The following is a 115,343-nucleotide window of genomic DNA, read 5'->3' on the forward strand; positions in this document are numbered from 1 at the left end:
ATATGTTGGTCACATAATGCGTTCATGACGCATCCGCCTACTGTGCCCAAAATGCCGGATGCGACGCTGGCGCGTCTTATTCGACCTACGGGGAGCACATGTGTAGGCCGGATAAGGCGTTTACGCCGCATCCGGCAATGGTGTCCAAATGCAACACGTTTTATCCGTTCTGGACTTCTTCCACCAGCCAGCGAGCCGCAGCAATAACCCCCTGCCCCAGAGATAATCCACCATCACCCGCAGGTAAACTCTGCGGGAAAAGCAATGTGAAATCAGCGAGATAATGCGCCAGACGTGCACGCAGCAGGCGGTTATGAATAACCCCGCCGCTGAATACCAGCGTAGTGATACCGCGCATCGTAGCCTGCTCGCGCATCAACTCGGCAAACCCCTGCGCCAGCGCATCATGAAACGCCCACGCCCGTTGATTAACCGGAGCTTGCCAGTTCAGCCACTGCCGCCAGAAAATGGCGAGATCCAGGTGATTATTGACCAACGGCATTGTCACCGGATGCTTCACGCCGTGGCATGAAGACGCCAGCGCCTCCAGCGTACAAGCCGCTTCCCCTTCATAACTTAACGTGGCTGGCGCACAGCCCAGCGCCGCCGCCACGGCATCAAACAAACGCCCGCACGATGACGCCAGCGGCGCGTTAATGCCTCGTTCAATGGCCCGCGCCAGCACGCTCCAGTTTTGCTGTTGCACACTTACCGTTTCAGGATAATTCTGCCACTCCGGCACAAAGCGCAGGCACTGCGCCAGCAGGTTACGCCACGGCTGCTTTGCGGCAAGATCACCACCAGGAAGCGCCACTGCAGGCAAGCCGCCCAGGCGCTCGCATTCACGATAGTTCACCCGCAGGCACTCGCCGCCCCACAAAGCGCCGTTCTCGCCCATACCGATACCGTCAAGCGTCAAAGCAATGACATCACCGCCATCCAGCGGCCAGTTATGCTCCGCCAGACACGCCGCCGCATGAGCATGATGATGCAACACCGTTTGCGTCGGCAGATTCATTTCACTCGCCCACTGGCTGGAGACATAGCCCGGATGCGCGTCATGCACAACACATTGCGGGGTGAAATCGTAGATGTTCTGCATCAGGCGTAACGCTTCGCGCCACTGCATCTGGATACCATCGTCGCTTAAATCGCCCAGATGCTGACTCAACACGGCTTGTTCACCGCGCACCAGGCTGAAGGTGTTTTTCAGATCTGCGCCAAGACACAGCATCGGCGGCACATTTTTAAAACCCGGCGGCAAAGCCAGCGCATCCGGTACATAGCCACGCGAACGGCGCAACATTTCGCCACTTTCGCGCACTACCGAGTCATCCATCCGCTGCACAATATCGCGGTTATGCAACAAGAATCCGTCGGCAATGTCCTGCAAATCCTCCAGCGCCTGTTCATTGCTGATAGCCGGAGGTTTGCCACTCAGGTTGCCGGAGGTCATCACCAGCGGGCATTGCAGTTCCTGCAACAACAAATGTTGCAGTGGATTCGCAGGCAACATCACCCCAACTTCGTTAAGGCATGGGGCAATATCGTCACAAAGTTCGGGAACGTATTTTTTATCCACCAGCACAATCGGCGCGGCAGGCGTGGTGAGCAACTGACGGACAGCCTCTGGTAGGTTTTCTACCGTTGGCAACATAACCGCCAGCGGTTTCGCCGGGCGATGTTTGCGCGCTCGTAGTGTTGCTATCGCGTCACTGTTACGTGCATCACAGGCGAGATGAAATCCGCCAATCCCTTTGATGGCGACGATTTTTCCCGCTTTTAACTGTGCTATAGCAGCCTGTAAAGCAGCCTCTTGTTTGGCATGAACATCATTACTTACCCATTCAAGATGCGGACCACATTCCGGGCAAGCCACCGGCTGGGCATGGAAGCGACGATCGAGCGGGTCGCGGTATTCTTTGTCACAGGCCGGACATAACGGAAACGCTGCCATCACGGTAAATGGGCGGTCATAAGGCATCGCGCGAATAATGGTGAAACGCGGGCCGCAGTGGGTACAGTTGATAAACGGATAACGATAACGCCGTTCGCCCAGGGTATTCATTTCAGCAAGACAGGCAGGGCACGTGGCGGCATCCGGAACAATTTGCGTATTCATGGTGCCGCCTGTGCTCTGGCGGATAGTGAACTCAGTGGGCAGTTGTGACCAGATAAACGGCTCACGATCAACGCTATCAATACGCGCCAGCGGCGGGCAGTGTTGATGCAATTGAACAAGAAACGTTTGCGGATCTTCCAGCAGCCGGACTTCCACGCCATCGCCGTCATTACAGACATCGCCGTGAAGATTTAATTGCTGTGCCAGTTGCCAGACAAACGGACGAAAACCAACGCCCTGCACTTTGCCACGAATACGCAGTTGAACACCGCAAGATGTGTTTTTTGCCATTGAGTTATTCCCGCCATCATGAATCCATAACCCACCCTACCGGATGCGACAGCATCGCATCCGGTAGTCACAGGTCAGCAATATCGCCCGCTCCGTATTCTACGAATATTTCGGGGAATTCCTTTGATGCCAGAATAGTTATGTAAGATTTTTAGAACATCATCGCCGTGCGGCGGCGTTTTTCTGCGCTCAGTTGCTCAAGTTTATTACGATCGACACAAATCAGCGCATGCGTCGGGCACGCAGCCATACACGCAGGGCCGTCTTCACGGTGGTTACACAGATCGCATTTATTGGCTTCGGCTTTATCGGCACGTACATTCAGCCCCGCGCCGCTGTTGCGAATCACCGGACGCACCACCACTTCCATCGCGCCGTACGGGCAAGCCACAACGCAGGTTTTGCAACCAATGCAGCGTTCCTGCATGACATGAACAAACCCTTTATCACGGCTGATAGCACCATTCGGGCAGACATTAGCGCACGGAGCATCTTCACACTGACGACAAACAGTAGCAGTGGAAATGTTCACACCTTTAATGACATGGATACGCGGTAAAAAAGTTTCCGGAGTCAGCGAAGCGCAATCCTGATTTTCCTGATGAGAAACCACGCATGCTACTTCACAGGTACGGCAACCAATACATTTACTCGCGTCAGCAATGATGAAACGGTTCATCAAATTCTCCAGCAATGACAGTTAATGCGCCGATACATTCATAAATCATGCCAGTTTTTAATTTTCTGTTATATAAGGAAAATAATTTTCTGTGGCCGACAAAAACACTGTCATCGACACTAGTGACGATGACATGTGATGACGGTAAGGCAATGAGAGAATCGCAGTGAATCAATTTTCTGATGAATGTTTTATCGTCGCCAGTATAAAAAAGTGATTGCCAGTAATGGTGAAGATTTAGATTAGGCAACCCTGCCGGATGCAGCTTACACGTCGCACGAACCATCCAGGCCCGATAAACGTAGCGCATCAGGCAATTTAGCGTTTGCTGTCAGAGCTGATTCACCCCATCAAGCACATCCCCCTTTATCAAACAACGCTGCGTCAGCGCCAGATCTTCCGTTTGCGGGTCGCGCCCGGCGATGGGTTTGATGATGAGTTTACGGTTGGGGGTATAAGCAAAACGCGTGAGAGCGGGATAGCTTAACTTGCCAAACCAGCCGTGAACGCGCTGCCATTTGGCGTCTTTTACCTGATACAGACTGGTTATCCAGTAACCAGAATCAAACTGCATATCCAGCAATTGCGTGTGACCATTGCCTTGCAAATCCAGCAAATCATCTACGCCAGTTTTGCTTGCGGTGTAAAAACCATCGACCTGGAAAACACACGGGCGACCTTGCTGATTAAAGGTCATCAGGATCAAAAACGAGGAAGGCGCCAGCCCGTTTCCCGAAACGCCTCGCCAGATAACCAAATCCTGAATGCCATTACGATCGAGGTCAGCACGGTAAAATTGCGCATTACCCGCCATATTTTGCAGCACACCCACAGGCACAAACCAGGATTTACCAGCGCGGTCTTTAGCGGTTAATTGCCAGTAATCCTCTTCATTTGGCATCTTCTCAAGCGTCACGCCAGCAACGCCCACTTTTCTAAAATGCCAGTTTTGATCGGTAAAATAAGGCATGGTCAGGAGAGATTTCAGCGCACGCTTTTGCGCGTATTCGCTGTCACTCATCGGCAGATATTCGGTAAAGCTGGTGGCCTGCGCAGGCAGCACAAAGCCCAATAAAAAAGCGCACATCCCTGTCCTGATTTTCAATTCCCTGAATTCCTTAACGAAGAACTACTCTTCTTCCGCCGCTAACTGCGCAAATCCGCCGTTTCCTTCCCAGCCTTCCAGCCGTTGATAAACGGTTTCCACCGCATCTTTAATCGGCTGGGTCATCGGGTAGTAAAAGCCGACGATATCCGGCTGGATGCCGAGGAAAATCACTTCGCCAATATCTTCTTTCAATTGGTCGATAAGGTAATTCAACGGCATGTTATGGGTCGTCATCATAAACATCTCAGCGATGTCATCCGGGTCGATGATGCGGATCTCGCCGGGGTTTAGCCCCATATCAGTGGCGTCGACAATCAGCAGTCGTGTCGGGCGCAGCTCGCGGATGGCGACAATGTCGTTTTCCGGTGCGCTACCGCCGTCAATCACCACCCAGTTACCTTTCGGCGCGGCGGCGCACTTTTCTGCCAGCAACGGGCCCGCGCCATCATCGCCCATCATGCTATTGCCAACACAAAGTAAAACGTCAGTCACGCAATCTCCTCACCATCAAATAGATGGCGTTTTCCTGATGAATATCATGCAGCATACTTAACAGCATTGTACTCCATTCCTTCTGCTGCGAAGTTTGCGCTGCCCGGGCTTTATCGAATGCATTGGCCAGCATCGGCACATGGTTAATGTCGATGACGATCTCACCGTATTTCGGCACGCCTTCCATTTTTCGGCGGGCTTCGCTGCCCGCCTCCAGTGTCGCAATCCATGCCAGGTATTCATCCCACGGGCAGGTAAGCGCCGCTTCCAGGCAATCGATAACCCCAAGGTGGTGACCAATCGCCAGGCTGTAATAGACCACCTGCTGCGCCTCAGAAGGCGTGGCATCGTTCTCATCAATAAATTTACGGCTCAGTTGACTGAACACCACCTTTTCACTCATCGGATACGCGCCTCTTCAACAACATGATTCAGATGGCTGACAATCTCGTTCAGACGCGGATCGTTTTCCGCCTCCAGCCAGCGTGCAACCTGCTCTTCGCCCTGCCCTAACTGCGTCAGGAAATCATCAGCAATCTGGCGACCGTAACGGTAACCCGCCAGGCGGCGCGCTTCGCGATCCACTTTTACGCGCAGCGGCTGCACCATTTCCGGGTGCAGGATTTCTGCCGGTTGTTCATCCAGTTCGCCGGGGCCACGGGCGTGGATTTTCTGTTCCAGCAAACCGAGCGCCATCGCAAAGCCGTACAGCGTGGCGGCAGGCGTTGGCGGGCAACCCGGAATGTAGACATCCACCGGGACGATTTTATCTGTACCGCCCCACACACAGTAGAGATCGTGAAAAATGCCGCCGCTGTTACCGCAGGCACCGTAGGAGATACAGATTTTCGGGTCCGGCGCGGACTGCCACGCACGCAGCGCAGGGGATCGCATTGCACGGGTGACCGCGCCGGTAAATAGCAAAATATCCGCATGACGCGGGGACGGAACGACTTTAATGCCGAAGCGTTCTGCATCGAACAGCGGCGAAAGCGTGGCGAAAATTTCGATTTCACAGCCGTTACAGCCGCCACAGTCCACGCGGTAAACGTAGGCAGAACGTTTGATTTTTTTCAGTAACGACGCCTTCATGCTGGCGATGGATTCATCCACCGTCATCGGGACCGGAATGCCGTTGGCGTCACGGGGGCCTAATAAATTGCTCATCAGATGGCCTCTTTCATATGGCGAGTCAGTTCAATACGGTCGGACGGCACCAGGCATTTCTGGCGCTTACATTCCGGGCAAGTCTCAAAGCTTTCGCGGTGGTTTTCCGCGCGGCTGTCGCCGTTGTGCTTAAGCAGCGCAATGGCGTAGTCGATCTCTTTCTGTACGGCGAAAGGACGATTGCAGACGCGGCAGTTGCACAGCGCGAAACGGGACTGTTGCAGGAAGTCTTCTTTCTTCCACACTGCCAGTTCGTACTCTTGCGACAGTTTAATCGCCGCTGTCGGGCAGACTTCTTCGCAGCGGCCACAGAAGATGCAACGACCAAGATTGAACTGCCACGCCAGCTCACCAGTGGCGAGGTCGGTTTCAACCGTTAAGGCGTTTGACGGGCAGGCATTGACACAGGCCGCACAGCCGATGCACTGCTGCGGGTTCTGCTCTGGCTTACCACGGAAGTTTTTATCAACCGCAATCGGCTCCAGCGGATAAGACGAGGTCGCCGTGCCGGTTTTGATGACTTTTTTGATAAAGGTAAACATGGCGATTCCTTATTTCAGCGGCGAGTTTTTACGCTCAATGCTGTAGCGCTCAAGTTCTTTGTACGGCACCACTTTGCTCTTCTTCTTACGCACATCGACCACGGTCATGCGGTCGGTACAGGAGTAGCAAGGGTCGAGGCTACCGATAATCAGCGGTGCATCAGAAACGGTGTTGCCACGCAGCATATAGCGTAGAGTCGGCCAGTTAGCGTAGGTTGCCGCGCGGCAGCGCCAGCGGTACAGCTTCTGGTTGTCGCCGGTCATGCTCCAGTGAATATCATCACCACGCGGCGCTTCGGCAAAGCCCAACGCAAAACGGTGTGGAATATAGGTGAATCCTTCCACCGCCAGCGGGCCACCTGGCAAGTTATCCAGGCCGTAGTCGATCATATTGAGCGAAGTAAAGACTTCGTTGATACGCACTTTCAGGCGCGAAATAACGTCACACCCCTGTTCGCTGTGTACTTCCATCGGCAGCAAGCCATAACCAACAAACGGGTGATCGGCACGGGTATCACGAGCGTGGCCGCTGGCGCGAACCATCGGCCCAACGTTACTGAAGTCGCGGGCGATTTCTGGATCAAGACGACCAATTCCGACGGTGCGCTGTTCCATGTTTGGCGTACTCAGCAGCACATCCACCAGTTCCCGCACTTCACGACGCATTTGCTGCGCCAGTTGGCGGGTCTGGATCATGTCATCTTTCAGTAGATCGCGACGAATCCCGCCGATCAAGTTCAGACCGTAAGTTTTACGCGCCCCGGTGAGGATCTCCGCCATTTTCATGGAGGATTCGCGCACGCGGAAGAACTGCATAAAGCCGGAGTCAAAGCCAGTAAAGTGGCAGGCAAGGCCGAGGTTGAGCAGATGCGAGTGCAGACGTTCCACTTCCAGCAGAATGGCGCGGATCATCTGCGCACGCTCTGGTACCTGAATGCCCATCGCGTTTTCCACCGACGTGGTGTAGGCGGTGCTGTGGGCGAAGCCGCAGATCCCGCAAACACGGTCAGAGAGGAACGTCACTTCGTTATAACCCATGCGGGTTTCCGCCAGTTTTTCCATGCCACGATGGACGTAGAACAGGCGGTAGTCGGCGTCGATAATGTTTTCGCCATCGACGAACAGACGGAAGTGCCCCGGTTCGTCAGAAGTGACATGTAGCGGACCAATCGGTACAACGTTATTTTTCTTATCACCCAGTTCGTTGATGAACTCGTAGGTTTCAGCATCGGTGGTCGGTGCCGGACGCTGACGATAATCCATGCTGTCTTTACGCAGCGGGTAGAGTTCATCCGGCCAGTCATCCGGCAGCACCAGACGACGTTCATCCGGCAGGCCAACCGGAATCAAACCGTACATATCGCGCACTTCACGCTCGCCCCACACCGCCGCCGGAACGCGCGGCGTCACGGACGGATATTCTGGTTTGTTGGCGTCAACTTCGACACGCACGGTTATCCAGCACCTGGTGCCCTTCTCCATCGACAGCACGTAGTAAACGGCATAATGGCCATTCAGTTTGCGCTCGTCGTTACCAAACAGCACCGACAGCCAGCCACCCTGTTTGTAGTAGAGAAACTCCACCACTTCCGGCAGGTAGTTCACCTTTACGGTAACGGTAAGCTGATCTTTGGTCTGCCAGGCGTGGTCCAGCACGACGCCCGGAAATGCCTCATTCAGCGCGGCGAGATAATGTTGACCTAATTTTTCTTCAGACATGCTCAAACTCTCTTTAATCACGCCGCCAGCAAGGAGACGAACGCTAAAAATGCAAAACCAAAACCAGCCCAGGTCATGCGCGGAGTAATATCAAGACGCAGACGGGCCATGCTGTTTTCGAATAGCGCGATAACCAGTACACCGACCACCAGTTTGACGATGGCAATCACCAATGCCAGCAGCAGCCCACCGGCGGTGAAGGTTTCCATTTGTCCCCACGGGATAAACACCCCGACGAACATCTGCAACACCACCAGTTGTTTCAGGCTGATACCCCATTTCATTACGCCAAAGCCGCTACCGCTGTATTCAGAGAGCGGCCCTTCCTGCAACTCCTGCTCGGCTTCCGCCAGGTCGAACGGAAGTTTGCCCATTTCGATAAAGGTGGCGAATGCACAGGCGCAGAGCGCCAGCACCAGTGGAATACTTTGGCTCAGCGGCCAGTGATAAACGGTGTCGGTGATGTTGCTGATGTTGGTGGAACCGGCAACCTGTGCGGCGACCCACAGCCCAAGCAGCAGCATCGGCTCAACCAGCACACCCAGCATCGCTTCACGGCTCGCGCCGATAGCGGTAAACGGGCTACCGGTATCCAGACCGGAAATGGCAAAGAAGAAACGCGCGATAGCGAAGAGATACAGTAAGGTGATCAAATCACCCAGTTGCGGCAGCGGAGAACCGACGGTCACTACCGGTAACGCAGTGGCGATAGTCAGCATGACGCCCACCATCACATACGGCGTCAGGCGAAACACCCAGCCAGAGGCATCCGGGCCAACGCTCTGGCGACCCAGCAGTTTGATAATGTCGCGATACTCCTGCAGCACGCCTGGTCCGCGACGGTTATGCAGACGGGCGCGCGCCACGCGGGTAATACCGGAGAGCAGCGGCGCAACGGCAAATAACACCAGCGCCTGAATTAACGGATACAAAACACTCATTCTCAGGCTCCTCGTGAAACAATAATCACCACCAGTACCGCCAGTTCAACCAGCGCCATCCGGCGGAACAGCAACGCACTTCCCTCGCTCTGCCAGCCCGGCACCAGCGACACCGGATTCAGCACTTTGCGCAGTTTCAGCACCGGCGCAAACGCCTGTTTCACCGGCATGGCAAAACCGTGAGCAGTAATCACCATTGATTTTTCGTGGTCATAGCCACACACCCATGCCGCGCCACGGGAACGTGACGGCAGACGGTCGCCTTTGCAAATCGCCATAATGATGAATGGCAGCAGCGGGCAGGCAATCAGCAGCAACGTGATCATCGGTTGAGAAACGGTGGTGTTAGCAGGCTCCAGCGGCAGAGGTACAGCAGCAGACAGCATCGGCAGCAGCCACGGCGCAGCAACACCGCCAATCACGCAGCAAATCGCCAGAGCCACCACACTTACGCTCATCAGGATCGGCGCACAGGTGGCGTTTTCAGCTTCTTTGGTACGCGGTGCGCCGAGGAAGGTTACGCCATAGACTTTCGCCATACACATCACCGCCAGCGCACCGGTAATTGCCAGACCCACAGCGAGCAGCGGCCCCAGCAGACGGGCAACAAACGCGCCGCTATTGCTCAGTTTGAAGAAGGATTGATAGATAACCCATTCACCGGCAAACCCGTTCAGCGGCGGCAGCGCCGCCATTGCCATCAGCCCGACTAACATGGCGATGGAGATAACCGGCATTTTCTTGCCAATTCCGCCCAGTTTTTCGATATCGCGATGACCAGTACGGAACCAGACGCTACCCGCGCCGAGGAACAGTACGCTTTTGAACAGGCTATGGTTAAGCAGATGGTACAGACCACCGACCAGGCCAAGGGCAATCAGCGCCGGTTGTTCAAGCGCGATACCCGTTACACCAGCGCCCAGCCCCAGCAGGATAATGCCGATATTTTCCAGCGTGTGGTAAGCCAGCAGACGCTGGATATTGTGCTCCATCAGTGCATACAGACCGCCGACGAACGCGGTGATCATGCCGAGCACCAGCAGCGCAATCCCCCACCACAGCGGCGCGTTCCCCCCCAGCAGCGACAGAGTTAAAATACCCAGCAGGCCAATTTTCATCACTACTGTGGAAAACAGCGCTGCCGCTGGCGCAGAGGCGTTGGCATGAGCCTGCGGCACCCAACCATGCAGTGGGATAATCCCGGCCAGCAGGCCAAAGCCAATCACGCCAAGCAGCCAGATATCGGAACCGAGCGGCAGTTGTTGCACGCGCATATCCAACAGGCGCAAATCCAGCGTGCCATAACGCTGCCACACCAGCCAGCAAGCGATCGCCAGCAGCAAAGTGCCAAGACGCCCCAGCGCAAACCACAGTTTGCCCTCTTTGCTATTACTGGTGAGGAACACCGCGCACAGAGCCATGATTTCAGCCATTACCACGAACATGCCCAGGTTACTGGCGATGACAGCGCACACGGCGGCAGCCATCAACATATTGATCTGCAAGCCGTTGCATTTCACCTGCGCATGGCGATGCCAGTCAATGTTGTAGAGGCTGACAAACAGGCCGCACAGACCAAGGGTAATCAGCCAAATCGCGTTAAGCGGGGAGATTTGGATATCAAAACTCACCAGCGACAGCGCACCGCTCACGCCGACCGCACCCGTCAGCACGGTGAACCCTGCAGCAGCCGTGTACAGGCTACCGACCGCGCCGCCAATCCCGGCAATCCAGCCACTTAGCGCCTTATGAAAAGAAAAGAGAAATGCCAGAACAGCGGCGGCGGCAAACCACGCCACGCCGCTATTGATCAGTGAAATTGCGCTCATTTAGCCTCTCCACTTTGAGCCTGCTGAAACAAGGTGAGATCGCCAAAGTCCGTGTTAAAAGTCAGCTCACGCTTACGCTTGCTGACGCGGGCGATATCGGTGTTATCCACCAGATGCAGGGCTTTGGTCGGGCACATCCGCACGCAGGCCGGACCTTGTTCATCAAAACTACAGAGGTCACATTTGACGGCGATTGCGCGAATACCCGGCACCCAGTCAAGCAACGTGCTGACACGCGCCGGAGCAGGCGGTGCCGGTGGCGCTTTCGCGGTATTGGCGTTTGCCGGAATATCCAGCGGACGGCTGCCGGAAAATTCGATTGCGCCAAACGGACAGGCAATGCCGCACAGTTTGCAGCTTACGCACAGACTTTCATTAAGCTGGACTGCGCCATCAACGCGGGTGATAGCGTTAACCGGGCAGACCACCGCACAGGGCGCATCTTCGCAGTGATGGCAAAGCTGCGGTGCAGATTCTTTATCATTCAGCATCACTCGCAGGCGCGGCATAGATTGCAGGCCGTGCTGGCGATGCGTCTCTGAACAGGCTGCTTCACAGGTGTGGCAGCCGATACAGAGCGTGGAGTCAGCAATTACAAAACGATTCACCAGGCATTCCTCAGGTGATTGTCATTTTTGACGAAAACATGCCGATGAAATGTCATTTTCGACACTCATCGACACGCCCATCCCCAAACAGGCATGACGCCTGCAACACAGGCAAAGCCTCAGCTCATGCTGCCGAGCTTTGTCCCTTTACCAGTTGGCTTAAATTCACCGGGGTATTGTTTTCAATGGCGGTGTATAAGCTGTCGTAAACGCCAGCGATTTTTTCGAGATAGTGTTCCAGCACTTGTTCGCGATTGCGGATGTTGACCTTGCCATCAATCATGCCGTCAATGCCCAACTGAGCCTGTGCAATCTGCTGTTTATCTTCGCCGTCTTTCGTTTCAACGTAGTACTCGATGGTGTGGCTGTTAAAACCATCCCCGAGGGTGACGTAAATTCGAAAATGCTCAAAAAGAACGAAACAGAGTTCTTTATCTGGCGCGCAGCTCATAGCGTGATGCAAACGCGCTTTTGATAACGTGATCCCCTGAACCAGCGAATTGCAGTAAATATGCCACTGGTCCTGTAGGCGACGATGCCGCTGTGCGATGTAATCGGCTTTCTCGCTTATTTCCCAAATAGTCATTGTCAGGTTACCCGTTTAACAGAGATGCCTGCCCTCAAGCATTTTTTGTGCCAATTTTTAATCTATTGTTATTTAAGTATTTTTTATGATTCCACTGAGTTTCGACGCCGTGTCGACGTGTCATTTCGACATCATCGACATTATTCACCGCAGCGATAATCAACGCTGGCACAATTATTGCTTATAGCTGGCAATAGTTAATGGGAGGCGATATGCACGAAATAACCCTCTGCCAACGGGCACTGGAATTGATCGAACAGCAGGCCGCAAAGCATGGCGCAAAACGCGTAACTGGGGTCTGGCTCAAAATTGGCGCATTTTCTTGTGTCGAAACCAGCTCTCTTGCCTTTTGTTTTGATCTGGTTTGCCGCGGCAGCGTGGCGGAAGGTTGTAAACTGCACCTCGAAGAACAAGAGGCCGAATGCTGGTGTGAAACATGCCAACAGTATGTGACGCTACTGACCCAGCGCGTCCGCCGCTGTCCACAGTGTCATGGTGACATGCTGCGCATTGTGGCAGACGACGGTTTACAGATTCGGCGGATAGAAATAGACCAGGAGTGAGCGATGTGTACAACATGCGGTTGCGGTGAAGGCAACCTGTATATCGAGGGTGATGAACATAACCCTCATTCCGCGTTTCGTAGCGCGCCTTTTGCCCCGGCAGCACGCCCGAAAATGAAAATCACCGGCATTAAAGCGCCTGAATTTACCCCCAGCCAGACTGAAGAAGGCGACCTGCATTACGGTCACGGAGAAGCAGGCACTCACGCGCCGGGCATGAGCCAGCGTCGGATGCTGGAAGTGGAAATTGACGTGCTGGACAAAAATAACCGTCTGGCTGAACGCAATCGCGCACGCTTTGCTGCCCGCAACCAACTGGTGCTCAACCTGGTTTCCAGCCCTGGTTCCGGTAAAACCACGCTGCTGACCGAAACCTTAATGCGCCTGAAAGATAGCGTTCCGTGTGCGGTTATCGAAGGTGACCAGCAGACAGTTAACGACGCCGCGCGCATTCGCGCTACCGGCACACCGGCAATTCAGGTAAACACCGGTAAAGGCTGCCATCTCGACGCACAGATGATTGCCGACGCCGCACCGCGTCTGCCATTAGACGATAACGGTATTCTGTTTATCGAAAACGTTGGCAATCTTGTATGCCCGGCCAGCTTCGATCTCGGTGAAAAACACAAAGTGGCGGTGCTCTCGGTCACTGAGGGTGAAGATAAGCCTCTGAAATATCCGCATATGTTTGCCGCTGCCTCGCTGATGTTGCTCAACAAAGTTGATCTGCTGCCGTATCTCAATTTCGACGTTGAGAAATGCATCGCCTGCGCCCGCGAAGTCAATCCAGAAATTGAAATCATCCTGATTTCCGCCACCAGCGGCGAAGGGATGGACCAGTGGTTGAACTGGCTGGAGACACAGCGATGTGCATAGGCGTTCCCGGCCAGATTCGCACCATTGACGGCAACCAGGCGAAGGTCGACATCTGCGGCATTCAACGCGATGTCGATTTAACGTTAGTCGGCAGTTGCGATGAAAACGGTCAGCCACGCGTGGGTCAGTGGGTACTGGTTCACGTTGGCTTTGCCATGAGCGTAATTAATGAAGCCGAAGCGCGCGACACCCTCGACGCCTTACAAAATATGTTTGACGTTGAGCCGGATGTCGGCGCGCTGTTGTATGGCGAGGAAAAATAATGCGTTTTGTTGATGAATATCGCGCGCCGGAACAGGTGATGCAGTTAATTGAACATCTGCGCGAACGTGCTTCACATCTCTCTTACACCGCCGAGCGCCCACTGCGCATTATGGAAGTATGCGGCGGCCATACCCACGCCATCTTTAAATTCGGTCTCGACCAGTTGCTGCCGGAAAACGTTGAGTTTATCCACGGTCCGGGTTGCCCGGTGTGCGTACTGCCGATGGGCAGAATCGACACTTGCGTAGAAATTGCCAGCCATCCGGAAGTCATCTTCTGTACCTTTGGTGACGCCATGCGCGTACCCGGTAAACAGGGGTCGCTGCTACAGGCAAAAGCGCGCGGTGCCGATGTGCGTATTGTCTACTCACCAATGGATGCGTTGAAACTGGCGCAGGAGAACCCAACCCGCAAAGTGGTGTTCTTCGGCTTAGGGTTTGAAACCACCATGCCGACCACCGCCATCACTCTGCAACAGGCGAAAGCCCGCGATGTGCAGAACTTTTACTTCTTCTGCCAGCACATTACGCTGATCCCGACTCTGCGCAGTTTGCTGGAACAACCCGACAATGGCATTGATGCGTTCCTCGCGCCGGGCCACGTCAGTATGGTTATCGGCACCGACGCCTATAATTTTATCGCCAGCGATTTTCATCGTCCGCTGGTGGTCGCTGGATTCGAACCACTTGATCTACTACAAGGCGTAGTGATGCTGGTAGAGCAGAAAATAGCGGCTCACAGCAAGGTAGAGAATCAGTATCGCCGGGTAGTACCTGATGCCGGTAATCTGCTGGCGCAACAGGCGATTGCTGATGTGTTCTGCGTTAACGGTGACAGCGAATGGCGCGGACTGGGCGTGATTGAATCTTCTGGCGTGCACCTGACGCCGGACTATCAGCGGTTTGACGCTGAAGCGCATTTCCGCCCGGCTCCGCAGCAGGTTTGCGATGATCCGCGCGCGCGCTGTGGCGAAGTATTGACGGGCAAATGTAAGCCGCATCAATGCCCGTTATTTGGGAACACCTGTAATCCTCAAACCGCGTTCGGTGCGCTGATGGTTTCCTCCGAAGGAGCCTGTGCAGCGTGGTATCAGTATCGTCAGCAGGAGAGTGAAGCGTGAATAATATCCAACTCGCCCACGGCAGCGGCGGCCAGGCGATGCAGCAATTAATCAATAGCCTGTTTATGGAAGCTTTTGCCAATCCGTGGCTGGCGGAACAGGAAGATCAGGCACGTCTTGACCTGGCGCAACTGGTGGCGGAAGGCGACCGTCTGGCCTTCTCCACCGACAGCTACGTCATTGACCCGCTATTCTTCCCTGGTGGCAATATTGGCAAGCTGGCGATTTGTGGTACGGCGAATGACGTTGCGGTCAGCGGCGCAATTCCACGTTATCTCTCCTGTGGTTTTATCCTTGAAGAAGGGTTGCCGATGGAGACGCTAAAAGCGGTCGTCACCAGCATGGCAGAAACCGCCCGCGCGGCTGGCATTGCCATTGTGACTGGCGATACCAAAGTGGTACAACGCGGTGCTGCAGACAAATTGTTTATCAACACCGCAGGAATGGGCGCAATCCCGGCGAATATTCACTGGGGCGCACAAACTCTGACCGCAGGCGATGTATTGCTGGTTAGCGGTACGCTCGGTGACCACGGTGCAACTATCCTTAACCTGCGTGAGCAACTGGGGCTGGATGGCGAACTGGTCAGCGACTGTGCAGTGCTGACGCCTCTGATTCAGACACTGCGTGACATTCCCGGCGTGAAGGCGCTGCGCGATGCCACCCGCGGTGGAGTGAACGCGGTGGTTCATGAATTCGCGGCAGCCTGCGGTTGCGGTATTGAACTTTCAGAAGCTGCACTGCCGGTTAAACCTGCCGTGCGCGGGGTTTGCGAACTGCTGGGACTGGATGCCCTCAACTTTGCCAACGAAGGCAAGCTGGTGATCGCCGTAGAGCGTAACGCGGCAGAGCAAGTGTTGGCGGCGCTGCATTCCCATCCACTGGGACAGGATGCTGCGTTAATTGGCGAAGTGGTGGAACGTAAAGGTGTTCGTCTTGCAGGGCTTTATGGTGTGAAACGAACTCTCGATCTACCACACGCCGAACCGCTGCCTCGTATATGCTAATAAAAATCTAAAGCTCCTTTAATTTGTCATTTACCTTTTGCACCGCTTAGCGGTGCTTTCCTGGAAGAACAACATGTCGTATACACCGATGAGTGATCTCGGGCAACAAGGGTTGTTCGACATCACTCGGACACTATTGCAGCAGCCCGATCTGGCCTCGCTGTGTGAGGCTCTTTCGCAACTGGTAAAGCGTTCTGCGCTCGCTGACAACGCGGCGATTGTGTTGTGGCAAGCGCAGACTCAACGTGCGACTTATTACGCGTCGCGTGACAAAGAACCCCCAATAAAATACGAAGACGAAACCGTTCTGGCGCATGGGCCGGTGCGCAGCATTTTGTCGCGTCCTGATACGCTGCATTGCAGCTACGAAGAATTTTGTGAAACCTGGCCACAACTGGCCACAAGCGGTTTATATCCCAAATTTGGTCACTATTGCCTGATGCCACAGGCAGCGGAAGGGCATATTTTTGGTGGCTGTGAATTTATTCGTTATGACGATCGCCCGTGGAGCGAAAAAGAGTTCAATCGCCTGCAAACATTTACGCAGATTGTTTCTGTTGTCACCGAGCAAATTCAGAGCCGCGTCATCAACAACGTCGACTACGAACTGTTATGTCGGGAACGGGATAACTTCCGCATTCTGGTCGCCATCACCAATGCGGTACTCTCCCGCCTGGACATGGACGAACTGGTCAGCGAAGTGGCGAAAGAGATCCACTACTACTTCGATATCGACGATATCAGTATCGTCTTACGCAGTCATCGTAAAAACAAACTCAACGTTTACTCCACTCATTATCTTGATAAACAGCATCCCACTCACGAACAGAGTGAAGTTGATGAGGCCGGAACCCTCACCGAGCGCGTATTTAAAAGCAAAGAGATGCTGCTGATTAATCTCCACGAACGAGATGATTTAGCCCCCTACGAACGCATGCTGTTCGACACCTGGGGAAACCAGATCCAGACGTTGTGCCTGCTACCATTGATGTCTGGTAATACCATGCTGGGCGTATTGAAACTGGCACAGTGTGAAGAGAAAACCTTTACCACCACCAACCTGAGTTTACTGCGCCAGATTGCCGAACGTGTGGCGATTGCCGTGGATAATGCTCTTGCCTACCAGGAAATCCACCGTCTGAAAGAGCGGCTGGTTGATGAAAACCTCGCCCTGACAGAACAACTCAACAATGTGGATAGTGAATTTGGCGAGATTATTGGTCGCAGCGAAGCCATGTATAGCGTGCTCAAACAGGTTGAGATGGTGGCGCAAAGCGACAGCACCGTACTCATTCTTGGTGAAACTGGCACAGGAAAAGAGCTAATAGCCCGCGCAATTCACAATCTGAGTGAGCGAAACGGTCGTCGAATGGTGAAAATGAACTGCGCCGCCATGCCTGCCGGATTGCTGGAAAGCGATCTGTTTGGTCATGAGCGTGGCGCCTTTACTGGTGCCAGCACCCAGCGCATCGGTCGTTTTGAACTGGCGGATAAAAGCTCGCTGTTCCTCGATGAAGTGGGTGATATGCCGCTGGAGTTACAGCCGAAGCTACTGCGCGTGTTGCAGGAACAGGAGTTTGAACGCCTCGGCAGCAACAAAATTATTCAGACGGACGTGCGTTTAATCGCCGCGACTAACCGCGATCTGAAAAAAATGGTCGCTGACCGTGAGTTCCGTAGCGATCTCTATTACCGCCTGAATGTCTTCCCGATTCATCTGCCACCGCTACGCGAGCGTCCGGAAGATATTCCGCTGTTGGCGAAAGCCTTCACCTTCAAAATAGCCCGCCGTCTGGGGCGCAATATTGACAGTATTCCAGCCGAGACTCTGCGCATATTGAGCAACATGGAATGGCCGGGTAACGTCCGCGAACTGGAAAATGTCATTGAGCGCGCGGTGCTGCTGACTCGCGGTAACGTTCTACAACTCTCTTTACCCGATATCTCACTACCGGAACCTGAAACGCCGCCTGCCGCGACGGTCGTCGCCCAGGAAGGTGAAGATGAATATCAACTGATTGTCCGTGTACTGAAAGAGACCAATGGTGTAGTTGCGGGGCCGAAAGGAGCTGCACAACGTCTGGGGCTAAAACGCACCACCCTGCTGTCACGGATGAAACGGCTGGGAATTGATAAAGCGGCATTGGTTTGACAGATTTAGTTATACTCAGTCAACATTCAATGAAAGGAGGCAGTATGGCCGTTTCAGCAAGAAATCAATTAACCGGAACCGTTAGCGCAGTAGCAATGGGCGCGGTGAATGATGAAGTAGAACTGACGCTGGCAGGTGGCGCTAAGCTGGTGGCGATTGTGACCCACAGCAGCCAGCAAGCCCTGGGGCTGGCAAAAGGGAAAGAAGCGATTGCCCTGATTAAAGCCCCGTGGGTAACGCTGGCAACGGAAGACTGTGGACTGAAATTCTCCGCTCGCAACCAGTTTGCTGGCAGCGTGTCGAAAATCACCGAAGGCGCAGTGAATGCCACTGTCCATATCAAAACGGATGCGGGTTTTGAAATTGTGGCGGTGGTAACAAATGAAAGCCAGGATGAGATGAAACTCACCGCTGGCTCGCGCGTTATTGCGTTGATCAAGGCATCAGCAATCCTGATTGCGACCAAAGCGTAAGCGCCGTATTTGCCGGGGAATATAAACTCCTCCGGCAAATTTATTTCTTCGGGCGATATTTTTCTGGCAGTTCCGGCACCGGACGCTTGTCATCAATCAGATGACGCACGGTTAAGATCGGATGACGCCACAGCATTCGCGGCCCCGCCCAACGCATAATCTGCTTCATCTCTTCACGCTTCGCAGGCTGATAACAGTGCACCGGACACTGCTTACAGGCTGGTTTCTCTTCGCCAAACACACATTTATCCAGCCGTTTTTGCGCATAAGCAAACAACGTCTCGTAATGCTCCGGCTCCGCTGACGCCTGCGGGCATTTCGCTTGATAAAGATCGATCATTTTTTTAATCGTCAGTTTTTCACGAGAGATACGCTTGCCGGACATGCTGCCTCCACACTCTTAAGGTGCATTTATATTACAACTTAATTTTAAAGGGGACTATGGATCTGAAGGAGGAGGTTTCTTCAACCAACGCAATGTTTTCATAATCAACACGCAAAAGCTGCAAAACAGCATCTTTCCCGGAACCAGCATCAAGAACTCACCGTTCGCGTCTTCCCCTGAAATGATTAACTCCGGTATCATGTGCGCCTTATGTGATTACAACGAAAATAAAAACCATCACACCACATTTAACATCAGGGAACCGGACCTAACTCCATGAGTGTAATAGAAAATTTCGAAGCCCATACGCCCATGATGCAGCAGTATCTCAAGCTGAAAGCACAGCATCCGGAGATCCTGCTGTTCTACCGGATGGGTGACTTTTACGAGCTGTTTTATGACGACGCGAAACGGGCGTCGCAACTGCTGGATATTTCGCTGACTAAACGTGGCGCTTCCGCGGGTGAGCCAATCCCGATGGCAGGTATCCCCTATCACGCGGTAGAAAACTATCTTGCCAAACTGGTAAATCAGGGCGAATCCGTCGCTATTTGTGAACAGATTGGCGATCCGGCGACCAGCAAAGGGCCCGTTGAGCGCAAAGTTGTCCGTATCGTCACACCGGGTACTATCAGCGATGAAGCCCTGTTGCAGGAGCGCCAGGACAACCTGCTGGCGGCTATCTGGCAGGACAGTAAAGGTTTCGGTTACGCGACGCTGGATATCAGTTCCGGGCGTTTTCGTCTGAGCGAACCGGCTGACCGCGAAACGATGGCAGCAGAACTGCAACGCACCAATCCGGCGGAACTGCTGTACGCAGAAGATTTTGCTGAAATGTCGTTAATTGAAGGTCGTCGCGGCCTGCGCCGTCGCCCGCTGTGGGAGTTTGAAATCGACACCGCGCGCCAGCAGTTAAACCTGCAATTTGGCACGCGCGATCTGGTAGGTTTTGGTGTTGAAAATGCGTCACGCGGTCTTTGTGCCGCTGGTTGCCTGTTGCAGTATGCAAAAGATACCCAGCGCACAACCTTGCCACATATCCGCTCTATCACGATGGAACGCGAGCAGGACAGCATCATTATGGATGCTGCGACGCGCCGTAATCTGGAAATCACCCAGAATCTGGCGGGTGGCGCGGAAAATACGCTGGCTTCCGTGCTTGACTGCACCGTCACGCCGATGGGTAGCCGTATGCTGAAACGCTGGCTACATATGCCAGTGCGCGACACCCGCGTGTTGCTTGGGCGCCAGCAGACCATCGGCGCATTGCAGGATTTCACCGCCGAATTACAGCCGGTACTGCGGCAGGTGGGCGATCTGGAGCGTATTCTGGCACGACTGGCGTTACGTACCGCTCGCCCACGCGATCTTGCTCGCATGCGTCACGCCTTCCAGCAACTGCCGGAACTGCGCGCACAGTTAGAAACTGTCGATAGTGCACCGGTACAGGCGCTGCGTGAGAAAATGGGCGAATTTGCCGAACTGCGCGATCTGCTGGAGCGGGCAATCATCGACACGCCGCCGGTACTGGTGCGCGACGGTGGTGTTATCGCACCGGGCTATAACGAAGAGCTGGATGAGTGGCGCGCGCTGGCTGACGGCGCGACCGATTATCTGGAGCGTCTGGAAGTCCGCGAGCGTGAACGTACCGGCCTGGACACGCTGAAAGTTGGTTTTAACGCGGTGCACGGCTATTACATTCAAATCAGCCGTGGGCAAAGCCATCTGGCACCGATTAACTACATGCGCCGCCAGACGCTGAAAAACGCTGAACGCTACATTATTCCGGAGCTGAAAGAGTACGAAGACAAAGTCCTCACCTCAAAAGGCAAAGCACTGGCGCTGGAAAAACAGCTTTATGAAGAGTTGTTTGACCTGCTGCTGCCGCATCTGGAAGCGTTGCAACAGAGTGCGAGCGCACTGGCAGAACTCGACGTGCTGGTTAACCTGGCAGAACGTGCCTATACCCTGAACTACACCTGCCCGACCTTTATTGATAAACCCGGTATTCGCATTACCGAAGGTCGCCATCCGGTGGTTGAACAGGTACTGAATGAGCCGTTTATCGCTAACCCGCTGAATCTGTCGCCACAGCGCCGCATGTTGATCATTACCGGTCCGAACATGGGCGGTAAAAGTACCTATATGCGCCAGACCGCGTTGATTGCGCTGATGGCCTATATCGGCAGTTATGTACCGGCACAAAGCGTGGAAATTGGTCCGATTGACCGTATCTTCACCCGCGTCGGCGCGGCGGATGATCTGGCTTCCGGGCGTTCAACCTTTATGGTGGAAATGACCGAAACCGCCAATATTCTGCATAATGCCACCGAGTACAGTCTGGTGTTGATGGATGAGATTGGTCGCGGGACGTCCACTTACGATGGTCTGTCGCTGGCGTGGGCGTGTGCGGAAAATCTGGCGAATAAGATTAAAGCGTTGACACTGTTTGCCACCCACTATTTCGAACTGACACAGCTACCAGAGAAAATGGAAGGCGTGGCGAACGTGCATCTTGATGCACTGGAGCACGGCGACACGATTGCCTTTATGCACAGTGTGCAGGACGGCGCGGCAAGTAAGAGCTACGGTCTGGCGGTTGCTGCGCTGGCGGGCGTACCAAAAGAGGTAATCAAGCGCGCGCGGCAGAAACTGCGTGAGCTGGAGAGCATTTCACCTAATGCGGCCGCTACGCAGGTTGATGGTACGCAGATGTCTTTGCTGTCATTACCGGAAGAAACCTCGCCAGCAGTCGAAGCACTGGAAAATCTCGATCCAGATTCACTGACCCCGCGTCAGGCGCTGGAGTGGATTTATCGGTTGAAGAGTCTGGTGTAAACCTGATATTCCCGACGGCACTATGCCGTCGGGTTGATTCACTACTTTTTCATTTGCACCCGGCAATACTGAGTCACCACATCTGAAATAGAGGGATATTTCACTTTCACCTGGTAATCAGGAAATGTCGTAAATGTGATATCTTCATGATCAATAAACACGGGGGCAGTTTTCCGTGCAGCTTCTGCTAAGATCGCTTCTTGCTCTGGTGCTAACGGATAAAATACCTTTACACTGTCAGGTACAATCTCTTCTTTTATCTTCGATTTTTCATGAGTAACAATGATATCCATCTCATGGCGGACAAAGGATATTGTGGAACCATTTAAACGATAATATTGTGTCGTGTGGTAGCGTTTTTCATTTTCTACCGAGTAAATGACTTTCATTATTCCCAAAATGCTAAGTTGATATTTTTCGTTATTCTCCGTCACACTGAAATCTGTTGTACACTTAACTACATCACCTTCAGTTATAAGTTTTTCAAAACGATTTATTTCTTCTATAGAAGCAGCTTGTACATTAGATGTAAAAAAACAGAAAGCTAACAGGAAAGCATAAAAATATCTAAGCATCTTAAAACATCCTTTTGTAATTTATTACTCCAAAGACTTCGACACTCTGGTCGGGTATAATAATACATTGCTATAATTTTGAGTCTATGCAAATGTCTACCACCCGCTATCAAAAAATTGATGCTCATAACTATCGCCATATATGGGCCGTTGGTGATATTCATGGTGACTATCAATTATTACAATCCCGCTTACATCAATTATCTTTTTGTCCCGAAACAGACTTACTTATTTCTACAGGCGATAATATTGATCGTGGGGCGGAGAGTCTTAACGTACTACGCCTGTTAAACCATCCCTGGTTTACCTCTGTTAAGGGCAACCACGAAGCGATGGCTCTTGATGCATTCGCGACTGGCGATGGCAATATGTGGCTGGCCAGTGGCGGTGACTGGTTTTTCGATTTAAATAAGACGGAACAAAAAGAGGCAATAGATCTGTTGCTTCGTTTTCATCATCTTCCCCATATTATTGAATTAGATAACGATAATATAAAATATATCATCGCACATGCAGATTACCCAGGAGATAAATATCAGTTTGGTAAAGAAATAGCGGAAAGTGAATTACTCTGGCCTGTTGATCGCGTGCAGAAATCGCTTAAAGGCGAATCACAAAAAATAAACGGTGCCGACCGCTTTATCTTTGGTCATATGATGTTTGATAACATTCAGACGTTCGCTAACCAGATTTATATTGATACCGGCTCACCGAAAAGCGGACGGTTATCGTTTTATAAAATAAAGTAATCTCATGCTTCCTCTGTGAAGCATGAGTATCCCGGTTTTATTTCAGGCCATTATTCGTTTTTCGCCAGCAGCAAAGAGAGATCAAGCTTCGCCAGCGTGCGGCTGGCGCTTTCCGGCAGACCGCCGTCAGTAATGATCTGATCAAACTCACTTAACGGTAACGCCAGCCATGTCGCCACCTGACCATATTTCGTGGCATCACAGACCAGAATCCGCTGGCGACTGGCACTGGCAATCGCCCGTTTCACCGTGACTTTATCTTCCGCTGGCGTAGAGATCCCCCGCACACTCCATGACGATGCAGAAATAAAAGCCTGATCAATCATCAAGCTGCGTAGCATGGTCGCGGCGGCTTCTCCGACACAGGAACGGTTTTCCCGACAAACTGCACCACCAGTGTGAATAATTGTGCAATTACTGTTGTCGAGCAAGTAGTTTGCGATAACGAAATCGTTGGTGACTACAGTGAGTGGCTCCATGTGAATCAAATGCTGTGCAATCGCTAACGTGGTCGTTCCCGCATCCAGATAGATACAACTCCCCGGCTGAACGAGACTTGCCGCCAGCTTGCCAATAGCCGCTTTTTGCGTCATTGCCAGCGCAGTTTTTACCTGGTGAGAAGGTTCATGCGCCACACGTCCCGGCGACTGGACACCTCCGGACACCAACACAACAGCGCCCTGCTGCTCCAGTTTTTGCAAATCCCGACGAATGGTCATATGTGACACATTCATTCTGTCCGTCAGTTCAGCAATACTGACAATGCCTTTTTCAGCTACCATCTCAAGGATGATTTGGCGACGCTCTACGGGTATCAACTTTTGCTCCTTCCTTTGTCCTGCGGACATTCTACGCTATTTGCCTGCGAAACGTGCGCAACGCAACTATCGCTTAGTTCACATAAAATAACACACCATGTTAATTTTTGTGAATCAGCTCACCATATCGTTATCGCCTGGCGCTTATATTCACAACATCAAACAAAATATCACTTAAATTAACAAGGAGAGCAGATGAAAACGGGATCTGAGTTTCATGTCGGTATCGTTGGTTTAGGGTCAATGGGGATGGGAGCGGCGCTGTCGTGTGTCCGCGCGGGTCTTTCTACCTGGGGCGCAGACCTGAACGCCAATGCCTGCGCTACGCTGAAAGAGGCTGGCGCTTGCGGGGTTTCCGATAACGCCGCGACGTTTGCCGAAAAACTGGATGCTCTGCTGGTGCTGGTGGTAAATGCGGCCCAGGTCAAACAAGTACTGTTTGGTGATAAAGGCGTTGCACAGCATCTGAAACCCGGCACGGCTGTAATGGTTTCTTCCACTATCGCCAGTGCTGATGCGCAGGAAATTGCCACTGCTCTGGCTGCGTTCGATCTGGAAATGCTGGATGCGCCAGTTTCTGGTGGCGCGGTAAAAGCCGCTAACGGTGAAATGACCGTTATGGCCTCCGGTAGTGATCTTGCCTTTGAACGCCTGACCCCCGTGCTGGAAGCCGTCGCCGGAAAAGTTTATCGCATTGGTGCAGAGCCGGGTCTGGGTTCGACAGTAAAAATTATCCACCAGTTGTTAGCTGGCGTGCATATTGCTGCCGGGGCCGAAGCGATAGCGCTTGCTGCCCGTGCGGGGATCCCACTGGATGTAATGTATGACGTCGTAACCAATGCCGCCGGAAATTCGTGGATGTTCGAAAACCGGATGCGCCATGTGGTGGATGGCGATTACACCCCGCATTCTGCCGTAGATATTTTTGTGAAGGATCTCGGGCTGGTTGCTGATACCGCTAAAGCCCTGCACTTTCCGCTGCCGTTGGCCTCAACAGCGTTGAATATGTTCACCAGCGCCAGCAACGCAGGTTACGGAAAAGAAGACGACAGCGCAGTCATCAAGATTTTCTCTGGCATCACTCTACCGGGAGCGAAATCATGATCAGGATTGGCGTTATCGCTGATGATTTTACCGGCGCGACGGATATCGCCAGTTTTCTGGTGGAAAATAGTCTGCCAACGGTGCAAATCAACGGTGTCCCGACAGGGGAAATGCCGGAAGCAATCGATGCCGTTGTGATCAGTCTGAAAACTCGCTCCTGCCCGGTGGCAGAAGCCACACAGCAATCGCTGGCGGCTCTGCGCTGGTTGCAACAACAAGGTTGCAAACAAGTCTACTTCAAATACTGCTCCACTTTCGACAGTACTGAGAAAGGCAATATCGGCCCGGTGACTGATGCATTAATGGATGCACTCGACACGCCGTTTACGGTCTTTTCCCCGGCTCTGCCAGTCAACGGGCGCACGGTTTATCAGGGTTATTTGTTCGTGATGAATCAACTGCTGGCCGAATCCGGGATGCGGCATCATCCAGTAAATCCTATGACCGACAGCTACCTTCCGCGTCTGGTTGAAGCACAATCCACAGGGCGCTGCGGCGTCGTTTCGGCGCATATTCTCGAAAAAGGTGTGGAAGCCATGCGTCAGGAACTGGCCCGTTTACAGCAAGAGGGCTATCGCTACGCGGTGCTTGATGCCCTGACCGAACGCCATCTGGAAATTCAGGGTGAAGCCTTGCGTGATGCCCCATTAGTAACCGGCGGTTCTGGCCTTGCGATAGGTCTGGCCCGGCAGTGGGCGCAAGAAAACGGTAACCAGGCACGCGAAGCAGGGCGTCCACTCGCAGGGCGCGGCGTAGTGCTCTCCGGTTCATGCTCACAAATGACCAATTGCCAGGTGGCACATTACCGTCAGATTGCGCCAGCCCGTGAAGTTGATGTGGCACGTTGTCTCACAACAGAAACACTGGTCGCTTATACACACGAACTGGCGAAATGGGTTCTGAGTCAGGAAAGTGAACTTGCTCCGCTGGTTTTTGCCACCGCCAGCACCGACGCGCTGGCCGCTATTCAACAGCAATATGGCGCACAAAAAGCCAGCCAGGCAGTGGAAGCGCTGTTTTCGCTACTGGCTGCCAGGTTAGCGGCGGAAGGTGTAACGCGTTTTATTGTCGCAGGCGGTGAAACTTCCGGAGTGGTCACGCAGAGTCTGGGCATAAAAGGGTTCCATATTGGCCCAACAATTTCCCCCGGTGTGCCGTGGGTTAACGCACTGGATAAACCTGTCTCACTGGCCCTTAAATCCGGCAATTTCGGTGACGAAGCCTTTTTTTCACGAGCCCAAAGAGAGTTTCTACCATGAGCGATTTCGCAAAAGCAGAGCAGTCTTTGCGAGAAGAGATGACGCGGATTGCCAGTTCGTTCTTTCAGCGCGGCTATGCCACCGGTTCGGCTGGCAATCTGTCGCTGCTTTTGCCTGACGGGAATTTACTGGCAACGCCGACAGGTTCATGCCTGGGTAATCTCGATCCGCAGCGGCTTTCCAAAGTCACCGCGGATGGCGAATGGCTAAGTGGTGACAAACCCTCAAAAGAAGTGCTCTTTCATCTGGCGCTGTATCGCAATAATCCGCGCTGTAAAGCTGTCGTGCATTTGCACAGTACGTGGTCGACGGCACTTTCCTGCCTTCAAGGGCTGGACAGCAGTAACGTTATTCGTCCGTTCACACCGTACGTGGTGATGCGGATGGGGAACGTCCCGTTAGTGCCCTATTATCGCCCGGGCGATAAACGCATCGCACAGGATCTGGCGGAACTGGCAGCAAATCATCAGGCCTTTTTGTTAGCAAATCATGGCCCAGTGGTTTGCGGTGAAAGCCTGCAAGAAGCTGCCAACAATATGGAAGAGCTGGAGGAAACGGCCAGGCTAATTTTTATTCTCAGCGACCGCCCGATCCGCTATCTGACCGCAGATGAAATTGCGGAATTAAGGAGTTAATGCAATGCCTCGTTTTGCAGCTAATTTATCCATGATGTTCACCGAAGTGCCTTTTATTGAACGCTTCGCCGCAGCGCGAAAAGCTGGTTTTGATGCCGTGGAATTTCTGTTTCCCTATGACTATTCCATCCAGCAAATCCAGCAACAACTGGCGCAAAACCATCTGACGCTGGCGCTGTTCAATACCGCGCCCGGGGATGTTAATGCGGGTGAATGGGGATTATCCGCCCTTCCCGGACGTGAGCACGAAGCTCGCGCGGACATCGATCAGGCTCTGGAATATGCGCTGGCGCTCAATTGCGAACAAGTTCATGTGATGGCAGGAGTAGTGCCCGCAGGCGAAGACGCTGAACGGTATCGGGCAGTGTTTATCGATAATCTCCGCTACGCTGCCGATAGCTTTGCGCCGCACGGCAAGCGAGTTTTGGTTGAAGCACTCAGCCCAGCCGTTAAACCTGGTTATCTCTTCTCCAGTCAGTATCAGGCACTGGCAATTGTTGAAGAGGTCGCTCGCGATAATGTGTTTATTCAGTTGGATACCTTCCATGCGCAAAAAGTAGATGGCGACCTGACGCATTTAATCCGCGATTACGCTGGGAAATATGCCCACGTGCAAATTGCCGGACTGCCTGACCGACATGAACCAGACGATGGCGAGATCAATTATCCGTGGCTGTTTCGCCTGTTCGATAAGGTGGGATATCAGGGTTGGATCGGTTGTGAATACAAACCCCGCGGCCTCACCGAAGAAGGGCTTGGCTGGTTTGACGCCTGGCGCTAATTCGCTAAATCCATAATTACAACGTACCCATACATCCCCCCATCTACGGATGGGGTAGGTTAACTATAACTTTCAGACAGGGTTTTCCATGTCCACAATTACATTGTTATGCATTGCGTTAGCTGGCGTAATCATGCTGTTGCTGCTGGTCATCAAGGCAAAGGTACAACCATTCGTCGCGCTGCTTCTCGTCAGCCTGTTAGTCGCACTTGCAGCGGGTATCCCGGCTGGCGAAGTAGGTAAAGTGATGATCGCCGGGATGGGTGGCGTGCTTGGCTCCGTCACCATTATCATCGGCCTTGGCGCTATGCTGGGACGCATGATCGAGCACTCTGGCGGCGCAGAATCACTGGCCAATTATTTCAGCCGCAAGTTAGGGGATAAACGAACAATCGCCGCACTGACTCTGGCAGCATTCTTCCTCGGCATCCCCGTCTTCTTTGATGTCGGCTTTATTATTCTTGCGCCAATCATTTATGGCTTTGCCAAGGTTGCAAAAATATCACCGCTTAAATTTGGTCTGCCTGTTGCTGGGATCATGCTGACCGTTCACGTAGCTGTGCCGCCACATCCTGGCCCCGTCGCCGCAGCGGGACTCCTTCACGCAGACATCGGCTGGCTGACCATAATCGGTATTGCGATTTCTATTCCAGTGGGCATTGTCGGCTATTTTGCAGCGAAAATAATCAATAAGCGCCAATATGCGATGTCGGTGGAAGTACTGGAGCAGATGCAACTGGCTCCAGCCAGTGAGGGAAACGCAACAAAATTAAGCGATAAAATAAATCCGCCAGGCGTAGCGCTGGTCACCTCGCTAATTGTTATCCCTATCGCGATTATTATGGCGGGTACGGTTTCGGCAACACTAATGCCAGCCTCGCATCCCCTGCTTGGTACGTTGCAACTGCTCGGCTCACCGATGGTAGCATTGATGATTGCGCTGGTACTGGCGTTCTGGTTATTGGCCTTACGTCGCGGCTGGAGCCTGCAACACACCAGCGATATTATGGGCTCAGCCCTTCCCACTGCGGCGGTAGTTATTCTGGTTACTGGAGCTGGTGGGGTGTTCGGCAAAGTGCTGGTGGAATCTGGCGTCGGTAAGGCTCTTGCCAACATGCTACAAATGATTGACCTGCCTCTGTTGCCTGCGGCATTTATTATTTCACTGGCGCTGCGTGCATCGCAGGGTTCGGCAACCGTAGCAATCCTGACAACAGGCGGACTGCTTTCAGAAGCGGTTGTGGGGCTGAATCCGATTCAGTGCGTACTGGTGACACTGGCGGCCTGCTTTGGTGGGCTTGGCGCATCGCACATTAACGACTCCGGTTTCTGGATCGTCACCAAATATCTGGGTTTATCGGTGGCAGATGGTCTGAAAACCTGGACAGTGTTAACGACCATCCTCGGTTTTACCGGATTCTTAATCACCTGGTGCGTGTGGGCAGTAATTTAACCTTAGCGAAAAGGTTCGATGGGTACTTGCTGCGGCGATCCCATTGGTAACCGCGTGGATGATGAATTTTTGGGGCGTTTGAGTAGAGAAGAGCAGGTGTTGTTTATGCGACTGGTGCGCAAGATGATGAACACATAGGGTGCTGATTGCCGGATGCGACGCTGTCGCATCTTATCCAGGCGACAAAATACACCAACTCCCCAAACAAAAGAAAAAGGCCAGCCTCATATGAGACTGGCCTTTCTGACAGATGCTTGCTTATTCGCGGAACAGCGCTTCGATATTCAGCCCCTGAGTCTGCAAAATCTCACGCAGACGGCGCAGGCCTTCAACCTGAATCTGGCGAACACGTTCTCGTGTGAGGCCTATTTCACGACCTACATCTTCCAGTGTTGCCGCTTCATACCCCAGCAAACCGAATCGACGTGCCAGCACTTCACGCTGCTTGGCGTTCAGTTCGAACAGCCATTTGACGATGCTCTGCTTCATATCGTCATCTTGCGTGGTGTCTTCCGGACCGTTCTCTTTTTCGTCGGCCAGGATGTCCAGCAACGCTTTTTCGGAATCACCACCCAGCGGGGTGTCTACCGAGGTAATGCGCTCGTTAAGACGAAGCATACGGCTGACGTCATCAACTGGCTTATCCAGTTGCTCTGCGATTTCTTCCGCGCTCGGTTCGTGATCCAGCTTATGGGACAACTCACGTGCGGTTCGCAGGTAAACGTTCAGCTCCTTTACGATGTGGATCGGCAAACGAATCGTACGGGTTTGGTTCATAATCGCCCGTTCGATCGTCTGGCGAATCCACCATGTTGCGTATGTTGAGAAGCGGAAACCACGTTCCGGGTCAAACTTCTCAACCGCGCGGATCAGCCCCAGGTTACCCTCTTCGATAAGATCCAGCAACGCCAGACCACGATTGCCATAACGGCGGGCAATTTTTACCACCAGACGCAAGTTACTCTCGATCATCCGGCGGCGGGAGGCGACATCTCCACGCAGTGCGCGACGCGCAAAATAAACTTCTTCTTCGGCCGTTAACAGTGGCGAATAACCAATCTCACCAAGGTAAAGCTGAGTCGCGTCCAGCACACGCTGTGTGGCACCCTGCGATAACAGCTCCTCTTCGGCCAAATCGTTATCACTGGGTTCCTCTTCAACTAAGGCCTTTTCGTCAAAAACCTCAACTCCGTTCTCATCAAATTCCGCATCTTCATTTAAATCATGAACTTTCAGCGTATTCTGACTCATAAGGTGGCTCCTACCCGTGATCCCTTGACGGAACGCTCAAGCAAAAGCCTGGTTCCGCCGAATTATCGCTGCGGTAAATAACGCAGCGGGTTTACGGATTTCCCCTTGTAACGAATTTCAAAATGCAATCGTGTTGAACTGGTTCCGGTGCTACCCATGGTTGCTATTTTTTGCCCCGCCTTCACTTCTTGTTGTTCCCGGACCAGCATTGTGTCGTTATGGGCGTAGGCACTCAGGTAATCATCATTATGTTTGATGATAATCAGATTACCGTAGCCGCGCAGCGCATTACCGGCATAAACAACGCGGCCATCTGCGGTCGCGATAATTGCCTGTCCTTTGCTACCTGCGATATCAATCCCCTTGTTGCCTCCCTCAGAAGCGCCAAAGGTTTCAATCACTTTGCCCTCAGTTGGCCAGCGCCAGGTGGAAATCGGCGTACTGGTTGATGTACTGCTGACAGTCGGCTCGGTTGTGCTTGCTGTTGGTACAGTTACAGGCGCTGTGACCGTGGTCGCAGTTGGCTTGTTGTTCGGCAACATTTTGTTAGCACTCTGTTCACCCGAAGATTCAGAATACGTAATTGTCGGTTGCGACGCAACAGCAACGGTGGAATTTTGTGCAGGCTTGATCACAACTCCTTGCTCTGCTGCATCCGCCTGGGTAATGGCATTTCCGCCAGTGATTGGCGTGCCAGAAGCATTGCCAACCTGTAAAGTCTGACCTACGTTCAACGCGTATGGTGCCTCAATATTATTACGTTGGGCGAGATCGCGGAAATCGTTACCGGTGATCCAGGCAATATAGAAAAGTGTGTCGCCTTTTTTCACGGTATAAGTACTACCGCTATAACTGCCTTTCGGAATATTCCCGTACTGACGGTTGTAGACGATACGCCCATTTTCCATTTGCACCGGTTGCTGAGTGACAGGCTGCACCGGCTGGATTTGTGGTTGTTGCGTAGATTGAATTTGTGGCTGCTGTACCGGCTGAATTTGCGGTTGCTGCGTTTTAGACGTCGTCCCCATTTTCGGCGGTGGCGTAATCAACATACCTGAATTAGTATTTGCAGGTGCATTGCCGTTAACGGAACTGACTGGTGCCGGTGGATTCGATGTGTCAGAACAGCCAGCCAACCATAGCGAAACCAGTGACAAAGCCGCAATACGGCGAACGGTGAATTTTGGGCTTCCCGCGCTCATTTATCCCCCAGGAAAAATTGATTAATAACCAGTGACATAATTACCGTGCAAGGCACCCTACTGAACACTGGAAAAGATGTTCACGATACGCTGACCTGCTGCAAAATAACCAGGAAAATTCCAGGTATTTCCTCGCACTTTAAGCCAGCTCCCCCTTCACTAAGGGAACAAAGCGCACGGCCTCTACGGTATCGATAATAAATTCGCCCCCGCGACGACGCACCCGCTTCAAATACTGGTGCTCTTCCCCTACCGGCAAGACGAGAATCCCGCCTTCATCCAGTTGCGTCATTAGTGCAGTAGGAATTTCGGGCGGTGCTGCCGTTACAATGATAGCGTCAAACGGCGCACGTGCTTGCCAACCTTGCCATCCATCGCCGTGACGGGTTGAAACATTATGTAAATCAAGATTTTTCAGGCGGCGACGCGCCTGCCACTGCAATCCTTTAATCCGTTCAACCGAACATACATGCTGGACAAGATGTGCCAGGATTGCCGTTTGATAACCCGAACCGGTGCCGATTTCCAGCACCCGCGACTGCGGCGTCAGTTCGAGTAATTCGGTCATTCGCGCCACCATGTACGGCTGCGAAATTGTCTGCCCCTGACCTATCGGCAACGCGATATTGTCCCAGGCTTTTTGTTCAAACGCTTCATCAATGAATTTTTCACGCGGCACGGCGGCAAGTGCGTTCAACACCTGCTCATCCTGAATACCTTGCGCACGTAATTGATCCAGAAGTGCTTGTACGCGTCTGCTTACCATTGCGTGCCAACTCCCACGCTGTTTAACCAGTCTGAAACCACATCTTGCGCGTTGTGCGCGGTTAAATCTACATGCAGCGGCGTGATGGAGACATAGCCTTCATCTACCGCAGCAAAATCAGTCCCCGGACCGGCATCGCACTTACCGCCCGGCGGGCCAATCCAGTACAGCGTATTACCGCGCGGATCCTGTTGCGGGATAACTTGATCTGCCGGATGTCGTGTACCGCAGCGAGTGACGCGGATACCTTTAATCTGATCCAGCGGTAAATCCGGGACGTTAATATTGAGAATACGCCCGGTGCGCAGCGGCTCTTTGCACAGTGCGCGCAAAATAGAACAGGTTACCGCCGCAGCAGTGTCATAATGCTTATGCCCGTCAAGCGAGACGGCCAGCGCTGGAAAACCTAAATGACGGCCTTCCATCGCGGCTGCCACCGTACCGGAATAGATAACATCATCACCCAGATTCGGCCCGGCGTTAATGCCCGAAACCACAATATCCGGACGCGGACGCATCAGTGCATTCACACCAAGATATACACAATCGGTCGGGGTTCCCATTTGCACGGCGATATCACCATTTTCAAAGGTAAACGTGCGCAGGGAGGATTCCAGTGTCAGAGAATTTGAAGCGCCGCTGCGGTTACGATCGGGGGCAACCACCTGAACGTCAGCAAACTCACGCAAGGCTTTCGCCAGCGTTTGTATACCGGGTGCATGTACCCCGTCATCATTACTCAGCAATATGCGCATAATCACCTGTTGTGTTGATAAGTTCCCTGACAACGCTGGTTGCAAAACTTCCCGCCGGAAGCCAGAAACGCATTTCTACGGTGACGTCATCCCACCAGTTCCAGCTTAATTGTTGTGGATATAACAGCATCGCTCTGCGCGCGGCGTCTACTTTTTCGCGTACCAGTAATGCTTGCAATTCAGTTTCGTCGGCAACCGCCGCTTGTTCGAATGCCAGCGCCTCACGCTGGGTTCCCCACTCGCCGCTACCGGGCAAAGCAGCAGTAATCATCAGCTCTTTATCGTTGACGCGACGCTGTAATTCCGCCATTTCATCGTTAGTAGCAACAAACCAGCTACCACGCCCGGCTAATTGTAGCGCATCGCCGTCAACAACTTGATTAACGTCCGCTTTTTTGAGGCGCTCAGCAACAATCTGATTAAACAACGCACTACGGGCTGCCGACAACCAAAAACTGCGTTTATTGCGATCGCGCACCGGAGTATTCGTTTGCGCCCAGCGCAGCGCCCCCTGCAAGTTACTGCCGCCAATACCAAAACGTTGCGCACCAAAGTAGTTCGGTACACCTTTCACGCAAATATCGATCAGACGCTGTTCAACGTCATCGCGATTGCTCACTTCGCGTAGCACCAGGGTAAAGGCGTTACCTTTCAGCGCCCCTAAACGCAGCTTACGCTTGTGCCGCGCATACTCCAGCACCTGGCAACCTTCCAGTTGAAACGCACTCAGATCAGGCATTTCTTTGCCCGGTACACGCGCGCATAACCACTGTTCCGTAACGGCATGTTTGTCTTTCTGCCCCGCGAAGCTGACTTCACGAGCATGAATTTTCAGGAATTTTGCCAGTGCGTCCGCCACAAACCGGGTATTGCAACCGTTTTTAAGCACCCGCACCAGAATATGCTCACCTTCACCATCAGGCTCAAAGCCTAAATCTTCCACCACCACAAAGTCTTCCGGGTTGGCTTTCAGCAGCCCGGTGCCTTGCGGTTTGCCGTGGAGGTAAGTGAGATTATCAAACTCAATCATTTTGTTGCCTTAATGAGTAGCGCCACCGCTTCACAGGCAATCCCTTCCCCACGTCCGGTAAATCCAAGTTTTTCCGTGGTGGTGGCTTTCACGTTAACATCATCCATATGGCAGCCGAGATCTTCGGCAATAAACACGCGCATTTGTGGAATGTGCGGCAACATCTTCGGTGCCTGAGCGATGATAGTGACATCAACGTTGCCGAGGGTATACCCCTTCGCCTGAATGCGTCGCCAGGCTTCGCGTAGCAGCTCGCGGCTATCGGCACCTTTAAATGCCGGATCGGTATCCGGAAACAGCTTGCCGATATCCCCCAGCGCCGCGGCACCAAGTAGTGCATCGGTCAGCGCATGCAGCGCCACGTCGCCATCAGAATGCGCCAACAGCCCTTTTTCGTAAGGAATGCGCACGCCACCAATGATAATTGGGCCTTCGCCACCAAAGGCGTGTACATCAAAACCGTGTCCAATTCGCATTATGTATTCTCCTGATGGATGGTTCGGGTGAGGTAAAATTCAGCAAGCGCCAAATCTTCCGGGCGCGTGACTTTAATGTTATCCGCACGGCCTTCGACAAGCTGCGGATGAAAACCGCAATATTCCAGCGCCGAGGCTTCATCGGTAATGGTTGCGCCTTCATTTAAAGCACGCGTCAGGCAGTCATATAACAGCTCTCGAGGGAAAAATTGCGGCGTCAGCGCGTGCCATAAACCGTTGCGATCAACGGTATGTGCAATGGCATTTTTATCAGGTTCGGCGCGTTTCATGGTATCGCGCACCGGAGCGGCAAGAATCCCCCCCGTGCGGCTGGTTTCGCTCAGAGTTAACAGCCGTGCAAGATCATCCTGATGCAGGCAAGGACGAGCGGCGTCATGCACCAACACCCACTGCGCATCGCCAGCAGCTTTCAGTCCTGCCAGCACAGAATCGGCACGCTCTTCACCACCATCAACAACAGTGATTTGCGGATGATTCGCCAGAGAAAGTTGTGCAAAACGACTATCGCCCGGGCTTATTGCAATGACGACACGCGTCACCCGGGGATGCGCCAGGAGCGCATACACCGAGTGTTCAAGAATGGTTTGATTACCTATTGAGAGATATTGCTTAGGACATTCCGTTTGCATTCGGCGGCCAAATCCGGCCGCCGGAACCACGGCGCAAACATCCAAATGAGTGGTTGCCATGTTAATTCCTGGGCTGATTTATCGATTGTTTTGCCCCGCAGACTGCGCGCGCTTCGACGCGTCAGGCACCAGACGATAAAAAGTTTCGCCCGGCCTGGTCATGCTGAGTTCATTACGCGCACGCTCTTCGAGCGCCTCCTGGCCGCCATTGAGATCGTCAATTTCGGCAAAAAGCTGATCGTTTCGCGCTTTAAGTTTCGCGTTTGTAGCTTGCTGTGCCGCCACATCATCATTGACGCGGGTATAGTCATGTATACCGTTCTTACCGAACCACAGCGAATACTGTAGCCAGACCAGAATAGCCAGCAACAGCAGCGTTAGTTTACCCATCCTGCCCCCTGAAAAACGGCATCATCATCCCATGCATCCGAAGACGACTCTACATCCTCTGTTGGGGATACCGCGACAACGCGGGCAAATGTACCACATTTGTCCATTGTTACGTATACCCAGGGCGTGCAGAACATAATCTCATTATTGGTTACGGTTTGAATTATGAACAGACCAGACGGGAAAGAACAAATTAGCCCAGCAACCACATAAACAGTGCGGCAAACATAATGCCGACTGTCACCAGGGTGAAAACAATGCTGTAGCGTAGCTTTCCGTCCATCAATGAATGCAGCGCAATACCCACCACCACCGCGACGGGCATCAGCGCCAGAAAGAAAGGCCAGGTATAGATAAAGAAGAACAGCGTGTTAGAGCCATAAATCAACATCGGTATCGCCAGCGCGCACAGCCAGGAGACAAAACCGACCACGGCCCCTGACAGCGACCATGTGGTTTCTTCATCTTCGGTAAGGCTTTCGCTATTTGTTAGTGTAATGTTATGGCTATTACGCATATCGGATCCTGTTACTTTGACGAACCGGGCATGTAAACCCGGCGGTGTCTCAGGATCTGATAATATCGTTCTGTCTCAGTAGATCTAATAATTGCTGAACCAAATTTGTTACCAATTGTTCACCATTGAGATGAATTTCTGCTGATTCAGGCGCTTCGTAAACGGCATCTATCCCCGTAAAGTTACGCAGTTCACCGGCACGCGCTTTTTTATATAAACCTTTTGGATCGCGAGCTTCACAAATCGCCAACGGCGTATCGACAAACACTTCGATAAACCGCCCTTCTCCTACACGTTCGCGAACCATCTGACGTTCAGCGCGATGTGGTGAGATAAACGCAGTCAGCACTACCAGACCGGCTTCAACCATTAAATTCGCCACTTCGCCAACCCGACGGATATTTTCTTTACGATCGGCATCGCTAAAACCGAGATCGCTGCATAAACCGTGGCGAACGTTGTCGCCATCCAGCAAATACGTGCTGACGCCAAGTTTATGCAGCGCCTCCTCCAGCGCCCCGGCAACTGTCGATTTCCCTGAACCAGAGAGGCCGGTAAACCACAACACAACACCACGATGCCCGTGGTGTTGCTCGCGCTGTTGTGGAGTCACCGGATGACTATGCCAGACGACGTTTTCGTCATGCAGCGCCATTATTTACCTCCCAGCAAATCGCGCGCGCCCCAGTGTGGGAAGTGGCGACGTACCAACGCATTCAGTTCCAGCTCAAATGCGCTAAATTCTGATGGCGCAACGGCAGCCTCATTTTTCGGCTCATGCACCATACCGGCACCAACGGTCACGTTGCTCAGGCGATCGATAAAAATCAGCCCACCAGTTACCGGATTTTGTTGATAACGATCTAACACTAGCGGCTCATCAAAAGTGAGATCCACCAGACCAATGCCGTTCAGCGGCAGATTTTCAACTTCACGCTGGTTAAGGTTATTAATATCAATCTGATAATGAATGTCATCAACACGAGCACGCGTCTTCTTCCCGGCAATTTTGATGTCGTAACTCTGCCCTGGGGAAAGCGGTTGTTCCGCCATCCATACCACATCCACTGACGCGCTCTGCACCGTCGACAACGCTTCATCTGCTGCCAGCAGCAAATCGCCACGACTGATGTCGATCTCATCCGTCAGCACCAGGGTGATCGCTTCTCCGGCAAAGGCGTCTTCGCGATCGCCATCAAACGTGACGATCCGCGCAATATTTGACTCAACACCAGAGGGGAGCACTTTGACATGTTGCCCGACTTTCACGCTGCCAGAGGCCAGCGTTCCTGCGTAGCCTCGAAAATCAAGATTCGGGCGGTTAACGTACTGCACCGGGAAGCGCATTGGCTGGTCATCAACCACTCGCTGAATCTCAACGGTTTCCAGCACTTCCAGCAGTGTCGGGCCGCTGTACCACGGCATACTTTCACTTTGCGAAGCAACATTATCGCCTTCCAGCGCGGAGAGCGGCACAAAGCGGATATCCAGATTGCCCGGCAGTTGCCCGGCAAAGGTCAGATAATCTTCACGAATGCGGGTGAACGTTTCTTCGCTGTAATCCACCAGATCCATCTTGTTGATCGCCACTACCAGATGTTTGATCCCCAGAAGCGTGGAGATAAAACTGTGACGACGGGTTTGATCAAGCACACCTTTACGGGCGTCGATCAATAAGATCGCCAGATCACACGTCGACGCGCCGGTCGCCATATTGCGGGTGTACTGCTCGTGCCCTGGGGTGTCGGCAATAATAAATTTGCGTTTTTCGGTGGAGAAATAACGGTAAGCCACGTCAATGGTGATGCCTTGTTCACGCTCAGCCTGCAGGCCATCCACCAGCAGCGCCAGATCCAGTTTTTCACCCTGGGTGCCGTGGCGTTTACTGTCGTTATGCAGCGATGAGAGCTGATCTTCGTAGATCTGGCGGGTATCGTGCAACAGGCGACCTATCAGGGTACTTTTGCCGTCATCAACGCTGCCACAGGTCAGAAAACGCAGCAAGCTTTTGTGTTGTTGCGCGATCATCCAAGCTTCGACGCCGCCTTCATTGGCGATTTGTTGTGCAAGTGCGGTGTTCATCTTAAAAATACCCCTGACGTTTTTTCAGCTCCATAGAACCGGACTGGTCGCGGTCAATCACACGGCCCTGACGTTCGCTGGTAGTGGAAACCAGCATCTCTTCGATGATCTCGGGCAGTGTTTGCGCGTTTGACTCTACTGCGCCGGTCAGCGGCCAGCAGCCCAGCGTACGGAAACGCACCATCCGTTTTTTAATCACTTCGCCGGGTTGCAGGTCGATACGGTTGTCATCAATCATCATCAACATACCGTCGCGTTCCAGAACCGGACGTTCAGCAGCAAGATACAGCGGAACAATGTCGATATTTTCCAGCCAGATGTATTGCCAGATATCCTGCTCGGTCCAGTTAGAGAGTGGGAAGACGCGGATACTTTCGCCTTTGTTAATCTGCCCGTTGTAGTTATGCCACAGCTCCGGACGCTGGTTTTTCGGATCCCAGCGATGGAAACGATCACGGAAAGAGTAGATACGTTCTTTAGCGCGGGATTTCTCTTCATCGCGGCGCGCGCCGCCGAAGGCAGCATCAAAACCATATTTGTTCAGCGCCTGTTTCAGGCCTTCGGTTTTCATGATGTCAGTGTGTTTGGCGCTGCCGTGAACGAATGGATTAATCCCCATCGCCACACCTTCTGGATTTTTATGCACCAACAGCTCGCAGCCGTAGGCTTTTGCCGTACGATCGCGAAATTCATACATCTCACGGAATTTCCAGCCGGTATCAACATGCAGCAACGGGAAAGGCAGCGAACCTGGATAAAACGCCTTGCGCGCCAGATGTAGCATGACGCTGGAATCTTTGCCGATGGAGTAGAGCATCACCGGATTTGAGAATTCTGCCGCCACCTCGCGAATGATGTGGATGCTTTCCGCCTCCAGTTGCCGCAGGTGAGTCAGTCGTTTTTGGTTCATAACCGTTCCTTTGCAATACTGCTATTTGCTTGCCATCAGATATTCCGACTATAGGGAGCGTAAGAGTGCGAATGAAATTACCAATTAGAATGAGTAGTTCCTTAACGGAATAACGATTTGGCAAAGCTAATATCAAAAAGTGCTTAAGGCTCCGGATTTCGGGCATTTAGGAAGATTTGAAATTGTTTTAGCGCAGCGGCAGTTTCATACTATGGCGGTAAAAAAATTTGCATGGTATTTAAGGACTCACTATGTTTTCCGCATTGCGCCACCGTACCGCTGCCCTGGCGCTCGGCGTATGCTTTATTCTCCCCGTACACGCCTCGTCACCTAAACCTGGCGATTTTGCTAATACACAGGCGCGACACATTGCCACTTTCTTTCCGGGGCGAATGACCGGAACACCCGCAGAAATGTTATCTGCCGATTATATCCGGCAACAGTTTCAGCAAATGGGTTATCGCAGTGATATCCGGACATTTAATGGCCGATATATTTATACCGCCCGCGATAACCACAAAAACTGGCATAACGTGACAGGAAGTACGGTGATTGCCGCTCATGAAGGCAAAGCACCGCAGCAGATCATTATCATGGCGCATCTGGATACCTACGCCCCACAGAGCGACGCGGATGCCGATGCCAATCTCGGCGGGCTGACATTACAAGGTATGGATGATAACGCCGCAGGTTTGGGGGTCATGCTGGAGCTGGCAGAACGCCTGAAAAATACGCCAACCGAATATGGTATTCGTTTTGTGGCGACCAGTGGTGAAGAGGAAGGGAAATTAGGCGCTGAGAATTTACTCAAACGAATGAGTGACGCCGAAAAGAAAAATACTCTGCTGGTGATTAATCTCGATAACTTAATTGTCGGTGATAAATTGTATTTCAACAGTGGCGTAAAAACCCCCGAAGCAGTAAGGAAATTAACGCGCGATCGGGCGCTGGCAATTGCCCGCAGTCATGGAATTGCCGCGACGACCAATCCTGGTTTGAATAAAAATTATCCAAAAGGCACCGGGTGTTGTAATGACGCTGAAGTTTTTGACAAAGCCGGTATTGCTGTACTTTCGGTAGAAGCAACAAACTGGAATCTGGGAAATAAAGATGGTTATCAGCAACGCGCAAAAACAGCCGCATTCCCCGCAGGAAATAGCTGGCATGACGTAAGACTGGATAATCAACAGCATATTGATAAGGCACTTCCAGGAAGAATAGAACGCCGCTGCCGTGATGTTATGCGGATAATGCTGCCACTGGTGAAGGAACTGGCGAAGGCGTCTTGATGGGTTTGAGCTGATTCCCCATGACTGTGAGGAGTCAATTCTGCCTATAAAAAAATAGGGGGCAGGAGGCCAAACTATAACAATTCAATACGCGGGGTTTCACCCCCGCGTGGTGGCTACTTCTTCGGTTCGTAAGCGAGAACAGCCTTAAACTCCATACCACGTTCTCTGATATTCAACCCACACAACGAGTCGTCTACCATCAGCGTGAATCCCAGTACTGTACAACACAGCACTATGACTGCCACAAGGGCATATTTTGTTAGCATGTCTTGCCTCTCTGCAAAGAAGAGACTAGCATTCGAATTGTTGGGTTCGAACGTAGGCCTCAGGTGGATAGAAATATCGCCTGGGGCTTTTGTCCATCTGGAACCTCGCGAATGCTTAACGCCAGGCAGCCTCAAGCACCCGACGCCATTCTATACCTGTTGATTCTCCCTGCGACGTTCTCGTTTAAAGGCCAGAATGCTGCTCGCAAAATAAAAACGCCCCCATCATTTCTGACAGAGGCGTTTAATTTATCCGGAAATATTTACCCTTCGTGTAATCCACATTCCCTTTTTAAGCCAAAGAAGCGCGTTTCTTCTTCGGCCATGCCGGGTTCCCATTTACGGGTTGTATGGGTGTCGCCAACCGATAAATATCCTTCGTCCCATAATGGGTGATATTTCAGGCCATGTTTTTGCAGGTACTGATAAATAGTTCGGTTATCCCAGTCGATAATCGGCAGCACTTTAAATACGCCACGCTGGATAGCCAGCACTGGTAAATTGGCACGGCTGCCAGATTGCTCACGGCGCAGACCAGCAAACCACGTTTGCGCGTTAAGTTCTTTCAGTGCACGGTTCATGGGTTCGACTTTGTTGATCTCATTGTACTTTTCAATGCCTTCAACCCCCTGCTCCCACAGTTTGCCGTAGCGTGCTTCCTGCCATGCGGCGCTTTCAGTGGCACGGTACACTTTCAGGTTGAGTTTAAGTTTGTCCGTTAACTCGTCAATAAAGCGGTAGGTTTCCGGGAACAGATAACCAGTATCGGTAAGAATCACCGGGATATTCGGGCAGATCTGGTTCACCAGATGCAGGCTGACTGCCGCCTGAATGCCAAAGCTGGAAGAGAGCACGTATTCGCCGGGCAGATTCTCCAACGCCCAGGCAACGCGGCCTTCAGCGTCCAGTTTTTCCAGTTGAGCGTTGGTTTGTGCCAGAGCCAGAATGCGCTCTACCTTCGGCAGTTCATTCAGGTCGTTTAGATCAAGTCTGGACATAGATTCCTCACAGTTTGCCTTGCCTGATGCGACGCTTATGCGTCTTATCAGGCCTACAAAACCGAGCAGACGCAGCGATTTATGTTAATCCCACAAATCGCGAGCCGGATCGAGCACCGGGCGAATGATGCCCGCACGCACCGTAAAGTCACCGAAGCCTTCACCCGCTTCGCGCTCTTTCGCCCAGCGCCCTATCAGTTCATCAAGCGACGCCAGGATTTCCGGCTCGGTGATGTTTTCTTTATACATCCGTGGGATACGTGTCCCCATACGGTTGCCGCCAAGATGCAGGTTGTAGCGCCCCGGCGCTTTACCCACCAGACCAACTTCTGCCAGCATCGCCCGGCCACAGCCGTTCGGGCATCCCGTCACACGCATTACGATATGCTCATCGCTGATGCCATGTTTCGCCATTAAGTTATCGATGTTGTCGATAAACGAGGGCAGGAAACGTTCGGCTTCCGCCATCGCCAGCGGACAGGTCGGGAATGACACACATGCCATTGAGTTTTCACGCTGTGGTGTGACGGCATTCATCAACCCGCTCTCTTTGGCGATCTTCTCGATCTTCGCTTTTTCACTTTCCGGTACACCCGCGATAATCAGGTTCTGGTTCGCCGTAATGCGGAAATCGCCTTTGTGGATCTTTGCGATCTCCAGCAGACCGGTTTTCAGCGGACGCCCCGGATAATCGAGAATACGACCATTTTCGATAAACAGCGTCAGGTGCCAGTTATCATCGATACCCTTAACCCAGCCGATGCGATCGCCGCGTCCGGTAAATTCATACGGGCGGATCGGTTCGAACTTGATCCCCGCGCGACGTTCAACTTCCGCCTTAAACGTCTCTACCCCCACGCGTTCCAGCGTGTATTTGGTTTTGGCATTTTTACGGTCAGTACGATTACCCCAGTCACGCTGAGTCGTAACCACAGCTTCCGCCACTGCCAGCGTATGCTCAAGTGGCAGATAACCAAACTCGCTCGCCGTGCGGGCATAGGTTTTTTTATTGCCGTGTTCCATAGAAAGGCCGCCACCCACCAGCAGGTTGAAGCCCACCAGCTTGCCGTTTTCCGCGATAGCCACAAAGTTCATGTCGTTGGCGTGCAGATCGATATCGTTCTGCGGCGGAATAACCACCGTCGTTTTGAACTTACGCGGCAGATAGGTCTGCCCGAGGATCGGTTCTTCATCAGTGGTAGCAACTTTCTCCTGATCGAGCCAGATCTCCGCATAGGCGCGGGTACGCGGCAACAGATGTTCAGAGATCTTCTTCGCCCACTCATAGGCTTCCGCGTGCAACTGTGACTCGTACGGATTCGAGGTGCACAGCACGTTACGGTTCATGTCGTTGGCGGTCGCCAGCGCATCAAGACCGACTGAGTGCAACATTTGGTGTGCAGGTTTGACGTTCTTTTTCAGAATACCGTGGAACTGGAAGGTCTGACGGTTGGTCAGGCGAATGCTACCGTAAATGGTGTTTTCCACTGCAAATTTGTCGATCGCCTGCCACTGTTTGGTGGTGATAACGCCACCCGGCAGGCGGCAGCGGAGCATCATGGCGTGACGCGGCTCCAGCTTCTGTTCAGCTCGTTCGGCGCGAATGTCGCGGTCATCCTGCTGATACATGCCGTGGAAGCGGATCAGCAGGAAGTTATCGCCCTTAAACCCGCCAGTCAGGCCATCATTCAAATCTTCGGCAATCGTGCCGCGCAGAAAGTTGCTTTCAAGCTTCATGCGCTCGGCGTCTGCCAGTTTACCTTCGACCACTAAAGGCCCTGGATGTTTTTCGCTCATTAGTAGACATCTCGCTGATAACGGCGCTCTACGCGCAGCTCACTTAAAAATTCATCCGCCGCTTCAGTGTCCATGCCACCAAATTCGGCAATCACTTCCAGAAGTGCCTGTTCAACGTCTTTCGCCATGCGATTAGCGTCGCCGCAAACATAAATGTGGGCACCGTCATTGATCCAGCGCCACAGCTCTGCCCCCTGTTCACGCAGTTTGTCTTGTACGTAAATTTTTTCTTTTTGATCGCGTGACCAGGCCAGATCGATACGCGTCAGCACGCCCTCTTTGACATAACGCTGCCATTCCACCTGGTAGAGGAAATCTTCCGTAAAGTGCGGATTGCCGAAGAACAACCAGTTTTTGCCCGGCGCTTCGTCGGCGGCACGCTGCTGCATAAAGGCGCGGAATGGCGCGATACCGGTGCCAGGGCCAATCATAATCACCGGGGTTTCCGGGTTAGCTGGCAGGCGGAAGTTGTCGTTATGTTCGATAAAGACGCGAACTTCGCCCTCTTCTCCCACGCGATCCGCGAGGAAGCTGGAGGCACCACCGGCACGGGCACGGCCTTCCACGTCATAACGCACAACGCCGACAGTAACGTGCACTTCACTCTCGACTTCCGCCTGCGATGAGGCGATGGAATAAAGGCGCGGCGTCAGCGGACGCAAAATACTGATGAACGCATCAGCGTCCAGTTGTGCCGGAGAGAAACGCAACATATCGACAATCGGCGTCGTCGCAGCGTAATACTGCAACTTCGTTTTATCGCCCACCAGCGGCAGCAGCGTTTCGCTGCGCGTTAAGGTGGCGTAATTTTCAACAATGTTCGCGGTGTTGACGGTCAGTTCAAAATGCCACTGTAAGGCTTCCGCCAGCGGCAGCGTTTTGCCCTCGACAGTGACGGGTTCATCGCCTTTCAGCCACAGCAGTTCGACAATCTCTTTTACCAGTGCCGGATCGTTCTGATACCAGACGCCCAGCGCATCGCCCGGCTGATAGCGCAGGCCTGAGTCACCTAAATCGATCTCAATATGGCGAACGTCTTTTTCAGAGTTACGTCCAGTGATTTTCTGGTTAACAGAGAGGCTCGCCACCAGCGGCGCTTCTTTGCTATACGGACTGGTGTGGATTTCATTCACCGCGCCAGTGGCGACGGATGTCGAAGGTGCTGCGACAGGCGCGCGCGATTTCAGTACATCAACTACGTGGGCGCGCCATTCGCTGGCGGCTGCCTGATATTCAACATCGGCATCGACCCGGTCGAGCAGGCGTTCGCCGCCCAGTTCAGCCAGTTTGCTGTCGAAATCTTTACCGGACTGGCAGAAAAACTCATAAGAGGTGTCACCGAGGCTAAACACAGCAAAAGCGGTGTTTTCCAGTTTCGGCGCTTTTTTGGAGAACAGAAACTTGTGCAGCGCGACGGCTTCTTCCGGCGGTTCCCCTTCACCTTGTGTTGAAGTCACCACGATAAGCAGTTTTTCGCTGGCGATTTGTTTGAATTTATAGTCGCCTGCGTTCACCAGCTTAGCGTTCAGTTTTGCCGCTAATAAGTCGTCACGTAATGCTTCAGCGACCCGGCGAGCATTACCCGTTTGCGAGGCGGAGATGATGGTGATACCCGGCATTTCTGCGGCTGGTGTAGCGGCAAGTGTACCTGGCTGCTGGTTAAGCATTCCCCAGAAATAACCAGATACCCACGCAAGCTGGGTCGGTGTCAAATCAGTAGTGGCTGCCTGAAGGCGAGCCAGTTGCTCCGGGTTCAGCGGAAGCAAAGCGGAAGGAGGGACCTGTGTCGTCATGCGTCGTTATGTTCCAGTAAGCAAAGCTGTTTATCGGCCCTGTCAGCGCCCATAAAACAGAAGAGAAGGTAAGGTTAACGGCGCGAAGGGGGTGGATTAAAGACGGGATAGCGATAACTAATAACCAAATCGACTAACCTGTTTTAGCAATAGTCTTTAACAACAAAATAGATTTATTAACTCAATGAAAAATAGATAAATATCGACCGCAATTAAGATAAATCGGTCATTTTGCGCAACAAACCCGTTTTTGGTAATGCGAAAAAACAGGCTTTCCGGTACTCTACGGCGGTTTTATCGTCCAGTAGAGAAATTATGATGTCCACCACGTTATTTAAAGATTTCACCTTCGAAGCCGCTCACCGCTTACCACACGTCCCAGAAGGGCATAAATGTGGTCGCCTGCACGGGCATTCTTTTATGGTGCGCCTGGAAATTACCGGGGAAGTCGATCCGCATACGGGCTGGATTATCGATTTCGCTGAACTGAAAGCGGCGTTTAAACCGACTTACGATCGTCTCGACCACTATTATCTCAATGATATACCCGGCCTGGAAAACCCGACCAGCGAAGTTTTAGCAAAATGGATTTGGGATCAAGTTAAACCCGTTGTACCACTATTAAGCGCTGTGATGGTGAAAGAAACCTGCACCGCAGGCTGCATCTATCGCGGTGAATAATCAGAGTGTGTCGGCGGTCAATTTCCCTTAAGTAACGCTATGTTAGGGTGTTGTGCTCTGGATATCTGGGGCATGACATGGAAGACGACTGCGACATTATTATTATTGGTGCCGGTATTGCGGGCACCGCTTGTGCGTTACGCTGCGCGCGAGCGGGATTATCTGTTCTGTTACTGGAACGCGCTGAAATCCCTGGCAGCAAAAACCTTTCCGGCGGGCGGTTATATACCCATGCGCTCGCGGAACTCCTCCCTCAATTTCACCTGACCGCGCCCCTTGAGCGACGTATCACTCACGAAAGCCTTTCTCTGTTAACGCCCGATGGCGCAACGACGTTTTCCAGCTTACAACCCGGTGGTGAATCCTGGAGCGTATTACGCGCACGATTCGATCCGTGGCTGGTTGCCGAAGCTGAAAAAGCAGGAGTTGAGTGTATTCCCGGCGCAACAGTAGACGCGTTATATGAAGAAAACAGCAGAGTGTGTGGCGTTATCTGTGGTGATGATATTCTCCGCGCCCGTTATGTTGTGCTGGCGGAAGGGGCCAATAGTGTGCTGGCAGAACATCACGGGTTAGTTACCCGTCCTGCTGGCGAATCGATGGCGTTAGGGATCAAAGAAGTGCTGTCGCTGGAAACGCCCATTATTGAAGCGCGTTTTCATCTGGAAAACAACGAAGGTGCAGCGATACTGTTCAGCGGGGAAATCTGTGATGACCTGCCAGGCGGTGCATTTCTTTATACCAATCAGCAAACGCTCTCTTTGGGGATTGTTTGCCCGCTCTCTTCCCTTGCACAAAACCGCGTTCCGGCAAGCGAGTTGCTGGCTCGTTTTAAGACACATCCGGCAGTAAGACCTCTCATTAAAAACAGTGAAACGCTGGAATACGGTGCACATCTGGTGCCGGAAGGCGGTTTACGCAATATGCCCGTGCAGTTCGCCGGTAACGGCTGGCTGCTGGTGGGCGATGCGTTGCGCAGTTGCGTCAATACTGGAATTTCAGTGCGAGGCATGGATATGGCGTTCATTGGCGCACAGGCAGCAGCACAAACACTGATTAGCGCCTGCCAGCAACGCGAGCCGCAAAATCTGTTCCCGATTTATCATCACAACGTAGAACACAGTTTGCTGTGGGATGTTCTACAACGTTATCAGCATGTTCCGGCGCTTTTACAACGCCCTGGCTGGTATCGGACGTGGCCTGCTTTAATGCAGGATATTTCCCGCGACTTATGGGATCAGGGAGATAAACCTGTTCCACCACTTCGCCAGTTGCTCTGGCGTCATTTACGTCGTCACGGCCTGTGGCATCTGGCGGGCGATGTTATCAGGAGTCTGCGATGTCTGTAGCCCGTAATCTCTGGCGTGCTGCTGATGCGCCACACATTGTTCCGGTTGACCCCGTTGAGCGCCAGACAGCAGAACGGTTGATTAATGCCTGCCCGGCAGGTCTTTTTTCGCTCACGCCGGAAGGCGACTTGCGTATTGATTATCGTAGTTGCCTGGAGTGCGGCACCTGCCGTTTGTTATGCGATGAAAAAACACTACAACAGTGGCGCTATCCGCCTTCTGGATTCGGCATCACCTACCGCTTTGGATAAATAATAAGGATAATTTATGCCCCTCTTACACCTGCTCCGTCAGAATCCGGTGATTGCTGCCGTTAAAGATAATGCCAGCCTGCAACTGGCCATTAATTCTGAATGCCAGTTTATTTCCGTGCTGTACGGCAATATCTGCACCATCAGCAATATCGTCAAAAAGATTAAAAACGCCGGGAAATATGCCTTTATTCATGTCGATTTGCTGGAAGGCGCGTCAAATAAAGAGGTGGTGATTCAGTTTTTGAAACTGGTGACCGAAGCAGACGGCATTATCAGCACTAAAGCGTCGATGCTGAAAGCTGCCAGAGCAGAAGGTTTTTTCTGTATTCATCGCCTGTTTATTGTCGATTCGATTTCGTTTCACAATATTGATAAGCAGGTTGCGCAATCGAACCCAGATTGCATTGAGATCCTGCCTGGCTGTATGCCCAAAGTGCTGGGCTGGGTGACGGAGAAAATCCGCCAACCGCTGATTGCTGGCGGGCTGGTGTGCGATGAAGAAGATGCGCGTAATGCAATTGACGCCGGTGTCGTGGCGCTTTCTACTACTAATACCCGCGTCTGGACGTTAGCGAAAAAATTGCTTTAACGGGATAAACGTAACGAATTAAATTTGTGTGATTTGTAGGCCACATCCGGCATTCAACGCCTGATGCGACGCTAACGCGTCTTATCAGGCCTACAAGTCCCTGACCCAGAACCGCATCCGCCAGTACGTTATTGGCAATCTGCGTGAATATTTGTCACCAGTGCCTCCAGCACCGCTTTCCAGTCATCCACCACGCCAACATCTGCCTGTGAAAAAACAGCCGCGCTGGCGTCATGATTCACAGCCACCACAAACTGGCTATTACGCACACCTGCCATTAACGCTGCCGCGCCGGACGCCCCGGCAACAATGCAAATCTCTGGCGCCAGCAAGTGCCCGGAAATTCCAATCACTTTTTCCGCATCAAAACCACCATTCATCACTCGCGCCCGACTGTAGCCCACTTCGGCGCCCAGCTTTTCAGCCAGCGTAGCGATGTCATGGCTATCAGCCTCGCCGCCCTGCCCTACCACCAGCACCCGTCTGGCTTCTACTAATGGGTCACGGGTAGTATTTTTCAGGTTTTCGATGCTAACAAACCAGTCTGGAAGTGCGCCGGGGACAATGTTTAGTTGCTGCATACCAGATGGCAACATTGCGTTTTTCGCAGCTCCGGCCTGGCGCGCCAGAGAAAGGCATAGCGGACGTTTTTCTGTTTGCAGCGTCGCCGTCAGCGCATTTCCCCAGTGGGATTTGCGCACGCTTGCTGTCGGTATATCCAACGAAATGATCTGGCAAATGCTGGTGCCATGCAAACGCCAGGCCAGTCGGGTCGCCAGTTCATCGCCAGACGCCCCCGGAGGGAAGAGCACAAATTCCGCAGGTGTTCGCTGCCACTGTTCCACGAGCGCATCCAGCACCTGTTCCGCCACTACGGGCTGAGGTTCAATCTGCCAGTGCGTCAGTGTACAACCGCTGAAATCCTGTTCTGCCAGCCAGCCTGCGATAGCTGCATTGTCCTGATTTATTGTCACTATTACGACATTCATGGCTGCATCCTCTGGCGCAAATAATCCCGCCACAGTATTTGTGCTTTTTCTTCTGCTGTTTGCCCATCAATCAACGTCGCGCCACGTCGTTGCTCCGGCCTTTCCAGTTGCAGGCACTGTATCGCTGACGATTCGGCGGCGAGAGTTTCGCGTAAAATTTCTGCTTTCCCTGCCGCCATACGCTGGCGCATTCCCGGTACAGGCAAAGCGACTTCGCCACACTGGCGCACGGCAATGACCGCAGGCAAGCGTACCCGGCAACAGCGCAGCCCGTTTTCAGTACGCTGTTCGAGAGTGATAAATGGCGCGTCGAGTGTGAAACGCTCCACCAGGGTAAAACAGGGCCAGGCCAGTATTTCCGCCAGCAAAAACGGCGTTTGCCCGTTCTGCCCCTCGCTGCTTTGGCAGCCGGTAATAATCAGCTCCATCGGATTCTGGTGCTGCCATTCGGCAATATGGCGAGCAACAAATTCCGGCGCAAAACGCAGATCTGCCGCAGTCTCCAGCAATACTGCTTCCTCAAACCCGAGAGCCGTGAAATAGCGAAGCCAATGCAACGCCCGTTCATCCCCCATGCTCAACGCGGTTAAAGTCATCGGCGTGCCGCTTTTTCTCTGCGCCAATAGAATTGCGGCGGCGGCCTGTTCATCAGCACCGGGTAAACTTCGCAACAGTGAAACATCCGGCCCATAATTTGCCGTAGCAGCAGCCTGCCACTCTTTTTCCGCCAGCATTCCGGCATCCGGTTCGGCTTTAAACGCTAACAGAATGTTCATTCGCACCTCCGACATTTCCCGCCGCAACCAGCGGGAGAGCTTTAGTTTCTGGAGCCCATAGCCAGGTCACAACAAAACCAACCAATAGCACGATGGCCAGTAACAATAAGGTGGCCTGCATTCCCCACTGCGCCAGAACCCACGGCAACAAACCTGTGCTAATTGCCGCGCCAAGTCTACTCATGGCGGTCGCAAAACCGACGCCCAGAGAGCGGATATCAGTAGGAAAACTTTCGGCAGGTAGAATGCCAACCAGATTGCTGACCGCTGAAATGGTGGTGCTGAAGAGAATAAAAAGCAGCAGCGTTAACGAACTGCCGGAAGGCAAACAGGCCATCACCATCAGCGTGGCCGCCAGCAGCAAAAAGCTCCCCAGTAAAAATTTGCGATGGGCTAACAAGTGGGTCAACACTAACCCTAATAACGCGCCAACAATTAACAAGGCATTGAGCATCAGGCTGGCGGTCAGCGCATCTTCCAGACCAATAGTCTGGGCGATAGTCGGCAGCCAGGTATAAATCACAAACCACGGGATCACGAGGCAGACAAAGAACACGCTGTTAAATACCGTGCGCCGCCAGTAACGCGAAGAGAACAAGGTTTTGATGTGCTTAGTGGTGGCCGTTGCCACTTCATCTCCCAGTAATACATGAGAGCCAAAGTAACGATGCACAATGGCATGAGCTTCTGCAAAACGCCCCTGTCGCAGCAGCCAGCGCGGCGATTCCGGTGTGCCCCAACGTAACAACGTAATCAACAGCGCGGGCAGAGCTGTTGATGCCAAAAGCCATCGCCAGGCCTCCGGACTTTCTGAAATAAAGTGATGTCCGGCAATACTTGCCAGCACATAACCCACCGTCCACACCACGCTGAACGCGCCCAGCAAAATACCGCGGTGGCGGCGCGGGGAAAATTCTGCCAGCAAGGTATGCCCCACAGAGTAATCACCACCCAGCCCAATGCCGATCAAAATGCGCAAACCAATCAGGTGCTCCGGCGTGGTGGCAAAATATTGTAAAAACGAAGCGAGCGTAATCAGCAAAAAGCTGAAAGTGAAGATTTTTTGCCGCCCGATATGGTCGGAGATCCAGCCCAAAACCAGGCTGCCGATAAACAGGCCAAGTAGCGCTGAGCCACCAATCATTCCCGCCATAAACGGTGTCAGTTGCATGGCTGGAGTAAGCTGAATAATGGCGTAACCAATGACGCCGAGGACATAACCGTCAGTCAGGTGCGCGCCGAAAGTAAGCGCAGCAATGCGACAGTGAAAACGGTTAAGTGGTAAATCATCCATTCGCACCGGTGAAGTGTTCATCTTTACCCCTTCATTGTCCGGTAATAAGAACGGCTTCTCGCATGAGAAGCCGAAAAGGCAACGCCCCGACATCACAGGACGCTGCCTGACACATTATTTTTCAATCGGATAGATAGTACCCGTGTTCATAATGCCGTTAGGATCGAACTGCTTTTTCAGCCCTTCCAGCAACGCCCACGCGCTGCCGTGTTCCAGTTTGCTCCAGTGAACGCGATGTTTACCAATGCCGTGGTGATGCACCATCGAACCACCGAGGCGAATGGTTTCTTCACAGATGATTTTGTTGAGCGGGTTGTGGTACTTGTCGATTTCCTCTTCCGGTTTGCAGTCAACAACGTTGTAGTCGTAAACGAAGTACATGTTGGTGCCGTTTTGGTAGCTGTGAGAAGAGTGACCGCCCAGCATAGTGATGTCGTCGGCGTGCGGGAACTCGGTACGAATACGGTTAATGACGTTTTCATAGATTTCGTGAATACAACTCCAGCAGCCGGACACTTCGGTGGTAAAGCCCATGTTGCCGGTTTTGAGGATCTGCACACGTTCGGCGGCCACTTTATCCGGCCCCCAGTTCAGGTTGTTGAACCAGGTTTCGATCAGTTTGCTGTCCACACGATGGCACTGCGGGTAACGCGCCACGATTTCGGCAATTCCTTCGCCTGTCGCCTGCGCAATACGTGGGTTACCCTCGGCCATAAAAATCAGCACGCATTTACCATCAGCAAAATGAGTGAAGTGTTGCGTGCCATCTTCAGCGTCATACAAACGAGCAATCGACGGGCGATACCCTTCCACCATGATTTCACGCAGGATGTTGAAGCCGGTTTTCATGTCTTCCAGCACATAGCCGTAGAAGAGATTGTTTTCCGGGGTGAATTTGAAGATTTTCACTGTAACTTCAGTGATATAGCACAGTGCACCTTCGTTACCAATAATGATGTGACGAATGTCCGGACCAGCCGCGCGACGTGGAACGTTTTTAATGCGCGTCACGGTGCCATCTGCCAGTACCGCTTCCAGGCCAACGACCATATCTTCAATTGCGCCGTAAAGTGTGGAGAACTGCCCAATACTGCGGGTTGCCACCAGACCACCCATCTGCGCCAGCGGTTTTGACTGCGGAGAATGCCCCGTGGTGTAGCCTTTTTCACGCAACGCGTTTTCCAGCACCTCCAGCGGAACGCCACATTGCGCCGTGGCCTGCATATTCTCAATATCAATATTAATGATTTGATTCATGGCGGAGCCGTCGAGCACCACCGAGTTTTCTACGACAGTTTCCAGCCCACCTTCGGTGGCGGAAGCGCCGGTACGCGGCACACCATTAATTTTGTGCGCATTCATAAAATTCAGCACGCGGGACACTTGCTCTGTGGAACCGAGTTTTACGACCGCTGCCGGAATAGGTAAAGTATAAATACCATGAATATCCGGAAATTTACGAAAACGGTCAATACTGTTTTTCTTTAATACCGTTTCATCGGTAATAACGCGATCTGCACCAACAATTTCCTTTAGCTGGTCGACAATCGCTGCGCGAGATAAAGACATAATAAATCCTTTCTGATAATAAAAATGGAATAGTCATTAATAAAAGAAAACAGAAACCACCGTTATGGATTAGCGCACTAAATAACCACCATCAACCACCAGCAAATGACCATTCACATAATTCGATGCCGGGCTTGCGAGGAATACGGCTGCGCCCATTAAATCCTGTGTATCGCCCCAACGATTTGCCGGAATATGATCAAGAACGCGCTGATTTGTTTCTGGATTGCTGCGTGTCGCCAGCGTAATATCGGTTGCATAATAACCAGGGGCAATACCATTTACCTGAATATTATATTGACCTAATTCATCGCAATAGGCTTTAGTGAATCCAGCAAGTGCGTGTTTAGTTGCAGAATATGCTGGAGACCATTGCCCGCCCAGGTAAGAAAACAATGAACAGATATTAATGATTTTACCGCTTTTTTGCGGGATCATAATTTTTGCCGCTTCGTAACTCAGCTCAAAAGCGGCTGTCAGGTTCACATCAATCATCGGGTCCCAGTCGGCACGGCCGAAGTCCAGCACCTTATTCAGCTTACAAATACCTGCGTTATTGACCAGAATATCGACAGTGCCAAAACGCTCACAACAGGCAGCGATTATCTTCTGCGGCGCGCCTTCTGCGGTGATATCCACCTGCATGAAGTCCACTTCAACGCCTTGTTTTTCAATCATTTCCTTCGTTTCGCCATTATCTTTGACGAAGCTTGGAATAAAGATATTTGCACCTGCTTTTGCCAGTGCCATCGCAAATGCCTGGCCTAAACCACTATTCCCGCCGGTAACAATTGCAGTTTTACCTTTCAGGGAGAAAAAATCCATTGAGAACGCATTGAGTGATTCGATTGACATAGTTAGCTCCAATTTCCGTAAGGCAAAAAAAAAGAAAGGTAACTTCCCCCGCGAGAGGGAAGTTACCTTTCTCATTATCTCTGGTAACTGGCGATAATTTTTAGCATAAGGGCATAGTCGCTAATGTGATCATACTCACAGAGTATTACTCGTATAATCAAATAATTTTAAAAAGCAGAAGCGTGATTACTCTCACACAACACCTCTGCTTTCCATGTTATTTCTTATCGCAATTACTAGAGACCTGAGAAAAGTAATCCTCCTGAAAAGGCGGCTTACTTTTCTCTTTTTTTTGTCTATTACAAATGGGAATACGATATGCAACACAGCTCATATCGACGTTGGATAACCCTCGCGATAATTAGTTTTAGCGGCGGAGTTAGTTTTGACCTGGCTTATTTACGTTATATTTATCAAATTCCCATGGCGAAATTTATGGGATTCAGCAATACCGAGATAGGTTTAATTATGAGCACCTTTGGTATTGCCGCCATTATTCTTTATGCGCCCAGCGGGGTTATTGCCGATAAATTTTCACATCGCAAAATGATTACTTCCGCGATGGTAATTACCGGATTATTAGGCCTGATAATGGCAACGTATCCACCATTATGGGTCATGCTCTGTATTCAGGTTGCCTTTGCGATAACGACTATTTTAATGCTGTGGTCGGTGTCGATTAAAGCCGCCTCGTTGCTTGGTGACCATAGCGAACAAGGGAAAATCATGGGCTGGATGGAAGGGCTGCGCGGCGTCGGTGTAATGTCGCTGGCAGTGTTTACCATGTGGGTCTTTTCCCGCTTCGCCCCGGATGACAGCGCCAGCCTGAAAACGGTCATTATCATCTACAGCGTGGTTTACATCTTGTTGGGGATTCTGTGCTGGTTTTTTGTTAGCGATAACAACAGCCTGCGTAGTACCCATAACGAAGAAAAACAGTCATTCCAGCTTAGCGACATCCTGGCCGTTTTGCGTATCAGTACAACCTGGTATTGCAGCATGGTGATTTTTGGGGTCTTCACCATCTACGCCATTCTGAGTTACTCCACCAACTATCTGACCGAAATGTATGGCATGTCGCTGGTGGCGGCGAGCTACATGGGGATCGTGATCAACAAAATCTTCCGCGCACTGTGCGGCCCACTTGGCGGCATTATCACCACCTACAGCAAAGTGAAATCCCCTACCCGCGTGATCCAAATTCTTTCCGTGGTCGGCCTGCTGGCACTCACTGCCCTACTCATGACTAACTCTAACCCGCAATCGGTCGCGATGGGGATTGGCCTGATTTTACTACTGGGATTCACCTGCTACGCCTCACGCGGGCTGTACTGGGCCTGCCCCGGCGAAGCGAGAACACCATCTTACATTATGGGCACCACGGTAGGTATTTGTTCGGTGATTGGCTTCCTGCCTGATGTCTTTGTTTACCCGATTATCGGTTACTGGCAGGACACCCTGCCCGCAGCAGAAGCCTACCGCAACATGTGGCTGATGGGCATGGCGGCGCTCGGCATGGTGATCGTCTTTACCTTTTTGCTGTTCCAAAAAATTCGTACTGCTGATAGCGCCCCCGCAACGGCTAACAGCAAGTAAGCCCAGAACATTACAGGAGAAAAATCATGTCGAAGAAATACATCATAGGGATTGATGGCGGAAGTCAGAGTACAAAAGTGGTGATGTCCGATCTGCAAGGCAACATAATTTGCGAAGGCAAAGGTTTATTACAGCCGATGCACACACCGGATGCCGATACCGCAGAACATCCTGACGACGATTTATGGGCATCATTATGTTTTGCCGGTCACGATTTAATGAGCCAGTTTGCCGGGAATAAAGAAGATATTGTTGGCATCGGCCTGGGATCAATCCGTTGCTGCCGTGCCTTACTGAAAGCTGACGGTACACCCGCCGCACCACTGATTAGCTGGCAGGATGCACGAGTTACGCGCCCTTACGAACACACGAATCCTGACGTGGCGTATGTCACTTCTTTTTCGGGCTATCTGGCGCACCGCTTAACAGGCGAGTTTAAAGACAATATCGCCAACTATTTTGGCCAGTGGCCGGTGGATTATAAAACCTGGGCCTGGAGTGAAGATGCCGCGGTAATCGAGAAGTTTAATATCCCCCGCCATATGCTTTTTGGCGTACAAATGCCGGGGACCGTTCTCGGGCATATCACACCACAAGCAGCACTGGCGACACATTTCCCGGCAGGACTGCCGGTAGTTTGTACCACCAGTGATAAACCGGTAGAAGCATTAGGAGCCGGATTGCTGGACGATGAAACGGCGGTGATTTCCTTAGGCACCTATATCGCGCTGATGATGAATGGCAAAGCACTGCCGAAAGACCCGGTAGCGTACTGGCCGATTATGTCTTCTATTCCAGAAACATTGCTGTATGAAGGTTACGGTATTCGCAAAGGGATGTGGACGGTAAGTTGGTTGCGCGACATGTTGGGCGAGTCGTTAATTCAGGATGCCAGAGCACAGGATCTTTCGCCGGAAGATTTGCTCAACAAAAAAGCCTCTTGCGTGCCACCTGGCTGTAATGGGTTGATGACGGTGCTGGACTGGCTGACCAACCCGTGGGAACCGTACAAACGCGGAATTATGATCGGCTTTGATTCCAGTATGGATTACGCATGGATTTATCGTTCGATTCTGGAAAGCGTGGCGCTGACGCTGAAGAACAATTACGACAATATGTGTAATGAAATGAATCACTTTGCGAAGCATGTGATCATTACTGGCGGCGGTTCAAACAGCGATCTGTTTATGCAAATTTTTGCCGACGTGTTCAATCTTCCGGCAAGACGTAACGCCATTAACGGGTGCGCTAGTTTGGGAGCGGCTATCAACGCGTCTGTAGGGCTTGGCTTGTACCCGGATTACGCAACGGCTGTTGACAAAATGGTTCGCGTGAAAGACATCTTTATGCCTGTTGAGAGCAACGCCAGACGTTACGACGCGATGAATAAAGGCATTTTCAAAGACCTAACCAAACACACTGATGTGATCCTGAAAAAATCGTATGAAGTGATGCATGGAGAATTGGGCAATGTGGACGCTATTCAAAGCTGGTCTAATGCGTAAGTGAAGAAGACCGGGCGGGAAACCGCCCGCTCTGAGCATACCTGAATGGTTACCTCTAAACATAACCTGTTATTAATTAATGATTTTTCAAGCCAGTTCCAATCTACCAAAATTTGTAGCGATGATTTTTACTCCAGTGAAAAATTAACACTACGGAATTTGTTTTGGTTTGCAATGACGAGTCCGGAAAAACCAGAAGAGAACAATCAGAAGAGGCAAAAATATAAATGGGTGGAATTCTTTACAGGTTCCACCCATTTATAACGCTTATAAATATTTAATCAGGCAATATTCAAATATTTATGCGTTTGCATCGACAAACGCCAGTTCCGCGCAATACAGGTATCGATACATAAACGCGTGGCATCTTCTTTCTGACTAATTGGCTGAAGTGCAATTACTCGCGGTTTATCATCAGTCAGCGTTGCCAGCAATTCATCCAGTGCTTCAATATCCCGTACACGCCCAACCGGATGTTTGATTTCATTGGCGCGTTCCAGCGCCTGCGACAACACTTCATAGCCGCCGCGCATGTTCAGTTTTGGCGACACGGTAACCCAGGTGTTCGGTGTACAACGTACTTCGTGAGTACCGCTGGTTTCTATCTGGCAGCTAAAACCGTTCTTTTCAAGCAAGTCAGTCAATGGCAGCAAATCATGAATGCAAGGTTCACCACCCGTAATCACTACGTGACGCGCGGTATATCCCTGACGACTTATGACCGCTAACAAATCTTCGCTGCTTGCTGCGCCCCACTTATCACTCTCTTTGGTTTTCGCCAAAATACTGAAAAGAGAAACTTCCCGATCCTCAAGTTTTTCCCACGTGTGTTTGGTATCACACCAGGCACAGCCGACCGGGCATCCCTGTAAACGAATAAAAATGGCGGGGACGCCGGTAAAGTAACCCTCACCTTGCAGGGTCTGGAACATCTCGTTAATCGGGTACTGCATAGCATTCTCTGTAAAGTGGATAATTGTTAATTATTGCAGATCCTACCGCAATATTCATGCTTTATTAACATTCTGTTACAGGCAGGTTTGACGCAAAAAGTGGCTCAGATCATTAAGAATAAAATGAAGCGGCGTATTATGTTTTAAAGGATTAAATAAAAGGAATTTAAACATGTTTAGAATATTCATCGTATTTATATTTATTTTCAATTTATCAGGTTGCGGTTATAACGATATTCAAACCTATGATGAACAGGTTAATGCCTCCTGGTCAGAAGTATTGAATCAGTATCAACGCCGTGCCGATCTTATTCCTAATCTTGTCGCAAGTATTAAAGGTTATTCCAGCCATGAAAAAGAGGTACTGGAGGCCGTTACGTTAGCTCGTAGTCAAGCTAATCGCGCCAGCAGCGATCTTCAGCAAGCTCCGGGAGATGAGCAAAAATTACAAGCCTGGCAACAAGCTCAGGCGCAGGTGACTCGCACTCTCGGACAGTTAACGATTATTAGTGAACGTTATCCAGAATTAAAGGCTCAGGAACTCTATCAAAATTTAATGGTACAACTCGAAGGAAGCGAAAATCGAATTGCTGTCGCGCGAGGAAGATATATTAAAGCCATTGAACAATATAATGTCACTATCCGCAAATTTCCCGCAGTGTTAACCGCAAAGGTCATGGATTACACACCGAAGAAAAATTATTTGCCGGATGATGTCGCCGCACCCAACAATAGATTTTAGCCAGAATGCTAATGCTCATTAAGCGGAGAAGCCCTATGCGAAATTTTATCTTTCTTATGGCTTTCTTCTGTTCATCTGCGTTTGCCACGCAAATTCCAGTACCTGAAACACCCAGGTATGTGAATGACTTAACTGGCACATTGACGAACAACGAAGTAAACACCCTGACCAACCAGATTAAAGCCCTGACGCAAAAAAACCAGGCGCAACTGGTCGTGTTATTGGTTGAAACAACAGGCGATGAAACCATCGAACAATACGCAACGCGGGTATTCGATAGCTGGAAGCCAGGTAATAAAGACCGCGATGATGGCATTCTGCTGTTAGTCGCCTGGCAGGATCATACCGTGCGTATTGAAATCGGTTACGGATTGGAAGGCGTTATTACAGATGCACAGTCCGGACAAATTATTCGCAACAGTATTATTCCGGCATTTAAAAAAGGCGACCTGGCTGGCGGCTTACAAAAAGGAATAAACGATATTGAAAGTCGTCTGGCAGAGAATACTTTATCAACTATAACACCGACCGATCACTTCTTACCTTTTAGCGGCTGGTGGGCTTTGTTGGTCTGGGCAATAGTATTGACCTTTATTTCCGCCAGGGGATATATCAAAACGCTGGGATTGATTTGCTTCGCTGCCATAGTGCTGGCCTTTGTGCTTCCCATTGCTGGATATAGCGGGAGCTGGGGAGCGCTTATCACATTATTATGCTTCTCCACACCGTTCCTTATTATTGTTATTTCTTTTACCCCTTTCGGAAAAAAGGTACGTAATTTAATGCGTAGTGCCAACCGACCATCACGCCATACCAGAAGTAATTATAACTCCAGAGATTCGTCATCATCATCGTCCTCTTCTTTCGACAATGACAATTTCAGCGGCGGTGGCGGTTCATCTGGTGGCGGTGGCGCTTCAGGGCGCTGGTGATCAATATGCGCTTAATCCTTTTTCTACTCATATTGTGGTGCGTTCCTGTGTTTGCCCAGCAAATGGCTGTACCGGAACTACACCAACAGGTGACAGATCTTACTGATACGTTAAGTTCACCTGAGCAACAATCTCTGACACTACAGTTGCAGAAGATTGCACAGAATACGCAGGCGCAGGTCGCTATATTAGTGGTGCCATCCACTGGTGAAGATACCATTGAACAATATGCAACACGCGTTTTTGATAGCTGGAAGTTGGGCGATGCACAGCGCAACGATGGTATTTTACTTCTGGTTGCCTGGGAAGATCATACTGTCCGTATAGAAGTGGGCTACGGGCTGGAAGGGGTGGTTACCGACCTGCAAGCGGCAAAGATTATCCGTGTTATATTGATCCCCGCGTTCAAAAACGATGATCTTATTGGAGGGTTGACACTGGCCAGCGAAAATATCGGCGCGCTTCTGTTGAATGGTGAATTACCGGAAGGCAGCGGAAATCATTACAGTATCAAAACTCCAATTCCATTATCGGTCGCTGTAATTATTTTACTGGCAGTACTTTCGTATTTTATTATTTTTACCGATCCATCAAATCTACCGTGGATTGCACTCACCGGCGCAATTTACGGGATGGTATTCCTCTATGTTGCCGAGCCCGGAGCATGGACGAATTTAATCGTTGCTTGCAGTATGTTAACGCCTTTTGCGATCGTACCTCTGCTTATCTTCTGGCTTCTGGTGAATAAAAAGTTACGCGCCAAATATAAGAAGCTCAGTAAAGAAAGAGCTTCAAGAAAAGGTTCTTCTTCATCCTCTTCCGGTGGAGGCTCAAGTGGCGGCGGATTTAGCGGCGGGGGTGGTTCTTCTGGCGGCGGCGGCGCGTCCGGCCGCTGGTAACTCAACCATAAAAAATGCCAGCCCGAAGGCTGGCATTTTTAAATCAGATAAAGTCAGACTTATGCCTGGCCTTTGATCTCTTTACGACCGTTGTACGGTGCTTTTTCGCCCAGAGCTTCTTCAATACGAATCAGTTGGTTGTATTTAGCAACGCGGTCAGAACGGCTCATAGAACCCGTTTTGATCTGGCCTGCAGCAGTACCAACAGCCAGGTCAGCGATGGTAGCGTCTTCAGTTTCACCAGAACGGTGAGAGATTACTGCAGTGTAGCCAGCGTCTTTCGCCATCTTGATTGCAGCCAGAGTTTCGGTCAGAGAACCGATCTGGTTGAATTTGATCAGGATGGAGTTAGCGATGCCTTTTTCGATACCTTCTTTCAGGATCTTGGTGTTGGTTACGAACAGGTCGTCACCAACCAACTGGATTTTGTCGCCCAGAACTTTGGTCTGGTATGCGAAACCGTCCCAGTCAGACTCGTCCAGACCATCTTCGATGGAAACGATCGGGTACTGTTTGGTCAGTTCTTCCAGGAAGTGAGTGAATTCTTCAGAGGTGAAAGCTTTGTTGCCTTCGCCAGCCAGAACGTATTTACCGTCTTTGTAGAATTCAGAAGCTGCGCAGTCCATCGCCAGAGTGATGTCTTTGCCCAGTTCATAGCCAGCAGCTTTAACAGCTTCAGCGATAACAGCCAGAGCTTCAGCGTTGGAACCCAGGTTCGGCGCATAGCCACCTTCGTCACCAACAGCAGTGTTCATACCTTTCGCTTTCAGAACTTTTGCCAGGTGATGGAAAACTTCAGAACCCATGCGGATGGCTTCTTTCACAGTTTTCGCGCCAACCGGCTGAATCATGAATTCCTGAATATCAACGTTGTTGTCAGCGTGCTCACCACCGTTGATGATGTTCATCATCGGAACCGGCATGGAGTATTTGCCCGGAGTACCGTTCAGTTCAGCGATGTGCTCGTACAGCGGCATACCTTTAGCAGCCGCGGCAGCTTTGGCGTTAGCCAGAGATACAGCCAGGATTGCGTTTGCGCCGAATTTGGATTTATTTTCAGTGCCGTCCAGGTCGATCATGATCTTGTCAATGCCAGCCTGATCTTTGGCATCTTTGCCAATCAGCGCCTGAGCGATCGGGCCGTTAACCGCAGCAACAGCTTTGGTTACGCCTTTGCCCAGGAAACGGGATTTGTCACCATCGCGCAGTTCCAGTGCTTCACGGGAACCAGTAGAAGCACCTGATGGAGCAGCCGCCATACCGACGAAACCACCCTCCAGGTGTACTTCGGCTTCAACAGTCGGGTTACCACGGGAGTCGATGATTTCACGACCGATGATTTTTACGATTTTGGACATTAGGGTTTCCTCAAGTCACTAGTTAAACTAAAACTCCAGACAAACAACGCGTACCCTGGGTACGCGTTGCCGTTCTAACTTTTTTACTTACTTCGCCTGACGTTTCTGGAACTCGCTGGCGGCTTTTACAAAGCCAGCAAACAGCGGGTGACCATCACGTGGAGTAGAAGTAAACTCCGGATGGAACTGACAAGCCACGAACCACGGGTGATTCGGAACTTCGATGATCTCGACCAACTGATCATCCCCGGAACGGCCCGCAACGCGCAGACCTGCATCTTCAATCTGTTTCAACAGCATGTTGTTGACTTCGTAACGGTGACGATGACGTTCAACAATTGTCGGCGCATTGTACAGTTGGCGAACCAGGCTATCGTCAACCAACTGGCACTGCTGCGCGCCAAGACGCATGGTGCCACCGAGATCGCTATTCTCGCTACGAACTTCAACGTTGCCGTTTTCATCACGCCACTCGGTAATCAGCGCCACAACCGGGTACTTACAGTCTGGCACAAATTCCGTAGAGTTGGCGTTCTCCATGTTGGCAACATGGCGAGCGTAATCAATTAACGCCACCTGCATACCCAGGCAAATACCCAGATAAGGAATATTGTTCTCACGCGCAAAGCGCGCGGTAGTAATCATGCCCTCTACGCCACGGTAACCGAAACCACCAGGTACGAGGATCGCATCCAGGCCTTTAAGGATTTCAACACCGCGTGTTTCAACATCTTGTGAATCGATCAGTTTGATGTTGACGCTAACACGATTTTTCAGCCCGCCGTGTTTCAGTGCTTCAATCACGGATTTATAAGCGTCCGGCAGTTCAATGTACTTGCCGACCATACCGATAGTGACTTCACTTACCGGATTCGCTTCTTCAAAGATAACCTGTTCCCATTCGGACAGATTAGCTTCCGGGCAGTTCAAGCTGAATCGTTTACAAATATAATCGTCCAGCCCCTGAGATTTCAACAGGCCTGGAATTTTATAGATAGAATCGACGTCTTTCAGAGAAATAACCGCTTTTTCCGGAACATTACAGAACAATGCAATCTTCGCACGTTCGTTCGCCGGAACGGCGCGATCTGAACGACAAATCAGGATATCAGGCTGGATGCCGATAGAAAGCAGCTCTTTTACAGAGTGCTGAGTCGGCTTGGTTTTGACTTCACCAGACGCAGCCATGTACGGCACCAGGGTCAGGTGCATGAACAGCGCGTGTTCACGACCAATATCAACAGCTAACTGGCGAATCGCTTCAAGGAACGGCAGGGATTCGATGTCACCGACAGTACCGCCGATTTCGACCAGAACCACGTCGTGGCCTTCACCGCCGGCAAGAACGCGTTCTTTAATAGCGTTAGTAATGTGCGGGATAACCTGTACGGTTGCGCCCAGATAGTCGCCACGGCGTTCTTTACGCAGAACGTCAGAATAGATACGACCCGTGGTGAAGTTGTTGCGGCGGCTCATTTTGGTGCGAATGAAACGCTCGTAGTGCCCCAGGTCCAGGTCGGTTTCAGCGCCGTCTTCAGTAACGAACACTTCCCCGTGTTGGATTGGGCTCATAGTACCTGGATCGACGTTGATGTACGGATCCAGTTTCATGATGGTCACATTGAGGCCACGGGCTTCAAGAATGGCTGCGAGGGAGGCTGCGGCAATGCCTTTACCCAGAGAGGATACGACCCCGCCGGTCACAAAAATATAGTTCGTTGTCATGCTGAACCTGAGAAGTTAGGTTGAAAAGACGATGGAATAACCAGGACGGGAAAGCAGTATACCCGAACATGACCTGTGCCACAAACTTTCATTATCCCTCCTCTTCGCCAGCGCACAATTGAAATCAGGAGTGAGAAAATAGCCCCTTTGGGGTAAATGTTTTTGACGCAAATCAAGCGCTTGTCATTTAAAAAATGACACAAATCGCGCTTGACCGTGTAATTTCCTTAGAGATCAATTTCCTGCCGTTTTACCTGCTGCCAGACTTCTTCCATTGTTTCGAGGTCAACACCTGTCATTTCCAGTCCACGCGCGGCAACAATCCGCTCCACTTCGCGAAAACGACGCTCAAATTTTTCGTTAGCTTTTTGTAGCGCAATCTCTGCTTTCGTCCCTAAATGGCGGGCCAGATTGACCGTCGCAAACAGCAGGTCGCCCATTTCCTCCTCCAGTTTAGCCTGGTCCACTACAGCCTGCCGCGCCTCGTACATGACCTCGTCAATCTCTTCGTAAACTTTATCGACCACCGGGCCAAGCGTCGTCCAGTCGAAGCCAACGTTGGCGCAGCGTTTCTGGATTTTTTGCGCACGCATTAAGGCCGGTAAACTGCGAGGAATATCGTCCAGCGCTGAATGTTGCGCCTTCTGCGCGCGCTCTTCGGTTTTGATCTGCTCCCAACGGGCAAGAACTTCACTGCTGTTATCGGCAGAACTGTCAGCAAAAACATGCGGATGGCGGCGCTCTAACTTATCGCTGATCGCCGCGCAAATATCATTAAAGTCAAAGCGCCCTTCTTCCTGGGCCATTTGCGCGTAAAACACCACCTGGAACAGCAAATCGCCCAGTTCACCGCGCAGATCGTCAAAGTCTTCGCGGGCAATGGCATCCAGCACTTCATAAGTTTCTTCAAGGGTATAAGGTGCAATAGAAGCGAATGTCTGCTCTTTGTCCCACGGACAGCCGTTTTCCGGGTCACGAAGACGCTGCATGATAGTGAGCAAACGGTCGATTTGATTCATTGGAATGTCCTGAAAATTGCGGGTCTGTCAGGTGTAACACCTTCGAGTAAAGGATATCGTCGGATACGGCTGACGCCATATCCGGCTATGTAAGATTAATTCCCGTGCAGTCGTCTTGCATCGATAACATCTGGCACCTGATTGAGTTTACCCAGCACGCGCCCCAGCACTTGCAGGTTATAAATCTCAATGGTCATATCGATGGTCGCCAGTTGCTGTTTCGTGTCGCTGCGGCTGGCAACGCCAAGCACATTCACCTTCTCATTGGCGAGAATAGTGGTGATATCACGCAACAATCCACTACGATCATTGGCCTGCACGCGAACCACCAGCGAGTAACCAGCGGAGTAGCTCTCGCCCCATACCGCGTCAACAATTCGTTCCGGCGCATGGGAGCGCAGTTCCGCCAGTTGTTCGCAATCGGCGCGGTGTACGGAGATCCCGCGGCCCTGGGTAATGAAACCGACAATCTCATCGCCAGGAATCGGCTGGCAGCAACGCGCGATGTGGTGCATCAGGTTGCCCACGCCTTCTACCACTACACGACCGTTATCTTTACTGCGGTTTTGTGGTGTATAGCTTTTTTGCTGAAGCTGTTTCAGTGCAGCGGCGTCCTGCTCTTCGGCGCTCGGCTTATTAAATTGCGATTGCAGGAAGTTGACCATCTGATTGAGACGGATATCCCCGCCACCAATCGCCGCCAACAACTCGTCGACGTCATTGAAGTTGTAACGCGGCAGCAGATATTTTTCTGCTTCCTTCAGACTGATCCCCAGATGTTCCAGTTCGTCGTCAAGGATTTGCCGTCCTGCCAGAATATTTTTGTCACGATCCTGTTTACGGAACCAGGCGTGAATTTTCGAACGCCCGCGGCTGGTTGTAACATAACCCAGGTTTGGGTTTAACCAGTCACGGCTGGGATTCGGCTGTTTCTGGGTGATAATTTCAATCTGGTCACCCATCTGCAACTGGTAGGTGAATGGCACAATGCGCCCGCCAATTTTTGCCCCGATGCAGCGGTGCCCGACATCACTATGGATGTGGTAAGCGAAATCCAGCGGCGTTGATCCCGCAGGCAGATCAACAACATCACCTTTCGGCGTAAACACATATACCCGATCATCAAAGACCTGACTGCGTACTTCGTCGAGCATTTCGCCAGAATCAGCCATCTCTTCCTGCCACGCAATCAGTTTACGCAGCCAGGCAATCCGGTCTTCATGTCCCGAACGTGCGCCGCCAGCAGCCGCGCCTTCTTTGTATTTCCAGTGCGCAGCAACACCCAACTCTGCATCTTCATGCATCTGTTTGGTGCGGATTTGGATCTCAACGGTTTTGCCTCCCGGCCCCAACACTACGGTATGAATAGACTGATAACCGTTCGGTTTCGGGTTCGCAACGTAATCATCGAACTCATCCGGCAAGTGGCGATAGTGAGTGTGCACTATGCCCAGCGCGGCGTAACAATCCTGCAAACGTTCCGCGACGATACGCACCGCACGAACATCAAACAGCTCATCAAAGGCGAGGTTCTTTTTCTGCATTTTGCGCCAGATGCTGTAGATGTGTTTTGGGCGGCCATACACTTCAGCTTTAACGCCTTCAGCTTTCATCTCTGCACGCAGATGCCCCACAAACTCTTCAATGTAGTGTTCGCGGTCGAGGCGGCGCTCATGCAGCAGTTTTGCAATACGTTTGTATTCGGTCGGGTGGAGGTAACGGAAGCAGTAATCTTCCAGTTCCCATTTCAGTTGCCCAATCCCAAGACGGTTCGCCAGCGGCGCGTAGATATTGGTGCACTCTTTTGCCGCCAGCACGCGTTCATCTTCCGGCGCATCTTTTACTTCGCGCAGATGGGCAATTCGCTCCGCCAGTTTGATGACCACACAACGGAAGTCATCGACCATTGCCAGCAACATCCGGCGAACGTTATCGACCTGTTCGGAGGAAACAGAATCGGTGTGCGTTGCTTTCAGTTGGCGGATTGCCGCCATATCGCGCACACCGTGAATAAGATTAACGACCGACTTACCGACACTCTCGCGCAGTACGTCTTCGCTGACGACGTTTGCATCGGCCAGAGGGAACAGCAGCGCAGCCCGCAGCGTGTCAATGTCCATACTTAATGTCGAGAGGATCTCCACCATCTCGACACCACGCCACAACAGCAAACTGGCATCCGGATGCCCCTGCGTCTGCTGCAGACAATACGCCCAGGTTTCGGCTAAGCACTCACACGACTTCTGGCTGGCAATGCCCAGACTTGCGATCCATTTTTCCGGATCAAATTCACCAGCCTTATTGATATGTGCACTTCTTACCGCAACCATCGTCCTCTCCTTTAGGGACCTGACCTGCTGAAATCAGCAAATCGTAACTATTTAACGCGCGAGAAAAGTACCATCGATTCCAGATGCCCCGTGTGTGGGAACATATCCAGCATCGCCAACCGCGCAATGGTATATCCTGCTTTTAATAACGCCTCGCTATCCCGAGCCAGCGTCGCAGGGTTACAGGATACATAAACTATACGAATAGGTTCCAGTTTTATAATTTGTTGCATAACGCCTGCTGCACCAGCACGCGCCGGGTCCAGCAACACTTTATCAAAGCCGTTTTTTGCCCACGGCTGCTTTGTGACATCATCTTCAAGATTTTCGTGATAAAACGTCACATTATGTAAGCGATTAAGACTCGCGTTCTGCTGGCCTTTTTCCACCAGCGCCGGAACCCCTTCCACACCAACAACACTTGCCGCACGGGTCGCTAACGGCAGCGTAAAATTGCCCATACCACAGAACAGATCCAGCACACGATCATCAGGCTGAACATCCAGCCACTCCAGCGCTCGCGCCACCATTTTCTGGTTCACACCCGCATTGATCTGAATAAAATCACGCGGACTAAAGGTTAAGCGCAACCCGTTTGAGTCATACCAGGGCATCTCGCCAGAGACGGTTTCGAGTATCTCACTATCGGGGGCGAGATACAGATCCAGGCCTTCAGAATGCGAAAAGCGTTCCAGTTTTTCGCGATCTGCCAAACTTAGCGGTGCGGTATGGCGTAAAATCATCAGCAGGCCGCTGGTTGCCTGCACCAGTTCAACATGACCAAGATGGCGCATAGCTTGTAAGCTGTCCAGGCATGCCCTGACTTTGGGCAACAACGCTTCAAGTTGGGGCACTAAAATAGGGCATTGTTTAACGTCGACAATGTCACTGGAACCCGCTTTGCGAAATCCCATCTGGAGTTGTTGTTTTTTCGGTAGATAGTTCAGACTTAAACGCGCGCGACGGCGATAACCCCAGGGGACATCGTCGATCACTTCAGAGACGTCGTGTTTCATTAACCGGGCGAGTGCTGCGCTTTTGCTACGCTGCTGGAGTTCGACGCTGGCGTGTTGTTGCTGACAGCCGCCGCATACGCCAAAATGAGGGCAGCGTGGCGTTTTGCGTTCCGGGCTGTCGCTTAACCTGCGCACGACCTTAGCGCGGGCGTACTGTTTTTTATCTTCAGTAACAGTAACTTCCGCGTTTTCCGGCGGTAGTAATCCAGGAATAAATAACGCTTTGCCGTTATGTCGCGCCACGCCCTGACCAAAAGAGTCGAGGTCGTTGACTGAAACGGTTATGATCTGACGCGTCGTCGCGCGTCGTTTTGCAGAGTAGAATTGCGCCATTGGCGAGACTTTCTCAATTTAACAGTGTGACCTTAATTGTCCCATAACGGAACTCCATGACCAACTACAGCCTGCGCGCACGCATGATGATTCTGATCCTGGCACCGACCGTCCTTATTGGTTTATTGCTTAGCATCTTTTTCGTCGTGCATCGCTATAACGACTTGCAGCGTCAACTGGAAGATGCCGGTGCCAGCATTATTGAGCCGCTTGCGGTTTCAACGGAATATGGCATGAGCCTGCAAAATCGCGAATCTATTGGTCAATTGATCAGCGTTTTGCATCGTCGCCATTCCGATATTGTTCGTGCCATTTCGGTTTATGATGAAAATAACCGACTTTTTGTCACCTCCAATTTTCATCTTGATCCTTCATCAATGCAGCTCGGCAGCAACGTGCCATTTCCGCGCCAACTTACTGTCACACGTGATGGCGATATTATGATCCTGCGCACGCCGATTATTTCTGAGAGTTATTCTCCCGACGAATCACCCAGCAGCGATGCCAAAAATAGTCAAAATATGTTGGGATATATTGCTCTTGAGCTGGATCTTAAATCAGTGCGCTTGCAGCAATATAAAGAGATCTTTATTTCTAGCGTGATGATGCTGTTTTGTATTGGTATCGCGCTTATTTTTGGCTGGCGCTTAATGCGCGATGTAACCGGCCCAATTCGCAACATGGTGAATACCGTCGACCGCATCCGCCGAGGGCAACTCGACAGTCGGGTGGAAGGATTTATGCTCGGAGAGTTGGATATGCTGAAAAATGGCATCAACTCGATGGCAATGTCGCTGGCGGCTTATCACGAAGAGATGCAGCACAATATCGACCAGGCGACGTCCGATCTGCGTGAAACGCTGGAACAGATGGAAATTCAGAACGTTGAACTGGATCTGGCGAAAAAACGCGCCCAGGAAGCGGCGCGTATTAAGTCAGAGTTTCTGGCAAACATGTCGCATGAGCTGCGTACACCGTTGAATGGCGTTATTGGTTTTACCCGCCTGACGTTGAAAACAGAATTAACACCAACGCAGCGCGATCACCTCAATACTATTGAACGCTCGGCAAATAATTTGCTGGCAATTATTAATGATGTTCTCGATTTCTCAAAACTGGAAGCAGGCAAGCTGATTCTGGAAAGTATTCCATTCCCACTACGCAGCACGCTGGATGAAGTGGTAACGCTACTGGCGCATTCTTCTCACGATAAAGGACTGGAATTAACGCTCAATATTAAGAGCGACGTGCCCGATAACGTCATTGGCGACCCGCTGCGTTTACAGCAAATAATCACTAACCTGGTGGGGAATGCGATTAAATTCACCGAGAATGGCAACATCGACATTCTGGTAGAAAAACGTGCGCTGAGTAATACCAAAGTACAGATTGAAGTGCAGATCCGTGATACCGGCATTGGTATTCCTGAACGTGATCAATCGCGTTTGTTCCAGGCCTTCAGACAGGCAGATGCCAGTATTTCACGCCGTCATGGCGGCACCGGGCTGGGGCTGGTGATTACGCAAAAACTGGTCAATGAAATGGGTGGCGATATCTCGTTCCATAGCCAGCCGAATCGTGGTTCAACCTTCTGGTTCCATATTAATCTCGATCTGAACCCGAATATTATTATCGAAGGGCCATCCACTCAGTGCCTCGCGGGTAAACGCCTGGCTTATGTCGAACCGAACTCTGCAGCCGCCCAGTGTACGCTGGATATTTTAAGCGAAACACCGCTGGAAGTGGTTTATAGCCCAACGTTCTCCGCGCTGCCTCCTGCACATTACGACATGATTTTGTTAGGGATTGCGGTAACCTTCCGCGAACCGCTGACGATGCAGCATGAGCGGTTGGCGCAAGCGGTGTCAATGACCGATTTTCTGATGCTGGCACTTCCGTGCCATGCACAGGTCAATGCCGAAAAGCTCAAGCAAGATGGTATCGGCGCGTGTCTGCTGAAACCCCTGACGCCTACACGTTTGTTGCCTGTACTGACGGAATTTTGTCATCAAAAACAAAACACACTTTTGCCTGTTACCGATGAAAGTAAGCTGGCAATGACGGTTATGGCTGTTGATGATAATCCGGCAAACCTGAAACTTATCGGCGCATTGCTGGAAGATATGGTGCAGCATGTTGAGCTGTGCGATAGCGGACATCAGGCGGTTGAACGGGCGAAACAGATGCCGTTCGATTTAATCTTAATGGATATTCAAATGCCGGATATGGACGGCATTCGGGCATGTGAACTCATTCACCAGCTCCCGCATCAGCAGCAAACACCAGTTATCGCGGTAACGGCGCACGCGATGGCCGGGCAAAAAGAGAAACTGCTTGGCGCGGGAATGAGCGATTATCTGGCGAAACCGATTGAAGAAGAGCGGTTGCATAATTTGCTGTTACGTTACAAGCCCGGCAGTGGCATTTCTTCTCGCGTCGTGACGCCAGAAGTGAACGAAATTGTGGTGAATCAGAATGCGACTCTCGACTGGCAACTGGCACTGCGCCAGGCTGCAGGAAAAAACGATCTGGCGCGCGATATGCTGCAAATGTTGCTCGATTTCCTGCCAGAAGTTCGCAACAAAGTTGAAGAACAATTGGTTGGAGAAAACCCGGAAGGCCTGGTTGATTTGATCCATAAACTGCATGGCAGTTGCGGTTATAGCGGCGTACCGCGAATGAAGAATCTCTGCCAACTAATCGAACAACAGCTACGCAACGGTACTAAAGAAGAAGATTTGGAGCCGGAGCTACTGGAACTGTTGGACGAGATGGATAATGTGGCGCGCGAAGCCAGTAAAATTCTCGGTTAATAAACCTCTTGTCGAGTAAAAACCGGCTTCTTTATGAAGCCGGTTTCAGATTGGTGGCAAGTACCTGTGTTTATGCCGAATGCGGCGAGAACGCCTTGCCATGTCTACAACATCATATGAAGTGGTTCACTTGACTCCAGGCAAACGCTAGTAAAAATGCCCCTTAAGAAGGCACATTTACTGGCATTTGCCTGAAAAAATTCGATTCAGCATCGCTGAAACAATATTTTGCCGACCATTAGGTATATCAGCAAAAATAGCGAGGACTCAGGACAACAGCGTGCCCCAATGTTCAACCCACGGGTTTGATTCCGTTTCTGGTTCCGGGGTCTCGCTGGCATCAATCAGCAGCATTTCCCCTACCCGCTGCGCGCTTTGTTCCTGCAACAAAGCATCGAACTGTTTGCCACCATTGCAGAAATTCACATAACTGCTGTCGCCAAGGGCAATCACGCCATAACGCAGGTTCGGCTGGAAACCGAGGTTATCCTTTATTCCCAGAAAGAGCGGCACAATGCTGTCAGGAAGGTCGCCCTGCCCGGTGGTGGAGGTGACTACCAGTACGTACTTGTCCTGATAGGGTAGCCAGTCACTTAACTCTGGATCTTCAAATACCGTTGCTTTGTGTCCTTGCCCGGACAAAATGGCTTCCGCTTCTTCTGCAACTAACAATGCGTTGCCGTACATGGTGCCAACAAAAATACCAATTTCCGCCATACCGTTTTCTCCCTGGATTAGGAACTCATCTCACCATCCTGGCCGGATGCCGCGCTGAACTCAACCCTTTCATTTTCAGGAAGTAGACCGCGCCAACCAAACTGTGATAACGCCTGCATCCAGGTGTCGTCCAGCCCCGCGTAAATAGTGAGCGGCTCGCCAGTAAAAGGATGCGTCAATGACAACTGGCTGGCATGTAGCATTAACCTCTGCAGGCCGAAATGTTCAGCCCCGCTGCGGTTCTGGCGCAAATCGCCGTGTTTGCTGTCCCCAATGATGGGATGACGCAAATGGGCCAGATGGCGGCGTAGTTGGTGTTTACGTCCAGTTTTCGGCTCCAGTTCCACCAGGCCATAGCGCGTGGTCGGGTAACGTCCAGTCGCCACAGGCATTTCCACCGTCGCCAGACCGCGATAATGCGTTACCGCTGGCTGTGGACCTTTATCTTCGCGGGCATATTTATCAGCGATTTTGTCCAGTTCTTCTACCAGCGGATAATCCAGCTCTGCCTCATCCATCAGCCAGCCACGCACAATCGCATGGTAACGTTTCTGGATTTGGTGCTGTTCAAACTGTTGCGCCAACAGTCGCCCTGCCTCACTGGATAACCCCATCAGCAATACGCCAGAAGTCGGGCGATCCAGACGATGCGCGGTAAAAACATGCTGACCAATCTGGTCACGCACAGTTTGCATCACCACAACTTTCTCGTCGCGATCCAGCCAGCTACGGTGGACCAGCCAGCCGGACGGTTTATTTACCGCCACCAACCATTCATCCTGGTAGAGTATTTCCAACATCAGTTAGCATCATCCGCAAAAAGGGCATCCAGCTTTTCCAGCTCCGCCAGAATAAGCGCTCGTTGCGGGTGATCCGTCGCCAGCGCCATTTCATAGTACGGCGCCACAGCAAATGCCCCTGGTAATGGCTGATTGTTATCTAATAAATCGTGCATCCGCGGGATAAGCACCCACTGCAACCACTCCAACGGTTCCATGGTGTCCATAAAAAACGGTTGGGTACTGTTGAATAGATGCGGCTGGGGTTCATCATTGCGCCAGTGCTGATGTTCACGCAGCAGCGCTTCAAGCGCCTGCAACTGGAAACGAACGCGGTCATGAGTAGTCATAAAGCAGCCTCAAGTAAAAAACTGCCGCGAAGAATAGCAGGAATAAAAAAAGGGAGCACTGTATTCACAGTGCTCCCGATTCGTTTCGCAGCATTCCTGCTACTTTTGTTGCTCCCTGCTCATCCTTGACAACTTTTCCTTTAGCCTTACGGCCAATCGTTCATCCTGAACTATTGCTCCCTGCTCACACCACCCCGATGTGATACTTCATCCTGAAGTGTCCCTGGCCTTCCTGACCCACCGAATCATCCTGACCGGTTCTCATTCTCCATCCTGGAGGTGTCCTTTAACGCGTCCTGCGTTATCCTCTTCGCTTCATCCGGAAGCCTTTCCCTGAAACACCATCCTGGCGTGTCCTTCAGAAGTGTCATCATCCTGATGTTCACTTCATTGTCTGACTCCCTGTCGACGAAGATAGAATCGTCTTTTTCACTGCGTCTTACAAGGAGCTTACAGACAATGCCTTAAGGATAATTTCATATGAAAGTCGAAAAAACAACAATAAGCAATTGATTTCAAATCAAAATATCAAATCTCATCTTATTAAGTATTCGCTTATTTCCTGGCGATCTCCTACAGGGTCTGTAAGAGATCTCTCACAACAAGACGGGGTATTTGGATTACAGAAGAGGCTTAAGTTGGTTGAGGAATTCCGCAAGATTTGAGGCTAAATGCGCCCGTTTACGCGTTCCCAGTGTCTCTTTGCATACTTCGCCTGAGAGATTACACACCGAGATTACCTCCAGCTCTTCTTCCAGCGTCGCGATAAATAGCGTAGGCGGCAGTTTTAGACGTTTCTGAGTAACCAAATGGCCAATCAGATTTTCCTGCACTCGACGGAAGTCATTTTCGCTCCAGGTTTGCAGTAATGTCAGTTTGATATCACCAAACTGCGCATGCATATCCCCGGCAAACTGGGTCGTATAGAAGGTATGAATTGTGGGTTGTATCACAATATCAAACGCCCGTTCAACCGCGTTTACATTTTGCTCACCGGTAAACGGTTGAGGTTGCCAGTATACGGCGTCTTCGGTGGTTGAAATAATGCATGGCGAAGGAACGCCATACAGCTCCTCACTTAACGGCCAGCTTTTATACTGTTCATGCCAGGCATCGCAGTAGCGTGCAGTAAAATCCTTCAGGGCTTGTGCGGTCAAATCGTCCACTAATTTCTCTCTTCACTTAAACCAGATACACTTGTTGTTTAGTTTATCTGGTTTATGACGGTGAAACATGTCTTCTTATGCAAACCATCAGGCACTTGCAGGCCTGACTCTCGGAAAATCAACCGATTACAGGGATACCTATGACGCCAGCCTGCTGCAAGGCGTTCCGCGTAGTCTGAATCGCGATCCACTGGGTCTGAAAGCGGATAACCTGCCTTTTCACGGCGCGGATATCTGGACGCTATATGAGCTTTCCTGGCTAAATGCGAAAGGTTTACCGCAGGTCGCTGTGGGTCATGTTGAACTTGATTACACCAGCGTGAATCTCATTGAGTCGAAGAGTTTTAAGCTCTATCTCAATAGCTTTAATCAGACTCGATTTAACAATTGGGAAGAGGTGCGCCAGACGCTGGAGCGCGATTTAAGTACCTGCGCCCAGGGTAAGGTCAGCGTGGCGTTATATCGACTCGATGAACTGGAAGGCCAGCCAATGGGTCATTTCAATGGCACCTGCATTGATGAGCAGGATATCGCTATCGATAACTATGAATTCACCACTGACTACCTTGAGAATGCCGCCAGCGGTGAAAAAGTGGTGGAAGAGACGCTGGTTAGCCATCTGCTGAAATCAAACTGTCTGATCACCCATCAGCCAGACTGGGGTTCCATTCAAATTCAGTACCGTGGACACAAGATTGATCGGGAAAAACTGCTGCGTTATCTGGTTTCTTTCCGTCATCACAACGAGTTCCATGAGCAATGCGTAGAGCGTATTTTTAATGATCTGCTGCGCTTCTGCCAGCCAGAAAAATTAAGCGTTTACGCTCGTTATACCCGTCGTGGCGGTCTGGACATTAACCCCTGGCGTAGCAATAGTGACTTTGTCCCATCGACTACCCGACTGGTACGACAATAAATTTTTTTCAGTTTTGCGTGCTGGATTCAAGCATAGAGTTGTGAAAGGCCATCAGGCAGGGCTATTGTAATCAAAGGGAATGACAATAATTGTCCCATAAGGAGTTTTTCTTGATTACACATATTAGCCCACTTGGCTCCATGGATATGTTGTCGCAGTTGGAGGTGGACATGCTTAAACGCACCGCCAGCAGCGACCTCTATCAACTGTTTCGCAACTGTTCACTTGCCGTTCTGAACTCCGGTAGCCTCACCGATAACAGCAAAGAATTGCTATCCCGTTTTGAAAATTTCGACATTAACGTGTTGCGCCGTGAACGCGGTGTTAAGCTGGAACTGATCAACCCTCCGGAAGAAGCTTTCGTCGATGGGCGCATTATCCGCGCCTTACAGGCCAACTTGTTTGCGGTTCTGCGCGACATTCTCTTCGTCTACGGGCAAATCCATAACACCGTTCGTTTTCCCAATCTGAATCTCGACAACTCTGTCCACATTACTAATCTGGTCTTTTCTATATTGCGCAACGCGCGCGCGCTGCATGTAGGCGAAGCACCGAATATGGTGGTGTGCTGGGGCGGTCACTCCATCAATGAAAACGAATATCTGTATGCACGGCGCGTTGGTAATCAACTGGGGCTTCGCGAGCTGAATATCTGCACCGGCTGCGGTCCAGGAGCGATGGAAGCGCCGATGAAAGGTGCAGCAGTAGGTCACGCACAGCAGCGTTACAAAGACAGTCGTTTTATTGGCATGACAGAACCGTCGATTATCGCCGCTGAACCGCCTAACCCACTGGTCAACGAACTGATCATCATGCCGGATATCGAAAAACGTCTTGAAGCGTTTGTGCGTATCGCTCACGGCATCATTATTTTCCCGGGTGGTGTGGGTACGGCAGAAGAGTTGCTGTACTTGCTGGGAATTTTAATGAATCCGGCCAACAAAGATCAGGTTTTACCGTTGATCCTCACCGGGCCGAAAGAAAGCGCCGACTACTTCCGCGTACTGGACGAATTTGTCGTACATACGCTGGGAGAAAACGCGCGCCGCCATTATCGCATCATTATTGATGACGCTGCCGAAGTAGCACGTCAGATGAAAAAAGCGATGCCGCTGGTGAAAGAAAACCGTCGCGATACCGGCGATGCGTACAGCTTTAACTGGTCAATGCGCATTGCGCCAGATCTGCAAATGCCGTTTGAGCCGTCTCACGAGAACATGGCCAATCTGAAGCTTTACCCGGATCAACCCGTTGAAGTGCTGGCCGCCGATCTGCGTCGAGCATTCTCCGGTATTGTTGCGGGTAACGTGAAAGAAGTCGGTATTCGCGCCATTGAAGAGTTTGGCCCTTACAAAATCAACGGCGATAAAGAGATTATGCGTCGTATGGACGACCTGCTTCAGGGGTTTGTCGCCCAGCATCGTATGAAGTTGCCTGGCTCTGCCTATATCCCTTGCTACGAAATCTGCACTTAATCTCCCTTCTCCCGGTAACGATCGTTGCCGGGTTTTGTTCTCCCAGGTCACTCACTAAGCAATCTATTTCATTTTCCATCTGAATATTTCAGCACGTCATCATGCAATTAATATCACCAACATCAATATGTCATACAATTTATATTGTAACGCAAACGTTTACCTGCTTTTATAAACCGCATTTTATCGCTGATAAAAATAAAATCTCATCATGATTAACTAAAAGTATTGATTTTTTCAGTTCAACCTACATATATTGCGCGCCCCGGAAGAAAACAGATGTCGTTTAGTGGGCAAATATCGCCCTTAAATTCTCTTTTACTTTTGATTTACAGAGTAAAGCGTTGGGATTATCTATCTTCCAAGTAGATTATTGTATTTGAGATCAAGATCACTGATAGAGACATAAGTTGTGTGTATCTTTCCGCCCTCAAATTATTACGGCGGAAAATGATTGAGCCATCGCCGATAGACAGATTTCATTTTTACGGCCAGGCACCTTCCCGGGCTGAACTGGCTAAAAGCTGAATTATTTGCATTCCTCCAGGAGAAATAGATGGAAACAACTCAAACCAGCACGATTGCGTCGAAAGACTCTCGCAGTGCCTGGCGCAAGACAGACACCATGTGGATGCTGGGCCTTTATGGTACAGCAATCGGCGCGGGTGTACTGTTCCTGCCAATCAACGCCGGTGTTGGCGGTATGATCCCGCTGATCATCATGGCCATCCTTGCGTTTCCGATGACGTTTTTTGCTCACCGCGGCCTGACTCGCTTCGTACTGTCTGGTAAAAATCCGGGCGAAGACATCACCGAGGTAGTAGAAGAACACTTTGGTGTTGGCGCAGGTAAACTGATTACCCTGCTGTACTTCTTTGCTATTTACCCGATCCTGCTGGTGTACAGCGTGGCAATCACTAACACGGTAGAAAGCTTCATGGCCCACCAACTGGGCATGACACCGCCGCCGCGTGCGATTCTGTCCCTGATCCTGATCGTGGGTATGATGACCATCGTTCGCTTCGGTGAGCAGATGATCGTTAAAGCAATGAGCATCCTGGTATTCCCGTTCGTTGCAGTTCTGATGCTGCTGGCTCTGTACCTGATCCCACAGTGGAACGGCGCGGCGCTGGAAACTCTGTCTCTGGATACTGCAGCTTCTACCGGTAACGGTCTGTGGATGACTCTGTGGCTGGCGATTCCGGTCATGGTGTTCTCGTTCAACCACTCTCCGATCATCTCTTCTTTCGCCGTTGCGAAGCGTGAAGAGTACGGCGATATGGCAGAACAGAAATGCTCTAAGATCCTGGCATTCGCACACATCATGATGGTGCTGACCGTTATGTTCTTCGTCTTTAGCTGCGTACTGAGCCTGTCTCCGGCAGACCTGGCTGCGGCAAAAGAACAGAACATCTCGATTCTGTCTTACCTGGCTAACCACTTTAATGCGCCGATTATCGCGTGGATGGCACCGATTATCGCGATGATTGCCATCACCAAATCCTTCCTCGGCCACTACCTGGGCGCGCGTGAAGGCTTCAACGGTATGGTGATTAAATCACTGCGTGGTAAAGGTAAGTCTATTGAAATCAACAAGCTGAACCGTATCACTGCACTGTTCATGCTGGTAACAACCTGGATTGTTGCCACCCTGAACCCGAGCATCCTGGGTATGATTGAAACCCTGGGCGGCCCAATCATCGCGATGATCCTGTTCCTGATGCCGATGTACGCAATCCAGAAAGTACCGGCAATGCGTAAGTACAGCGGTCACATCAGCAACGTATTCGTTGTCGTGATGGGTCTGATTGCTATCTCCGCAATCTTCTACTCTCTGTTCAGCTAAGTCCTTTCGCGCCGCTTTCGGGCGGCGCTTCCTCCGTTTTAACGCGATGTATTTCCTATGATTAGCGTATTCGATATTTTCAAAATCGGCATTGGCCCTTCCAGCTCTCATACCGTTGGACCGATGAAAGCGGGTAAACAATTTACCGACGATCTGATTGCCCGTAATCTGCTGAAAGACGTAACCCGCGTGGTGGTTGACGTCTACGGCTCACTCTCTCTGACCGGTAAAGGCCACCACACGGATATCGCCATTATTATGGGTCTGGCGGGTAATCTGCCAGATACCGTGGATATCGACTCTATCCCTGGTTTTATTCAGGATGTGAATACTCACGGTCGTCTGATGCTGGCAAACGGTCAGCACGAAGTGGAGTTCCCGGTTGATCAGTGCATGAACTTCCATGCTGACAACCTTTCTCTGCATGAGAATGGTATGCGCATCACCGCTCTGGCAGGCGACAAAGTTGTTTACAGTCAGACTTACTACTCCATCGGCGGTGGCTTTATCGTTGATGAAGAACATTTTGGTCAGCAGGATAGCGCACCGGTTGAAGTTCCCTATCCTTACAGTTCAGCAGCCGACCTGCAAAAACATTGCCAGGAAACTGGTCTGTCACTCTCTGGCCTGATGATGAAAAACGAGCTGGCGCTGCACAGCAAAGAAGAGCTGGAACAGCATCTGGCGAACGTCTGGGAAGTGATGCGCGGCGGTATTGAGCGCGGTATTTCCACCGAAGGCGTGTTGCCAGGCAAACTGCGCGTTCCACGTCGTGCGGCGGCGCTGCGTCGAATGCTGGTTAGCCAGGATAAGACCACAACTGACCCAATGGCGGTTGTCGACTGGATCAACATGTTCGCACTGGCGGTAAACGAAGAAAACGCAGCAGGTGGTCGAGTGGTTACTGCGCCGACTAACGGCGCGTGCGGAATTATCCCGGCGGTGCTGGCATACTACGACAAGTTTATCCGCGAAGTGAACGCTAACTCACTGGCTCGTTATCTGCTGGTTGCCAGCGCGATTGGTTCTCTTTATAAGATGAACGCCTCGATTTCTGGTGCCGAAGTGGGTTGCCAGGGTGAAGTTGGTGTGGCGTGCTCTATGGCTGCGGCTGGCCTGGCTGAACTGTTAGGCGCAAGCCCGGCGCAGGTGTGCATCGCGGCGGAAATCGCTATGGAGCATAACCTCGGCCTGACTTGTGATCCGGTCGCCGGACAGGTACAGGTGCCGTGCATCGAGCGTAACGCTATTGCAGCAGTGAAAGCAGTGAACGCTGCACGTATGGCACTGCGCCGTACCAGCGAGCCACGCGTATGCCTCGATAAAGTTATCGAAACCATGTACGAAACAGGTAAAGACATGAATGCCAAGTACCGCGAAACATCTCGCGGCGGCCTGGCGATGAAAATCGTTGCCTGCGATTAATCTCTCTCCAGAGGCCTCGTTTTGCGAGGCCTCTTCCTGTTTTCTCATCCAGCCGTAGCCTGTTCCAGTATCGAATGTTACCCTTATCGCCTGATCTTTAAGGGGGTTATCGTGGCTGTTCATTTGCTTATCGTCGATGCACTGAATCTTATCCGTCGCATTCATGCCGTTCAGGGTTCGCCCTGCGTGGAGACCTGCCAGCACGCTCTCGATCAACTTATTATGCACAGCCAGCCAACCCACGCGGTCGCCGTTTTTGATGATGAAAACCGCAGTAGCGGCTGGCGTCATCAACGTTTACCGGATTACAAAGCGGGTCGCCCACCAATGCCGGAAGAGTTGCACAACGAAATGCCTGCATTACGCGCCGCCTTTGAGCAACGCGGCGTCCCGTGCTGGTCAGCCAGCGGCAACGAAGCCGATGACTTAGCCGCTACGCTGGCGGTCAAAGTGACGCAGGCCGGGCATCAGGCAACCATTGTTTCGACAGATAAAGGCTACTGCCAGCTACTTTCGCCAACGTTGCGCATTCGCGATTACTTCCAGAAACGCTGGCTGGATGCGCCGTTTATCGATAAAGAATTTGGCGTTCAACCGCAACAGTTGCCCGATTACTGGGGGCTGGCGGGGATCAGCAGTTCAAAGGTGCCGGGTGTTGCAGGGATTGGCCCGAAAAGCGCCACGCAGTTGCTGGTCGAGTTTCAGAGTCTGGAAGGAATTTATGAGAATCTCGACACGGTTGCCGAAAAGTGGCGCAAAAAATTAGAAGTACATAAAGAGATGGCGTTTCTGTGCCGCGATATTGCCCGCTTACAAACTGATTTGCATATCGACGGCAATTTACAGCAATTACGGTTGGTACGGTAAAGAGATACCGGATGCTACCGATTAACACCCCATTGAATTTCATGACCGTGTAGGCCGGATAAGACGCGCCAGCGTCGCATCCGGCATTATCACATCAGCGCAATTACCAGGCGGTATGGTAAAGCTCTACAATATCCTCACGCGTTGCTTCACGCGGGTTGCCACCGGTACAAACATCGTCCAGAGCCGCCTGCGCCAGTGCCGGAATGTCTTCCTTGCGTACACCAACATCACGCAAATGTGGCGGAATACCTACATCACGATTGAGAGCAAACACCGCGTCAACAGCAGCATTACGCGCCTCTTCCAGGCTCATGCCTTCCACTTTCACGCCCATTACGCGCGCAATATCGCGGTACTTCTCGCCGGTAAATTCGGCGTTATAGCGCATAACATGCGGTAACAGAATGGCGTTCGCAACACCGTGCGGGGTGTTATAAAACGCGCCCAGCGGGTGCGCCATACCATGCACCAGCCCCAACCCAACGTTCGAGAAGCCCATGCCCGCGACATACTGTCCGAGCGCCATCTGTTCTCCGGCATCCTTATCACCGGCAACCGATCCCCGCAGCGCCCCGGCAATAATTTCAATGGCTTTAATATGCAACGCATCGGTCAGCGCCCACGCACCACGCGTAATATACCCCTCGATGGCATGAGTCAGCGCATCGACACCGGTCGCGGCTTTCAGCGCCGGTGGCATACCATCCATCATGTCAGCATCAATAAACGCCACCTGCGGGATATCATGCGGATCAACGCAAACAAACTTGCGCCGTTTTTCTTCGTCAGTGATTACATAGTTAATGGTCACTTCCGCCGCAGTGCCCGCCGTGGTGGGGATCGCCAGAATCGGTACGCTGGGTTTATTGGTCGGTGAAAGCCCTTCCAGACTACGCACATCGGCAAACTCCGGGTTGTTGCTGATAATGCCAATCGCTTTACAGGTATCCTGCGGAGAACCACCACCAATAGCGATCAGGTAATCCGCACCGCTGTTCTGGAATACACCCAGCCCTTCTTTGACTACGGTGATTGTCGGATTCGGCACTACGCCGTCGTAAATCGCCCATGCCAGCCCGGCGGCATCCATCTTATCGGTCACTTTCGCCACCACGCCGCACTGCACCAGCGTTTTATCAGTCACGATCAGCGCCTTCTGATAACCACGGCGTTTCACCTCATCGGTTAAAGCGCCAATTGCGCCCCGCCCAAACCATGCCGTCTCGTTCAGAATCATTCTGTTAGCCATCATCCTTCTCCTTGTTGCTTTACGAAATTACTCTTCAATCCGTAATCCATAGGTTTTGAATTTCTCCAGCACCACGGCAATCTCTTCATCGCTCAGTACTGGAACCGGGTCAGTAATCGCCAGGGTCGCCAGATAAAGCTGCGCCAGCACTTCAACTTCATGCGCCAGCCATAACGCTTTTTCCAGATTAGCCTCACAAGCGATAAGCCCATGATGTTGTAGCAGAATTGCTTTACGATTTTTGAGAGCCAGCGCAACATGTTCGGAAAGTTCGCGTGTCCCAAAGGTCGCATAAGGTGCGCAAGGAATGGAATTTCCGCCAGCCGCCGCGATCATGTAGTGAATGGCGGGGATCGGCCGGTTAAGAATGGAAACTGCCGTACAATGAACGGCATGGTTGTGAACAACCGCGTTGGCATCCGGTCTGCTTTGGTAGGCCGCCATATGGAAACGCCATTCGCTGGAAGGGATTTTATCTTCTTCGTATTTTCCGTTGCCATCAACATAGACAATCATATTTTCCGTCATTCTTTCATAAGGAATACCGCTGGGAGTAATCAACATGCCATTTTCAAAACGCGTGCTGACATTCCCCGCTGTCCCCTGATTTAACCCAAGACGCGTCATTTCCAGACAGGTTTCAATTATTTCACGGGATAAACGTGTTCTTTCCATCTCTATTCTCCAGATACAGGTTCAGCTCGCCTTGTTGCGTAAAACAGCACCGCAAATAAAGACGGGGTTATTTTTAGTAAGGAAAGGCTATTGAATATTATTGCCCAATAGCCTGCTTATTTTCTGCGATTATTATTTTTTTCTTATGCGCTTAATTAATTTCATTTCTACTTTGACCGTTTTTTTTACGGGCCTTTCTTCAATAGCGCTTAACATCATTTCAAACGCTTTTTCTGCCCAGGCATTTTCATCCTGCTGCATTGACCAGACGTTATTGGCGAGAAATCCCAGCATGGGATGTTCATCGAAAGTGCCGATATTGATTTCTGGCGGTACAGCGCCAAAACGATCGCGAATCGCGCGAACAGCGCCTTCAAGCACAGGTAAAGACGAGGCGATAAATGCCTGTGGACATCCCTGATCTTCAATGAGTTTGTCCATAATGACATAGCCGCCTTCAGGGGTATTTACCGGGCCTTCCCTCACCCAATTACGATGGGTAATACCCTTTTTCGCCAACGCATTCAAATAGCCAGTCAGACGATCGCTGATACTCGGCAACCCGGCATCTCCCAGCAAAAACCATACTGGTGCCTGCCCTGCCTCGAGAATATTTTGTGTCAGTTTTTCACCGCCAGAAATATTATTACTTTCTACCAATGCGTTATCGGTATATTTAAAATCACGATCGAGTAACACCATTGGTTTACGAATTTTGCGTAAATGATGCTGTTGATTTTCCAGTGTCGAAGGGACAATAAAAAGACCATCTACATTTCGTGCGATAAATGCTTTAGTCAATTTATTTTCATAATCAACGTCATCATAAGTACAACTGATTGTAAGTTGATATCCGGAACGTCGACAGCGTTGTTCGAGTTTTTCTGCCAGCGTTGCAAAAAAGACGTTGGATATGTTGGGAACAATCAATCCCAATGTATCTGTTTTGTTAAGTTTAAGACTGCGGGCGGAATGATTAATGATATAACCATAGCGTTCTACATATTCATTGATACGCGTTTGGGTTTTGACGCTGATCCGATATTGTTCCGCTTTTCCATTTAGCACCAGTCGCACGGTCGTAACCGATAAATTCAGGTCGCTGGCTATCTGCTCTACTGTTTTAGCCATAGGTCTTTCCCAGTTAACATCCAGACGTCAAATCACAATCATAAAAGTATTTTTAACTTTTGTCTTATTACATCAGTTGGTTAACTACCTGTTGTTGATCCCAAAGCGTCAGGTAAACCTGGTATTTACGTTCTAAAAATTCACGGCGTTGTGGGTTTGCCCGAATAACCTCGCCGGCCTCAACCATTGCTTTACATGCGGATGAAAAATTACGCCATGCTCCGCTGGCAACAGCACCGCTAATTGCTGCGCCCAACGTAACGGCATCTTCTTCTTGCATCAGGTGGATATCGCAGCTTGTCACGTCTGCATATTCGCGTAGCCACAAGGGGTTGTGCGTTGCACCACCACATAACGTTAATTGGGTAATGGTATGCCCATTTTCCCTTAGAGTTTCAATAATATGTCTGGTGCCAAAGGCTATTGCCTGTAAAGTCGCAAGGTAAAGTCGCGCGAGTTGATTTTCTCCACGCTCCAGCGTTAAACCATAGACACTGCCTCTGGCATCGGGCCGTGCTCGTGGCGAACGGTTGCCGTGATGATCGGCAAGCACATGTAAATTTCGTGTAGGTTCAGACTCGTTATTTTCCAGGGCGGCTACCCATTCATTAATCAGTTGAATCGGATGGCACCCGCGTTGTTGCGCCTTGTTAAAGAGATTTGCGCTTGCCCCGGACTCCTGAAGCGTCCACTCCACCAGCGCCCCTGCGGCGCTTTGCCCACCTTCGGTTAGCCAGTAATTTGGCAGCATGGCCGACCAGTATGGCCCCCAGACGCCAGGGGTAAATATCTCTTTTTCACTGCACAACATATGGCAATTCGACGTTCCGCTTATCACTGCCAGCGTACCTGATGGCTGCGCGCCAACCAGCGCCACACCACCGGCATGAGCATCAATCAAGCCACTGGCCACTATAACATTGGTCGTTAATCCCAATTCTTCAGCAGCAGTGGCAGTTAACGTTCCCACGGCAGCGCCTGGCGGAAGAATTTCGGCGGGAATTCTTTCAAGCATGTCCGTCAGGTCTATCGATTCCAGTAAGTTATGGCTAAAGCGTTGCTCATGAGCCAGATAATTCCATTTACACGTTAGCGTGCACAATCCCGCGACGTCTCGCCCTGTTGCTTTCCAGACCAGAAAATCCGCCAGATCGAAAAAGCGATGAGCGGCCTGCCAGGTTTGTGGTAGATGTGTCTTCAACCAACGTAACTTTGGTAGCTCCATCTCGACACTCACTTCGCCGCCAACGTAGCGCAATGCGGGATCCTTCGTCGCGTTAATCTGCGCCGCCTCGGCTGTTGCGCGATGATCCATCCACATAATGATGTCCTGATTCGCAGGTCCGCTGGGCGAGACCGCTAAACCTTTGCCTTGTCCATCAAGAACAACCAGCGAACAGGTAGCATCAAAACCCAGCGAGCAAATCGCGGAAACGGGGATGCCCGCCAGAGCTGTCGCCTCTTTCACCGTTTTACAGACCTGTTGCCAGATCTCAGCCGAAGACTGTTCGACACGCTCGCCGCCCGGGCGAAACTGGGAGACAGGCGCAGTGGCAAATGCCAACCTGCGGCCATTGGCACAGTAAACTCCCGCTCTGACACTGGCCGATCCGACATCGACACCGAGAAAATAACCGTTGTGCATAAAGCCTCCCTGACGCTGGAGATAACGGGGATGAAAGTTCACCCCCAATTTTTTATTTCTTACCAAATGGGTGTAGCAGTTTGTCGATTTCTGGCGTGTTAATGTTCTCGGTATTCACAAATTTCACGGGAATATCGATCTCTTTTTCAACGGGTTGTCCTGAGAGGGCCGCATTCAAGGTTTTGATCCCCTGATAGCCAATCTGGTATGCATCCTGAACAACAAAGCCCTGAATGACGCCGTTCTTCAGGAAGTTAATAATCGCTTCTGTACTATCAAAACCAATGACCTTCACCTTACCTTTCAGATTCTGGCTATCAATGGCATTCGCCACCCCGAGCGTTGAACCTTCATTGGTGCCATAGATCCCCGCAAGATCGGGGTTGGCCTGGATCATGTCGATAGTTTTATCCATCGCTTTTTGGGGATCACCATCGCTGTACTGAACGGGTAATACTTTGATGTCAGGATATTTTTCTTTCATCCGTTCCATGAAGCCTTCCGAGCGTTCAATGGCGGAAGAAGTTCCTGCTACATGCGCGATAATCCCGACTTTTCCTTTATTGTTGACCTGCGCGGCTAACGCATCGGCAGCCTGTGCCCCTGCTTTACGGTTGTTGGTCGCGACAAAACTCACCGGAATGTCCGAGTTGATGCCTGAATCAAAGGTCACCACTTTAATACCGCGTGAATTTGCTGTTTCTACCAGTGGGGCGAGCGCATTCGCGTCGAGGGCAGCCAGGAGCAAGCCATTCGGTTTTTGCGCCATCGCATTTTCGACTAACTGAATCTGCTCGGCTATTTGCGTTTCATCAGCCGGGCCAACATAGCTGGTTTTATCACCCATCTCTTTAGCCGCAGCTTCAGTGCCCATTTTTACGGTTTGCCAGAATTCATGCTGAAAACCTTTACTAACAACCGGAAGATTCAAATCCTTTGCCAGTGCGCTGGAAGTCATACAGGCCAGCAGAGATAACGCATAGACAAAATGCCTGTTTTTCATTGTTTTACTCCGTTTTGAGTGAGTCACCCTTAACGTCAGGGCTGTTATTTCCCGATAAAACAGGGAGCCTAAGTCAACGAATCTTTTTACGTAATGTATCGAGGTAAACGGCAGCGACTACAACTACACCCATTGCGACCATTTGCCAGAACTGGGAGACGCCCATTAAATTGAGGCCATTTTTCAGTACACTCATAATGAAAGCGCCAATGATTGTGCCGCCAATAGTGCCAATACCACCCATTAAGCTGGTTCCGCCGATCACTACCGCGGCAATAGCCTCCAGCTCATAACCCACTCCTACCGTCGGTTGTCCGGAGTTGAGACGAGATGCCAGAATGACACCCGCTATCCCCGTTAGTAAGCCGCAGAAGGCATAGACGAAAATTTTCACGCGCTGAACTTTAATACCTGAAAGATGAGCAGCAACTTCATTACTGCCTACGGCATAGGCATAGCGACCAATAACGGTTTTTTTCAGAATGTAAGCGCCGACAAGTGCCACGATGACAAGGTAGAAAACAGGATAAGGCAGCACATCAAATAAGCGTCCCTGAGCGAGCGTTTTGAACGTTGGGTAATCGGAAAAATAGATTGCACGCCCGTCGGTCATCACCATATTGATCCCCCTGACGGACATCATCAGTCCCAACGTAGCGATAAACGGTGGAATGGTCATTTTAGTAACCAGCAAACCATTCACATAGCCGCACAATCCGCCTGCTAAAACACCAGCAATAATACAAACAGGCAGCGGCAGTCCCAGCGTGGCGCAAATACCCACGGCGACACCAGAAAAAGCCACCACGGAACCCAGTGATAGATCGATGCCTGCGGTAATAATGACAAAAGTGACTCCAATGGCCATGATGCCAATTACCGACGTTTGCAGAGCAATCGTCATGATATTTTCGGTATTAAAGAAAAAGGGCGAACTGAAGCTAAAAAACAGCACTAAAATAATCAGGCTGAATAATGGCGCCAGACGCATCAATAATTCCTTATTGATTTTTATTTTCTTATTATTGCTGTCTGAAGAGGTTACAGAGATAGTCATAATTTAATCCTCTAACGTCGCGTATTGCATAATTTTTTCTTGCGTGGCTTCATTTGCACTAAGCTCGCCGGTAATTCGACCACTACGCATCACTAAAATACGGTCGCACATTCCTAACACTTCCGGCAATTCAGAGGAGATCATGATAATTGATTTCCCTTTAGCCACGAGACGATTCATTAACTCGTAGATTTCCAGTTTGGCACCAACATCAATACCGCGAGTAGGTTCGTCGAAGATTAAAATATCAGTATCTTTACATACCCAGCGCGCAATAATAATTTTTTGCTGGTTTCCTCCACTTAGATTTACTGCAGCCTGTTCAAGATGTGGGGTTTTAATTCTTAAGGCCTTCACTTGTTGTTCACTGGTTTGCTGACAACGATGTGAATCAACATTCCCAAAACGGTCGGAATATTCAGGATAATTTCCTAGCATAATATTTCGCTCGACAGACAAGTTAAGCGCCAGCCCCTCTTTTTTACGGTCTTCCGTCAGATAACTGATCCCTTGCTGAATTGCATCTGAAATATCTTTGATAACGATTTCTTTACCATTCAATATTAGCGTTCCGCTATCAATGGAGTCCGCCCCAAAAATCGCGCGCGCAAGCTCAGTACGACCAGCCCCCATCAGACCGGCAAAGCCGAGGATCTCACCTCGATAGAGCGTGAAATCAATATCGTTCAGCACGCCTTTACGCGTCAGTCCATTCACCTCCAGTACCGGAATCCGCTGCTGTAGCGCTTCGCGACGGGGATAGATATTTCCTAAATCGCGCCCCACCATCATGGCAATCAAGTCACTTATTTTTACGCATTCATAATCCACAGTATTGATATACTGACCATCACGCATTACGGTCGCGCGATCGGCAATGAGCGCCAACTCTTCCAGACGGTGGGAGATATAAACAATCCCAGTGCCCTGTTCTTTCAATAATCGGGTGACACGAAATAAACTTTCAATTTCTGTTTCTGTTAGCGCTGCAGTAGGTTCATCCATAATGAGAATCTTTGCGTTAACTGAAATGGCCTTGGCAATTTCTACCATCTGCTGCTGAGCTACTGTAAGGTCGGCAACCAGAGTATCTGGTGAAATTGCCAAATTTAATTTTTGCAAAATCTCAATCGTCGCCTGACGTTGCTGTTTTTCATCCAGACGCCAGCGATTTTTTTTACAAAACTCCCTACCGATAAAAATATTTTCTTCCACTGTAAGATCAGGAAATAAATTAAATTCCTGATGAATAATAGTAATACCAACACGCTGCGCACTTAACGGCTCAGAAAATGAGACAGATTGATCTTCAAAAACTATTTCACCTTCGTCAGGTTGATAAACACCCGACAAAATTTTCATTAGGGTAGATTTTCCTGCGCCATTTTCACCTAATAGTGCATGAACTTCGCCCCGGCGTAGAGTAAATTGCACATCATTAAGCGCCAACACGCCTGGAAAGCGTTTGGTGATATGCTTCATTTGCAAAAATGTTTCGGACATTGCCGCTTTCCTCAATAATCAGAAACTGAAAATGTGAAGTACGACATAAATGTCGCTACTAAAGCCCTCTTCACTGTGATACGAATAACGTTTGAATGGACATTCATCGCATCAATTTATTTTTCGCATTTTGCTAACTCGAGTTAGCGTTCACCTTTTAAAGGCTATTTTAGGTATACAAATTAGCCAAATAATTTGAGGTAAAACTGTGATGCATAACCACCAAAATCTCATAACTTAATGATTATTAACAATATTAGTTTTTATCTCACCAAATAATAATTTGACAGAGATCGAATTTTAACCACTTCTCGTGAAGCCCCTCACATTTCAACAAGAAAAAAGTTGTACACAAAAAGCCTACATACCTAAGCTAACTCGAGTTAGCAACTAATAATCAATATTACTGCTTCGGTGGTTCCTTTCTCCGCCTTAGCAGAGCGCCAATAAAGCGAGATGAGGAATCCTGATGAAAATTAATACGTTACCGAAAATTGGTATCCGCCCGGTTATTGACGGTCGTCGCATGGGTGTTCGTGAGTCGCTTGAAGAACAAACAATGAATATGGCGAAAGCCACGGCCGCACTGCTAACCGAGAAACTGCGCCATGCCTGCGGTGCTGCCGTCGAGTGCATCATTTCCGATACCTGTATCGCGGGGATGGCTGAAGCCGCCGCCTGCGAAGAAAAATTCAGCAGCCAGAATGTAGGCCTCACCATTACAGTAACACCTTGCTGGTGCTATGGCAGTGAAACCATCGACATGGACCCTACCCGTCCGAAAGCCATTTGGGGCTTTAACGGCACTGAACGCCCGGGCGCTGTTTACCTCGCCGCAGCCCTGGCAGCTCACAGTCAGAAAGGTATCCCGGCATTCTCCATTTACGGCCATGACGTTCAGGATGCCGATGACACATCGATTCCTGCCGACGTTGAAGAAAAACTGCTGCGCTTTGCCCGTGCCGGTTTGGCAGTCGCCAGTATGAAAGGTAAAAGCTATCTGTCACTGGGCGGCGTTTCGATGGGGATCGCCGGTTCCATCGTTGACCACAACTTCTTTGAATCCTGGCTGGGAATGAAAGTCCAGGCGGTGGATATGACCGAACTGCGTCGCCGTATTGATCAGAAGATTTACGACGAAGCAGAACTGGAAATGGCGCTGGCCTGGGCTGATAAAAACTTCCGCTATGGCGAAGATGAAAATAACAAACAATATCAACGTAATGCCGAACAAAGCCGCGCAGTTCTGCGCGAAAGTTTGCTGATGGCAATGTGTATCCGCGACATGATGCAAGGCAACAGCAAACTGGCTGATATCGGTCGCGTGGAAGAATCTCTTGGCTACAACGCCATTGCGGCGGGCTTCCAGGGACAACGTCACTGGACCGATCAATATCCAAATGGCGACACCGCCGAAGCGATCCTCAACAGTTCATTTGACTGGAATGGCGTGCGCAAACCCTTTGTCGTGGCTACCGAAAACGACAGTCTTAACGGCGTGGCAATGCTAATGGGTCACCAGCTCACCGGCACCGCTCAGGTATTTGCCGATGTGCGTACCTACTGGTCACCTGAAGCAATTGAGCGCGTAACGGGGCATAAACTGGACGGGCTGGCAGAACACGGCATCATCCATTTGATCAACTCCGGTTCTGCTGCGCTGGACGGTTCCTGTAAACAACGCGACAGCGAAGGAAAACCGACGATGAAGCCGCACTGGGAAATCTCCCAGCAAGAGGCTGACGCTTGCCTCGCCGCTACCGAATGGTGCCCGGCGATCCACGAATATTTCCGTGGCGGCGGTTACTCTTCCCGCTTCCTCACTGAAGGCGGCGTCCCGTTCACCATGACTCGAGTCAACATTATTAAAGGCCTGGGACCGGTACTGCAAATCGCGGAAGGCTGGAGTGTGGAGTTGCCGAAGGATGTGCATGACATCCTCAACAAACGCACCAACTCAACCTGGCCAACCACCTGGTTTGCACCGCGCCTCACCGGCAAAGGGCCGTTTACGGATGTGTACTCGGTAATGGCGAACTGGGGCGCTAACCACGGCGTTCTGACCATCGGCCACGTCGGCGCAGACTTTATCACTCTCGCCTCAATGCTGCGGATCCCGGTATGTATGCACAACGTTGAAGAGACAAAAGTGTATCGTCCTTCTGCCTGGGCCGCGCACGGCATGGATATTGAAGGCCAGGATTACCGCGCTTGCCAGAACTACGGTCCGTTGTACAAGCGTTAATACATTACTCCCTGATGTGATGCCCGGTCGCTCCGGCTACCGGGCCTGAACAAGCAAGAGTGGTTAGCCGGATAAGCAATGTTATCCGGCTATATTGCAGGAGCGATTATGAAACAAGAAGTTATCCTGGTACTCGACTGTGGCGCGACCAATGTCAGGGCCATCGCGGTTAATCGGCAGGGAAAAATTGTTGCCCGCGCCTCAACGCCTAATGCCAGCGATATCGCGATGGAAAACAACACCTGGCACCAGTGGTCTTTAGACGCTATTTTGCAACGCTTCGCTGATTGCTGTCGGCAAATCAACAGTGAACTGGCTGAATACCACATCCGCGGTATCGCCGTAACGACCTTTGGTGTGGACGGCGCTCTGGTTGATAAGCAAGGAAATCTGCTCTATCCGGTCATTAGCTGGAAATGTCCGCGAACGGCGGCGGTAATGGACAATATTGAACGGTTGATCTCCGCACAGCAGTTGCAGGCCATTTCTGGTGTCGGAGCCTTTAGTTTCAACACGTTATATAAGCTGGTATGGTTGAAAGAAAACCATCCACAACTGCTGGAACGCGCGCACGCCTGGCTCTTTATTTCGTCGCTGATTAACCACCGTTTAACCGGCGAATTCACTACTGATATCACCATGGCCGGAACCAGCCAGATGCTGGATATCCAGCAACGCGATTTCAGTCCGCAAATTTTACAAGCCACCGGTATTCCACGCCGACTCTTCCCTCGTCTGGTGGAAGCGGGTGAACAGATTGGCACACTACAGAACAGCGCCGCAGCAATGCTCGGCTTACCCGTTGGCATACCGGTGATCTCCGCGGGTCACGATACTCAGTTCGCCCTTTTTGGCGCGGGTGCCGAACAAAATGAACCCGTGCTCTCTTCCGGTACATGGGAAATTTTAATGGTTCGCAGCGCGCAGGTTGATACTTCACTGCTTAGTCAGTACGCCGGTTCTACCTGTGAACTGGACAGCCAGGCAGGTTTGTATAACCCGGGTATGCAATGGCTGGCATCCGGTGTGCTGGAATGGGTGAGAAAACTGTTATGGACTACTGAAACTCCGTGGCAAATGCTGATTGAAGAAGCTCGTCTGATCCCACCGGGCGCGGACGGCGTGAAAATGCAGTGTGATTTATTGTCATGTCAGGACGCAGGCTGGCAAGGAGTGACGCTCAATACCACGCGGGGGCATTTCTATCGCGCGGCGCTGGAAGGGTTAACCGCGCAGTTACAGCGCAATCTACAGATGCTGGAAAAAATCGGCCACTTTAAAGCCTCTGAATTGTTGTTAGTCGGTGGCGGAAGTCGCAACACATTGTGGAATCAGATTAAAGCCAATGTGCTTGATATTCCGGTAAAAGTTCTCGACGATGCCGAAACGACCGTCGCAGGAGCTGCGCTGTTTGGCTGGTATGGCGTAGGGGAATTTAACAGCCCGGAAGAAGCCCGCGCGCAAATTCATTATCAGTACCGTTATTTCTACCCACAAACTGAACCCGGATTTACAGAGGAAGTGTGAAATGCTGAAAACAATTTCGCCGTTAATTTCTCCCGAACTATTGAAAGTGCTGGCAGAGATGGGGCATGGAGATGAAATTATTTTTTCCGATGCCCACTTTCCCGCCCATGCGATGGGACCACAGGTGATCCGCGCTGATGGCCTGTTAGTGAGCGACTTGCTCCAGGCAATTATCCCGTTATTTGAACTGGACAGCTATGCGCCGCCGCTGGTGATGATGGCGGCAGTAGAAGGTGACACCCTCGATCCTGAAGTGGAACAACGCTATCGTGATGCGCTTTCACTACAGACCCCGTGCCCTGAAATCACCCGCATCGACCGTTTTGCGTTTTATGAACGGGCACAAAAAGCCTTTGCGATCGTTATCACAGGCGAACGAGCGAAGTACGGGAATATTCTTTTAAAAAAAGGGGTAACACCGTAATCTCATACCGGTACGCCCGCATGACGCGGGCGGTTATCGAATGATGGGGTGAAAAATATGAAAGCGGCACGCCAGCAAGCGATAGTCGACCTGCTGCTGAACCATACCAGCCTGACCACGGAAGCTCTCTCTGAACAGCTAAAGGTCAGTAAAGAAACCATTCGTCGCGATCTCAATGAATTACAGACGCAGGGTAAAATTCTGCGCAATCATGGGCGCGCTAAATATATCCACCGTCAAAATCAAGACAGCGGCGATCCCTTTCATATCCGGCTGAAAAGTCATTATGCGCATAAAGCAGATATTGCCCGCGAAGCGCTCGCGTGGATTGAAGAAGGGATGATGATAGCCTTAGACGCCAGTTCAACTTGCTGGTATCTGGCACGCCAGTTGCCTGACATCGACATTCAGGTCTTCACCAATAGCCATCCAATTTGTCATGAACTCGGTAAGCGCGAACGCATTCAACTGATCAGTTCCGGCGGCACACTTGAGCGCAAATATGGTTGTTACGTCAATCCCTCGCTGATTTCCCAGCTTAAATCGCTGGAAATCGATCTGTTTATTTTTTCTTGCGAAGGGATCGACAGCAGCGGCGCACTGTGGGACTCCAATGCGATCAACGCTGACTACAAATCGATGCTATTAAAACGTGCCGCGCAATCGTTGTTATTGATTGATAAAAGTAAATTTAATCGTTCTGGAGAAGCCCGCATCGGGCATCTGGATGAGGTCACGCACATTATTTCTGATGAGCGCCAGGTTGCGGCTTCTTTGGTGACAGCCTGATGGCAATGGTAGCAGGCCGGAGACGGCGCCCCGGCCTTGCCCGTTATCGCTCGTCGCGACGACCACCCACCGCAGCCCAGATACGACGGACATGCACCGTCACTTCTTCGCGATCGTGATATAACTGCCGCGCCTGAATCTGAGCATTTATGCCATGTTCATCAAGCTGTGCCTGAATATACGCCAGATTGTGTGACACTTCTTCGTAGCGTTTTTTCATCGGCAGTTTGAGGTTGAAGATTGTTTCACGGCACCAGCCATTAACCAGCCACTGCGCCATCAATGCCGCAACTTTCGCTGGTTTTTCAACCATATCGCATACCATCCATGAAATATTGCTGCGTGTCGGACGGAATTTGAAACCGTCTTCCCGCAGCCATGTCACCTGCCCGGTATCCATCAGACTTTGCGCCATCGGGCCGTTGTCGACGGAATAAACCCACATGTTGCGCTTCACCAGTTGGTAGGTCCAGCCACCCGGGCAAGCACCTAAATCCACCGCCCACATCCCGTTCGCCAGGCGTTCATCCCACTCATCCGCCGGAATAAACACATGAAATGCCTCTTCCAGTTTGAGCGTGGAACGACTCGGCGCATCTGCCGGAAACTTCAGACGCGGAATGCCCATATAGAACGGCGAATTATTGTGGCTGTAAGAGTAACCGGTATAGCAGCAACCTGGGGCAATGAAGAATACATGCACCACCGGACGCTTCGGTGTTTCATAGTTCACCAGCACGCCCGCATCGCGCAAGGCAGCCCGTAGCGGAACCGTGAATTTACGGCAGAATTTCAGTAACTCTTTGCTTTCGTTGGTGTCCGCGACTTCAACACGCAGTTCACCGCCCTTCTCCACCACGCCCTGCAACATGCCAACAATAGGCGTAATGCGGTCTTCTGGCGGCAAATGTTGGAGGAGTTCTCCTACCAAAAACCACTGGCGGGCAAAAATTAATGAACTGAACGGCAGCTCACGAATTAGCTTATCGCCATCATCCGGTTGATAACATTCATAAATGACATAACCCGCATTCTCTTTCACGCGGGCAAAACCGAAGATTTCCCGCTGACCGGCTTTATCGGTAATTTCTGCGGCGCACTCTTTTTCAAAGCCCGGACGACACAACAATACAACCTTATTCATGACTTACGCCCTTGCGCTTTAAACGGATAGCACCGACTAACATTAACGCCCAACCCGCGAGGAAGCTCACACCACCGACCGGAGTGACAAACGCCCACAAACGCAGATGAGACAGCGCCAGGCAATAAAGGCTGCCGCTGAACAGCACCGTGCCTAACGCGAGGAAAACACTACTCCAGTAAAACCAGATACTGATGCGACGCTGCATCGCCACTGCCAGCCCCAAAATCGCCAGTGTATGGAACGCCTGGTATTCAAGGCCGGTCTGGATCCAACCCATCTCAACGGCTCCCATTGTTTTACTTAAAACATGTGCACCAAAAGCGCCCAGAGCCACAAAAATGAAACCGCTAATGGCGGCAAAAATCAGCATAAAACGGCTGGTCATGGTCGTACCCTACGTAAATTATTGTTCATAACGAAAGCGGAATTTTTCTTGTTCAGCAGCGGCTTTCGCCAGGATCCATTGGCGAAAGGCGGCTATTTTACCCAGTTCTGCCTGACTGTCATGACATACCAGATAAAAAGCATTTTTACTGACCAGAACATCATTAAACGGGCAGACAAGACGTCCAGCCTCGATTTCAGATTGCGCCATCACGTTATTTGCCAGCGCCACACCCTGCCCATGAATGGCAGCTTGTAGCACCATGGCGCTATGGCTGAATATCGGTCCTTGCTGAACGTTAATATGATTTAACCCCAACTGGCGGGTATATGTCTGCCAGTCACGACGGGACGCATCGTGTAATAACGTATGTTTAGCCAGATCTTCCGGGGTCTTCAAGGGTTTTTCACCGGTTAATAGCAAAGGCGAACATACTGGCAACAGGTATTCGGCGTAAAGCTTTTCCACCCGCAGCCCTGGCCAGTTGCCACGGCCATAAAATATAGCGACATCAACGTCGTCCGCCAGTTTATCTTCCTGACGATCGACCGCCTGGATTCGAACATCGATTCCCGGATAAGCTGAATTAAAGCTGGAAAGTCGCGGCACCAGCCAGTGGATGGCAAAACTGGGGAGTAAGCTGACCGTCAACGCACCCTTGGCGCTACGGGCCTGGAGTTTACGCGTTGCTTCAGTTAATTGCGAAAATATCTCTTTGATATCGAGGAAATAGCTTTGCCCTTCCTCGGTCAACAGAAGTGAACGATTACGACGACGGAACAGTTTTAGTCCCAAAAAGTCCTCAAGTGACTTGATTTGATGACTTACTGCGGCCTGAGTCACAAAAAGCTCTTCTGCTGCACGTGTGAAGCTTAAATGGCGTGCGGCGGCATCAAAAACTCGTAAGGCATTTAGCGGTGGTAATCGTTTTGACATGGCTTTTAAACTTTGATGTTAAATGAATTTAACAATTAGATTACAGTATGTAACCTATTAGTTTTTTTTATCTGAGCCATTATAATTTGTCCGTTGAGCTTCTACCAGCAAATACCTATAGTGGCGGCACTTCCTGAGCCGGAACGAAAAGTTTTATCGGAATGCGTGTTCTGGTGAACTTTTGGCTTACGGTTGTGATGTTGTGTTGTTGTGTTTGCAATTGGTCTGCGATTCAGACCATGGTAGCAAAGCTACCTTTTTTCACTTCCTGTACATTTACCCTGTCTGTCCATAGTGATTAATGTAGCACCGCCTAATTGCGGTGCTTTTTTTTACCTTGCGATCGTGAATTACTGATCCAGTTCGACCATCTCTTTCACGTCAGTGCGGTTGATCTGCTGTTTGTTGCCATTAGCGTCTTTATAAGAAATCATACCGGTTTCATCATCCGTCATCGGTTTGCCATCGGCAACAATGGTGCGTCCATCGTTGGTGTGCATGACATAGTTTGAACCGGAACAGGCACTAAGGGCAAAAGTCAGCATACAGGCAGAGATAATTGCGGCAGTCTTTTTCATCTTCTTCTCCTTAAAGCGATTATTCACTCGCAATAAAAATTCATTAACAGGCTAAAATTAACGCCTAACACTATTAAGCATAAGCGACCGAGTCGCTTTCGCCTGGATATCCAGATGAATCCGAAGGTTAGGGCTATCCTTGTGTCGAAGTGAATTTTGCGCCACGATCGGTTTATCAAGCCGAGGAGTACCATGAACGTTTTTAATCCCGCGCCGTTTCGCGCGCACTTTCCCGCATTACAGGATGCGGGCGTCTATCTCGACAGCGCCGCTACTGCGCTCAAACCCGAAGCCGTTATTGAGGCAACCCGGCAGTTCTATAGCCTGAGTGCTGGAAACGTGCATCGCAGCCAGTACGCCGAAGCCCAACGGTTAACCGCACGTTATGAGGCCGCGCGGGAGAAAGTCGCCCAACTGCTGAATGCATCGGATGACAAAACTATTGTCTGGACACGTGGCACCACCGAATCTATTAACATGGTGGCGCAATGTTATGCCCGTCCACGCCTGCAACCAGGCGATGAAATTATTGTCAGTGTGGCAGAACATCACGCCAATCTTGTTCCCTGGCTGATGGTCGCCCAACAAACTGGAGCCAAAGTGGTGAAACTGCCGCTTAATGCGCAGCGGTTGCCGGATGTCGATTTATTGCCAGCGCTAATGACTCCTCGTAGCCGGATTCTGGCGCTGGGCCAGATGTCGAACGTCACCGGTGGTTGCCCGGATTTAGCGAGAGCGATTACGTTTGCCCACGCCGCCGGAATGGTGGTGATGGTTGATGGAGCTCAGGGGGCAGTGCATTTCCCTGCCGATGTTCAGCAACTGGATATCGATTTCTACGCTTTTTCAGGTCACAAACTTTATGGCCCGACAGGTATCGGCGTGCTGTATGGCAAACCAGAACTGCTGGAAGCAATGTCGCCCTGGCTGGGCGGCGGCAAAATGATCCACGAAGTCAGTTTTGACGGCTTCACCACTCAATCTGCGCCGTGGAAACTGGAAGCCGGAACGCCCAACGTCGCAGGCGTCATTGGGTTAAGCGCGGCGCTGGAATGGCTGGCAGATTATGATATCAACCAGGCAGAAAGCTGGAGTCGCAGTCTGGCGACGCTCGCAGAAGAGGCGCTGGCAAAACGTCCTGGCTTTCGTTCATTCCGCTGTCAGGACTCCAGCCTGCTGGCCTTTGATTTCGCCGGTGTTCATCATAGCGATATGGTAACGCTGCTGGCGGAGTATGGCATTGCCCTACGCGCCGGGCAGCATTGCGCTCAGCCACTGTTGGCAGAATTAGGCGTAACCGGCACTCTGCGCGCCTCTTTTGCGCCATATAATACAAAGAGTGATGTGGATGCGCTGGTGAACGCCGTTGACCGCGCACTGGAATTATTGGTGGATTAATGACGAACCCGCAATTCGCCGGACATCCGTTCGGCACAACCGTAACGGCAGAGTCGTTACACAACACTTTCGCGCCGCTGACGCAATGGGAAGATAAATATCGCCAGTTGATTATGCTGGGGAAACAGCTTCCTGCTTTGCCAGACGAGTTAAAAGCGCAGGCCAAAGAGATTGCCGGATGCGAAAACCGCGTCTGGTTGGGGTATAGCGTCGCTGAAAACGGCAAGATGCATTTCTTTGGTGATAGCGAAGGACGCATTGTGCGCGGTCTGCTGGCCGTGTTGTTGACCGCAGTGGAGGGGAAAACCGCTGCCGAGTTACAGGCACAGTCGCCGCTGGCATTGTTTGATGAGCTGGGATTGCGTGCGCAACTTAGCGCCTCACGCAGTCAAGGGCTGAATGCGTTAAGCGAGGCGATTATCGCGGCGGCGAAGCAAGCTTGATGTTGCACGTTCAAGGTCGGATAAGACGCACCAGACGTCGCCTCCGACCTAATGTTTACCCCTGACGCGCCGCTTTCGCCATCATCTTCTTCAGCGCATGAGAAACCGCAACAAAACCAAAGGTGGCGGTTACCATCGTTGCCGCGCCAAATCCTGACGCGCAATCCATCCGCTTCGGCCCTTCTGCCGTGGCTTTCATCGCACACACCGTACCGTCTGACTGCGGGTACACCAGTGCTTCGGTAGAGAAAACGCAGTCCACGCCGAGCTTACCTTTACTGTTTTTCACCACGCCAAAATCACTTTTCAGGCGCTCGCGCAGTTTCGCCGCCAGCGGATCCTGAATTGTCTTTGCCAGATCAGTAACCTGAATCTGCGTCGGATCAATCTGCCCGCCTGCGCCACCGGTCGTGACCAATGGGATTTTATTGCGACGGCAATAAGCGATCAGCGCCGCTTTAGGTCGCACGCTATCAATGGCATCAATCACATACGAATAACCGGCACTCATATATTGCGCTACGTTATCCGGCGTCACAAAATCATCCACCACCGTTACCCGGCACTCCGGGTTAATCTGGCGAATACGTTCCGCCATCACTTCAGCTTTTGCCAGCCCGACGTTATCGCGCAGCGCGTGAATTTGCCGATTAGTATTGGTGACGCACACATCATCCATATCAATAAGTGTGATTGCGCCAATCCCCGTTCGCGCCAGAGCTTCCGCCGCCCAGGAACCGACACCACCGATACCGACGACACAAATATGCGCATCAGCAAACAGTTGCAACGCTTTTTCACCATACAGACGCGCTGTGCCGCCAAAACGCTGACGCCAGGCATCACTTATTACAACAGACATAGCACCTCAGAATTAAAAAGGGTGAGGTTATCCCTCACCCTAAACGCATAAATGCCTGATGCGCTACGCTTATCAGACCTACATAACTCCTGCAAAATATTGAATTTGCATAATTTGTAGGCCAGATAAGGCGTTCACGCCGCATCTGGCATGAACAACGCGCAGTTAGTCAACAATCAAAAGGTGAGGTTATCCCTCACCCTGGCTTATCCGTAAAAACGGCGTACAGAATATCACATCAGCCGCTAAAAACGTTACCTGCGCCCGGGGCCGTTTTCAGCACCCAGACACGACCATAGTGATTGTACCAACCGGCGCGGTGGCCAGCTTCAGGGCCAATCCCCTGATAGATATCGAAGTGTTGGCCTTTGATTGCGCCACCGACATCCAGAGCCACCATTAGACGCAGTTCGTACTGACCATTGAATTTGCCGTTATTATCCAGCAGCGGCACTTCTGCCAGCAAGGTAGTACCTGGTGGGATAAGCGAACGATCAGAGGCAACCGACGCACGGCCAACCAGCGGCACTGCACTTGCCCCTTTCACCGGCGCGAAAGATTGCGGTTTAAAGAAGACGAAAGATGGATTCTGTTCCAGCAGTTCGCGAACTTCGGCTTCACTGTGCGTTTCGCCCCAGTGACGAATCGCCTGCATCGACATATCTTCTTTTTTCACTTCGCCACGATCGATCAAAACCTTACCAATACTGCGATAGGCATGACCGTTCTTTCCGGCATAGCTGAAGAAGTTAAGCGGGCTGCCATCACCAAAATCGATATATCCACTCCCCTGCACATCCATAATGAAGTTATCCATCAGAGAGTTGCTGTAAGCAAGGATATATTTATCGCTCAGTGCCCCCGCGTAGATCTCCGCACGAGACGGCAGACGACCGCGTTTTGGCGGCATACGGTAAATAGGGTACTGAAACTCGCCCTGGCGAGTATGGCGCGCCTGAATTACCGGTGTGTAGTAACCCGTAAACTGCACGTTGCCGTAGTTATCCGCCCCTTCCATCTGCCAGGCGTCAATGCCAAACTGACGCATATTGCGGGTATCACCACCTGCGCGCAGCCACTCCTGCACCGCGTTATAAACATTACTCTGGTTGCCATACAGACGCGGCGACGCGTTACGGATATGGTTAATTTGCTCGGCAAAATCACCGGCGTTAATTGGCGCGCCAACGGCATCTGGCTGGTTCACCAGAGAGAAAGGCTGGGTAAATTTCCCGTCTTTATATTGCTGTCCGCGATCGGTTGGTTTGGAGGAGCAGGCGGCAAGTATCGTTACGACTGCGCCCATAAGAAGGTACTTTACCCAACGTCCTTTCATTGTTCTCTTCTTCAGGTTAAAAAATAAGGCGCAACGAAGATAACAAACCGTTGGGTTTAATGAAATGCGTAGCCGCTCCCTGACGCAAATTTTGCACAAAAAATAGGCTTTAGTGGTTTGTTTTTGTTCAAAAACATCCCAATTCCGTGATCCGGGTAAAAAAAAGGTTGCATGAAAACGCGAGCGGAGTATAGTGCGCATCCACGGACGCGGGGTGGAGCAGCCTGGTAGCTCGTCGGGCTCATAACCCGAAGGTCGTCGGTTCAAATCCGGCCCCCGCAACCAATTATTAAGCACCCTTATGGGTGTTTTTTTATTTCTGCTCTTCCATAAAAAAAGCGCTATTCAGCGCTTTTTTACTATCCCCTTCTCGCCAGCGTCGCCCCATCAGAAAAATACGCTTTAATCCCCGCGAGGATAGACTCTGCAACTTCCTGCTGGAAAGTCGCCGTTTTCAGTTTGCGCTCTTCCTCAACGTTACTGATAAACGCCGTTTCGACGAGAATAGATGGAATATCTGGCGCTTTCAGTACAGCAAACCCGGCCTGCTCAACCTGATTCTTATGCAGCTTGTTGATTTTGCCAAGTTTATTCAGGACTGCCCTACCAAACTTCAGGCTGTCGGCAATGGTCAGCGACTGCACCATATCGAACATGGTGTGGTCGACATAGCGGTCACCGCTTTTGCTCACGCCACCAATCAAATCCGAGGCGTTCTGAGTTTGTGCCAGATATTTTGCCGCAGTACTGGTCGCGCCTTTGGTCGAAAGTGCAAACACGGAAGAACCGCTCGGCTGGCGGCTGGTAAAGGCATCTGCATGGATAGAAACAAAAAGGTCAGCACGTTGTTTCTGTGCTTTTGCTACACGCACTTGCAACGGAATGAAGATGTCTTCATTACGCGTCATGTACACCTTCATATTGCCCTCTTTCTCGATCAGAGAGCGCAGACGGCGGGCAATTTGCAATACCACATCTTTTTCACGCGTTTTGTATTTCCCCACCGCGCCGGAGTCTTCGCCGCCATGGCCCGGATCAAGCATGATGACAATAGGACGATCGCGCCCAGCCTTGCCAGGCTGTGGGCCACTCTGCGCAGGCGGCACCTGCTTTTCGAGATCGCCTTTGTTGTAATCCTCCAGCAGTGCCAGCAGTGGATCCTGCATATCCTGGGCATTGACCGGGTAGAGATCCATCACCAGACGCTCTTTAAACCCGGCAACTGGCGCGAGGGCAAACATCTGCGGTTTTACGTTTTGCTTTAACTCAAAAACCATCCGCACGGTTTGCGGATCAAATTGCCCGACGCGTGCAGACTTGATGAACGGGTCGTCAGCACGAATTTGCGCAGCCATCCCCTTAAGCACCGAGTTCAGGTTTACATCTTCGATATCCACTACCACGCGTTCAGGGTTACTCAACGCAAACTGCTTATATTTCAGTTGACGATTTGATTCTACCGTTACACGGGTATAGCTGGACGCAGGCCAGACGCGCACCGCCACGACCTGACTGACCGCAGCCAGACTCACCTGACTTACGCTCAATAGCCACATGGCACCCGCGCCTTGCAGTAAACGACGACGGCTGATTGCAGTGTTGGATCCCGACATGCCTCTCCCGAGCAAATAAATCTAAGCTGTGTAACAAGTAAACGACCAATTTGACCGGAAACTTTAGCGAAAGACGCATATTCTGTCATCTATAAAACGGTAAACATTCTTTTTATATTCACGGCATTACTGATAAAAAAAATGTTCACGCATAAAATTTGCACTTGCACACGGCAAAAAAACAGAATAAAAATACATTAATTTCGAATAATCATGCAAAGAGGTGTGCCGTGGTGAAGGAACGTAAAACCGAGCTGGTCGAGGGATTCCGCCATTCGGTTCCCTATATCAACACCCACCGGGGGAAAACGTTTGTCATCATGCTCGGCGGTGAAGCCATTGAGCATGAAAATTTCTCCAGTATCGTTAATGATATCGGGTTGCTGCACAGCCTCGGCATCCGTCTGGTCGTGGTCTATGGCGCGCGTCCACAAATAGATGCGAATCTGGCAGCGCATCGCCACGAACCGCTGTATCACAAAAATATACGTGTGACCGACGGCAAAACACTGGAACTGGTGAAGCAGGCTGCGGGGACATTACAACTGGACATCACTGCACGCCTGTCGATGAGCCTTAATAACACGCCATTGCAGGGAGCGCATATCAACGTCGTCAGTGGCAATTTTATTATTGCCCAGCCGCTGGGCGTCGATGACGGCGTGGATTACTGTCATAGTGGGCGCATCCGGCGGATTGACGAAGAAGCGATTCATCGCCAACTGGACAGCGGTGCAATTGTGCTGATGGGGCCGGTGGCGGTTTCGGTCACTGGCGAGAGTTTTAACCTGACCTCGGAAGAGATTGCCACTCAACTCGCCATCAAGCTGAAAGCCGAGAAGATGATTGGTTTTTGCTCTTCACAGGGGGTCACCAATGACGACGGTGACATCGTCTCCGAGCTTTTCCCCAACGAAGCGCAATCGCGGGTAGAAGCTCAGGAAGAGAAAGGCGATTACAACTCCGGTACGGTGCGCTTTTTACGTGGTGCAGTGAAGGCTTGCCGCAGCGGTGTTCGTCGCTGTCATTTAATCAGTTATCAGGAAGATGGCGCGCTGCTACAAGAGCTGTTCTCACGTGACGGTATCGGTACGCAAATTGTGATGGAAAGCGCCGAGCAGATTCGTCGCGCAACAATCAATGATATCGGCGGTATTCTGGAGTTGATCCGCCCGCTGGAGCAGCAAGGTATTCTGGTGCGTCGTTCTCGTGAACAACTGGAGATGGAAATCGACAAATTCACCATTATTCAGCGCGATAACACAACTATTGCCTGCGCTGCGCTCTATCCGTTCCCGGAAGAGAAAATTGGCGAAATGGCCTGCGTGGCGGTACACCCGGATTACCGCAGTTCTTCCCGTGGTGAAGTCCTGCTGGAGCGTATCGCAGCCCAGGCCAGGCAAAGCGGCTTAAGCAAATTATTTGTGCTGACCACGCGCAGTATTCACTGGTTCCAGGAGCGTGGTTTTACCCCGGTGGATATTGATTCACTGCCAGAGAGCAAAAAGCAGATGTACAACTATCAGCGTAAATCCAAAGTGCTGATGGCGGATTTAGGGTAAGCGATGAAAATCGCCAGATGCGATATGCGCAATGCCCGGGGGCATGATAAGACGCGCATGCGTCGCATCAGGCATTCGCGTTTATCCCCGCGAACTAAATAACGCTGCCAGTCCGCTACGCCGCTCGGTACGTGTGGCGATTGCCGCACTTAATATGCGCTCATCGGCATACAATGATAAACGGCGACGCGCACGGGTCACTGCGGTGTAAACCAGCTCTCGCGTCACGACCGGCGTGCGCTGGCTCGGCAAAATCAACGCCGCATGGTCGAACTCAGACCCCTGCGATTTATGTACCGTCATCGCCCACGTGGTTTCGTGTTCCGGTAAACGACTTGGTTGCACTGACTTGATATTACCGTCCGGCATTGCAAACCAGACGCGCGTTCCTTGCCCGCGATCCAGTGCAATACCAATATCACCATTAAACAACCCAAGGGCGCTGTCATTGCGGGCAATCATCACCGGCCTGCCTTCGTACCAGCGCGAGTGTGAATGGCGATGGATTTTGCGCTTCTGTTGCATAAACTGCTCAATTCGCTCATTCAGCCCGGCTACGCCAAACGGCCCTTCCCGCAAGGCGCACAAAAGCTGGTATTCATTGAATGCCTGAATAATTAAATCCGGCTCGGCACGCGCTTGCAGCAGATCCAGATAGCGTCCGTAACCCGCAAGAGCTTCCTCAAGCATCGCAATATAATCTTCGCCACTCTGTAAAATCCGTTTTTCGATATCAGTAAAATCCTGCTGAAAAACGGTTTTTACTGCCGTTTTATCGCCGCGATTGATAGCCGCCGCGAGCTGACCAATGCCAGAATCGCTGCCGAAACGGTAACTTTTTTGCAAAAGGCAGAGACTATCGCGCAAAGATGCCGCCTCTGTGCCACTGCCCGCAGGAACGTAGCTCCCCGTCAGGCGACTTAGCTGCTCCGCTCGTTCTGCGGTAAAGCCCGCATTGGCATAAGCGCAAATATCGCCAAGAACAGCCCCAGCCTCAACAGAGGCCAGTTGATCACGGTCGCCAAGAAAGATCACTCTGGCATGATCGGGCAATGCGTCGATCAATCGTGACATCATGGGCAGATCGATCATTGACGCTTCATCGACCACCAACACATCAAGATGCAATGGGTTACCCGCATGATGGCGTAAACGCTGACTGCCCGGCTGCGCGCCCAGCAAGCGGTGCAGAGTGCTGGCATCTTCCGGAATACGTTTCTTTTGTTCATCCGTCAGCGGTAACTGGCGCAAAGCTTTGCCAAGTGATTCGGTTAAGCGCGCGGCGGCTTTCCCCGTCGGCGCAGCCAAACGGATGCGACAACGTTCACCGTCGGCCATCTGAATTAACGCTGCCAGCAACTTCGCCACGGTGGTCGTTTTACCGGTGCCGGGGCCACCGGAAATCACCGAGATCCGCCTCGTCAGCGCCACCGCTGCCGCCACTTTTTGCCAGTTAATGTCATCGCTTACTGGAAAAAGTTGGTCCAGGGTTTGCGCCAGTAGAGCTTCATCAACCTCAATGGCATGATTCACTTCATTGAAAAAGCGCGCCACCGTGCGCTCGTTACACCACATGCGGTTGAGATAGAGACGATCGCCACAAAGGATTATTGGTGTAGGCTCATCTCCCCGGCTGACCGCGTGTGAAGCCAGCAGACACTCTTCCCAGTTTTGTAGCTCACCGATTTCACTGACGCAGGTCGCCAGGAGCGGGTGCGAGGCTTCGTTGTTCTCCAGCCGTGAAAGCGGCAAACAGACATGTCCTTCCCCGGCATCATAACTTAACAGTGCCGCCGCAAGGGTGACGGCGGGATGTTCATCACCCGCCACGGTCAGGGCAAACTGCACGTCCAGCGGGCGTAGCTGTTTGTGCTCCACAGCTTCCAGTAATTGCTTTTGCAATTTCATTACGCCTCCTCCAGGGTCATACCAGCAAACATCTCATCCATCAGGGCAATCAACCCGGCATCGGGGCGGGTCGCGTAAATCCCTTGTTGCGGATGCTCTTTATCAACGCCGCGCAGGAACAGATAGATAACGCCGCCAAAGTGGCGCTCATAGTCGTAATCAGCAATGCGATGGCGCAGATAACGATGCAATGCCAGGGTATAAAGCTGATATTGCAGATCATAGCGGTGTGCTTGCATCGCCGCTGCCATAGCCTGTTGGGTGTATGCTGAGCTGTTTTCACCCAGCCAGTTGGATTTATAGTCGAGCAGGTAATAACGCCCTTCGTGGCGAAACACCAGGTCGATAAAGCCTTTTAACATGCCACGCACCTGCATGAACTCCAGCGACGGGCAGCCAGCAGAAAGCGGGTCAAACTGGCGGATTAGCGCATCAAGTTGGCTGGCGACGAGCGGTTCACTAATTGGCAGATAAAATTCCATCTCCACCTGTTTATCGCGGGCGGAAAGCTGACTCAGGCTGACTCCCGTTTCATTGAGCGGTGCCTGGAGAACAGCCATGATCCACTCGGTCAACACCGGTTCCCAATGCGCTTCAAAACCGCCAAGTTCCAGTTTTTCCCGCACCCAGTCAGGCTCAACCGGCTGGGTAAAATCCAGATCCTCAAACAAACTGTGCAAGAACGTCCCCGGTGACGCTCCGCGCGGAAACTGATGCGGTGTTAACGTCGGTTCTTCAACGACGCTGACCACACCTGCGGCGTCAACATCCAGCCGTGGCATCAAATCCTGAGCGATACCGTGACCACGCTGCTGCAAACCAGAGTAGCTGGTGACCCGCCAGTTATCGCCAGGTAAACGTTGTAACGTCTTCGCATTCAGTTCTGCTGTAGAAACATCATTAACCTGCCAGGGCTGATTATCACCGGTTTGTGCCGTTTGCCAGGCAATATCCTCATCGCACAATGCTTCAATACAGGCGCGAAGTCCTGCCGCATCCTTTGGTTCCCCTTTTTGCAGCAAGCGTCCGAGCGCACTTTGATGGACGTCGGTGTCACCTTTTTTATCGCCTCGACGGCGCACCAGTGGCGCGACGCCAAGACTGCAATGCCAGACCGAACGCGTCAGCGCCACATAAAGCAAACGCAGATCTTCCGCCAGACGTTCGGCCTCAGCGAGATCGACGCTTTCTGGCGCAGCGTTAAGATCCAGAACAGCCTCAAATGAATGACGATCGTGATAGAACGCCTGATCCTGGACGCGGAAATTGGTAATAAATGGCAACCAGACTAGCGGATACTCCAGTCCTTTCGACTTGTGGATCGTAACAATCTGCACCAGATGTTTGTCACTTTCGAGGCGCATTTGCTGGCTGGACGCGTTACTGTCTGGCTCGAGGATATGCTGTGATAACCAGCGTACCAGCGCATGTTCACTTTCAAGCTGCGTTCCCGCTTCCTGAAGTAATTCACTGATATGTAAAATATCTGTAAGACGCCGCTCACCACCCGCCGTTGCCAGCAGGTTTTCTGCAATGTTGCGCGCCGACATCAGCGCCCGCAGCATTGGCATAACGCCGCGTTTTCGCCAGATTTGTCGATAACCATCGAACTCTTCAACGACTGCATCCCAGGCATGTTCGTCATTATTCAGCATTTCGATATCCAGCGCGTTCAGCCCCATCATTGACGTTGCCAGCGCGCTACGCAGAGTATTTTCACGTTCAGGCGTCATCACTGCCTGCAACAGCCAAAGCATCTCCTGCGCTTCCAGAGTTTCAAAAACACTGTCGCGGTTCGAAAGGTAAACGGAAGGGATTTCCAGCAGCGTTAAGGCATCACGTATCTGGGCGGCCTCCTGGCGGCTGCGCACCAACACACTGATGTCTGAAGCACGCACCGGACGCGCGTCATCGCCATTCATCAACAACGCGTCTCCGCGCTGCCCGGCCTGCAGCCAGTCGCGGATTTGCGCGGCGCATACCTGCGCCATGGTACTTTGATAATCGCCAACGCCGCAGCTTTCGCCTTCCATCAGCCACATTTTCATCGAAGGCTGCGTTTCACCTTTAAATACGAAACGCAGCGCCTGATTTTTCCCGGCTGATTTCACAGGAATAAACGGTATTTCGCGAAACATAAAAGCGTCATCAGTCTGGCTAAAAAGCGTGTTCACACTGTTCACCATTCCTGGTGCGGAACGCCAGTTGGTATCCAACGTGTAATGAGCGCGAACTTCGCTACGCGCCTTCATGTAGGTGAAGATATCCGCACCACGGAACGCATAAATAGCCTGTTTCGGATCACCAATCAGTAACAATGCAGTTTCCGGCTGATGGTGCCAGATGTGGCGGAAAATCCGGTACTGCTGAGGGTCGGTATCCTGAAACTCGTCGATCATTGCCACCGGGAATCGCGTGCGGATCGCCGTCGCCAGCGCCTCTCCGCTTTCGCTACACAACGCGGAATCCAGCCGACTTAACATGTCGTCAAAACCCAGTTCGCCACGGCGGCGTTTTTCACGCGCTACCGTTTCACGGATCTCAGCTAATGCGCGAGTGATCACCAGATCGCGGATCGATAATGGTTCAGCAAGTAATTGATCGATCGCCTCAAACAGCGGATGGCGCGGTGTCTCGCCCCCTGCTTTTGTGCGATCTTCTAAGAAACGCTGAGAGAATTTTTCCAGCGACTCCGGCAACTGATAACTGTTGGTCTCTTCTTCTGCCCAGGCGCTAATCTTGTCAACCCATTTAGCCTGATTGCTACGGTTAAACTTGCGTCGATCAATACCTGAAGATTCGATTAGCGCATCCAGTTCACCTACCGCATCACGCCACTGCTGTTTTACGGTATCGATACGCGCCACAATTTGCGCGTGGCGGGAAGCCAGCGTTTCATCATCGGGCGGCGGCGCTTTAATAACTGGCGCTTCCCCTTGCAGATATCGATTAATATCGCGCAGCAACGCCTGCGGCCCTTTCCATGTTTCAAAGACCACCTGAGCAATTTCACGCGGCAGAGGATAGCAGTGGCGACGCCAGAAATCGGCGCAGGCCTGGTAGCGCAGTAGCGATTCATCTTCAATCAGTTGCTGCTCAAACAACATACCGGATTCAAAAGCATTCAGGTTGAGCATTCGCTGACAAAAACCGTGAATGGTAAAAACTGCCGCTTCATCCATCTGTCGTTCGGCTAACAGCAGCCACTGCGCGGCCTGCGCTTTATCGTCAATCTCTTCCAGCAGGCGCGCATACAGAGGGTTGTCGGTGGTTTCACGTAGACAGGCGATGCGCAACTCATGAATATTGCTACGGATACGACCGCGCAACTCTGCGGTGGCAGCCTCGGTAAAGGTCACCACCAGCAGTTCTTCAACGGTCAACGGGCGGGGAAAGGCAGCAGAACCACCTAGTCCAAGTAACAGGCGCAAATAGAGCGCTGCTATCGTAAAGGTTTTGCCTGTGCCGGCAGAGGCTTCAATCAGGCGCTCACCCAGTAAGGGCAAGCGCAAAGGATCTAGTGTCTCAGCGACATCACTCATTCTTTTCACTCATCAGGGGCATTGTTTGCTGCAACGCGCTGACGTTCTCCCACACTTTCCAGCCTTCAGGATGCACATATTCAGCTTTCCCATTCTGGCTGCCGGAAATCTGCGACAGGATAGCCATGCCTTGCGGCTCGACCACTGCCTGATGGAAGAAATCGGCAAGTTTTTGCGGCGTCAGCAGTTTTATCTGTGCCACGATTTTATCACGCGAATCAAAGCGCATATTGCCGCGATCGAAATCTTTACTTAACTTCGATGCTTCTTCGCCCAGCGTTTGCGGTGCCTGTAGCATCTGGCTGATAACCGCCTGCTGGATTTGCGCGAACTCTTCTGGCTTCATCGCGCGCAGTTTCGCCTCAGCCGTTGGGAAAAAGGCCTTGTAACGATCCCACAGGTACGAAGGCTGTTTATCATTACTTTGCAGTAAGAAGCCCATGCCCCACTGACGTCCCACGCTCATTGGGAACGCGAACACGGCGTACCCCAACTGCTCTTCAGTACGCAACTGATTGTAGAACCACGGTTGTACAATCTGCGCCAACAGAGAACTGTAGGCTGAACTGGTGTATTCATCATAGCCAGTCGGTACAAATACTGCTGCCAGTGCGGAGTCGGTACTGTTACCGGCTTTTTCAAAAATGACGGACTGTTTTTTATCGACCAGGACATCTTTGTTACGACACCACTCTGAGCCATCAGCCCCTAACTGTTTTTGCACATCGCGCGCCAGCGTTGTTGCCTGGGCTTCGGTCATGTTGCCGATAACCATGAACTCTGGTCGTGCCCCGGATTTTAAGGCGTCGCGATAGGCCATCACCTCTTTCAGGGTGATAGTGGGCAAAATTTTACGTCGCTCATCTCGCGAGAAGTACGGCACCTGCGAGAGCATCTGCGCGGGCATAATCGCCTGCTCAAACGCTTTGCCTTTTTCTGCGGAATCCATCATCTGGTTATACCAGGATTTCGCCTGTTCAAGCTGCTCTGGTGTAGCGGTATAGCTAAAGTAGCCCTCCAGCAGAGCCTGAAAAAGTTGCGGCAGACGCTGAGTGTAACCATTAGCATTAACCATAAGGCCGTTGTTAGCATTGGTGGAAAAACTAATGCCGCCAACCGACGCCTGGTTGCTTAACTGATCAAGCGCCAACCCTGCGAGATAATCATTGAGCGCAAACATCACCTGGTTACGGGCGCTGTCCATCGCTTTCGGGTTACGCAAAATCAGGCTGACATCGGCTTTTGGTTCGCTGACAAAATAGCGACTCGGCGCATACACCACACGCAAATTGGATTCATCAACAATCAGCTCTGGATGGTCGTATTTCTTCTCTGATTTAATCAGCGAGAAATCGTCAGGAATATAGGGATTAAGCTCCGGCAGGGAGAGCGCTATGTCGGCAGCTTTTTTCTGCCAGTCAGCGAAAGTTTGCTCGCTGATTTTATCGACCTGATACGGCGCATCGACAAAGTAAGCCATTTTATTGTGTGGCTCTTTCGGGCTGATATACCAGATACGCGCGTTTTGCGGCGTCATCATCGCCAGACGTTCTTTTACTGCTTTAGCATCATACTGATCGGCTATATTGACCGCGTCCAGCGTATGCTCAACGGGAACGCGAATCATGGTATCTGCCAGCCACTCGACGTAATCCATATCACGAGTGATTGACGGATAACGGAAATCGATATCCAGCACATTCGCCAGTTCATCGAAATACTGTTTATCAATCCCTTTTTCGCGTAACAGATTGAGGTAGCTGAAAATAGCCGCTACAACCTGATCGCGATTAGCCAGACCTTTATCGGTTAAGGACGCAGAGATCGCTAACACGCCACTGTTGCCATTGACGATAGGATCGGAGTTGGCGCTAATGCCCTCAACTAATCCCTGTTTTTGCAACCAGTCAGAAAGCGTTCCTGGGCTGCGATTGCCAATCAGATAGGTAATTAACTCATCAGTTTTACTACGGAACTCCGCCGAATTGTTATCGATGCGAAACTCGACACGCAGCACTTTACGCGGCAACGCCGGGACGTAATGAATGATAATGCCCTTTTGTGCATCGGTGACTACCGGCACGGTGATTTCCGGTTTTTTGCTCTCTTTGTTCGGCACTCGACCGAAGGTGTCCGCCGCCATCTTCGCCAGCTCCTGCAGCGGTTTGTTACTGTAGATAACAGCCTTCATCAGATTGGCGGAGTAATATTTCTCATGGAAATTTTTCAGCGCCTGCTGCACCGGATTACCGGGTTTGTCGCTTAAGGTTTCCAGGTTGCCACCAGAAAACTTTGCACCAGGGTGGGCCGGGTTAATGGTTTCTGCGCTGACCTGCGCCATACGCATCCCGTCACGCGTGCGCGCCATAGTTAATTCGGCGTTCACTGCATTACGCTCACGTTCGGCATATTTCTTGTCGAGTAAAGGTTCCGCAATGGCGTCCGCCAGGCGGTCTACCGCCCCTGGTAAGGCGTCATTTTCCACTTCCAGATAGAAAGCGGTGCGATACGGTGCCGTGCTGGCGTTATGACTGCCACCGTGCATTTTGAGGTATTCGGCCAGACTGTCAGCCTGCGGGTACTTTTTCGACCCCATCAGGCTCATATGTTCAAGATAATGTGCCAGCCCCTGATAAGCCTCGGGATCTTCCAGCGATCCAACGGGCACCACCAGTGCAGAAAGGGATTTTACCGCCTGCGGGTCAGAAACCAACAATACCACCATGCCGTTATCCAGACGCACAGCCTGATACTGACGGTTATCTTTATCACTTTTACGGATGGTTTCCTGAATCGGCTGCCATCCCGTTTCTGCCTGACTTAAGGGTGCCCAAAGGGCAACAAACAACAGTACTGCTTTGAACCAGGTGCTGCGGGGCATTCACGGACCTCATTATCAACTTTATTTTTCAGCCAGATTCAACACGTTAACGTAAATCATCCGGCAGAATTTAATCTCGCGCTGAACAAGTCAGCCTATGTCTATATAACCATCAGTCCGTGACTGGTGCGCATCATAAAGTAAGCAAATGGATTGCGCAATTTTTATACAACACTCATGACTGATTAAAACGAAACAGCGGTAACAGGAAACGTTGCGACTGCTCAACGATGGCTTCCATTGTCTCTGGCGTTAATTGCCGCCAGAGCCTCTGATACCAGATATCGTCACCTTCTCCACGCACCATCATGTTGCCTTCGTAAGCCTGAAGGAATTTCGTACGGGCTTTTTGCACAGTGGACTCGTCATCCAGCATGACATCGTGTTCAGCGTCATAACAGGTTTTTAGCCACGCGCCGCCACTTTCAGGTAACACCAGTAACGGCGCGGACATTCCTTCACGATACCCTTCAATCAGTTGTGAGAGGTAATGTAAAGCCTGTTCGGCTGCAAGCGGCGGAAAACGCCACTCACCGTCTTTACGCAGGAAAAGGCGACTCTCACCGTTACCACCGCTGGCACAGTAGACAAGGTGTTCCAGCCAAAGTTGCATTCCCTGTGCCACACTGAGCAAAGAGGGACGCCAGCGCAACAGACCATCCGGCTGGACCTGCGGCAACCAGCCCGTAATTTGCACGCCATTGCAGGTGAGATCGATTTCTAAACTCTGCCCCGGTTGCCGACAGGCAATGACTCTGTCGGCAAGTTGCTGCATCTCCTGGCACTGCGTTTCCCAGAAAATTTCACCAAATGCGCCATACGGCAAATCACCTGCCGCCCGGAACCGGCGGAACAAACGTTCGGCATCATCCTGCTCGACCAATGCATTTAATAGCTGCTGGTTGATCTGATAACGGCTAAGTCCCTCCAGAATAAATGGCTCGGTGTCGGGGATTTCGCTGTCTTCGGTGCGGAAGTTCACCTGCAAGCGCATCTGGAAAAATGCTCGCACCGGATGTGACCAGAATCGTTGTAGCGTCTCCAGCGGCACAGTTTCCGGCAAGGTAAACGGCAGTGGCTGAACAAATTCAGAGTGCGCCTTGCCTGCCTGGCTGGCTGCCGGTAGCCACTCGCGCGCATAGCTTTGTCGCTCACCGGGTTGGTAGTTTTGCGGATCAAACGGCATCCGGGTATGGAGGCAAGTAAGATGCGCTTTCACCCTCGCCTCACTTTCATCGCAGTTAAGCGCTTCATCGCCCGGCAGATAATGGCTTTGCCCGATGTAGTCGATCAGTTCCTGCACCAAAACCGACGGGAAACGTTCGCTGTTATCCTGAATGGAGCGCCCAATATAGCTGATATAGAGTTTTTGCTGCGCGGAAATTAACGCCTCCAGGAACAGATAGCGGTCGTCATCGCGACGACTGCGGTCGCCACGCTTTGGTTTCTGGCTCATTAAATCAAAACCCAGCGGCGCGAGCTGGCGCGGGTAAACACCATCGTTCATTCCCAGCAGGCAAACTACTTTGAACGGGATGGAACGCATTGGCATCAGGGTACAAATATTGACCGGACCGGCAAGAAAACGCTGGCTGATACGTTCTTGATCCAGACGTTGTGCCAGTTCATCACGTAACAGTGACAGCGGCACCACGTCGCCATACTGCGCTCCCAGCCCTTCTGCGATGATAGCCAGCCACTGTTGCTCAATAAGCGTCATCGCCGCTTCGGTTTCCGCATCCGGCAGGAAGAAAGCATTGAGCATGTCGCGGCATACCGGCAGCCACTCTTCCAGCGGTCGCTCCTGTGCCAACCCGCGACGCCAGATGTTGAGCTGCATCAGCAGTGACGCCAGATGCCCCACCAGCTCTGCAATTAAGCCGCTCGACTCATCATAAGGAAGAACAGATTGCCATTCTCCCTGAGCACTCTCCATCGCGTAGCCCAGCAACATACGCGTCAGGCCAAATTGCCAGGTGTGTTGCCCGGTGGCGGGAAGTTCCAGCTCGCGAACGTTGTCGTCATCAATCCCCCAGCGAATGCCGGATTCATTGACCCACTGGCGTAAATAACGCAGCCCTTCTTCGGTGATATCAAACCGCGCCGCCAGCACCGGTACGTCCAGCAGCGCCAAAACGTCCTCCGATACAAAGCGGCTGTCAGGCAACGATAACAGGCTGATAAATGCTTCCAGTACCGGATGCGACTGTCGCGCCCGACGGTCGGAAATGGCGTAAGGCAGATAACGATCCGCCGGAGCACTACCAAACACCGCCTGAATAAACGGACTGTAGCTATCGATGTCAGCCACCATCACGATGATATCGCGCGGAGTGAGTGTCGGATCTTCTTCCAGCATCGCCAGCAATCGATCGTGCAAGACTTCAACTTCGCGCTGCGGGCTATGGCAAACATGGAAGGTGACGCTGTTATCCTGCGGATCGAGCTGCCGTTTGTTATCGCTGCGGGAAAACTCTTCAAGGTTCACGCCTGCGACGGCGCGGTTTTCCAGTTCCAGAATGTCGGACTGAATGTTATGCAGCAGGCTGTCTGGAGTAACATCGACAAAGGCATCCAGTTCCTGACTGCTCTGGAGATCAGCAAGCAGATAGATGTAGTCTCGCCCCAGCTTGCCCCATGAGGCCAGCAGAGGGTTGCCAATATCCTGTTCGCCGTCGCTGTTAAACAACTGCCCGGCATTTTCGCTATCGCGAAATAGCGGCAATTCGCGATCTTCAAAGCTGTGCCGACGCTGGCGGGTTAGCAGTTTCGCCAGATACGCAGGATCTTTAATATCGCCCCAGTAATAACGGCAAGGGTTGGTAAACAGAAGATGGATTTCAATATGTTTACCCAGCGCCTGTAACGCCTGTAGATAAACTGGCGGTAATGCGGAAATACCGCAGATAAATACGCGCGAAGGTAGCCCTGGCGGGCAGGTCGTTGCAGACTCCAGCGTTTCGATAAAGCGTTGATAGAGATTGGCACGGTGCCAACGAGGTTGCCCCAGCTCGTCAGTATATTCTACCAGCGCCTTCCACAATGGAGCTTGCCAGGCCTGCGCTTCTCCCA

At 51.4% G+C, this 115,343-nt stretch carries 99 protein-coding genes, 1 tRNA gene and 3 pseudogenes (1 of these 103 running past the window's edge); 38 read left to right on the top strand and 65 right to left on the bottom strand.

Annotated elements, in window-relative coordinates; genetic code table 11:
* Positions 1-160: 160 nt before the first annotated feature.
* The 12 genes from hypF to hycA form a co-directional block, all read right to left on the bottom strand.
* Positions 161-2,413, bottom strand: coding sequence for a carbamoyltransferase HypF (hypF, locus tag A31E_RS09505; protein WP_016249115.1), 2,253 nt, complete (start codon positions 2,411-2,413; stop codon positions 161-163).
* 151 nt (positions 2,414-2,564) lie between these two features.
* Positions 2,565-3,092, bottom strand: a complete 528-nt coding sequence (hydN, locus tag A31E_RS09500; RefSeq protein ID WP_001078778.1) for an electron transport protein HydN — start codon at positions 3,090-3,092, stop codon at positions 2,565-2,567.
* A 331-nt stretch (positions 3,093-3,423) separates the two neighbouring features.
* A complete protein-coding gene (locus A31E_RS09495; protein WP_001516942.1) occupies positions 3,424-4,179 on the bottom strand; it encodes a hypothetical protein in 756 nt (251 codons plus the stop codon).
* Positions 4,180-4,221: 42 nt separating this feature from the next.
* Positions 4,222-4,692, bottom strand: a complete 471-nt coding sequence (gene hycI / locus A31E_RS09490; protein ID WP_000132959.1) for a hydrogenase maturation peptidase HycI — start codon at positions 4,690-4,692, stop codon at positions 4,222-4,224.
* Positions 4,685-5,095, bottom strand: coding sequence for a formate hydrogenlyase assembly protein HycH (hycH, locus tag A31E_RS09485; protein ID WP_001291934.1), 411 nt, complete (start codon positions 5,093-5,095; stop codon positions 4,685-4,687). The genes hycI and hycH overlap by 8 nt, the downstream gene beginning before the upstream one ends.
* Positions 5,092-5,859, bottom strand: a complete 768-nt coding sequence (gene hycG / locus A31E_RS09480) for a formate hydrogenlyase subunit HycG (RefSeq protein WP_000067394.1) — start codon at positions 5,857-5,859, stop codon at positions 5,092-5,094. The genes hycH and hycG overlap by 4 nt, the downstream gene beginning before the upstream one ends.
* The gene (hycF, locus tag A31E_RS09475; RefSeq protein ID WP_000493799.1) at positions 5,859-6,401 is read right to left on the bottom strand and encodes a formate hydrogenlyase subunit HycF; all 543 of its coding nucleotides are present in this window, start codon (positions 6,399-6,401) and stop codon (positions 5,859-5,861) included. Before hycF ends, hycG begins: the two co-directional genes overlap by 1 nt.
* Positions 6,402-6,410: 9 nt before the next feature.
* On the bottom strand, positions 6,411-8,120 hold the full coding sequence (hycE, locus tag A31E_RS09470) for a formate hydrogenlyase subunit HycE (protein ID WP_001288146.1): 1,710 nt from the start codon (positions 8,118-8,120) through the stop codon (positions 6,411-6,413).
* A 17-nt stretch (positions 8,121-8,137) separates the two neighbouring features.
* Positions 8,138-9,061 (bottom strand): formate hydrogenlyase subunit HycD, encoded by a 924-nt coding sequence (gene hycD / locus A31E_RS09465; RefSeq protein WP_001516944.1) that lies wholly within the window; start codon positions 9,059-9,061, stop codon positions 8,138-8,140.
* Positions 9,062-9,063: 2 nt separating this feature from the next.
* Positions 9,064-10,890, bottom strand: coding sequence for a formate hydrogenlyase subunit 3 (hycC, locus tag A31E_RS09460; RefSeq protein ID WP_001274366.1), 1,827 nt, complete (start codon positions 10,888-10,890; stop codon positions 9,064-9,066).
* Positions 10,887-11,498, bottom strand: coding sequence for a formate hydrogenlyase subunit HycB (hycB, locus tag A31E_RS09455; RefSeq protein WP_001079169.1), 612 nt, complete (start codon positions 11,496-11,498; stop codon positions 10,887-10,889). The genes hycC and hycB overlap by 4 nt, the downstream gene beginning before the upstream one ends.
* Positions 11,499-11,622: 124 nt before the next feature.
* Positions 11,623-12,084 carry a formate hydrogenlyase regulator HycA gene (hycA, locus tag A31E_RS09450; RefSeq protein WP_000158067.1) on the bottom strand — a complete coding sequence of 154 codons (462 nt, stop codon included), beginning with the start codon at positions 12,082-12,084 and terminating at the stop codon, positions 11,623-11,625.
* A 212-nt stretch (positions 12,085-12,296) separates the two neighbouring features.
* Between hycA and hypA the strand changes: the two genes are divergently transcribed.
* The 7 genes from hypA (at position 12,297) to A31E_RS09415 (ending at position 18,539) form a co-directional block, all read left to right on the top strand.
* Entirely contained in the window at positions 12,297-12,647 is a 351-nt protein-coding gene (gene hypA / locus A31E_RS09445; RefSeq protein WP_001516945.1) for a hydrogenase maturation nickel metallochaperone HypA, read from the top strand.
* Between the two features lie 3 nt (positions 12,648-12,650).
* Entirely contained in the window at positions 12,651-13,523 is an 873-nt protein-coding gene (gene hypB / locus A31E_RS09440; RefSeq protein WP_000337678.1) for a hydrogenase nickel incorporation protein HypB, read from the top strand.
* The gene (gene hypC / locus A31E_RS09435) at positions 13,514-13,786 is read left to right on the top strand and encodes a hydrogenase 3 maturation protein HypC (RefSeq protein WP_000334875.1); all 273 of its coding nucleotides are present in this window, start codon (positions 13,514-13,516) and stop codon (positions 13,784-13,786) included. Before hypB ends, hypC begins: the two co-directional genes overlap by 10 nt.
* Positions 13,786-14,907 (top strand): hydrogenase formation protein HypD, encoded by a 1,122-nt coding sequence (hypD, locus tag A31E_RS09430; protein WP_001212982.1) that lies wholly within the window; start codon positions 13,786-13,788, stop codon positions 14,905-14,907. The genes hypC and hypD overlap by 1 nt, the downstream gene beginning before the upstream one ends.
* On the top strand, positions 14,904-15,914 hold the full coding sequence (gene hypE, locus A31E_RS09425) for a hydrogenase maturation carbamoyl dehydratase HypE (RefSeq protein WP_001059917.1): 1,011 nt from the start codon (positions 14,904-14,906) through the stop codon (positions 15,912-15,914). The genes hypD and hypE overlap by 4 nt, the downstream gene beginning before the upstream one ends.
* A 73-nt stretch (positions 15,915-15,987) precedes the next feature.
* Positions 15,988-18,066 (top strand): formate hydrogenlyase transcriptional activator FlhA, encoded by a 2,079-nt coding sequence (gene flhA, locus A31E_RS09420; protein WP_001516947.1) that lies wholly within the window; start codon positions 15,988-15,990, stop codon positions 18,064-18,066.
* Between the two features lie 44 nt (positions 18,067-18,110).
* Positions 18,111-18,539, top strand: coding sequence for a TOBE domain-containing protein (locus A31E_RS09415; protein ID WP_001516948.1), 429 nt, complete (start codon positions 18,111-18,113; stop codon positions 18,537-18,539).
* 40 nt (positions 18,540-18,579) lie between these two features.
* Here A31E_RS09415 and A31E_RS09410 read toward each other — a convergent pair whose 3' ends face one another.
* The gene (locus A31E_RS09410; protein ID WP_001516949.1) at positions 18,580-18,924 is read right to left on the bottom strand and encodes a nitrous oxide-stimulated promoter family protein; all 345 of its coding nucleotides are present in this window, start codon (positions 18,922-18,924) and stop codon (positions 18,580-18,582) included.
* 31 nt (positions 18,925-18,955) lie between these two features.
* A pseudogene (locus A31E_RS26105) lies at positions 18,956-19,125 on the bottom strand (hypothetical protein).
* A gap of 75 nt (positions 19,126-19,200) precedes the next feature.
* Between A31E_RS26105 and mutS the strand changes: the two are divergent.
* Positions 19,201-21,762 (top strand): DNA mismatch repair protein MutS, encoded by a 2,562-nt coding sequence (mutS, locus tag A31E_RS09405; protein WP_016249117.1) that lies wholly within the window; start codon positions 19,201-19,203, stop codon positions 21,760-21,762.
* A gap of 41 nt (positions 21,763-21,803) precedes the next feature.
* On the opposite strand, the gene A31E_RS09400 is transcribed toward mutS, so the two are convergent.
* Positions 21,804-22,337 carry a hypothetical protein gene (locus tag A31E_RS09400; protein ID WP_016249118.1) on the bottom strand — a complete coding sequence of 178 codons (534 nt, stop codon included), beginning with the start codon at positions 22,335-22,337 and terminating at the stop codon, positions 21,804-21,806.
* Positions 22,338-22,429: 92 nt separating this feature from the next.
* Between A31E_RS09400 and pphB the strand changes: the two genes are divergently transcribed.
* Positions 22,430-23,086: a protein-serine/threonine phosphatase gene (gene pphB / locus A31E_RS09395; RefSeq protein ID WP_016249119.1), complete on the top strand. Its 657-nt coding sequence runs from the start codon at positions 22,430-22,432 to the stop codon at positions 23,084-23,086.
* 50 nt (positions 23,087-23,136) lie between these two features.
* Here the strand turns inward: pphB and ygbI are convergent, their stop codons facing one another.
* Complete coding sequence (gene ygbI, locus A31E_RS09390; protein ID WP_016249120.1) at positions 23,137-23,904, bottom strand: DNA-binding transcriptional repressor YgbI; 768 nt, start codon at positions 23,902-23,904, stop codon at positions 23,137-23,139.
* 195 nt (positions 23,905-24,099) lie between these two features.
* On the opposite strand from ygbI, the gene ltnD reads away from it, so the two are divergent.
* From ltnD to A31E_RS09365, 5 genes are all read left to right on the top strand, one after another.
* Entirely contained in the window at positions 24,100-25,008 is a 909-nt protein-coding gene (ltnD, locus tag A31E_RS09385) for an L-threonate dehydrogenase (RefSeq protein WP_016249121.1), read from the top strand.
* Positions 25,005-26,267: a 3-oxo-tetronate kinase gene (gene otnK / locus A31E_RS09380; RefSeq protein WP_016249122.1), complete on the top strand. Its 1,263-nt coding sequence runs from the start codon at positions 25,005-25,007 to the stop codon at positions 26,265-26,267. The genes ltnD and otnK overlap by 4 nt, the downstream gene beginning before the upstream one ends.
* A complete protein-coding gene (locus A31E_RS09375) occupies positions 26,264-26,902 on the top strand; it encodes a 3-oxo-tetronate 4-phosphate decarboxylase (protein WP_001278988.1) in 639 nt (212 codons plus the stop codon). Before otnK ends, A31E_RS09375 begins: the two co-directional genes overlap by 4 nt.
* Before the next feature lie 4 nt (positions 26,903-26,906).
* Entirely contained in the window at positions 26,907-27,683 is a 777-nt protein-coding gene (locus tag A31E_RS09370; protein WP_016249123.1) for an HPr family phosphocarrier protein, read from the top strand.
* An 88-nt stretch (positions 27,684-27,771) separates the two neighbouring features.
* On the top strand, positions 27,772-29,136 hold the full coding sequence (locus A31E_RS09365; RefSeq protein ID WP_000104436.1) for a GntP family transporter: 1,365 nt from the start codon (positions 27,772-27,774) through the stop codon (positions 29,134-29,136).
* A gap of 258 nt (positions 29,137-29,394) precedes the next feature.
* Here A31E_RS09365 and rpoS read toward each other — a convergent pair whose 3' ends face one another.
* The 12 genes from rpoS to cysD all read right to left on the bottom strand — a co-directional run bounded on the left by rpoS (position 29,395) and on the right by cysD (position 39,165).
* Positions 29,395-30,387, bottom strand: a complete 993-nt coding sequence (gene rpoS / locus A31E_RS09360) for an RNA polymerase sigma factor RpoS (RefSeq protein ID WP_000081550.1) — start codon at positions 30,385-30,387, stop codon at positions 29,395-29,397.
* Positions 30,388-30,449: 62 nt separating this feature from the next.
* A complete protein-coding gene (nlpD, locus tag A31E_RS09355) occupies positions 30,450-31,544 on the bottom strand; it encodes a murein hydrolase activator NlpD (RefSeq protein ID WP_306667652.1) in 1,095 nt (364 codons plus the stop codon).
* Between the two features lie 184 nt (positions 31,545-31,728).
* Positions 31,729-32,355, bottom strand: coding sequence for a protein-L-isoaspartate O-methyltransferase (gene pcm / locus A31E_RS09350; protein WP_000254703.1), 627 nt, complete (start codon positions 32,353-32,355; stop codon positions 31,729-31,731).
* Complete coding sequence (gene surE, locus A31E_RS09345) at positions 32,349-33,110, bottom strand: 5'/3'-nucleotidase SurE (RefSeq protein ID WP_001516955.1); 762 nt, start codon at positions 33,108-33,110, stop codon at positions 32,349-32,351. The genes pcm and surE overlap by 7 nt, the downstream gene beginning before the upstream one ends.
* Positions 33,091-34,140: a tRNA pseudouridine(13) synthase TruD gene (gene truD, locus A31E_RS09340; RefSeq protein WP_016249124.1), complete on the bottom strand. Its 1,050-nt coding sequence runs from the start codon at positions 34,138-34,140 to the stop codon at positions 33,091-33,093. Before truD ends, surE begins: the two co-directional genes overlap by 20 nt.
* Complete coding sequence (gene ispF / locus A31E_RS09335; protein WP_001219242.1) at positions 34,137-34,616, bottom strand: 2-C-methyl-D-erythritol 2,4-cyclodiphosphate synthase; 480 nt, start codon at positions 34,614-34,616, stop codon at positions 34,137-34,139. Before ispF ends, truD begins: the two co-directional genes overlap by 4 nt.
* The gene (gene ispD, locus A31E_RS09330) at positions 34,616-35,326 is read right to left on the bottom strand and encodes a 2-C-methyl-D-erythritol 4-phosphate cytidylyltransferase (protein ID WP_000246161.1); all 711 of its coding nucleotides are present in this window, start codon (positions 35,324-35,326) and stop codon (positions 34,616-34,618) included. Before ispD ends, ispF begins: the two co-directional genes overlap by 1 nt.
* Positions 35,327-35,344: 18 nt before the next feature.
* Complete coding sequence (gene ftsB, locus A31E_RS09325) at positions 35,345-35,656, bottom strand: cell division protein FtsB (RefSeq protein WP_000517476.1); 312 nt, start codon at positions 35,654-35,656, stop codon at positions 35,345-35,347.
* A gap of 193 nt (positions 35,657-35,849) precedes the next feature.
* Positions 35,850-36,173 carry a DUF3561 family protein gene (locus A31E_RS09320; RefSeq protein WP_001246116.1) on the bottom strand — a complete coding sequence of 108 codons (324 nt, stop codon included), beginning with the start codon at positions 36,171-36,173 and terminating at the stop codon, positions 35,850-35,852.
* A gap of 49 nt (positions 36,174-36,222) precedes the next feature.
* Entirely contained in the window at positions 36,223-36,828 is a 606-nt protein-coding gene (cysC, locus tag A31E_RS09315) for an adenylyl-sulfate kinase (protein WP_001173652.1), read from the bottom strand.
* Positions 36,828-38,255: a sulfate adenylyltransferase subunit CysN gene (gene cysN, locus A31E_RS09310; protein ID WP_001090336.1), complete on the bottom strand. Its 1,428-nt coding sequence runs from the start codon at positions 38,253-38,255 to the stop codon at positions 36,828-36,830. The genes cysC and cysN overlap by 1 nt, the downstream gene beginning before the upstream one ends.
* 1 nt (position 38,256) lies before the next feature.
* The gene (cysD, locus tag A31E_RS09305; RefSeq protein ID WP_001072281.1) at positions 38,257-39,165 is read right to left on the bottom strand and encodes a sulfate adenylyltransferase subunit CysD; all 909 of its coding nucleotides are present in this window, start codon (positions 39,163-39,165) and stop codon (positions 38,257-38,259) included.
* A 251-nt stretch (positions 39,166-39,416) separates the two neighbouring features.
* Between cysD and iap the strand changes: the two genes are divergently transcribed.
* Positions 39,417-40,454, top strand: coding sequence for an alkaline phosphatase isozyme conversion aminopeptidase (gene iap / locus A31E_RS09300; RefSeq protein ID WP_000490394.1), 1,038 nt, complete (start codon positions 39,417-39,419; stop codon positions 40,452-40,454).
* Between the two features lie 116 nt (positions 40,455-40,570).
* On the opposite strand, the gene A31E_RS09295 is transcribed toward iap, so the two are convergent.
* From A31E_RS09295 to cysJ, 4 genes are all read right to left on the bottom strand, one after another.
* A complete protein-coding gene (locus A31E_RS09295) occupies positions 40,571-40,723 on the bottom strand; it encodes a Hok/Gef family protein (protein WP_016249125.1) in 153 nt (50 codons plus the stop codon).
* A 263-nt stretch (positions 40,724-40,986) separates the two neighbouring features.
* On the bottom strand, positions 40,987-41,721 hold the full coding sequence (gene cysH, locus A31E_RS09290) for a phosphoadenosine phosphosulfate reductase (protein ID WP_001516956.1): 735 nt from the start codon (positions 41,719-41,721) through the stop codon (positions 40,987-40,989).
* An 84-nt stretch (positions 41,722-41,805) separates the two neighbouring features.
* Positions 41,806-43,518, bottom strand: a complete 1,713-nt coding sequence (gene cysI, locus A31E_RS09285) for an assimilatory sulfite reductase (NADPH) hemoprotein subunit (protein ID WP_001516957.1) — start codon at positions 43,516-43,518, stop codon at positions 41,806-41,808.
* Entirely contained in the window at positions 43,518-45,311 is a 1,794-nt protein-coding gene (gene cysJ / locus A31E_RS09280) for an NADPH-dependent assimilatory sulfite reductase flavoprotein subunit (protein ID WP_016249126.1), read from the bottom strand. The genes cysI and cysJ overlap by 1 nt, the downstream gene beginning before the upstream one ends.
* A gap of 315 nt (positions 45,312-45,626) precedes the next feature.
* On the opposite strand from cysJ, the gene queD reads away from it, so the two are divergent.
* From queD to A31E_RS09260, 4 genes are all read left to right on the top strand, one after another.
* On the top strand, positions 45,627-45,992 hold the full coding sequence (queD, locus tag A31E_RS09275) for a 6-carboxytetrahydropterin synthase QueD (protein ID WP_001329795.1): 366 nt from the start codon (positions 45,627-45,629) through the stop codon (positions 45,990-45,992).
* Positions 45,993-46,069: 77 nt separating this feature from the next.
* Positions 46,070-47,341, top strand: coding sequence for an FAD-dependent oxidoreductase (locus A31E_RS09270; RefSeq protein ID WP_016249127.1), 1,272 nt, complete (start codon positions 46,070-46,072; stop codon positions 47,339-47,341).
* Positions 47,332-47,592, top strand: coding sequence for a ferredoxin family protein (locus A31E_RS09265; protein WP_000109517.1), 261 nt, complete (start codon positions 47,332-47,334; stop codon positions 47,590-47,592). Before A31E_RS09270 ends, A31E_RS09265 begins: the two co-directional genes overlap by 10 nt.
* Before the next feature lie 16 nt (positions 47,593-47,608).
* Positions 47,609-48,184, top strand: a complete 576-nt coding sequence (locus tag A31E_RS09260; protein ID WP_001130283.1) for a glycerol-3-phosphate responsive antiterminator — start codon at positions 47,609-47,611, stop codon at positions 48,182-48,184.
* Between the two features lie 128 nt (positions 48,185-48,312).
* Here A31E_RS09260 and A31E_RS09255 read toward each other — a convergent pair whose 3' ends face one another.
* From A31E_RS09255 to A31E_RS09235, 5 genes are all read right to left on the bottom strand, one after another.
* Positions 48,313-49,173 (bottom strand): electron transfer flavoprotein subunit alpha/FixB family protein, encoded by an 861-nt coding sequence (locus tag A31E_RS09255; RefSeq protein ID WP_001103599.1) that lies wholly within the window; start codon positions 49,171-49,173, stop codon positions 48,313-48,315.
* A complete protein-coding gene (locus A31E_RS09250; RefSeq protein WP_016249128.1) occupies positions 49,170-49,949 on the bottom strand; it encodes an adenine nucleotide alpha hydrolase family protein in 780 nt (259 codons plus the stop codon). Before A31E_RS09250 ends, A31E_RS09255 begins: the two co-directional genes overlap by 4 nt.
* Positions 49,927-51,264 (bottom strand): MFS transporter, encoded by a 1,338-nt coding sequence (locus A31E_RS09245; RefSeq protein WP_024191904.1) that lies wholly within the window; start codon positions 51,262-51,264, stop codon positions 49,927-49,929. Before A31E_RS09245 ends, A31E_RS09250 begins: the two co-directional genes overlap by 23 nt.
* A 93-nt stretch (positions 51,265-51,357) precedes the next feature.
* Complete coding sequence (locus tag A31E_RS09240) at positions 51,358-52,812, bottom strand: FAD-binding oxidoreductase (protein WP_001516963.1); 1,455 nt, start codon at positions 52,810-52,812, stop codon at positions 51,358-51,360.
* A 69-nt stretch (positions 52,813-52,881) separates the two neighbouring features.
* Positions 52,882-53,667, bottom strand: a complete 786-nt coding sequence (locus A31E_RS09235) for an SDR family oxidoreductase (protein ID WP_000021321.1) — start codon at positions 53,665-53,667, stop codon at positions 52,882-52,884.
* A gap of 318 nt (positions 53,668-53,985) precedes the next feature.
* Here A31E_RS09235 and A31E_RS09230 point away from each other — a divergent pair, with 318 nt between their 5' ends.
* Positions 53,986-55,263, top strand: coding sequence for an MFS transporter (locus A31E_RS09230; protein ID WP_001164860.1), 1,278 nt, complete (start codon positions 53,986-53,988; stop codon positions 55,261-55,263).
* A gap of 26 nt (positions 55,264-55,289) precedes the next feature.
* On the top strand, positions 55,290-56,768 hold the full coding sequence (locus tag A31E_RS09225) for an FGGY-family carbohydrate kinase (RefSeq protein ID WP_016249130.1): 1,479 nt from the start codon (positions 55,290-55,292) through the stop codon (positions 56,766-56,768).
* Between the two features lie 281 nt (positions 56,769-57,049).
* On the opposite strand, the gene queE is transcribed toward A31E_RS09225, so the two are convergent.
* Positions 57,050-57,721, bottom strand: a complete 672-nt coding sequence (queE, locus tag A31E_RS09220; RefSeq protein ID WP_001199980.1) for a 7-carboxy-7-deazaguanine synthase QueE — start codon at positions 57,719-57,721, stop codon at positions 57,050-57,052.
* A gap of 172 nt (positions 57,722-57,893) precedes the next feature.
* Here queE and A31E_RS09215 point away from each other — a divergent pair.
* The 3 genes and pseudogenes from A31E_RS09215 (at position 57,894) to A31E_RS09205 (ending at position 60,294) form a co-directional block, all read left to right on the top strand.
* A pseudogene (locus A31E_RS09215) lies at positions 57,894-58,485 on the top strand (LemA family protein).
* A gap of 13 nt (positions 58,486-58,498) precedes the next feature.
* Positions 58,499-59,170 (top strand): annotated as a pseudogene (locus A31E_RS09210) (TPM domain-containing protein); the annotation flags it as partial.
* Positions 59,171-59,391: 221 nt separating this feature from the next.
* Positions 59,392-60,294 (top strand): TPM domain-containing protein, encoded by a 903-nt coding sequence (locus A31E_RS09205; protein ID WP_016249134.1) that lies wholly within the window; start codon positions 59,392-59,394, stop codon positions 60,292-60,294.
* A gap of 59 nt (positions 60,295-60,353) precedes the next feature.
* Here the strand turns inward: A31E_RS09205 and eno are convergent, their stop codons facing one another.
* The 5 genes from eno to rlmD all read right to left on the bottom strand — a co-directional run bounded on the left by eno (position 60,354) and on the right by rlmD (position 68,075).
* On the bottom strand, positions 60,354-61,652 hold the full coding sequence (eno, locus tag A31E_RS09200; RefSeq protein WP_000036723.1) for a phosphopyruvate hydratase: 1,299 nt from the start codon (positions 61,650-61,652) through the stop codon (positions 60,354-60,356).
* 87 nt (positions 61,653-61,739) lie between these two features.
* Positions 61,740-63,377 carry a glutamine hydrolyzing CTP synthase gene (gene pyrG / locus A31E_RS09195; RefSeq protein WP_000210856.1) on the bottom strand — a complete coding sequence of 546 codons (1,638 nt, stop codon included), beginning with the start codon at positions 63,375-63,377 and terminating at the stop codon, positions 61,740-61,742.
* Positions 63,378-63,604: 227 nt separating this feature from the next.
* On the bottom strand, positions 63,605-64,396 hold the full coding sequence (mazG, locus tag A31E_RS09190) for a nucleoside triphosphate pyrophosphohydrolase (RefSeq protein ID WP_001071626.1): 792 nt from the start codon (positions 64,394-64,396) through the stop codon (positions 63,605-63,607).
* 95 nt (positions 64,397-64,491) lie between these two features.
* Positions 64,492-66,726 (bottom strand): GTP diphosphokinase, encoded by a 2,235-nt coding sequence (gene relA, locus A31E_RS09185; protein WP_000226792.1) that lies wholly within the window; start codon positions 66,724-66,726, stop codon positions 64,492-64,494.
* Between the two features lie 47 nt (positions 66,727-66,773).
* Positions 66,774-68,075 (bottom strand): 23S rRNA (uracil(1939)-C(5))-methyltransferase RlmD, encoded by a 1,302-nt coding sequence (gene rlmD, locus A31E_RS09180; RefSeq protein ID WP_000046776.1) that lies wholly within the window; start codon positions 68,073-68,075, stop codon positions 66,774-66,776.
* Between the two features lie 56 nt (positions 68,076-68,131).
* Between rlmD and barA the strand changes: the two genes are divergently transcribed.
* Positions 68,132-70,888 (top strand): two-component sensor histidine kinase BarA, encoded by a 2,757-nt coding sequence (barA, locus tag A31E_RS09175; protein ID WP_000186435.1) that lies wholly within the window; start codon positions 68,132-68,134, stop codon positions 70,886-70,888.
* Positions 70,889-71,155: 267 nt separating this feature from the next.
* Here the strand turns inward: barA and A31E_RS09170 are convergent, their stop codons facing one another.
* From A31E_RS09170 to syd, 4 genes are all read right to left on the bottom strand, one after another.
* Entirely contained in the window at positions 71,156-71,605 is a 450-nt protein-coding gene (locus A31E_RS09170; RefSeq protein ID WP_000807727.1) for a flavodoxin, read from the bottom strand.
* 17 nt (positions 71,606-71,622) lie between these two features.
* The gene (truC, locus tag A31E_RS09165; RefSeq protein ID WP_000889990.1) at positions 71,623-72,405 is read right to left on the bottom strand and encodes a tRNA pseudouridine(65) synthase TruC; all 783 of its coding nucleotides are present in this window, start codon (positions 72,403-72,405) and stop codon (positions 71,623-71,625) included.
* Entirely contained in the window at positions 72,405-72,734 is a 330-nt protein-coding gene (locus A31E_RS09160; protein WP_000206974.1) for a YqcC family protein, read from the bottom strand. The genes truC and A31E_RS09160 overlap by 1 nt, the downstream gene beginning before the upstream one ends.
* Positions 72,735-73,354: 620 nt before the next feature.
* The gene (gene syd, locus A31E_RS09155; RefSeq protein WP_016249135.1) at positions 73,355-73,900 is read right to left on the bottom strand and encodes a SecY-interacting protein; all 546 of its coding nucleotides are present in this window, start codon (positions 73,898-73,900) and stop codon (positions 73,355-73,357) included.
* Between the two features lie 67 nt (positions 73,901-73,967).
* Between syd and queF the strand changes: the two genes are divergently transcribed.
* The 5 genes from queF to xni all read left to right on the top strand — a co-directional run bounded on the left by queF (position 73,968) and on the right by xni (position 80,429).
* Positions 73,968-74,816, top strand: a complete 849-nt coding sequence (queF, locus tag A31E_RS09150; RefSeq protein ID WP_000100401.1) for an NADPH-dependent 7-cyano-7-deazaguanine reductase QueF — start codon at positions 73,968-73,970, stop codon at positions 74,814-74,816.
* A 110-nt stretch (positions 74,817-74,926) separates the two neighbouring features.
* On the top strand, positions 74,927-76,291 hold the full coding sequence (gene ppnN, locus A31E_RS09145; protein WP_000627991.1) for a nucleotide 5'-monophosphate nucleosidase PpnN: 1,365 nt from the start codon (positions 74,927-74,929) through the stop codon (positions 76,289-76,291).
* Between the two features lie 556 nt (positions 76,292-76,847).
* Positions 76,848-78,137: an HAAAP family serine/threonine permease SdaC gene (sdaC, locus tag A31E_RS09140; protein WP_000450483.1), complete on the top strand. Its 1,290-nt coding sequence runs from the start codon at positions 76,848-76,850 to the stop codon at positions 78,135-78,137.
* A 57-nt stretch (positions 78,138-78,194) separates the two neighbouring features.
* On the top strand, positions 78,195-79,562 hold the full coding sequence (gene sdaB / locus A31E_RS09135) for an L-serine ammonia-lyase II (protein ID WP_000626404.1): 1,368 nt from the start codon (positions 78,195-78,197) through the stop codon (positions 79,560-79,562).
* 111 nt (positions 79,563-79,673) lie between these two features.
* A complete protein-coding gene (xni, locus tag A31E_RS09130; protein ID WP_024191905.1) occupies positions 79,674-80,429 on the top strand; it encodes a flap endonuclease Xni in 756 nt (251 codons plus the stop codon).
* 103 nt (positions 80,430-80,532) lie between these two features.
* Here the strand turns inward: xni and fucO are convergent, their stop codons facing one another.
* From fucO to A31E_RS09095, 7 genes are all read right to left on the bottom strand, one after another.
* Entirely contained in the window at positions 80,533-81,681 is a 1,149-nt protein-coding gene (gene fucO, locus A31E_RS09125; RefSeq protein WP_016249137.1) for a lactaldehyde reductase, read from the bottom strand.
* Between the two features lie 27 nt (positions 81,682-81,708).
* On the bottom strand, positions 81,709-82,356 hold the full coding sequence (fucA, locus tag A31E_RS09120) for an L-fuculose-phosphate aldolase (protein WP_001516971.1): 648 nt from the start codon (positions 82,354-82,356) through the stop codon (positions 81,709-81,711).
* Between the two features lie 132 nt (positions 82,357-82,488).
* Positions 82,489-83,487 (bottom strand): LacI family DNA-binding transcriptional regulator, encoded by a 999-nt coding sequence (locus A31E_RS09115; protein ID WP_001516972.1) that lies wholly within the window; start codon positions 83,485-83,487, stop codon positions 82,489-82,491.
* Between the two features lie 67 nt (positions 83,488-83,554).
* The gene (locus tag A31E_RS09110; protein WP_001516973.1) at positions 83,555-85,132 is read right to left on the bottom strand and encodes an FGGY-family carbohydrate kinase; all 1,578 of its coding nucleotides are present in this window, start codon (positions 85,130-85,132) and stop codon (positions 83,555-83,557) included.
* Between the two features lie 52 nt (positions 85,133-85,184).
* Positions 85,185-86,135: an ABC transporter substrate-binding protein gene (locus A31E_RS09105; protein WP_001516974.1), complete on the bottom strand. Its 951-nt coding sequence runs from the start codon at positions 86,133-86,135 to the stop codon at positions 85,185-85,187.
* Between the two features lie 73 nt (positions 86,136-86,208).
* A complete protein-coding gene (locus A31E_RS09100) occupies positions 86,209-87,192 on the bottom strand; it encodes an ABC transporter permease (protein WP_016249138.1) in 984 nt (327 codons plus the stop codon).
* A 3-nt stretch (positions 87,193-87,195) separates the two neighbouring features.
* Positions 87,196-88,695 carry a sugar ABC transporter ATP-binding protein gene (locus tag A31E_RS09095; protein ID WP_001516976.1) on the bottom strand — a complete coding sequence of 500 codons (1,500 nt, stop codon included), beginning with the start codon at positions 88,693-88,695 and terminating at the stop codon, positions 87,196-87,198.
* Between the two features lie 469 nt (positions 88,696-89,164).
* Between A31E_RS09095 and fucI the strand changes: the two genes are divergently transcribed.
* The 4 genes from fucI (at position 89,165) to fucR (ending at position 93,680) form a co-directional block, all read left to right on the top strand.
* Positions 89,165-90,940: an L-fucose isomerase gene (fucI, locus tag A31E_RS09090; protein ID WP_016249139.1), complete on the top strand. Its 1,776-nt coding sequence runs from the start codon at positions 89,165-89,167 to the stop codon at positions 90,938-90,940.
* Between the two features lie 108 nt (positions 90,941-91,048).
* Positions 91,049-92,467, top strand: coding sequence for an L-fuculokinase (fucK, locus tag A31E_RS09085; RefSeq protein WP_016249140.1), 1,419 nt, complete (start codon positions 91,049-91,051; stop codon positions 92,465-92,467).
* Between the two features lies 1 nt (position 92,468).
* Positions 92,469-92,891: an L-fucose mutarotase gene (gene fucU / locus A31E_RS09080; RefSeq protein WP_000920827.1), complete on the top strand. Its 423-nt coding sequence runs from the start codon at positions 92,469-92,471 to the stop codon at positions 92,889-92,891.
* 57 nt (positions 92,892-92,948) lie between these two features.
* Complete coding sequence (gene fucR / locus A31E_RS09075; protein WP_016249141.1) at positions 92,949-93,680, top strand: L-fucose operon activator; 732 nt, start codon at positions 92,949-92,951, stop codon at positions 93,678-93,680.
* 43 nt (positions 93,681-93,723) lie between these two features.
* On the opposite strand, the gene rlmM is transcribed toward fucR, so the two are convergent.
* From rlmM to A31E_RS09055, 4 genes are all read right to left on the bottom strand, one after another.
* Complete coding sequence (gene rlmM, locus A31E_RS09070; protein WP_001045507.1) at positions 93,724-94,824, bottom strand: 23S rRNA (cytidine(2498)-2'-O)-methyltransferase RlmM; 1,101 nt, start codon at positions 94,822-94,824, stop codon at positions 93,724-93,726.
* Positions 94,817-95,212 (bottom strand): DUF423 domain-containing protein, encoded by a 396-nt coding sequence (locus A31E_RS09065; RefSeq protein ID WP_000203905.1) that lies wholly within the window; start codon positions 95,210-95,212, stop codon positions 94,817-94,819. Before A31E_RS09065 ends, rlmM begins: the two co-directional genes overlap by 8 nt.
* A gap of 18 nt (positions 95,213-95,230) precedes the next feature.
* Positions 95,231-96,148: a glycine cleavage system transcriptional regulator GcvA gene (gcvA, locus tag A31E_RS09060; protein WP_000044401.1), complete on the bottom strand. Its 918-nt coding sequence runs from the start codon at positions 96,146-96,148 to the stop codon at positions 95,231-95,233.
* 350 nt (positions 96,149-96,498) lie between these two features.
* Positions 96,499-96,726, bottom strand: a complete 228-nt coding sequence (locus tag A31E_RS09055) for a YgdI/YgdR family lipoprotein (RefSeq protein WP_000750396.1) — start codon at positions 96,724-96,726, stop codon at positions 96,499-96,501.
* A 192-nt stretch (positions 96,727-96,918) separates the two neighbouring features.
* On the opposite strand from A31E_RS09055, the gene csdA reads away from it, so the two are divergent.
* Both csdA and csdE read left to right on the top strand, forming a co-directional pair.
* Complete coding sequence (gene csdA, locus A31E_RS09050; RefSeq protein ID WP_016249142.1) at positions 96,919-98,124, top strand: cysteine desulfurase CsdA; 1,206 nt, start codon at positions 96,919-96,921, stop codon at positions 98,122-98,124.
* Entirely contained in the window at positions 98,124-98,567 is a 444-nt protein-coding gene (gene csdE / locus A31E_RS09045) for a cysteine desulfurase sulfur acceptor subunit CsdE (protein WP_000184239.1), read from the top strand. The genes csdA and csdE overlap by 1 nt, the downstream gene beginning before the upstream one ends.
* A 55-nt stretch (positions 98,568-98,622) precedes the next feature.
* Here csdE and tcdA read toward each other — a convergent pair whose 3' ends face one another.
* The gene (gene tcdA / locus A31E_RS09040; RefSeq protein ID WP_000117724.1) at positions 98,623-99,429 is read right to left on the bottom strand and encodes a tRNA cyclic N6-threonylcarbamoyladenosine(37) synthase TcdA; all 807 of its coding nucleotides are present in this window, start codon (positions 99,427-99,429) and stop codon (positions 98,623-98,625) included.
* Positions 99,430-99,667: 238 nt separating this feature from the next.
* Positions 99,668-100,765, bottom strand: a complete 1,098-nt coding sequence (mltA, locus tag A31E_RS09035; RefSeq protein WP_000678632.1) for a murein transglycosylase A — start codon at positions 100,763-100,765, stop codon at positions 99,668-99,670.
* 208 nt (positions 100,766-100,973) lie between these two features.
* Between mltA and A31E_RS09030 the strand changes: the two genes are divergently transcribed.
* Positions 100,974-101,050, top strand: a tRNA-Met gene (locus A31E_RS09030).
* A 74-nt stretch (positions 101,051-101,124) separates the two neighbouring features.
* Here the strand turns inward: A31E_RS09030 and amiC are convergent.
* Positions 101,125-102,378, bottom strand: a complete 1,254-nt coding sequence (amiC, locus tag A31E_RS09025; RefSeq protein ID WP_000016909.1) for an N-acetylmuramoyl-L-alanine amidase AmiC — start codon at positions 102,376-102,378, stop codon at positions 101,125-101,127.
* A 230-nt stretch (positions 102,379-102,608) separates the two neighbouring features.
* Here amiC and argA point away from each other — a divergent pair, with 230 nt between their 5' ends.
* A complete protein-coding gene (argA, locus tag A31E_RS09020) occupies positions 102,609-103,940 on the top strand; it encodes an amino-acid N-acetyltransferase (RefSeq protein ID WP_000237970.1) in 1,332 nt (443 codons plus the stop codon).
* Between the two features lie 81 nt (positions 103,941-104,021).
* Here argA and recD read toward each other — a convergent pair whose 3' ends face one another.
* The 4 genes from recD to recC all read right to left on the bottom strand — a co-directional run.
* Positions 104,022-105,848 carry an exodeoxyribonuclease V subunit alpha gene (gene recD / locus A31E_RS09015; protein ID WP_016249143.1) on the bottom strand — a complete coding sequence of 609 codons (1,827 nt, stop codon included), beginning with the start codon at positions 105,846-105,848 and terminating at the stop codon, positions 104,022-104,024.
* Positions 105,848-109,390, bottom strand: a complete 3,543-nt coding sequence (gene recB, locus A31E_RS09010; protein ID WP_016249144.1) for an exodeoxyribonuclease V subunit beta — start codon at positions 109,388-109,390, stop codon at positions 105,848-105,850. The genes recD and recB overlap by 1 nt, the downstream gene beginning before the upstream one ends.
* Entirely contained in the window at positions 109,383-112,271 is a 2,889-nt protein-coding gene (gene ptrA, locus A31E_RS09005) for a pitrilysin (protein WP_016249145.1), read from the bottom strand. The genes recB and ptrA overlap by 8 nt, the downstream gene beginning before the upstream one ends.
* A 175-nt stretch (positions 112,272-112,446) precedes the next feature.
* Positions 112,447-115,343 carry the 3' portion of an exodeoxyribonuclease V subunit gamma gene (recC, locus tag A31E_RS09000; RefSeq protein WP_016249146.1) on the bottom strand. Its footprint extends 472 nt past the window's final position, so only the last 2,897 of its 3,369 coding nucleotides appear in the window; the start codon falls outside the window, past its right edge; the stop codon is at positions 112,447-112,449.

Source organism: Escherichia sp. KTE159 (assembly GCF_000408805.1).
In the GTDB taxonomy this organism is placed as follows: domain Bacteria; phylum Pseudomonadota; class Gammaproteobacteria; order Enterobacterales; family Enterobacteriaceae; genus Escherichia; species Escherichia marmotae.

What these genes read in the sequence shown, in the direction of transcription:
- hypF (WP_016249115.1), bottom strand. Translation starts at nt 2,413, where the DNA reads ATGGCAAAAAACACATCTTGCGGTGTTCAACTGCGTATTCGTGGCAAA.
- hydN (WP_001078778.1), bottom strand. Translation starts at nt 3,092, where the DNA reads ATGAACCGTTTCATCATTGCTGACGCGAGTAAATGTATTGGTTGCCGT.
- A31E_RS09495 (WP_001516942.1), bottom strand. Translation starts at nt 4,179, where the DNA reads ATGTGCGCTTTTTTATTGGGCTTTGTGCTGCCTGCGCAGGCCACCAGC.
- hycH (WP_001291934.1), bottom strand. Translation starts at nt 5,095, where the DNA reads ATGAGTGAAAAGGTGGTGTTCAGTCAACTGAGCCGTAAATTTATTGAT.
- hycG (WP_000067394.1), bottom strand. Translation starts at nt 5,859, where the DNA reads ATGAGCAATTTATTAGGCCCCCGTGACGCCAACGGCATTCCGGTCCCG.
- hycF (WP_000493799.1), bottom strand. Translation starts at nt 6,401, where the DNA reads ATGTTTACCTTTATCAAAAAAGTCATCAAAACCGGCACGGCGACCTCG.
- hycE (WP_001288146.1), bottom strand. Translation starts at nt 8,120, where the DNA reads ATGTCTGAAGAAAAATTAGGTCAACATTATCTCGCCGCGCTGAATGAG.
- hycD (WP_001516944.1), bottom strand. Translation starts at nt 9,061, where the DNA reads ATGAGTGTTTTGTATCCGTTAATTCAGGCGCTGGTGTTATTTGCCGTT.
- hycC (WP_001274366.1), bottom strand. Translation starts at nt 10,890, where the DNA reads ATGAGCGCAATTTCACTGATCAATAGCGGCGTGGCGTGGTTTGCCGCC.
- hycA (WP_000158067.1), bottom strand. Translation starts at nt 12,084, where the DNA reads ATGACTATTTGGGAAATAAGCGAGAAAGCCGATTACATCGCACAGCGG.
- hypA (WP_001516945.1), top strand. Translation starts at nt 12,297, where the DNA reads ATGCACGAAATAACCCTCTGCCAACGGGCACTGGAATTGATCGAACAG.
- hypB (WP_000337678.1), top strand. Translation starts at nt 12,651, where the DNA reads ATGTGTACAACATGCGGTTGCGGTGAAGGCAACCTGTATATCGAGGGT.
- hypC (WP_000334875.1), top strand. Translation starts at nt 13,514, where the DNA reads ATGTGCATAGGCGTTCCCGGCCAGATTCGCACCATTGACGGCAACCAG.
- hypD (WP_001212982.1), top strand. Translation starts at nt 13,786, where the DNA reads ATGCGTTTTGTTGATGAATATCGCGCGCCGGAACAGGTGATGCAGTTA.
- flhA (WP_001516947.1), top strand. Translation starts at nt 15,988, where the DNA reads ATGTCGTATACACCGATGAGTGATCTCGGGCAACAAGGGTTGTTCGAC.
- A31E_RS09415 (WP_001516948.1), top strand. Translation starts at nt 18,111, where the DNA reads ATGGCCGTTTCAGCAAGAAATCAATTAACCGGAACCGTTAGCGCAGTA.
- A31E_RS09410 (WP_001516949.1), bottom strand. Translation starts at nt 18,924, where the DNA reads ATGTCCGGCAAGCGTATCTCTCGTGAAAAACTGACGATTAAAAAAATG.
- mutS (WP_016249117.1), top strand. Translation starts at nt 19,201, where the DNA reads ATGAGTGTAATAGAAAATTTCGAAGCCCATACGCCCATGATGCAGCAG.
- A31E_RS09400 (WP_016249118.1), bottom strand. Translation starts at nt 22,337, where the DNA reads ATGCTTAGATATTTTTATGCTTTCCTGTTAGCTTTCTGTTTTTTTACA.
- pphB (WP_016249119.1), top strand. Translation starts at nt 22,430, where the DNA reads ATGTCTACCACCCGCTATCAAAAAATTGATGCTCATAACTATCGCCAT.
- ltnD (WP_016249121.1), top strand. Translation starts at nt 24,100, where the DNA reads ATGAAAACGGGATCTGAGTTTCATGTCGGTATCGTTGGTTTAGGGTCA.
- otnK (WP_016249122.1), top strand. Translation starts at nt 25,005, where the DNA reads ATGATCAGGATTGGCGTTATCGCTGATGATTTTACCGGCGCGACGGAT.
- A31E_RS09375 (WP_001278988.1), top strand. Translation starts at nt 26,264, where the DNA reads ATGAGCGATTTCGCAAAAGCAGAGCAGTCTTTGCGAGAAGAGATGACG.
- A31E_RS09370 (WP_016249123.1), top strand. Translation starts at nt 26,907, where the DNA reads ATGCCTCGTTTTGCAGCTAATTTATCCATGATGTTCACCGAAGTGCCT.
- A31E_RS09365 (WP_000104436.1), top strand. Translation starts at nt 27,772, where the DNA reads ATGTCCACAATTACATTGTTATGCATTGCGTTAGCTGGCGTAATCATG.
- rpoS (WP_000081550.1), bottom strand. Translation starts at nt 30,387, where the DNA reads ATGAGTCAGAATACGCTGAAAGTTCATGATTTAAATGAAGATGCGGAA.
- pcm (WP_000254703.1), bottom strand. Translation starts at nt 32,355, where the DNA reads ATGGTAAGCAGACGCGTACAAGCACTTCTGGATCAATTACGTGCGCAA.
- surE (WP_001516955.1), bottom strand. Translation starts at nt 33,110, where the DNA reads ATGCGCATATTGCTGAGTAATGATGACGGGGTACATGCACCCGGTATA.
- truD (WP_016249124.1), bottom strand. Translation starts at nt 34,140, where the DNA reads ATGATTGAGTTTGATAATCTCACTTACCTCCACGGCAAACCGCAAGGC.
- ispF (WP_001219242.1), bottom strand. Translation starts at nt 34,616, where the DNA reads ATGCGAATTGGACACGGTTTTGATGTACACGCCTTTGGTGGCGAAGGC.
- ispD (WP_000246161.1), bottom strand. Translation starts at nt 35,326, where the DNA reads ATGGCAACCACTCATTTGGATGTTTGCGCCGTGGTTCCGGCGGCCGGA.
- ftsB (WP_000517476.1), bottom strand. Translation starts at nt 35,656, where the DNA reads ATGGGTAAACTAACGCTGCTGTTGCTGGCTATTCTGGTCTGGCTACAG.
- A31E_RS09320 (WP_001246116.1), bottom strand. Translation starts at nt 36,173, where the DNA reads ATGCGTAATAGCCATAACATTACACTAACAAATAGCGAAAGCCTTACC.
- cysC (WP_001173652.1), bottom strand. Translation starts at nt 36,828, where the DNA reads ATGGCGCTGCATGACGAAAACGTCGTCTGGCATAGTCATCCGGTGACT.
- cysN (WP_001090336.1), bottom strand. Translation starts at nt 38,255, where the DNA reads ATGAACACCGCACTTGCACAACAAATCGCCAATGAAGGCGGCGTCGAA.
- cysD (WP_001072281.1), bottom strand. Translation starts at nt 39,165, where the DNA reads ATGAACCAAAAACGACTGACTCACCTGCGGCAACTGGAGGCGGAAAGC.
- iap (WP_000490394.1), top strand. Translation starts at nt 39,417, where the DNA reads ATGTTTTCCGCATTGCGCCACCGTACCGCTGCCCTGGCGCTCGGCGTA.
- A31E_RS09295 (WP_016249125.1), bottom strand. Translation starts at nt 40,723, where the DNA reads ATGCTAACAAAATATGCCCTTGTGGCAGTCATAGTGCTGTGTTGTACA.
- cysH (WP_001516956.1), bottom strand. Translation starts at nt 41,721, where the DNA reads ATGTCCAGACTTGATCTAAACGACCTGAATGAACTGCCGAAGGTAGAG.
- cysI (WP_001516957.1), bottom strand. Translation starts at nt 43,518, where the DNA reads ATGAGCGAAAAACATCCAGGGCCTTTAGTGGTCGAAGGTAAACTGGCA.
- cysJ (WP_016249126.1), bottom strand. Translation starts at nt 45,311, where the DNA reads ATGACGACACAGGTCCCTCCTTCCGCTTTGCTTCCGCTGAACCCGGAG.
- queD (WP_001329795.1), top strand. Translation starts at nt 45,627, where the DNA reads ATGATGTCCACCACGTTATTTAAAGATTTCACCTTCGAAGCCGCTCAC.
- A31E_RS09270 (WP_016249127.1), top strand. Translation starts at nt 46,070, where the DNA reads ATGGAAGACGACTGCGACATTATTATTATTGGTGCCGGTATTGCGGGC.
- A31E_RS09265 (WP_000109517.1), top strand. Translation starts at nt 47,332, where the DNA reads ATGTCTGTAGCCCGTAATCTCTGGCGTGCTGCTGATGCGCCACACATT.
- A31E_RS09260 (WP_001130283.1), top strand. Translation starts at nt 47,609, where the DNA reads ATGCCCCTCTTACACCTGCTCCGTCAGAATCCGGTGATTGCTGCCGTT.
- A31E_RS09255 (WP_001103599.1), bottom strand. Translation starts at nt 49,173, where the DNA reads ATGAATGTCGTAATAGTGACAATAAATCAGGACAATGCAGCTATCGCA.
- A31E_RS09250 (WP_016249128.1), bottom strand. Translation starts at nt 49,949, where the DNA reads ATGAACATTCTGTTAGCGTTTAAAGCCGAACCGGATGCCGGAATGCTG.
- A31E_RS09245 (WP_024191904.1), bottom strand. Translation starts at nt 51,264, where the DNA reads ATGAACACTTCACCGGTGCGAATGGATGATTTACCACTTAACCGTTTT.
- A31E_RS09240 (WP_001516963.1), bottom strand. Translation starts at nt 52,812, where the DNA reads ATGTCTTTATCTCGCGCAGCGATTGTCGACCAGCTAAAGGAAATTGTT.
- A31E_RS09235 (WP_000021321.1), bottom strand. Translation starts at nt 53,667, where the DNA reads ATGTCAATCGAATCACTCAATGCGTTCTCAATGGATTTTTTCTCCCTG.
- A31E_RS09230 (WP_001164860.1), top strand. Translation starts at nt 53,986, where the DNA reads ATGCAACACAGCTCATATCGACGTTGGATAACCCTCGCGATAATTAGT.
- A31E_RS09225 (WP_016249130.1), top strand. Translation starts at nt 55,290, where the DNA reads ATGTCGAAGAAATACATCATAGGGATTGATGGCGGAAGTCAGAGTACA.
- queE (WP_001199980.1), bottom strand. Translation starts at nt 57,721, where the DNA reads ATGCAGTACCCGATTAACGAGATGTTCCAGACCCTGCAAGGTGAGGGT.
- eno (WP_000036723.1), bottom strand. Translation starts at nt 61,652, where the DNA reads ATGTCCAAAATCGTAAAAATCATCGGTCGTGAAATCATCGACTCCCGT.
- pyrG (WP_000210856.1), bottom strand. Translation starts at nt 63,377, where the DNA reads ATGACAACGAACTATATTTTTGTGACCGGCGGGGTCGTATCCTCTCTG.
- mazG (WP_001071626.1), bottom strand. Translation starts at nt 64,396, where the DNA reads ATGAATCAAATCGACCGTTTGCTCACTATCATGCAGCGTCTTCGTGAC.
- relA (WP_000226792.1), bottom strand. Translation starts at nt 66,726, where the DNA reads ATGGTTGCGGTAAGAAGTGCACATATCAATAAGGCTGGTGAATTTGAT.
- rlmD (WP_000046776.1), bottom strand. Translation starts at nt 68,075, where the DNA reads ATGGCGCAATTCTACTCTGCAAAACGACGCGCGACGACGCGTCAGATC.
- barA (WP_000186435.1), top strand. Translation starts at nt 68,132, where the DNA reads ATGACCAACTACAGCCTGCGCGCACGCATGATGATTCTGATCCTGGCA.
- A31E_RS09170 (WP_000807727.1), bottom strand. Translation starts at nt 71,605, where the DNA reads ATGGCGGAAATTGGTATTTTTGTTGGCACCATGTACGGCAACGCATTG.
- truC (WP_000889990.1), bottom strand. Translation starts at nt 72,405, where the DNA reads ATGTTGGAAATACTCTACCAGGATGAATGGTTGGTGGCGGTAAATAAA.
- A31E_RS09160 (WP_000206974.1), bottom strand. Translation starts at nt 72,734, where the DNA reads ATGACTACTCATGACCGCGTTCGTTTCCAGTTGCAGGCGCTTGAAGCG.
- queF (WP_000100401.1), top strand. Translation starts at nt 73,968, where the DNA reads ATGTCTTCTTATGCAAACCATCAGGCACTTGCAGGCCTGACTCTCGGA.
- sdaC (WP_000450483.1), top strand. Translation starts at nt 76,848, where the DNA reads ATGGAAACAACTCAAACCAGCACGATTGCGTCGAAAGACTCTCGCAGT.
- sdaB (WP_000626404.1), top strand. Translation starts at nt 78,195, where the DNA reads ATGATTAGCGTATTCGATATTTTCAAAATCGGCATTGGCCCTTCCAGC.
- fucO (WP_016249137.1), bottom strand. Translation starts at nt 81,681, where the DNA reads ATGGCTAACAGAATGATTCTGAACGAGACGGCATGGTTTGGGCGGGGC.
- fucA (WP_001516971.1), bottom strand. Translation starts at nt 82,356, where the DNA reads ATGGAAAGAACACGTTTATCCCGTGAAATAATTGAAACCTGTCTGGAA.
- A31E_RS09115 (WP_001516972.1), bottom strand. Translation starts at nt 83,487, where the DNA reads ATGGCTAAAACAGTAGAGCAGATAGCCAGCGACCTGAATTTATCGGTT.
- A31E_RS09110 (WP_001516973.1), bottom strand. Translation starts at nt 85,132, where the DNA reads ATGCACAACGGTTATTTTCTCGGTGTCGATGTCGGATCGGCCAGTGTC.
- A31E_RS09105 (WP_001516974.1), bottom strand. Translation starts at nt 86,135, where the DNA reads ATGAAAAACAGGCATTTTGTCTATGCGTTATCTCTGCTGGCCTGTATG.
- A31E_RS09100 (WP_016249138.1), bottom strand. Translation starts at nt 87,192, where the DNA reads ATGACTATCTCTGTAACCTCTTCAGACAGCAATAATAAGAAAATAAAA.
- A31E_RS09095 (WP_001516976.1), bottom strand. Translation starts at nt 88,695, where the DNA reads ATGTCCGAAACATTTTTGCAAATGAAGCATATCACCAAACGCTTTCCA.
- fucI (WP_016249139.1), top strand. Translation starts at nt 89,165, where the DNA reads ATGAAAATTAATACGTTACCGAAAATTGGTATCCGCCCGGTTATTGAC.
- fucK (WP_016249140.1), top strand. Translation starts at nt 91,049, where the DNA reads ATGAAACAAGAAGTTATCCTGGTACTCGACTGTGGCGCGACCAATGTC.
- fucU (WP_000920827.1), top strand. Translation starts at nt 92,469, where the DNA reads ATGCTGAAAACAATTTCGCCGTTAATTTCTCCCGAACTATTGAAAGTG.
- fucR (WP_016249141.1), top strand. Translation starts at nt 92,949, where the DNA reads ATGAAAGCGGCACGCCAGCAAGCGATAGTCGACCTGCTGCTGAACCAT.
- rlmM (WP_001045507.1), bottom strand. Translation starts at nt 94,824, where the DNA reads ATGAATAAGGTTGTATTGTTGTGTCGTCCGGGCTTTGAAAAAGAGTGC.
- A31E_RS09065 (WP_000203905.1), bottom strand. Translation starts at nt 95,212, where the DNA reads ATGACCAGCCGTTTTATGCTGATTTTTGCCGCCATTAGCGGTTTCATT.
- gcvA (WP_000044401.1), bottom strand. Translation starts at nt 96,148, where the DNA reads ATGTCAAAACGATTACCACCGCTAAATGCCTTACGAGTTTTTGATGCC.
- A31E_RS09055 (WP_000750396.1), bottom strand. Translation starts at nt 96,726, where the DNA reads ATGAAAAAGACTGCCGCAATTATCTCTGCCTGTATGCTGACTTTTGCC.
- csdA (WP_016249142.1), top strand. Translation starts at nt 96,919, where the DNA reads ATGAACGTTTTTAATCCCGCGCCGTTTCGCGCGCACTTTCCCGCATTA.
- csdE (WP_000184239.1), top strand. Translation starts at nt 98,124, where the DNA reads ATGACGAACCCGCAATTCGCCGGACATCCGTTCGGCACAACCGTAACG.
- tcdA (WP_000117724.1), bottom strand. Translation starts at nt 99,429, where the DNA reads ATGTCTGTTGTAATAAGTGATGCCTGGCGTCAGCGTTTTGGCGGCACA.
- mltA (WP_000678632.1), bottom strand. Translation starts at nt 100,765, where the DNA reads ATGAAAGGACGTTGGGTAAAGTACCTTCTTATGGGCGCAGTCGTAACG.
- amiC (WP_000016909.1), bottom strand. Translation starts at nt 102,378, where the DNA reads ATGTCGGGATCCAACACTGCAATCAGCCGTCGTCGTTTACTGCAAGGC.
- recD (WP_016249143.1), bottom strand. Translation starts at nt 105,848, where the DNA reads ATGAAATTGCAAAAGCAATTACTGGAAGCTGTGGAGCACAAACAGCTA.
- recB (WP_016249144.1), bottom strand. Translation starts at nt 109,390, where the DNA reads ATGAGTGATGTCGCTGAGACACTAGATCCTTTGCGCTTGCCCTTACTG.
- ptrA (WP_016249145.1), bottom strand. Translation starts at nt 112,271, where the DNA reads ATGCCCCGCAGCACCTGGTTCAAAGCAGTACTGTTGTTTGTTGCCCTT.